The organism is Agrobacterium sp. ICMP 6402 (genome assembly GCF_009498615.1).
Lineage (GTDB): Bacteria > Pseudomonadota > Alphaproteobacteria > Rhizobiales > Rhizobiaceae > Agrobacterium > Agrobacterium burrii.
Genome location: NZ_QSNV01000003.1, coordinates 1 through 113848, shown reverse-complemented (window position 1 = coordinate 113848; position 113848 = coordinate 1). Strand labels below are relative to the sequence as shown.

General features: G+C 59.3%; 106 protein-coding genes, 1 tRNA gene and 1 pseudogene (1 of these 108 cut by a window edge). 45 read left to right on the top strand and 63 right to left on the bottom strand.

The genetic code is table 11. The features are described 5' to 3' along the window. The 3 genes in view from DXT96_RS11720 to DXT96_RS11710 are tightly spaced (each overlapping or abutting the next) and all read right to left on the bottom strand, a layout consistent with a single transcriptional unit that may run on beyond the window. Positions 1-616, bottom strand: partial view of a CCA tRNA nucleotidyltransferase gene (locus tag DXT96_RS11720; protein ID WP_153514962.1) — the start only. It extends 641 nt beyond the left edge of the window; the window shows 616 of its 1257 coding nt (coding positions 1-616); the start codon lies at positions 614-616; its stop codon lies off the left edge, out of view. Then, positions 613-1248 carry a CoA pyrophosphatase gene (locus DXT96_RS11715; protein WP_149900027.1) on the bottom strand — a complete coding sequence of 212 codons (636 nt, stop codon included), beginning with the start codon at positions 1246-1248 and terminating at the stop codon, positions 613-615. Before DXT96_RS11715 ends, DXT96_RS11720 begins: the two co-directional genes overlap by 4 nt. Then, entirely contained in the window at positions 1245-1874 is a 630-nt protein-coding gene (locus DXT96_RS11710) for a DUF1285 domain-containing protein (protein WP_153514961.1), read from the bottom strand. The genes DXT96_RS11715 and DXT96_RS11710 overlap by 4 nt, the downstream gene beginning before the upstream one ends. 138 nt (positions 1875-2012) lie before the next feature. On the opposite strand from DXT96_RS11710, the gene DXT96_RS11705 reads away from it, so the two are divergent. The 5 genes from DXT96_RS11705 (at position 2013) to DXT96_RS11685 (ending at position 9366) form a co-directional block, all read left to right on the top strand. After that, a complete protein-coding gene (locus DXT96_RS11705) occupies positions 2013-3023 on the top strand; it encodes a MoxR family ATPase (protein WP_153514960.1) in 1011 nt (336 codons plus the stop codon). A gap of 37 nt (positions 3024-3060) precedes the next feature. Next, on the top strand, positions 3061-3975 hold the full coding sequence (locus DXT96_RS11700; RefSeq protein ID WP_371418846.1) for a DUF58 domain-containing protein: 915 nt from the start codon (positions 3061-3063) through the stop codon (positions 3973-3975). Beyond that, complete coding sequence (locus DXT96_RS11695; protein WP_153514959.1) at positions 3972-6782, top strand: DUF4159 domain-containing protein; 2811 nt, start codon at positions 3972-3974, stop codon at positions 6780-6782. Before DXT96_RS11700 ends, DXT96_RS11695 begins: the two co-directional genes overlap by 4 nt. 1 nt (position 6783) lies before the next feature. After that, on the top strand, positions 6784-8868 hold the full coding sequence (locus tag DXT96_RS11690) for a hypothetical protein (protein ID WP_153514958.1): 2085 nt from the start codon (positions 6784-6786) through the stop codon (positions 8866-8868). A gap of 84 nt (positions 8869-8952) precedes the next feature. After that, a complete protein-coding gene (locus tag DXT96_RS11685) occupies positions 8953-9366 on the top strand; it encodes a GNAT family N-acetyltransferase (protein WP_153514957.1) in 414 nt (137 codons plus the stop codon). Here DXT96_RS11685 and DXT96_RS11680 read toward each other — a convergent pair. Beyond that, positions 9363-10316, bottom strand: coding sequence for a LysR substrate-binding domain-containing protein (locus DXT96_RS11680; protein ID WP_153514956.1), 954 nt, complete (start codon positions 10314-10316; stop codon positions 9363-9365). The two genes, DXT96_RS11685 and DXT96_RS11680, sit on opposite strands and share 4 nt — an antisense overlap. 87 nt (positions 10317-10403) lie before the next feature. Between DXT96_RS11680 and DXT96_RS11675 the strand changes: the two genes are divergently transcribed. Next, on the top strand, positions 10404-11369 hold the full coding sequence (locus DXT96_RS11675; RefSeq protein ID WP_153514955.1) for an MBL fold metallo-hydrolase: 966 nt from the start codon (positions 10404-10406) through the stop codon (positions 11367-11369). A gap of 57 nt (positions 11370-11426) precedes the next feature. Here the strand turns inward: DXT96_RS11675 and DXT96_RS11670 are convergent, their stop codons facing one another. Both DXT96_RS11670 and DXT96_RS11665 read right to left on the bottom strand, forming a co-directional pair. Next, entirely contained in the window at positions 11427-12740 is a 1314-nt protein-coding gene (locus tag DXT96_RS11670) for an MFS transporter (protein WP_153514954.1), read from the bottom strand. Between the two features lie 514 nt (positions 12741-13254). After that, entirely contained in the window at positions 13255-13824 is a 570-nt protein-coding gene (locus tag DXT96_RS11665; RefSeq protein ID WP_153514953.1) for a GNAT family N-acetyltransferase, read from the bottom strand. A 296-nt stretch (positions 13825-14120) separates the two neighbouring features. Between DXT96_RS11665 and DXT96_RS11660 the strand changes: the two genes are divergently transcribed. Further along, on the top strand, positions 14121-15113 hold the full coding sequence (locus tag DXT96_RS11660) for a glutathione S-transferase family protein (RefSeq protein ID WP_153514952.1): 993 nt from the start codon (positions 14121-14123) through the stop codon (positions 15111-15113). A 15-nt stretch (positions 15114-15128) separates the two neighbouring features. On the opposite strand, the gene DXT96_RS11655 is transcribed toward DXT96_RS11660, so the two are convergent. Next, complete coding sequence (locus DXT96_RS11655) at positions 15129-15608, bottom strand: NUDIX domain-containing protein (RefSeq protein ID WP_153515120.1); 480 nt, start codon at positions 15606-15608, stop codon at positions 15129-15131. An 81-nt stretch (positions 15609-15689) separates the two neighbouring features. Here DXT96_RS11655 and DXT96_RS11650 point away from each other — a divergent pair, with 81 nt between their 5' ends. After that, the gene (locus tag DXT96_RS11650) at positions 15690-16640 is read left to right on the top strand and encodes a metallophosphoesterase (RefSeq protein WP_153514950.1); all 951 of its coding nucleotides are present in this window, start codon (positions 15690-15692) and stop codon (positions 16638-16640) included. A 213-nt stretch (positions 16641-16853) separates the two neighbouring features. On the opposite strand, the gene leuA is transcribed toward DXT96_RS11650, so the two are convergent. The 4 genes from leuA to DXT96_RS11630 all read right to left on the bottom strand — a co-directional run bounded on the left by leuA (position 16854) and on the right by DXT96_RS11630 (position 20585). Then, complete coding sequence (leuA, locus tag DXT96_RS11645; RefSeq protein WP_149900015.1) at positions 16854-18563, bottom strand: 2-isopropylmalate synthase; 1710 nt, start codon at positions 18561-18563, stop codon at positions 16854-16856. Positions 18564-18885: 322 nt separating this feature from the next. Next, the gene (gene brnA, locus DXT96_RS11640; RefSeq protein ID WP_153514949.1) at positions 18886-19122 is read right to left on the bottom strand and encodes a type II toxin-antitoxin system BrnA family antitoxin; all 237 of its coding nucleotides are present in this window, start codon (positions 19120-19122) and stop codon (positions 18886-18888) included. Next, entirely contained in the window at positions 19103-19372 is a 270-nt protein-coding gene (locus DXT96_RS11635; protein ID WP_153514948.1) for a BrnT family toxin, read from the bottom strand. The genes brnA and DXT96_RS11635 overlap by 20 nt, the downstream gene beginning before the upstream one ends. Before the next feature lie 34 nt (positions 19373-19406). Beyond that, complete coding sequence (locus DXT96_RS11630) at positions 19407-20585, bottom strand: benzoate/H(+) symporter BenE family transporter (protein ID WP_153514947.1); 1179 nt, start codon at positions 20583-20585, stop codon at positions 19407-19409. Between the two features lie 281 nt (positions 20586-20866). On the opposite strand from DXT96_RS11630, the gene DXT96_RS11625 reads away from it, so the two are divergent. Further along, positions 20867-21949, top strand: a complete 1083-nt coding sequence (locus tag DXT96_RS11625) for an esterase-like activity of phytase family protein (protein WP_153514946.1) — start codon at positions 20867-20869, stop codon at positions 21947-21949. A gap of 62 nt (positions 21950-22011) precedes the next feature. Here DXT96_RS11625 and DXT96_RS11620 read toward each other — a convergent pair whose 3' ends face one another. Both DXT96_RS11620 and DXT96_RS11615 read right to left on the bottom strand, forming a co-directional pair. Then, on the bottom strand, positions 22012-22656 hold the full coding sequence (locus tag DXT96_RS11620; RefSeq protein WP_371418845.1) for an NrsF family protein: 645 nt from the start codon (positions 22654-22656) through the stop codon (positions 22012-22014). Then, positions 22653-23201 carry a sigma-70 family RNA polymerase sigma factor gene (locus DXT96_RS11615; RefSeq protein WP_153514945.1) on the bottom strand — a complete coding sequence of 183 codons (549 nt, stop codon included), beginning with the start codon at positions 23199-23201 and terminating at the stop codon, positions 22653-22655. Before DXT96_RS11615 ends, DXT96_RS11620 begins: the two co-directional genes overlap by 4 nt. Positions 23202-23385: 184 nt before the next feature. On the opposite strand from DXT96_RS11615, the gene DXT96_RS11610 reads away from it, so the two are divergent. Beyond that, a complete protein-coding gene (locus tag DXT96_RS11610) occupies positions 23386-23643 on the top strand; it encodes a pentapeptide MXKDX repeat protein (RefSeq protein WP_153514943.1) in 258 nt (85 codons plus the stop codon). 172 nt (positions 23644-23815) lie between these two features. Here DXT96_RS11610 and DXT96_RS11605 read toward each other — a convergent pair whose 3' ends face one another. Next, positions 23816-24397: an ATP-dependent Clp protease proteolytic subunit gene (locus DXT96_RS11605; protein WP_153514942.1), complete on the bottom strand. Its 582-nt coding sequence runs from the start codon at positions 24395-24397 to the stop codon at positions 23816-23818. A 232-nt stretch (positions 24398-24629) separates the two neighbouring features. Between DXT96_RS11605 and DXT96_RS11600 the strand changes: the two genes are divergently transcribed. Next, positions 24630-25220, top strand: a complete 591-nt coding sequence (locus DXT96_RS11600; RefSeq protein WP_153514941.1) for a HupE/UreJ family protein — start codon at positions 24630-24632, stop codon at positions 25218-25220. A 100-nt stretch (positions 25221-25320) separates the two neighbouring features. Further along, on the top strand, positions 25321-26070 hold the full coding sequence (locus tag DXT96_RS11595) for a DUF2076 domain-containing protein (RefSeq protein ID WP_153514940.1): 750 nt from the start codon (positions 25321-25323) through the stop codon (positions 26068-26070). A 25-nt stretch (positions 26071-26095) separates the two neighbouring features. On the opposite strand, the gene queF is transcribed toward DXT96_RS11595, so the two are convergent. From queF to DXT96_RS11575, 4 genes are all read right to left on the bottom strand, one after another. Further along, on the bottom strand, positions 26096-26560 hold the full coding sequence (queF, locus tag DXT96_RS11590) for a preQ(1) synthase (RefSeq protein ID WP_153514939.1): 465 nt from the start codon (positions 26558-26560) through the stop codon (positions 26096-26098). Between the two features lie 17 nt (positions 26561-26577). Then, positions 26578-27480, bottom strand: a complete 903-nt coding sequence (locus tag DXT96_RS11585; RefSeq protein ID WP_149900294.1) for a cation diffusion facilitator family transporter — start codon at positions 27478-27480, stop codon at positions 26578-26580. 154 nt (positions 27481-27634) lie between these two features. After that, on the bottom strand, positions 27635-28036 hold the full coding sequence (locus DXT96_RS11580; protein WP_153514937.1) for a glyoxalase superfamily protein: 402 nt from the start codon (positions 28034-28036) through the stop codon (positions 27635-27637). A 68-nt stretch (positions 28037-28104) separates the two neighbouring features. Next, positions 28105-29211 (bottom strand): branched-chain amino acid ABC transporter substrate-binding protein, encoded by a 1107-nt coding sequence (locus DXT96_RS11575; protein ID WP_149900005.1) that lies wholly within the window; start codon positions 29209-29211, stop codon positions 28105-28107. A gap of 286 nt (positions 29212-29497) precedes the next feature. Between DXT96_RS11575 and DXT96_RS11570 the strand changes: the two genes are divergently transcribed. Beyond that, the gene (locus DXT96_RS11570; RefSeq protein ID WP_153514936.1) at positions 29498-30673 is read left to right on the top strand and encodes a DUF3095 domain-containing protein; all 1176 of its coding nucleotides are present in this window, start codon (positions 29498-29500) and stop codon (positions 30671-30673) included. A gap of 140 nt (positions 30674-30813) precedes the next feature. Here the strand turns inward: DXT96_RS11570 and DXT96_RS11565 are convergent, their stop codons facing one another. The 4 genes from DXT96_RS11565 to choX form a co-directional block, all read right to left on the bottom strand. Beyond that, complete coding sequence (locus DXT96_RS11565) at positions 30814-31137, bottom strand: helix-turn-helix transcriptional regulator (protein WP_046797913.1); 324 nt, start codon at positions 31135-31137, stop codon at positions 30814-30816. 544 nt (positions 31138-31681) lie between these two features. Beyond that, entirely contained in the window at positions 31682-32728 is a 1047-nt protein-coding gene (gene choV / locus DXT96_RS11560; RefSeq protein ID WP_153514934.1) for a choline ABC transporter ATP-binding protein, read from the bottom strand. Then, complete coding sequence (choW, locus tag DXT96_RS11555; RefSeq protein ID WP_149900002.1) at positions 32725-33576, bottom strand: choline ABC transporter permease subunit; 852 nt, start codon at positions 33574-33576, stop codon at positions 32725-32727. Before choW ends, choV begins: the two co-directional genes overlap by 4 nt. A gap of 187 nt (positions 33577-33763) precedes the next feature. After that, positions 33764-34666: a choline ABC transporter substrate-binding protein gene (choX, locus tag DXT96_RS11550; protein WP_369809539.1), complete on the bottom strand. Its 903-nt coding sequence runs from the start codon at positions 34664-34666 to the stop codon at positions 33764-33766. 385 nt (positions 34667-35051) lie between these two features. Here choX and DXT96_RS11545 point away from each other — a divergent pair, with 385 nt between their 5' ends. From DXT96_RS11545 to DXT96_RS11535, 3 genes are all read left to right on the top strand, one after another. Next, positions 35052-35633, top strand: a complete 582-nt coding sequence (locus DXT96_RS11545) for a thymidine kinase (protein ID WP_149900000.1) — start codon at positions 35052-35054, stop codon at positions 35631-35633. Positions 35634-35810: 177 nt separating this feature from the next. Next, positions 35811-36263, top strand: coding sequence for a pseudoazurin (locus DXT96_RS11540; protein ID WP_149899999.1), 453 nt, complete (start codon positions 35811-35813; stop codon positions 36261-36263). 241 nt (positions 36264-36504) lie between these two features. After that, positions 36505-37662: a DUF2333 family protein gene (locus DXT96_RS11535; RefSeq protein WP_153514932.1), complete on the top strand. Its 1158-nt coding sequence runs from the start codon at positions 36505-36507 to the stop codon at positions 37660-37662. 26 nt (positions 37663-37688) lie between these two features. Here the strand turns inward: DXT96_RS11535 and DXT96_RS11530 are convergent, their stop codons facing one another. Then, positions 37689-38405, bottom strand: a complete 717-nt coding sequence (locus DXT96_RS11530; protein ID WP_153514931.1) for a LuxR family transcriptional regulator — start codon at positions 38403-38405, stop codon at positions 37689-37691. 100 nt (positions 38406-38505) lie between these two features. Then, positions 38506-39027, bottom strand: a complete 522-nt coding sequence (locus tag DXT96_RS11525; protein ID WP_149899996.1) for a TIGR00645 family protein — start codon at positions 39025-39027, stop codon at positions 38506-38508. A gap of 354 nt (positions 39028-39381) precedes the next feature. On the opposite strand from DXT96_RS11525, the gene DXT96_RS11520 reads away from it, so the two are divergent. Next, entirely contained in the window at positions 39382-41622 is a 2241-nt protein-coding gene (locus DXT96_RS11520; protein WP_153514930.1) for a TonB-dependent hemoglobin/transferrin/lactoferrin family receptor, read from the top strand. Between the two features lie 123 nt (positions 41623-41745). Here the strand turns inward: DXT96_RS11520 and DXT96_RS11515 are convergent, their stop codons facing one another. After that, complete coding sequence (locus DXT96_RS11515) at positions 41746-42651, bottom strand: extensin family protein (protein WP_153514929.1); 906 nt, start codon at positions 42649-42651, stop codon at positions 41746-41748. 282 nt (positions 42652-42933) lie between these two features. On the opposite strand from DXT96_RS11515, the gene DXT96_RS11510 reads away from it, so the two are divergent. Together DXT96_RS11510 and DXT96_RS11505 are read left to right on the top strand one after the other, a co-directional pair. Further along, the gene (locus DXT96_RS11510) at positions 42934-45123 is read left to right on the top strand and encodes an anthranilate synthase (RefSeq protein WP_153514928.1); all 2190 of its coding nucleotides are present in this window, start codon (positions 42934-42936) and stop codon (positions 45121-45123) included. Further along, positions 45123-45632 (top strand): GNAT family N-acetyltransferase, encoded by a 510-nt coding sequence (locus tag DXT96_RS11505; RefSeq protein WP_153514927.1) that lies wholly within the window; start codon positions 45123-45125, stop codon positions 45630-45632. Before DXT96_RS11510 ends, DXT96_RS11505 begins: the two co-directional genes overlap by 1 nt. Here the strand turns inward: DXT96_RS11505 and DXT96_RS11500 are convergent. Further along, complete coding sequence (locus tag DXT96_RS11500; protein ID WP_153514925.1) at positions 45629-46576, bottom strand: HD-GYP domain-containing protein; 948 nt, start codon at positions 46574-46576, stop codon at positions 45629-45631. The genes DXT96_RS11505 and DXT96_RS11500 overlap by 4 nt on opposite strands. A gap of 272 nt (positions 46577-46848) precedes the next feature. Between DXT96_RS11500 and ade the strand changes: the two genes are divergently transcribed. Beyond that, a complete protein-coding gene (gene ade / locus DXT96_RS11495; protein ID WP_153514924.1) occupies positions 46849-48543 on the top strand; it encodes an adenine deaminase in 1695 nt (564 codons plus the stop codon). A 69-nt stretch (positions 48544-48612) separates the two neighbouring features. On the opposite strand, the gene DXT96_RS11490 is transcribed toward ade, so the two are convergent. The 3 genes from DXT96_RS11490 to DXT96_RS11480 form a co-directional block, all read right to left on the bottom strand. Beyond that, complete coding sequence (locus DXT96_RS11490; protein ID WP_153514922.1) at positions 48613-49167, bottom strand: hypothetical protein; 555 nt, start codon at positions 49165-49167, stop codon at positions 48613-48615. A gap of 266 nt (positions 49168-49433) precedes the next feature. After that, on the bottom strand, positions 49434-49889 hold the full coding sequence (aac(6'), locus tag DXT96_RS11485; protein ID WP_153514921.1) for an aminoglycoside 6'-N-acetyltransferase: 456 nt from the start codon (positions 49887-49889) through the stop codon (positions 49434-49436). Next, on the bottom strand, positions 49886-51550 hold the full coding sequence (locus tag DXT96_RS11480) for an alpha-glucosidase family protein (RefSeq protein ID WP_153514920.1): 1665 nt from the start codon (positions 51548-51550) through the stop codon (positions 49886-49888). Before DXT96_RS11480 ends, aac(6') begins: the two co-directional genes overlap by 4 nt. A 156-nt stretch (positions 51551-51706) precedes the next feature. Here DXT96_RS11480 and DXT96_RS11475 point away from each other — a divergent pair, with 156 nt between their 5' ends. Continuing rightward, on the top strand, positions 51707-52627 hold the full coding sequence (locus DXT96_RS11475; protein WP_371418844.1) for a sugar kinase: 921 nt from the start codon (positions 51707-51709) through the stop codon (positions 52625-52627). A 139-nt stretch (positions 52628-52766) separates the two neighbouring features. Next, positions 52767-53816, top strand: coding sequence for a bifunctional monoglucosyl/glucuronosyl diacylglycerol synthase (locus DXT96_RS11470; RefSeq protein ID WP_149899986.1), 1050 nt, complete (start codon positions 52767-52769; stop codon positions 53814-53816). 199 nt (positions 53817-54015) lie between these two features. Here the strand turns inward: DXT96_RS11470 and DXT96_RS11465 are convergent, their stop codons facing one another. The 5 genes from DXT96_RS11465 to DXT96_RS11445 all read right to left on the bottom strand — a co-directional run bounded on the left by DXT96_RS11465 (position 54016) and on the right by DXT96_RS11445 (position 58530). Then, on the bottom strand, positions 54016-54627 hold the full coding sequence (locus DXT96_RS11465) for a hypothetical protein (RefSeq protein ID WP_194287624.1): 612 nt from the start codon (positions 54625-54627) through the stop codon (positions 54016-54018). 122 nt (positions 54628-54749) lie between these two features. Beyond that, positions 54750-55358, bottom strand: a complete 609-nt coding sequence (locus DXT96_RS11460; protein WP_149899985.1) for a DUF2026 family protein — start codon at positions 55356-55358, stop codon at positions 54750-54752. A 196-nt stretch (positions 55359-55554) separates the two neighbouring features. Further along, positions 55555-56985, bottom strand: a complete 1431-nt coding sequence (der, locus tag DXT96_RS11455; RefSeq protein WP_149899984.1) for a ribosome biogenesis GTPase Der — start codon at positions 56983-56985, stop codon at positions 55555-55557. 133 nt (positions 56986-57118) lie between these two features. Further along, positions 57119-57790: a tetratricopeptide repeat protein gene (locus tag DXT96_RS11450; RefSeq protein WP_153514919.1), complete on the bottom strand. Its 672-nt coding sequence runs from the start codon at positions 57788-57790 to the stop codon at positions 57119-57121. A 155-nt stretch (positions 57791-57945) separates the two neighbouring features. Beyond that, a complete protein-coding gene (locus DXT96_RS11445; protein WP_153514918.1) occupies positions 57946-58530 on the bottom strand; it encodes an NnrU family protein in 585 nt (194 codons plus the stop codon). Positions 58531-58681: 151 nt separating this feature from the next. Between DXT96_RS11445 and DXT96_RS11440 the strand changes: the two genes are divergently transcribed. After that, entirely contained in the window at positions 58682-59665 is a 984-nt protein-coding gene (locus tag DXT96_RS11440) for a polysaccharide deacetylase family protein (RefSeq protein WP_153514917.1), read from the top strand. Positions 59666-59718: 53 nt separating this feature from the next. Here the strand turns inward: DXT96_RS11440 and sbmA are convergent, their stop codons facing one another. The 4 genes from sbmA to DXT96_RS11420 form a co-directional block, all read right to left on the bottom strand. After that, positions 59719-60987, bottom strand: a complete 1269-nt coding sequence (gene sbmA / locus DXT96_RS11435) for a peptide antibiotic transporter SbmA (protein WP_371418843.1) — start codon at positions 60985-60987, stop codon at positions 59719-59721. Between the two features lie 192 nt (positions 60988-61179). Beyond that, the gene (locus DXT96_RS11430; protein WP_153514916.1) at positions 61180-62370 is read right to left on the bottom strand and encodes an MFS transporter; all 1191 of its coding nucleotides are present in this window, start codon (positions 62368-62370) and stop codon (positions 61180-61182) included. A gap of 295 nt (positions 62371-62665) precedes the next feature. Next, a complete protein-coding gene (map, locus tag DXT96_RS11425; RefSeq protein WP_153514915.1) occupies positions 62666-63418 on the bottom strand; it encodes a type I methionyl aminopeptidase in 753 nt (250 codons plus the stop codon). Positions 63419-63472: 54 nt separating this feature from the next. After that, positions 63473-64534 (bottom strand): LLM class flavin-dependent oxidoreductase, encoded by a 1062-nt coding sequence (locus tag DXT96_RS11420; RefSeq protein WP_153514914.1) that lies wholly within the window; start codon positions 64532-64534, stop codon positions 63473-63475. A 220-nt stretch (positions 64535-64754) separates the two neighbouring features. On the opposite strand from DXT96_RS11420, the gene DXT96_RS11415 reads away from it, so the two are divergent. From DXT96_RS11415 to DXT96_RS11395, 5 genes are all read left to right on the top strand, one after another. Further along, positions 64755-65531, top strand: coding sequence for a 3-hydroxybutyrate dehydrogenase (locus DXT96_RS11415; protein WP_153514913.1), 777 nt, complete (start codon positions 64755-64757; stop codon positions 65529-65531). A 136-nt stretch (positions 65532-65667) separates the two neighbouring features. Beyond that, positions 65668-67137 carry a xanthine dehydrogenase small subunit gene (gene xdhA / locus DXT96_RS11410; RefSeq protein ID WP_153514912.1) on the top strand — a complete coding sequence of 490 codons (1470 nt, stop codon included), beginning with the start codon at positions 65668-65670 and terminating at the stop codon, positions 67135-67137. 3 nt (positions 67138-67140) lie between these two features. Next, positions 67141-69480 carry a xanthine dehydrogenase molybdopterin binding subunit gene (xdhB, locus tag DXT96_RS11405; protein ID WP_153514911.1) on the top strand — a complete coding sequence of 780 codons (2340 nt, stop codon included), beginning with the start codon at positions 67141-67143 and terminating at the stop codon, positions 69478-69480. Between the two features lie 195 nt (positions 69481-69675). After that, complete coding sequence (xdhC, locus tag DXT96_RS11400; protein ID WP_194287623.1) at positions 69676-70530, top strand: xanthine dehydrogenase accessory protein XdhC; 855 nt, start codon at positions 69676-69678, stop codon at positions 70528-70530. Positions 70531-70767: 237 nt separating this feature from the next. Continuing rightward, positions 70768-71697, top strand: coding sequence for a LysR substrate-binding domain-containing protein (locus DXT96_RS11395; protein ID WP_153514909.1), 930 nt, complete (start codon positions 70768-70770; stop codon positions 71695-71697). Here the strand turns inward: DXT96_RS11395 and DXT96_RS11390 are convergent. Continuing rightward, on the bottom strand, positions 71673-72011 hold the full coding sequence (locus DXT96_RS11390) for a hypothetical protein (protein ID WP_194287622.1): 339 nt from the start codon (positions 72009-72011) through the stop codon (positions 71673-71675). The genes DXT96_RS11395 and DXT96_RS11390 overlap by 25 nt on opposite strands. 462 nt (positions 72012-72473) lie before the next feature. Between DXT96_RS11390 and puuD the strand changes: the two genes are divergently transcribed. The 4 genes from puuD to DXT96_RS11370 all read left to right on the top strand — a co-directional run bounded on the left by puuD (position 72474) and on the right by DXT96_RS11370 (position 77281). Then, positions 72474-73736, top strand: a complete 1263-nt coding sequence (puuD, locus tag DXT96_RS11385) for a urate hydroxylase PuuD (protein ID WP_153514907.1) — start codon at positions 72474-72476, stop codon at positions 73734-73736. Continuing rightward, on the top strand, positions 73733-75043 hold the full coding sequence (gene guaD / locus DXT96_RS11380; protein WP_153514906.1) for a guanine deaminase: 1311 nt from the start codon (positions 73733-73735) through the stop codon (positions 75041-75043). The genes puuD and guaD overlap by 4 nt, the downstream gene beginning before the upstream one ends. Before the next feature lie 304 nt (positions 75044-75347). Further along, the gene (locus DXT96_RS11375; protein ID WP_153515116.1) at positions 75348-76067 is read left to right on the top strand and encodes a sulfite exporter TauE/SafE family protein; all 720 of its coding nucleotides are present in this window, start codon (positions 75348-75350) and stop codon (positions 76065-76067) included. A gap of 80 nt (positions 76068-76147) precedes the next feature. Then, positions 76148-77281 (top strand): alpha-hydroxy acid oxidase, encoded by a 1134-nt coding sequence (locus DXT96_RS11370; RefSeq protein WP_153514905.1) that lies wholly within the window; start codon positions 76148-76150, stop codon positions 77279-77281. Positions 77282-77482: 201 nt separating this feature from the next. Here DXT96_RS11370 and DXT96_RS11365 read toward each other — a convergent pair whose 3' ends face one another. Both DXT96_RS11365 and DXT96_RS11360 read right to left on the bottom strand, forming a co-directional pair. Then, on the bottom strand, positions 77483-77827 hold the full coding sequence (locus tag DXT96_RS11365) for a multidrug efflux SMR transporter (protein ID WP_153514904.1): 345 nt from the start codon (positions 77825-77827) through the stop codon (positions 77483-77485). Further along, positions 77824-78408: a TetR/AcrR family transcriptional regulator gene (locus tag DXT96_RS11360; protein ID WP_153514903.1), complete on the bottom strand. Its 585-nt coding sequence runs from the start codon at positions 78406-78408 to the stop codon at positions 77824-77826. Before DXT96_RS11360 ends, DXT96_RS11365 begins: the two co-directional genes overlap by 4 nt. A 191-nt stretch (positions 78409-78599) precedes the next feature. Here DXT96_RS11360 and DXT96_RS11355 point away from each other — a divergent pair, with 191 nt between their 5' ends. Further along, positions 78600-79871 (top strand): D-alanyl-D-alanine carboxypeptidase, encoded by a 1272-nt coding sequence (locus tag DXT96_RS11355; protein ID WP_194287631.1) that lies wholly within the window; start codon positions 78600-78602, stop codon positions 79869-79871. A 3-nt stretch (positions 79872-79874) separates the two neighbouring features. On the opposite strand, the gene DXT96_RS11350 is transcribed toward DXT96_RS11355, so the two are convergent. The 9 genes from DXT96_RS11350 to DXT96_RS11310 form a co-directional block, all read right to left on the bottom strand. Then, a complete protein-coding gene (locus DXT96_RS11350) occupies positions 79875-80618 on the bottom strand; it encodes a metallophosphoesterase (protein WP_153514901.1) in 744 nt (247 codons plus the stop codon). A gap of 5 nt (positions 80619-80623) precedes the next feature. Further along, complete coding sequence (gene uraH, locus DXT96_RS11345) at positions 80624-80980, bottom strand: hydroxyisourate hydrolase (RefSeq protein WP_153514900.1); 357 nt, start codon at positions 80978-80980, stop codon at positions 80624-80626. Beyond that, positions 80977-81477, bottom strand: a complete 501-nt coding sequence (locus DXT96_RS11340; protein WP_153514899.1) for an ureidoglycolate lyase — start codon at positions 81475-81477, stop codon at positions 80977-80979. The genes uraH and DXT96_RS11340 overlap by 4 nt, the downstream gene beginning before the upstream one ends. Positions 81478-81480: 3 nt before the next feature. Further along, positions 81481-81843, bottom strand: a complete 363-nt coding sequence (locus tag DXT96_RS11335) for a DUF86 domain-containing protein (protein WP_153514898.1) — start codon at positions 81841-81843, stop codon at positions 81481-81483. Beyond that, positions 81840-82130, bottom strand: a complete 291-nt coding sequence (locus DXT96_RS11330; protein ID WP_153514897.1) for a nucleotidyltransferase family protein — start codon at positions 82128-82130, stop codon at positions 81840-81842. Before DXT96_RS11330 ends, DXT96_RS11335 begins: the two co-directional genes overlap by 4 nt. 52 nt (positions 82131-82182) lie before the next feature. Next, positions 82183-82680 carry a 2-oxo-4-hydroxy-4-carboxy-5-ureidoimidazoline decarboxylase gene (gene uraD, locus DXT96_RS11325; RefSeq protein WP_153514896.1) on the bottom strand — a complete coding sequence of 166 codons (498 nt, stop codon included), beginning with the start codon at positions 82678-82680 and terminating at the stop codon, positions 82183-82185. Then, positions 82680-83603, bottom strand: coding sequence for an allantoinase PuuE (gene puuE, locus DXT96_RS11320; protein WP_153514895.1), 924 nt, complete (start codon positions 83601-83603; stop codon positions 82680-82682). Before puuE ends, uraD begins: the two co-directional genes overlap by 1 nt. Before the next feature lie 206 nt (positions 83604-83809). After that, positions 83810-84517 carry a DUF1045 domain-containing protein gene (locus DXT96_RS11315; RefSeq protein ID WP_153514894.1) on the bottom strand — a complete coding sequence of 236 codons (708 nt, stop codon included), beginning with the start codon at positions 84515-84517 and terminating at the stop codon, positions 83810-83812. A 96-nt stretch (positions 84518-84613) separates the two neighbouring features. Next, the gene (locus DXT96_RS11310) at positions 84614-85822 is read right to left on the bottom strand and encodes an FAD-binding oxidoreductase (RefSeq protein WP_153514893.1); all 1209 of its coding nucleotides are present in this window, start codon (positions 85820-85822) and stop codon (positions 84614-84616) included. Here DXT96_RS11310 and mnmD point away from each other — a divergent pair. Then, positions 85821-86576, top strand: coding sequence for a tRNA (5-methylaminomethyl-2-thiouridine)(34)-methyltransferase MnmD (gene mnmD, locus DXT96_RS11305; protein ID WP_153514892.1), 756 nt, complete (start codon positions 85821-85823; stop codon positions 86574-86576). The two genes, DXT96_RS11310 and mnmD, sit on opposite strands and share 2 nt — an antisense overlap. A gap of 31 nt (positions 86577-86607) precedes the next feature. On the opposite strand, the gene DXT96_RS11300 is transcribed toward mnmD, so the two are convergent. Next, positions 86608-90306, bottom strand: a complete 3699-nt coding sequence (locus DXT96_RS11300) for a response regulator (RefSeq protein WP_153514891.1) — start codon at positions 90304-90306, stop codon at positions 86608-86610. 460 nt (positions 90307-90766) lie between these two features. On the opposite strand from DXT96_RS11300, the gene DXT96_RS11295 reads away from it, so the two are divergent. Beyond that, positions 90767-92251, top strand: coding sequence for a DEAD/DEAH box helicase (locus DXT96_RS11295; RefSeq protein WP_153514890.1), 1485 nt, complete (start codon positions 90767-90769; stop codon positions 92249-92251). Between the two features lie 228 nt (positions 92252-92479). On the opposite strand, the gene DXT96_RS11290 is transcribed toward DXT96_RS11295, so the two are convergent. The 4 genes from DXT96_RS11290 to DXT96_RS11275 all read right to left on the bottom strand — a co-directional run bounded on the left by DXT96_RS11290 (position 92480) and on the right by DXT96_RS11275 (position 95773). Further along, positions 92480-93388: a DMT family transporter gene (locus DXT96_RS11290; protein ID WP_371418842.1), complete on the bottom strand. Its 909-nt coding sequence runs from the start codon at positions 93386-93388 to the stop codon at positions 92480-92482. Between the two features lie 161 nt (positions 93389-93549). Further along, the gene (locus tag DXT96_RS11285; RefSeq protein ID WP_174373338.1) at positions 93550-93939 is read right to left on the bottom strand and encodes a DoxX family protein; all 390 of its coding nucleotides are present in this window, start codon (positions 93937-93939) and stop codon (positions 93550-93552) included. A gap of 241 nt (positions 93940-94180) precedes the next feature. Further along, entirely contained in the window at positions 94181-94798 is a 618-nt protein-coding gene (locus tag DXT96_RS11280; RefSeq protein ID WP_153514885.1) for a L,D-transpeptidase, read from the bottom strand. 78 nt (positions 94799-94876) lie between these two features. Next, on the bottom strand, positions 94877-95773 hold the full coding sequence (locus DXT96_RS11275; protein ID WP_153514884.1) for a DMT family transporter: 897 nt from the start codon (positions 95771-95773) through the stop codon (positions 94877-94879). Positions 95774-96249: 476 nt separating this feature from the next. Here DXT96_RS11275 and DXT96_RS11270 point away from each other — a divergent pair, with 476 nt between their 5' ends. The 6 genes from DXT96_RS11270 (at position 96250) to DXT96_RS11245 (ending at position 101083) form a co-directional block, all read left to right on the top strand. Then, positions 96250-97659, top strand: coding sequence for a circularly permuted type 2 ATP-grasp protein (locus DXT96_RS11270; protein WP_174373336.1), 1410 nt, complete (start codon positions 96250-96252; stop codon positions 97657-97659). A gap of 3 nt (positions 97660-97662) precedes the next feature. Continuing rightward, complete coding sequence (locus DXT96_RS11265) at positions 97663-98604, top strand: alpha-E domain-containing protein (protein ID WP_153514882.1); 942 nt, start codon at positions 97663-97665, stop codon at positions 98602-98604. 21 nt (positions 98605-98625) lie between these two features. Then, the gene (locus DXT96_RS11260) at positions 98626-99441 is read left to right on the top strand and encodes a transglutaminase family protein (RefSeq protein WP_153514880.1); all 816 of its coding nucleotides are present in this window, start codon (positions 98626-98628) and stop codon (positions 99439-99441) included. Positions 99442-99445: 4 nt separating this feature from the next. Continuing rightward, positions 99446-100042, top strand: coding sequence for a bifunctional 2-polyprenyl-6-hydroxyphenol methylase/3-demethylubiquinol 3-O-methyltransferase UbiG (locus tag DXT96_RS11255; protein WP_153514879.1), 597 nt, complete (start codon positions 99446-99448; stop codon positions 100040-100042). A 119-nt stretch (positions 100043-100161) separates the two neighbouring features. Continuing rightward, complete coding sequence (locus DXT96_RS11250; protein ID WP_153514877.1) at positions 100162-100626, top strand: GNAT family N-acetyltransferase; 465 nt, start codon at positions 100162-100164, stop codon at positions 100624-100626. A 46-nt stretch (positions 100627-100672) separates the two neighbouring features. Next, the gene (locus DXT96_RS11245; protein WP_153514875.1) at positions 100673-101083 is read left to right on the top strand and encodes a VOC family protein; all 411 of its coding nucleotides are present in this window, start codon (positions 100673-100675) and stop codon (positions 101081-101083) included. A 239-nt stretch (positions 101084-101322) separates the two neighbouring features. On the opposite strand, the gene araD1 is transcribed toward DXT96_RS11245, so the two are convergent. The 4 genes from araD1 to chvE all read right to left on the bottom strand — a co-directional run bounded on the left by araD1 (position 101323) and on the right by chvE (position 106321). After that, entirely contained in the window at positions 101323-102318 is a 996-nt protein-coding gene (gene araD1 / locus DXT96_RS11240; RefSeq protein WP_207133757.1) for a 2-keto-3-deoxy-L-arabinonate dehydratase AraD1, read from the bottom strand. Positions 102319-102433: 115 nt separating this feature from the next. Beyond that, entirely contained in the window at positions 102434-103630 is a 1197-nt protein-coding gene (gene gguB, locus DXT96_RS11235; RefSeq protein ID WP_153514874.1) for a sugar ABC transporter permease GguB, read from the bottom strand. Further along, a complete protein-coding gene (gene gguA, locus DXT96_RS11230; RefSeq protein WP_153514872.1) occupies positions 103627-105165 on the bottom strand; it encodes a sugar ABC transporter ATP-binding protein GguA in 1539 nt (512 codons plus the stop codon). The genes gguB and gguA overlap by 4 nt, the downstream gene beginning before the upstream one ends. A gap of 91 nt (positions 105166-105256) precedes the next feature. Then, entirely contained in the window at positions 105257-106321 is a 1065-nt protein-coding gene (gene chvE, locus DXT96_RS11225; protein WP_149899941.1) for a sugar ABC transporter substrate-binding protein ChvE, read from the bottom strand. Positions 106322-106576: 255 nt separating this feature from the next. Here chvE and DXT96_RS11220 point away from each other — a divergent pair, with 255 nt between their 5' ends. Further along, complete coding sequence (locus DXT96_RS11220; protein ID WP_153514870.1) at positions 106577-107581, top strand: LysR family transcriptional regulator; 1005 nt, start codon at positions 106577-106579, stop codon at positions 107579-107581. Between the two features lie 92 nt (positions 107582-107673). Beyond that, positions 107674-108135 (top strand): hypothetical protein, encoded by a 462-nt coding sequence (locus tag DXT96_RS11215; protein WP_149899939.1) that lies wholly within the window; start codon positions 107674-107676, stop codon positions 108133-108135. 32 nt (positions 108136-108167) lie between these two features. Here the strand turns inward: DXT96_RS11215 and DXT96_RS11210 are convergent, their stop codons facing one another. After that, positions 108168-108443 carry a hypothetical protein gene (locus DXT96_RS11210; RefSeq protein WP_153514868.1) on the bottom strand — a complete coding sequence of 92 codons (276 nt, stop codon included), beginning with the start codon at positions 108441-108443 and terminating at the stop codon, positions 108168-108170. Between the two features lie 240 nt (positions 108444-108683). Further along, on the bottom strand, positions 108684-109190 hold the full coding sequence (locus tag DXT96_RS11205; protein WP_149899937.1) for a MarR family winged helix-turn-helix transcriptional regulator: 507 nt from the start codon (positions 109188-109190) through the stop codon (positions 108684-108686). Between the two features lie 520 nt (positions 109191-109710). On the opposite strand from DXT96_RS11205, the gene DXT96_RS11200 reads away from it, so the two are divergent. Next, positions 109711-109787, top strand: a tRNA-Arg gene (locus DXT96_RS11200). Positions 109788-110140: 353 nt separating this feature from the next. Next, a complete protein-coding gene (locus DXT96_RS11195; RefSeq protein WP_153514866.1) occupies positions 110141-110470 on the top strand; it encodes a hypothetical protein in 330 nt (109 codons plus the stop codon). A gap of 190 nt (positions 110471-110660) precedes the next feature. On the opposite strand, the gene DXT96_RS11190 is transcribed toward DXT96_RS11195, so the two are convergent. Then, complete coding sequence (locus DXT96_RS11190) at positions 110661-112610, bottom strand: methyl-accepting chemotaxis protein (protein ID WP_371418841.1); 1950 nt, start codon at positions 112608-112610, stop codon at positions 110661-110663. A gap of 788 nt (positions 112611-113398) precedes the next feature. Continuing rightward, a pseudogene (locus DXT96_RS11185) lies at positions 113399-113695 on the bottom strand (O-antigen ligase family protein); the annotation flags it as partial. Positions 113696-113848: the final 153 nt, after the last annotated feature.

Here is a 113848-nt window from a genome sequence, read left to right as displayed (position 1 = left end):
ACACCCGCTCGGCCGAAAGCGTCCCAAGCTTGTCCTTGGCCCGCGCGCTGGCACGCAAACCGTCGGCATCGGGCCGACCTGAACCATAATGGGCAAAAAAGCGGAAAAACCGCAGGATACGAAGGTAATCTTCCGCAATCCGCATCGCCGCATCACCGATGAAGCGCACCGTGCCGGTTTCCACATCGGGAAGGCCATCGATAAGGTCGATGATCTCACCCTTTTCGTTGGCATAAAGGGCGTTGATGGTGAGGTCTCGCCGCTCGGCATCGGTCTGCCAGTCGGTGCCGAAAGCCACCTGCGCATGGCGGCCATTGGTCTCGACATCGCGGCGCAGCGTCGTCACCTCAAAACCCTCGCCATCGATCACCAGCGTCACCGTGCCGTGCTCGATGCCGGTTGGCACCGTCTTTATGCCCGCCGCCTTCGCCCGCGCAACCACCACATCGGGGGTAAGCGTCGTTGCCATATCGACATCGACGACCGGCAGGTCCATCAGCGCATTGCGCACTGCGCCGCCGACGATCCGCACCTCGCCGCCATCGGCATTCAAAAGCGTAAAGATGCGCTTCAGCGCCGGTTTTTCGAACCAGTCCTGCCCGGCAAGGCTATTCATGTATAAAACCTCTCGTAAATCGTCCGCACGATGCCCGCCGTAATGCCCCAAATGTAGCGCTCGCCATAGGGCATTTCGTAGAAAAACCGCTCCTTCCCCTGAAAGATGCGGCTGCCGCGCCCGTGGTTGGCCGGGTCCATCAGAAAGGACAGCGGCACCTCGAAAACCTCATCCACCTCAGTGGGATTAAGCGTCAAATCAAAGCCGGGGCGGACGACTGACAGCACCGGCTTGATGCGAAAACCCGTCCCGGAAATATAATCCGGCAGCCGTCCGACCGTTTCCACGAAAGAACGCGACAGGCCGATCTCCTCTTCGGTCTCGCGCAGCGCCGCTTCTTCCGGCGTGCGGTCCTCGGCATCGATGCCGCCGCCAGGAAAGGAAATCTGGCCGGAATGCTGGCGCAGGGTTGCCGTGCGCTGGGTGAAGATCACCCGCGCATCGTTGCCATCGTCGATAACCGGTATCAGCACGGCGGCGTCCTTCAGCCGGATGCCGTTGCCAGACAGCACCACGCCCGGATTGAGGATATGGTCGCCATTTTCCCGCTCGGCCACGCCCTCGCCTTCCTGCAAAATCCGGCGGCGGAAATCGGCTGCGGTAAAAGTCTTGAAGTCAGTCGTCAAATTCATTGCGAAAGCCGTTCCAGTTCCTTGGCGGGCATGACCGGAAAAATCATCCCGCCCGAGCGCACGGCGAACATGTCAACGCCATCCACGTCGATCACCTCGCCCAGCGCCACGAGATCATACATCACCGCCCGCGAGACGAGAGCCTCCAGCCGGCCACGCACCAGAAGATAGGGTTTCAATTCGCGGTTCTCACCGAAAACCTCAAAGCGCAGAGGGTGCTCCGGCCCCGCCTCCACCACGTCGCCGACATTGGTGCGGAAGGTCAGCAGCGGTTCGCCATCCGCCTCTCCCGTCGTCACCTTCATTTCCACGGCGACGAAAGGCGCATCCACCACGCGGATGCCGACTTTTTCCACAGGAGTTACGAGGTAGGTCTTGCCGTCTTCATCCTTGCGCAGAACCGTGGAAAACAGCCGTACCAGCGGCGCCCTGCCGATGGGCGTGCCGAGGTAGAACCATGTGCCATCGGCGCGGATTTCCATGTCGAGATCGCCGCAAAAGGGTGGATTCCAGCGTTCCACCGGGGCCGGCCCGCGTTTGGCGTCGCCGGTCTGCTCGGAGGCGCGGGAAATCATCGCCGCCAGCCCCGCCGCATCATCAGCCGAATTTATCGTCTCCGCTGCCATATTCGAGTCTCGCTTTGCCGATAAGGAAATACTAAGTCACGACATAGTCATTCGAATGGCGCTTGTCAGCGGCCAAGAGAGCAATAAGCTGTAAGCAGGGCGATATAGGCTCGGCGGCGAAGGTTTGAGGAGAGCGACATGGGCGTGATGAATACCGGCGAAACCCTCGACGAAAAAGCCATCGTCGCTTCGGCCGAAAAGGCGCTTTCGGACATCGCCGCCATCCGTGCGGAAGTCTCCAAGGTCATCTTCGGCCAGGAAAAAGTGGTGCAGAACACGCTTCTCGCCATTCTCTCCGGCGGCCACGCGCTGCTCGTCGGCGTTCCCGGCCTTGCCAAGACCAAGCTCGTCACCACGCTCGGCACGGTTCTTGGTCTCGACGCCAACCGCATCCAGTTCACGCCGGACCTGATGCCATCGGATATTCTCGGTTCCGAAGTGATGGATCAGGACGAAAACGGCCGCCGTTCCTTCCGTTTCATCAAGGGTCCGATTTTCGGCCAGCTGCTGATGGCCGATGAAATCAACCGCGCCAGCCCGCGCACGCAGTCCGCACTTTTGCAGGCCATGCAGGAATATCACATCACCATGGCCGGCCAGACCTATGAGCTGCCGAAGCCGTTCCATGTTCTCGCCACCCAGAACCCGCTGGAACAGGAAGGCACCTATCCGCTGCCCGAAGCCCAGCTCGACCGTTTCCTCCTGCAGGTGGATGTCGGTTATCCCGAGCTTGCCGCCGAACGCCAGATCCTGCTCGACACCACAGGCACCGCCTCCGGCGAAGCGCGTGGCGTGATCGAGGCAGAACGCCTGATTGAAATCCAGACCCTCATTCGCCAGATGCCGGTCAGCGACAAGGTGGTGGACGCGATCCTGTCGCTCGTTCGTTCCGCCCGCCCCGGCCATGGCAACAAATTGACCGACAAACACGTTGTTTGGGGGCCGGGTCCCCGCGCCGGCCAGTCGCTGATGCTGACGGCCCGCGCCCGTGCGCTTTACGAAGGCAGGCTCGCCCCGTCGCTGGATGATGTCTACGCGCTGGCCGAGCCGGTGCTGGAACACCGCATGGCGCTTACCTTTGCGGCCCGCGCCGAAGGCATGTCGGTGCGCGATATCATCGCAGCCCTCGTGGAGCAGGCAAAGAACTAAAAAGACGCGTGCCTAACCTTTCGCGAAAGGAGTGCCTGTGGCATCCATCGGCCAGATCGTAGACAAGACGCCGGGTAGCGAAGTTCTGGCGCGCGCGCGCCAGCGTGCCGCACTGGTGCCGGACTGCATGGTCGAGGCAAAGCGCATCGCCAACACCGTCACCGCCGGCTGGCACGGCCGCCGCAAGCGCGGCATCGGCGAGAATTTCTGGCAGTTCCGCCCCTATGCCGAAGGCGAAAGCCTGTCGCGCATCGACTGGCGGCGCTCGGCCCGCGACGACCATACCTATGTGCGTGACCGGGAATGGGAGGCAGCCCACACCATCTGGCTCTGGGCCGACATGTCGCCGTCGATGATGTTCAAATCCACCCTCGGCTCCGTTTCCAAGGAAAGCCGCGCATTGGTGCTGATGCTGGCGCTGGCGGAAATCCTCGCACGCTCGGGCGAACGCATCGGCTGCCCCGGCATCATGGAGCCGATCTCAGCCAGAAACGCCGCCGAACGTCTGGCCACCGCCCTCATGCATGCGCCGCTTACATCGGGCATGCCGGAAACAGGCATGATCCGCGGCGCAAGCGACATCGTGCTCATCGGCGATTTTCTCGATGATGCGAAAAACGTGATGGAGCGGATTTCGCCGCTCGCGCGACGCGGACTGCGCGGCCATGTGGTGGAAATCGCCGATCCGGCCGAAGAAACCTTCCCCTATTCAGGCCGCACCGAATTCAGCGACCCCGAGACCGGCGAAAAACTCGTCTCCGGCCGTGCCGAAACCATTCGCGAGGATTATACCCGCGCCTATCTCGCAAGGCGCGAGGCGCTGTCATCGTCGCTGCGCCGTCTGGGCTGGAATTTCGTGTTCCACCGCACCGATCATCTCGCCTCCGAGGCGCTGGTCGCCATGCACATGTATTTGTCCGGCGCGCCCGCGCAAGGTGGTGGCAACCGATGAGCGCATTGCCTTTCGTGTTTACCAGCCCCTACATTCTTTTCGGTCTTCTGGCACTGCCCGCCATCTGGTGGCTGCTGCGGCTAACCCCGCCGCGCCCCAAGGTGGAAGTCTTCCCGCCGCTGAAAATTCTGGCAACGGTGCTGAAACGCGAGGAAACGCCCTCTAAAAGCCCGTGGTGGCTGACCTTGTTGCGTATGGCGCTCGCCGCCGCCGTGATTTTCGCGCTGGCCGATCCGGTGGTGAACCCGCGCAACAACAGCATCGCCGGCAGCGGCCCGCTGGTGCTGGTGGTCGATAATGGCTGGGCCTCCGCACCCGACTGGGAAAGACGCGTGGCCACCGCTCAAGCCCTGATCAGTGATGCGGAACGGGCCGACCGCCCGGTCTCCATCAGCTTCACCGCCGATGCCGAACACGACGCCGTGCCGGGAACGACGGCCGTGGCGCTGGACAAGCTCGCCGCCGCCAAGCCGAAACCGTTGGTGCCAGACCGCGTGCGCACGGCCGAAGCCATCACCGAAGCGCTGAATGGTGCTGCCCCGGGCACGCTCGCTTATATTGCCGATGGTGTTCAAACCGCGCAGGATGAAAACGCGATGCGAACACTTGCCAGCCTCTCGCCCGCCGAATTCCGCATCGTGAAGGGCGACGGCAAGGCCATCGCCGCTATTACCGACGCCACCAACAATGCCGATGCCATGAGCGTCACCCTTTCGCGGCTGGACACAGCGGAAGCCGAAAGCCTCACCGTCAATGCGCAGGACAGTCAGGGCCGCATTCTCGCCAACGGTACCGCCGCTTTCGCCCCCGGCGAAGCGGAAACGACGGCGACGGTGGAAGCGCCATTCGAACTTCGCAACGATTTCGCCCGTCTCTCCATCGAAGGGGTTTCGACGGCTGGCGCGGTACATCTGCTGGATGATGGTTTCCGCCGCCGCCGCGTCGCGCTGCTGGCCGGCGAAACCGGCAATGATTTCCAGCCGCTGCTGCAGCCGCTTTATTACATCAGCCGCGCGCTTCAGCCTTTTGCCGATCTCATCCCGCAGCGGCAGGCCGATCTGGCGCAGGCAATCCCGGAAATCCTGCAATCCAACCCATCCGTCATCGTCATGGCCGATATTGGCCGCCTGCCGCAGGAAACCTATGAGCCGATGCAGCGCTGGCTTTCCGGCGGCGGCACGCTGATCCGTTTCGCCGGGCCACGCCTTGCCGCAGCGCCTGCGGACGATCCGCTGGTGCCGGTCACGCTGCGGCAGGGCGAACGCGCGCTCGGCGGCGCGCTCTCCTGGGCCGAGCCGCAACCGCTTGCCGATTTCCCGAATTTCGGCGCTTTCGCCGGCATGCCGAAGGCCGATGGCATCCTCGTCAAACGTCAGGTTCTGGCCGAGCCGACACCGGACCTTGCCGAGCGCACCTGGGCAAGCCTTGCCGATGGCACGCCGCTCGTCACCACCCGCAACGTTCAGGCGGGCCGCATCGTGCTGTTCCATGTCAGCGCCGAGGCAAGCTGGTCCGACCTGCCTATCTCAGGCCATTTCGTCGATATGCTGCGCCGTATCGTGCAATTGTCGAAAGCGGGCGGCGCTTCGGCCTCCGCCAATGCCCCAGCCGCAGCCCTGCCCCCGTTCCGCCTCTTGACGGCCGAAGGCGCTCTGTCCGCCGAAATCGGCACTGCCCGGCCGCTGGAAATGCCAGCCGGCCAGCCCCCCCGCACCGGTTTCGACAATCCCCCCGGCCTTTACGGCACAGAGGATGGTTTCGTGGCTCTCAATCTTTTAGCCGCAGGTGCGACGCTGCGCTCGCTCGATGCATCGGTCGCCGGCATCAACACGTCAAGCGAAGCGTTGATTGGCGAAACCGCGAAATCACTGCGACCCGCCCTCTTCATCGCCGCCTTCCTGATGCTGATCGCCGACAGCCTGATCGTATTGTTCATGAACGGCGCCTTCGCACGCCTGCCGAAAGCCCGCAGCGCCACAGTCGCCACCGTGCTTCTGGCGCTCGGCGCCTTTGCCGCGATGTCGCCGAGTGACGCGCGCGCCGACGACCCCAAACCCGGCGACGAGCAGATTTTCGAGCGGCTGGACACCACCCACCTCGCCTATGTCCGCACCGGGGAGGATGATGTCGACCGCATTTCCGAACAGGGTTTGCAGGGATTGAGCGAATTCCTGACCTGGCGCACGACGCTGGAACCCGGTCAACCGGTCGGCCTCGACATCTCCAAGGACGAATTGTCCTTCTACCCCATCATCTACTGGCCGGTTTCGGCCTCTGCGCCCATGCCGTCAAGCGCTGCGATTTCACGCATCGACGCCTATATGCGCGCCGGCGGCACCGTGCTGTTCGACACGCGTGACCAATTCACCTCGCTCGATACCGGCGCGACCAGCCCAAATGGCGAACGTCTGCAGGCGATCCTCGCCAATATCGATATTCCGCCCTTGGAACCTGTGCCGGAAGACCACGTCCTGACGCGGTCCTTCTACCTGCTCACCAATTTCCCCGGCCGCTACAACGGTTCGCCACTCTGGGTCGAATCCCGTCAGGGAGCCGCCAAGACCACGTCGGGCCTCTCCTCTTCCGGCGATGGCGTGACGCCGATCATGATAACAGGCAATGATTTCGCCGGCGCATGGGCCGTCGATCCGCAGGGCGCACCGGTTCTGCCGACCGTCCCACCGGACGAGATGCAGCGCGAACACGCCTTCCGCTCCGGCGTCAACATCATGATGTATATGCTGACCGGCAACTACAAGGCCGATCAGGTTCACGTTCCCGCACTTCTCGAACGATTGGGGCAGTGACATGACATTGACATTCGCCCCCTTCCTGCCGTGGATCGTAATTGCCGTTCTGGCCGTCGCAGCGCTTGCCCTCTCCTTCATCGGCCTCTGGCGTGGCGTGCGCGGCGCATGGCTGCGCGGGCTGGCGCTTGCCGCCCTGCTTGCGGCGATCGCCAACCCTTTGCTGACGCAGGAGGAACGCGAGCCGCTGTCCACCATTGTCCCCGTCATCGTCGATCGCTCGCAGAGCCAGGACGTGCAAGACCGGCCGCAAATGACCGATACGGCGCTGGAGACGCTGAAAGACCGGCTCTCCCGCTTCCCGCGCATCGAACCACGCATCGTGGAAGTGCGCGACGATGGCGAGAGCGTTTCCCCCTCGACCCAGCTTTTCTCGGCGCTCTCCTCCGCCGTTTCGGATGTCTCGCCGTCGCGCGTCGGCGGTGCGATCTTCCTCAGCGACGGCCAGATTCACGATATTCCCAATGCACTGCCCAATGCCGAACAGGCGCTTGGTTTCCGCGCCCCCGTTCACGGGCTGATCACCGGCAAGGCCGATGAATTCGACCGCCGTATCGAGATCGTCCGTGCGCCCCGCTTCGGCATCGTCAACGAGGAGCAGCAACTGACGCTGCGCGTCTTCGACGACGGCCGCCCCGCGAGCGGCGGTCCGGCGGAAGTGACGGTGAAGATGAACGGCGAAGAAATCGCCACGCTTCAGGCGACACCCGGCCAGCCGACGCCGTTCAGCTTCAAGGTTCCGCGTGGCGGCAACAATGTCATGGAATTTTCCGTCGCCGAGCTCCCCGGCGAAGTGACGGCAGCGAACAACCGCGCCGTTCACCTGATCGAAGGCATCCGCCAGAACCTGCGCGTGCTGCTGGTCTCCGGCGAGCCGCATGCCGGCGAGCGCGCCTGGCGTAACCTCCTGAAATCCGACGCCTCAGTTGATCTGGTGCACTTCACCATTCTGCGCCCACCGGAAAAACAGGATGGCACGCCGATCAACGAATTGTCGCTGATCGCCTTCCCGACACGCGAATTGTTCGTGGAAAAGATCGAGGATTTCGACCTCATCATCTTCGACCGCTACCAGCATCGCGGTGTGCTGCCGATCCTCTATTACGATTACATCGCCCAATATGTCGAAAAGGGCGGCGCGCTTTTGATTGCCGCCGGCCCGGAACATGCCGGCCAGGATTCGATCGCCATGACGCCGCTCGCCTCCGTGCTGCCGGCCCAGCCGACAGGTCAGGTGCATCAGGCTGCGTTCTATCCCCGCCTTTCGGAAGCGGGCAAGAAGCACCCCGTCACCCGCGGGCTGGATGGATCGGCCAACGAGCCGCCGCAATGGGGCCGCTGGTTCCGCACCATCAGCGTCGACCCGCCCCAGGGCCAGACCGTGATGCTGGGCGACGGGCAGGATCCGCTTCTGGTGCTGAACCGTCAGGGCGAAGGCCGTGTCGCCATGCTGCTGTCCGATCAGGGTTGGCTGTGGGCGCGTGGTTTCGAAGGCGGCGGCCCGCATGTGGCGCTTTACCGCCGCATCGCCCACTGGCTGATGAAGGAGCCGGAGCTTGAGGAAGAGGCGCTGACAGCGCGCGCCAACGGCCGCACCTTGGAAATCACCCGCCAGACCATCGGCGACGATCCCGGTCAGGCAAGCGTGCGTTTCCCCTCCGGAAAAGCCGAAAACATGGCCTTCACCACAACCGAGCCCGGTCTTTACAAGATCGAGCGCCGTATGGACGAAACCGGGTTGTTCGAGATCAAGAACGGCGATTTCACCACCCTCGTGCATGTCGGCGCGGTGGATGCGCCGGAATTCAAGGCGATGATTTCGACGACCGAAACGCTGAAGCCGCTGGCCGACGCCACCAAAGGCAGCGTGCACCGCGTGGCCGATAATTCCGGCCGCATCGCGCTGCCCGATATATTGCCGGTGCGCGGTGACATCAGGGTTGCCGACGAGGATCGCATGCTGATACGCCTGACCGATGAGACGGTGCTGAAAGGTGTCAACACCCTGCCGCTGTTTGCCGGTTTTGCCGGGCTTGGCGCCCTGCTGCTTGCCTTCTCCGCGCTCTGGTGGCGTGAAGGACGATAGAACCTTAGCAGTAGTGGAAGACTTTCCGCGTCTTGAACGGGAAAACGATAAACGGTCGCCGCCCGGCGTCCGGGAAAGAAAATCATGAATTTCGTTTTGAGCGACGTCGCGGATGCAGACGCGGAAAAAGCCATCCGTGATCCGCTGGTGGCCTATAATATCGCCCGTTTCGGCGAAAGCGACAAACGCGAGCTCAATATCACCATCCGCAATGACGAAAACACTGTGACCGGTGGTCTGGTGGGATATACCGGCCGCGGCTGGCTTTATGTGCAGCTTCTTTTCGTGCCGGAAACCATGCGCGGTCAGGGCACGGCTGCGAAGCTGCTTGCCATGGCGGAGGAAGAAGCCAGAAAGCGCGGCTGCACCGGCGCCTATATCGACACCATGAACCCGGATGCCCTGAGAACCTACGAACGCTATGGTTTCACCAGGATCGGCTCGCTCGCGCCTCTCTCCAGCGGCCAGTCGATCACATGGCTGGAGAAACGCTTCTAGGCCGCAATCCCCGATATCCCGCACTCAACGGTTCGGCCCATGACCTCGCGGATTTGCTGGCGAAGCCACATGGCGCCGAGATCCGCATCGGTCTGCAAGGTCCAGACCATGGCAACCGGCGGGAAATTCAGCGTCACCGGCACCGGGCTCACTTCAAGCCCGAGCATCGGCGCATAACGCAGCGCGATGCGTGAGGACACGGTGGCAAGCACCGCCGAAGATCGCGCCGTTGCCAGAACCGAGAGAAAATCCGGCGCGGCTGCAACGACATCGATTTCCACGCCGCTCAATTCCAGCGCGTCCTTGATGCAGCCCTGCAAGCTGTCCGTCTGCGATATCACTGCATGTTTTGCCGCCATATAGGCATTGAGCCCCACGGGCGTGGCGAGATCGAGCAAATTCGGATTGAAGCAGCAAAGGACGCTTGAAACATAAAGCGGCTCGCAATGGTGACGCTGCTCCTGCGAATAGGCGCATCCTACGGCCATATCGATCACGCCCGTATCCAGCATCGCGGTGATTTCCTGCTCCTGCCCGCTGCGGGCCAGAATGCGGATGCCCGGCGCGATCTCGCGCAGCCGCGCCGTCAGGTCCGGCAGCAGCAGCAGTTCCACCTCGCTCGACATGCCCAGCCGGAAGGTGCGGCGCTCCGTCGCCGGATCGAACACGTCCGCCGTCATCACCGCCGCCTGCGCCTGCCGGAGCGCCTGCCGCACCGGTCCGGCCAGATTGAGCGCCCGCGCCGTCGGCTTCATCTCCTGTCCCACGCGGATGAAAAGCTCATCCTGAAACAACGTCCGCAGGGTGGAGATGTTGTGGCTCATGGCCGGCTGCTGGATTTTCAGCCGCCGCGCAGCGCGCGTGACATTCATTTCCTCCATCATCGCATCAAAAGCGATGAGAAGATTGAGGTCGAAGGAACGGAGATTGAAATGATCGATAGTTTGCATAAGTCACATCGATTTGATTGCTGGCCTCTCTACACTTAGCTGGAGTTCGGAAACTTTCAAGACCTTCCCCCAACTCAGGAGCCACCCATGCCCTCACGTCGTTCGCTTCTCAAAGGCGCCGCCAGCGCCATCTTCGCCGCGCCTTTCGTTGCGCCCACCGTCGCATTCGCCAAGGCGCCCCTGGCCGCCACGCAGGCACCCGGCTTTTATCGGCTGATGGTCGGCAAGGCGGAAGTTACCGCCCTTTCGGACGGCGTCATTGCGCTGCCGCTCGCCAAAATCTACACCAACACGACGCCGGAACATGCCGCCAAGGTGTTACGGGATGCGTTCCTACCGGAAGAGACACCCACTTCGGTCAATGCGTTTCTGGTCAATACCGGAGACAGGCTGGTGCTGATCGATGCCGGCACCGGCACCTATCTCGGCCCGAGCCTCGGCAAGCTCGTCGCCAATATCGAGGCCTCCGGTTACAAGGCCGACGAGATAGACGACATTGTCCTCACCCATATCCACACGGACCATTCCGGCGGGCTATCGGCAGATGGCAAACGCGTCTTTGCCAATGCAACGCTGAGGGTCAATGCGCGCGAAGCCGCCTTCTGGCTTGACGGGGCAAAGGCCAAGGCAGCCCCTGAAGCACTGAAGAAGGGTTATGCTGAAGCGAAGGAAAGCATTCAGCCCTATATCGATGCCGGTAAATTCGAGACTTTCGACGATAATGCCGCACCGGTCCCCGGTCTTGGCTCGATCCTTTATGCCGGCCACACACCGGGCCACAGTGCTGTTGTTTTGGAAAGCGACGGCCAGAAGATCGTCTTCTGGGGCGATATCACCCATGGCGATATCCTCCAGTTCGATGAGCCTGATGTGGCGATCGAGTTCGACGTCGACCAGAAGGCCGCCGTCGTGGCGCGCGATCTGGCATTCAAACAGGCGGTAGAGGGCAGATATCTGGTGGCCGGCGCCCATATCGCTTTCCCCGGCATCGGCCATGTGCGCACCGACAGCACCAATTACGACTGGCTGCCGGTCAATTACACGCCGCTGTAAGCGAAGAACAGAATGGCCTGATCGTGGCTCAGATCAGGCCATCACCCTTGGCGGCAACTAAGTCAGCGCCACCTGCCGCGTTTCAGCATTGATCATCGTGGCCGCAATGGCAGCCAGCACCAGCAGCCCGGCAAATATGCCGATCGCGACCCCAAAGCCCTGCGCAATGGCATAGCCGAGTAGTGACGGCGCCAGCAGGCCGCCGAGCCTTGCCATGGCGCCTGCGGCACCCATACCGGTCGCCCGCGATTCCGTCGGGTAAAGTTCCGGCGTGAAGGCATAAAGCGCACCCCAGGTGCCAAGCAGCGCGAAGCTCATGATGAGAAGCGAGGCGGCAATCATAGCGCCGCCGGAAGCGAGCGTGAAAAGCAGGCATCCAAGCGCGGATAGCAGGCAAAAACCGATTAGCGTCGGCTTGCGGCCCCATTTTTCAACGCCATAGGCGGCAAGCGCATAACCGGGGATTTGTGCCAGCGCCACCAGCACGAGAAAGCCATAACCGCGCACGAAGCCGAAACCATCTCCCGCCAGTTTCGCCGGCATCCAGGTGAAGACACCGTAATAGGAAACCGAGACGAGGAACCAGATGGCGAGGATCATGATGCTGCGCTGCCGGAGCGCCGGGGAAAATATCCCCTGCCCTTTGCCGACGTCAGGCTGGAAAAGCGCGGTCCCGGCATCGAGAGGCGCGCGGCCATTCGTCACCAGCATACGGTTGACGACAGCCTTGGCTTCTTCCAATCGCCCGCTGCGCAGCAAGTAAAGCGGCGATTCCGGCACCAGAAAACGCAGGCCAAGACCGAGAACGGCCGGAAAGGCCGTCACGGCGAAAATATAACGCCAGGCATCGGCCACGCCGGCAAGGCTCGCACCCCAGGCGGCCAGCGCCACGATCAGCGTTCCGATGGCCCAGAAGCCTTCGAGAAAGACCAGCCAACGCCCGCGATTTTTGGCAGGCAGGAACTCTGCCATCATCGCATAATCCACCGGCAGCGTGCCGCCCACGGCCGCACCGGTCAGAAACCGCAGGACGAGCAGAATGGTGAAATCGGGTGAGAATATCGAAAGCACGCCGAACACGGCGTCACAGGCAACGGTGACGATCAGCACCCGGCGACGCCCGTAACGATCCGCCAGCCGCCCGAAACCGGCAGCGCCCAGCAACATGCCGAAGAAGAACGCCGTTCCGGTCTGCAGCGCCTGCGGCACCGTCAGGCCGAATGTCGCGGCAATCGAGGCGGCGGTGAAACCAACCGCCAGAACCTGCATGGCATCCGCCGCCCAGACGAGGCCGAATATACCCATCAGCCGCCGCTGATAGGCACCTGCACCCGCGCGCTCCAGCGCATCGTTCATGGTAATCGCCGTCATGCCCCGCCCCCTTGCCGAAATCGACTGTCGATTGCTATCGCATGGGGGGAAGAAACGGAATTGAATTTTCACGTTGTGAGGAGAACTTCATGTCACCTTGCGCCTCGCGAAGATTGGCGGGCAGTCTCGATGTTTGTCGGAGTTCTCAAGGTTTCCCTTCCGTCATCCCCGCCTTGAACCCCTGCTGTCCGGTTTAAATGACCGGATACACTGCATTGCATCGAGGTTGGCGGGAACGGCGCACCTTTTTCTCGGCGTCATCCTTGGGCTTGTCCCAAGGATCTAAGCACATTGAAAAAATCAATACGTTAGCAGATCCTCGGGTCAAGCCCGAGGATGATGTCTGCGTGTCTGGCGAGGTTCGTCATTCATCTGATGATGCTATGTTTTGCTCGTGCCCAGAGCGGCATCATAAAGCGCATCCGACCATTTAAATCGAACGGTGGCGGCCTTCAGCCGGGATAACGGGGCAGGTACTTTTGTAAAACATCAAGCCTCCTGAGAAGAAACGCTCTCAGCCATAAACCCGAAGAGGCTCCTCGCAACCATCGTCCTCAGCCGTGGCGGCCGGCATAGCAGCCTCGCATTTGCGCCAGCCGATCTTGCCTTCCAACCGCTGGTGAACGTCGGTGCCAATCGGCACCACCAGCACCCGGTTCGGGTCGACCGGCCCCGGAAAATCGAGCGCCGCATAAGCGACCTTCTCGAAACCGAGCGGCATGTAATAGGGCGGATCGCCGATCAGGATCACAGCCTCGGAACCCTTCCGCCGGGCAGCCGCAATGGCGATCCGAACGAGTTCCCGGCCGATGCCCTTGTTCTTGTGCGAGGGCCGAACCGCGAGCGGGCCAAGCATATGGCCCTTTACCCCACCGGCCAGAACCGGCGTCATGCGCACCGAGGCAATCGTCTCGCCATCATCGGCGCAGACGAAGGACAGCGACCGGTCATGCGGACCCTGCTCGCGAATGCGAGCTGCCGCCCGTGTGTGCCGGCCGGGACCAAATGCTTCTTCGTTGATGACTTCGATGATGGCGTCGTGCGACGCGTCCTCGGTGAGGTAGACAAGATCGTGCTTGGACATGAAGAGACCGAAACTTCCAGAATGCGGATGCGACAATAGATGACGACTGCGCCGGTAAGGGCGTTCAGGAGCGTCAGCGTCGTCGGAGCATCCGTAGTTCGATCATAGTCGGCAATTTCCTCAGATTTGTGAAAATCGCAATTATCAGGAAAATTCCCACCCGTCCAGAACAAATCTCGAAGCCATCTCATTCAGCCTCTGCAAGAGCAGAAACGCATTGTTCAACGCCTTGCGGGTTCGCGAGACGACAAGGAACGGTTAGGATCGCCGTCAAGGAAACAAACAAGGAGATCGTTATGGGCATGCTGGTGGAAGGCGTATGGAAAGACGTCTGGTACGACACCAAGGAAACCAAGGGGCATTTCAAGCGCGGCGCCTCGCAATTCCGCAACTGGGTCACAGCAGATGGCGCTGCCGGTCCTTCGGGAGAAGGCGGTTTCAAGGCGGAGAAGGATCGCTACCACCTTTACGTCTCCTTCGCCTGCCCCTGGGCGCATCGAACCCTGATTTTCCGCAAGCTGAAAAAGCTGGAAGACCTGATCTCCGTCTCCGTTGTCGATCCGCTGATGCTGGAAAACGGCTGGGAATTCAGGCCTGAGAACGAACGCACACCGGGCGCGACGGAAGACCACCTGTTCGGCTCCTCCACGCTCTGGCAGGTCTACACCAAAGCGGACCCCAAATATTCCGGGCGCGTCACCGTGCCGGTGCTTTGGGACAAACAGCGCGGCACCATCGTTTCGAATGAATCGGCGGAAATCATCCGCATGTTCAACGCTGCCTTCAACGATCTCACCGGATCGGAAGCGGATTATTACCCTGAGGCGCTGCGCGCCGAGATCGATGCGCTGAACGACGTCATCTATGACACCGTCAATAACGGCGTCTACAAGGCCGGTTTCGCCACCACGCAGGATGCCTATCAGCAGAATGCCGTGAAGGTGTTCGAAACGCTGGACATGCTGGAAGATCGCCTGAAGGATCGGCGCTTCCTGTTCGGTGCGGAGCAGACGGAAGCGGACTGGCGCCTGTTCACGACGCTGGTGCGGTTCGACCCCGTCTATGTCGGCCATTTCAAGTGTAACATCCGCCGCATCCACGACTATCCGCACCTGACGGGTTACCTGCGCGATCTCTACCAGACGCCGGGCGTACCTGACACGGTGGATATACGCCACATCAAGGAGCACTATTACCGCAGCCACCACACCATCAACCCGACCGGCATCGTGTCCGTTGGCCCGGAACTGGACCTGACCATGGCCCATGGCCGCGAGGTGCTTGCCTGACGGAAAAGACGGCCGCTACCAGTAGTCGCCAATGGCCGTTGCTTCGCCGGACAATTCGGCAAGGCGGCGGCGGGTGGCGGGCGTCATGCCTTCCGGCAGGTTGGAGAGATCGAAAAAGCCGCTCTCGACAATTTCATGGTCGGGCTTTTTCGGCTCGGTCTGGGTGACAACCAGCCGGTAAAGCGCCACATGGTCGCGGTTGCTGCCTTCCAGATTGAGATAAACGTGGATCAGCTCAGGCGTCGAGGCGGCCACGAGATTACCCTCTTCGCGGATTTCCTTGTTGAGTGCCATCAGCAGGGTCTCGCCGCGCTCCACCCCGCCGCCGGGCAGGTACCAGCCGGGCAGATAGGTGTGCCGCACCAGAAAAATCCGACCCTGATCGTCGAAGCAGGCAGCCCGCACGCCAAGGGTTGCACCGCGCGTGAACAGAAATACGAAATGCATCAGCCGGATCAGCAGGCGCGTGTGGAACGGACGGCCCTCCCGCCGCATTGTTTCATCACTCACTCTGGTTTCTCCCCGTCGGCAGGCTTTTGTTGGACGTGCGGCATATCATAGGTTATCTCTGCCGCCATGTTCAAACTTGCGCATATTTCAGACGTCCATTTAGGGCCATTGCCAAAACTCACTTTCCGGGAACTTGCATCCAAGCGCATCACCGGTTTCGTCAACTGGCACCGCAACCGTCGCAAGCACCTGTTCACCGATACGCTGGAAAAGCTGCTCGACGATCTGGAGACCAAATCCCCGGATCATCTGGCTATCACCGGCGATCTCGTCAATCTTGCGACCGGCATTGAAATTCGCGCCGCCGCCGACTGGCTGGAGGAAGTGGGCGAGCCTGAAAAGACCTCCGTCGTTCCCGGCAACCACGACGCCTATGTTTCCGGCGCGCACGACAAGGCCATGCAGGCCTGGTACCCCTATGTGCGCGGTGATGGCGATCCGCCGGAATGGGACGATGACCGCAAGATCTTCCCCTATATGCGCGTGCGCGGCCCCGTGGCGCTGATAGGCTGCTCCACCTCGATTGCCACGCCGCCCTTTTCGGCAACCGGCTATTTCGGCAACCGGCAGGCCCGCGCCACGGCGGAACTTTTGAAAAAAGCTGGCGAACAGGGGCTGTTCCGCGTGGTGATGATCCATCACCCGCCGATCCGGGGAGCCACTGCCGCCCACAAACGCATGTTCGGCGTTCGCCGTTTTGCCGCAGCGCTCGGCGTCGGCGGCGCGGAACTTGTACTGCATGGGCATACCCATCTCAACACGGTCTACTGGCTGAATACGCATCACGGGGAAGACCACATCCCGGTCGTCGGCATCGCCTCGGCCAGCCAGGGGCCGGGTGGGGAGAAACCGCGCGCGGCCTATAATCTCTTCCACATTTCCGGCGGTCCCGGCACATGGAACGTCACCTGCGAACGGCATAGTCTTGATGAGACGGGGACGGGCGTGGCGCTGGAGGATGTGCGGGTGTTTTATGACAACGGGCGGCCGTTGGGGTTTTCGCGGTTGGGGGAATAGCGTTCGCTCCCGTGAGTTTGGAGGGTGGGGCTTCACCCCCCTCTGCCCTGCCGGGCATCTCCCCCTCAAGGGGGGAGATCGACTCGCGGGTAGGTCCCGCCCATCTCAACATTTGTGAATGAAGTGGCGGTAGCGCCTCGTGCTGATCTCCCCTCTTGAGGGGGAGATGTCCGGCAGGACAGAGGGGGGTAAAGCCCCACCCTCAAAGCCAACTTACTTCGCCCGCTCTTCCAGCACCCTGTTCGCCGCCGAAACAATCGCCTCCAGCGAAGCGCCAACAATATTCGTATTGACCCCCGCCCCGAACAGCTTCCCACCCGGATGCTCCATCTCGACATAAGCGATGGCCGAAGCATTCGAACCGTGCTGCAGCGAATGCTCCGAATAATCATTCACCGACAGATCAACCCCGAGATAAACCGACAGCGCATTGATGAACCCGTCGATCGGCCCGGTGCCCTTGCCTTCGATGCGCTTCACCTCGCCATTATCGGTAATTTCGGCGGCAACGATGCGCACGCCCTTGAAATCGCCCGCCGGATAGGTGTGGTGATCGACGAACTTGATGCGCGCATTCGGTTGCGTCACGTAACGCTCCATGAAGCGCTCATAGATGCGCTTGGCCGGCAGTTCGACACCTTCTTCATCGGTGATGCGCTGGATGTCCTCGCGGAACTCCACCTGCAGGTTACGCGGCAGGTTGATGCCATAATCCTGCTGCAGAATATAGGCGATGCCGCCCTTGCCGGATTGCGAGTTGATGCGGATGATCGCCTCGTAGGAACGGCCGACATCCTTCGGATCGATCGGCAGATAGGGCACTTCCCAGACCGGATGGTTGGCGACCTTGATCGCCTTCATGCCCTTGTTGATCGCATCCTGATGCGAGCCGGAAAACGCCGTATAGACCAGTTCGCCAACATAAGGATGGCGCTCGGGGATCGTCATTTCGTTGGAATATTCATAGACCGCCTTGATGCGCTCAATATCGCGGCAATCCAGTTCCGGGTCCACACCCTGCGTATACATGTTCAGCGCCAGCGTCACGACATCGACATTGCCGGTGCGCTCGCCATTGCCGAACAGCGTACCCTCGACGCGGTCAGCGCCGGCCATCAGAGCCAGTTCGGTTGCGGCGATGCCGGTGCCGCGGTCATTATGCGGATGCAGCGAGATGATGACGTTTTCACGGTTGTCGATATTGCGGCACATCCATTCGATCTGGTCGGCATAGATGTTCGGCGTCGCCATTTCCACTGTCGAAGGCAGGTTCAGGATGAGCTTGTTGTCCGCCGTCGGCTTCACCACCTCGACCACGGCGTTGCAGATTTCCAGCGCCACTTCCAGCTCGGTGCCGGTAAAGCTCTCAGGCGAATATTCGAAGCGGAAACCACCACCGGCCTTCGCCGCCATGTCGGTGATCATCTTCGCGGCATCAACGGCAATCTGCTTGATACCATGCACATCCTTGCCGAACACCACGCGGCGCTGCAGTTCCGAAGTGGAATTGTAGAAGTGGATGATCGGCTTATTGGCGCCTTGCAGTGCCTCGAAGGTGCGGGTGATCAGCTCCGGACGGCACTGCACCAGCACCTGCAGGGACACGTCATCAGGCACATTGCCTTCTTCCACACACCAGCGGGCAAAATCAAAATCCGTCTGCGAGGCGGAAGGAAAACCGATCTCGATTTCCTTGAAGCCCATTTCGAGCAGCAGCTTGAACATGCGGGCCTTGCGGTCGTGGCCCATGGGGTTGACCAGCGACTGGTTCCCGTCGCGCAGATCCACCGAACACCAGATCGGCGCCTTGTCGATGGTCTTGCCCGGCCATGTGCGGTCAGGAATATTGATGGTCGGATAAGGGCGATACTTGACGTTCGCGTCGTTCATGCCCTTGGAAATATTGGTGATCTTGCCGTCCATTTTCGCTTCCTCCTTGCGCAGTCCGCGGGCTTCTTCAAGCCATCGGCGGATGCGCGGCCCTTTGAGGGCCTAAATCCAGTATAAAATGAGATTTCGAGATGAGGAGCGTTTGCGCCAGCGGGCTTTCGGCCGCCGGGCGCTCCTCACTGGACCCGGCAACCGCGTGTAAGGTCGAGGCTAAGAAGCGAGAGTGCACCGCACGGCGAGGCCTTCGCAGAAATCTGCGCGCTCATGCCGAAAATGGTTGCGATGCTGTTGCTCATGGGCACGTGTATAAACAGCGGCTGGCGGTCTGACAAGTGATGTTGTCCATCTTCCGCGCCTATTTTGCTCGCTGATTGTTCTCAAGCTTTTCCGATATCCATTTGACGATAAGCGCCTCGCGCGTCGTTCCAAGACGAGCCGCTTCCGCATCCACCCGACGCAAAATGCCATTGGGAAGATCGAAATGAGTGTGTTCCGTGCCGGGGCGACTGGCTTTCGACCAGTCGACATAGTCGTCGATGTCTTCGCCATCGTCGAATTTCCTGTCGAGATCTTCAGCGCTGATCGTCTTCATAACGCTGCCTTTCCTTGTCTCTGGAACGTCTGACGGAAATAATCCGCAACCGGTCATTTCTGTAGGTATAGACTGTGCTCCAGCACTTTCCGCGCAATTGAGCGATCATAATATACCGCTCTTCCGACGTGGTTTCGAGAGGTGCGACAAGTCTTTTCTCGTCAAGCCAAAGCGCCTTTGCCTCACCGAAATCTATTCCGTGTTTGTCTTTGTTGCTCTGACTTTTGGCAGGATCGAATTCGAAATCCATAAATAGTATTTCTTTAAAACAATAAGCATCCTATCTAACCACGCTTCACCACCCGCTGCAACGCCATCATCAGCCCGCCACCGATCAGGCCCCAGAACGCCCCGGAAACGCCTGCGAAAGACAGGCCGGAAGCTGTGATGAGGAAGGTGATCGCCGCTGCCTCGCGGGTTTCCGGCTCCTTGAAGGCTGCGACGGCGGAGCCGGAAAAGGCGCCGACCAGCGCAAGACCCGCCACCGCCTGAATGAGGATGGGCGGCGCCAGCGCCACAAAGGCCGTGACCACGCCGGCCAACAGGCCGAAGATGATGTAGCCGACACCGCCGATGATCGCTGCCCAATAGCGCCGTTTGGGGTCGGCATGGGCGTCCTCGCCCGCGCACATCGCCGCGGTGATCGCCGCAAGATTGACCGCGTGGCCGCCGAAGGGGGCGGAAATCAGCGAGAAGAAGCCCGTCGCGGCGAAAAGCGGTCCGGGTTGCGGATCGTAATGATTGACCTTCAGCACCGCGATGCCGGGAATGTTCTGCGAAGCCATGGTGACGATGAAGAGCGGCAGCGCGATCGAGACGATGGCGTGCAGGCTGAAAACCGGCGTCACCCATTCCATCGGCGGCGTCAGCGATTGCGCCACGCTATCAAGCGCGCCCGCCGGAATGTCGACGCCGAAGATCATGACAAGCACGAAGGCGGCAAGCGCGGCAGGCACGGCGAAAAGCCGCCGGAAAGCCCCCACCACGATCCAGGCGAGAATGATCGGCAAACCAAGCGCCGGGTTAAAGCCGATCGCCTTCACCGGCGCAAAGCACAGGCCGATGATGACACCTGACAGCATGGCATTGGCAAGCGGTGCGGGAATGGAGGCAACGGCGCGCCCGAGCGGCTTGAACAGGCCGGCGATGATGATCAGGACAGCGCAGATGATGAACCCGCCGACAGCCGCCGGAAATCCGCCATCGATCACCCCGGTGGTTGCCAGAAGGGCCGCACCCGGCGTCGACCAGGCAATGCTGACCGGCAGCCGGGTGGTGGCGGAAAGAACGATGGCGCAAAGCCCCATCGCCACCGAAAGCGCCATCAGCCCGGAAGCTGCCTCGAAATCCGTCGCGCCGACGGCTTTCAGGCCCTGCAACACAACGGCAAAGGAGCTGGCAAAACCGACAAAGGCGGTAAGGCACCCCATGAACAGGCTCTGGACGGAAAAATCTTTCAGCATGAAGCACTCTGCGGGCCTGCTGCCAGTCGCAAGAACCGCAGCGGACGGCGGGGCGACAGGCAGGAACAAAATTTGAAGCGTAGGGCGCGAATCCGGACAGCGCGACACGCTTTGGATGAAGCATGACTATATTCAGGATCAAAAAAGACAAGGCTTGGCAAGATGAGTGGCCGGACTTCAGGTACGGAGATCCGGAAAACGTCATCAAAGTTTAGCGGCAGGGCGCTAATCCTCGCGGCATCCATCACAACAAGGCATCCGCCGCAAAAAGGATCGTCTCCATGTTTCGCATCGCCACCGCCGCCGCTTTCTGCCTTGTGGCCCTTCCGGCCGCCGCCCAGACCCCGCCACCGCCGGCCTTTCTCGGCCAGATCGTCGTGCCTTCGGGCCTCTCCATCAATGGCGTTGCTTTCGGCGGCATTTCCGATCTGAGCTTTGATAGCGAAACCGGCCGTTATCTGGCTATTTCCGATGACCGTGTCGAAAAAGGCCCTGCCCGTTATTACGAACTGGAACTGGCCGTGACGGAAGGTGCCGTCACGCTGAACATCGCCGCCACACATGAATTGAAGGACGAGACCGGCGCGGCCTTCGCGTTGAAGGGCATCGACGCCGAAGGCATCGCGCTCGACGGCAAGGCCGGCAAGCTCTATTGGTCCTCGGAACGCGACCTGAAAAATCAGCCGGCGATCTATGTCTCGGACGTCGATGGCGGCAATGTGAAGCGTCTGGAACTGCCCGAGGCCTATCTTGTCAATGACGCCAAGACCCGGGGCGTGCAGAACAATCTCGGCTTTGAGGGGCTAACGCTGACATCCGGCAAGCTCATCGCCGCCACGGAAAACGCGCTGACCCAGGACGGCCAGAAGGCGACGCCGCAGGCCGGCAGCCCGTCCCGCATTCTCGTCATCGACACGGCGACACTGAAGCCGGTTGCCGAACATGTCTATGTCACCGAGGCGATCTCCAAGACCCCGACAGCCGCCGAGCCGAAATATAACGACAATGGTCTCTCCGCCATCGCCGCCATGCCGGATGGCCGCTTCGTCACTGTAGAGCGCAATTTCGCTTCCGGCGTCGGCAACCATATCCGCTTTTTCATTGCCGACCTGTCCGGCGCGGAAAACATCCTCGGCAAGGACAAGATCGAGGCGGCAAATGTGCGCGCCGTATCAAAAACCCCGTGGTTCGAGATCAACGAAGGTGATTTCGGTCTCGACATCGACAATATCGAAAGCTTCGCATTCGGACCGGTGGTGGATGGCAAGCAGCTTTTCTTCATCGCCTCGGACGACAATTTCAATCCCGGCAAGCAGTTCACCCAGTTCGCGGCCTTCGCAATTCCCGCCAATTTGGGTCAGTGAAATCTATGACGACATGAGATACCGGCTCCGGACCATGTTCGGAGCCGGCAGAGATGCGCATTTCACCAGCGCAGAAAACGGGAACCCGCAAAGGCGCCGATCAGGCCCATCATGAGAATGCCGAGCGAATACCAGATCAACACGAATGCCATGCCGTTTTCGGTGCAGAACCAGGAATAGACCCAGGCTCCGGCCGCACCCGCCGCAAGGCCACCGACAAAACCGGCAAGCGTGGGATCAGCGGGGGCGGAACGCTTAAGAGCGGTGAAATTCGCCAGAAACACGGGAAGCGCAAAAGCGACGATCAGAAACGGGCAATGCAGCGCCGACGATCCCAGAATAAGGGTGGCGTAACTACCTGGCACGGCAAACCCCAGCTGGACGAGCGCAATCGCCGCCATCGCGATGAAAATCACCGCGAGCCAAACGAAAAAAAGGCCACTGTCGCCATCAGGCCGGGCAAGGCGTCGGACGGCGGCAAATGCGGCCACGGCCAGCAGGGCATTATAGGCCGACTTGATCCAGAAACCCAGTTCGCTCAGAGCATCATCCATATCACCGCGCAGCCCGAGAATGACGAGCATCAACAACAGCGAAACGCCGAGCGCGGGCAAGGCCGCGAGCGCGAGCCTGCGCTCCGTTGCAAAAGCTGCGACAGGCTTGAGGTCGCCTGCCAGTTGCTCGATGATGTCTTCCGTCTTTCTCACGTTTCGCCTCGCAATTTTGCCGCCAGGGCTTTCAACGTCCTGTGGATGCCGACCCGCGCCGCAAGTTCGGTCTGGCCGGATTTTTCCGCCGCTTCGGCGATCGACTGACCTTCGAGTTTTACCCTGCGAATAAGGTCGCGTTGCCGCTCCGGCAAATCATTGAGCAACCGTTCCACATCCATGCGCGCCGTGACCGCGTCGACGGACGTTTCCGCCTCCAGCGTCTCATCGAGCTCGACTTCGGCCCGCATCCGCGCGCCCCTGCCGCGGTAGTGGTCGATGAGCTTGTAGCGCGCGATCGAAAAGAACCAGGCCGTGAACGGTCGCCCACGATCATAGGTCTCCCGTTTGGCGTGAAGCGACAACAGGGTTTCCTGCACAAGATCTTCCACATCGCCTCTGGAGGCGGACGCCATGCGCCGGCCGTAATAGGCAAGCAGCAGCCGGCGCAAGGCATGGAGCAAATGCCTGTAGGCGCTTTCGTCCCCATCGAGGGAACGCAGCATCAGTGTTTTTAATGTTTCTTCCGAAAGGCTGCCTGTCATCGTCACTATCGGGTTATACGCACTCCACAGAATATTGTTACATAATCGCTTTTAAAAAATCTCGCCCGAATATGACCTCACAAGCGCGTGAAGGTGTAACGATGAGGCGTTTCCGACCGAATGGACAATCGTGAGCCCCGGCAAGACGCCGGCCGACACTCGAAGACGTCCAGAGGAGACCTTCATGACCCGCATTTTTTCCGCCATCGCCGCCGCTTCCATGCTGTCCGCTCTTTCTTTCGCAGGCATCGCCCATGCTGACAGCATGAAAACCGACACGATGAAGAAGGACACCATGAAGCCTGAAACGATGAAAATGGAGACGATGAAAAAAGACGGCATGTCCATGGCCAGCAAAAAGGACTGCATGCACAAGGCCGGCATGGAAATGGACAAGATGAAAAAGGCCGACATGATGAAGGCCTGTGACACAATGAAATGACGCCAGAGCATTTCCGCTTTTCTCCGAAACGCGAAACACTCTGTCTCTTTGTTTTTACGCATTGTCCTGACGTAAAAGCGATCCCGCTTTTACCGGAAATGTTCTAGCCTGAATGAAAAAGCCCGCGTCGGTTTGCACCGACGCGGGCTTTTTAAAACGGGAAGTCAGAAACTCAGAGTTCCGACTGGCTCTCGACGATCTTGCCGACGAGGCCGTAACCCTTGGCATCTTCCGCGCTCAGCCAGTAATCGCGATCGATGTCCTTGGCGATCTTCTCTTCGCTCTGGCCGGTGGCCTTGGCGAAAATCTTGATCAGGCGCTGGTTCATCTTGATGATTTCGCGGGCCTGGATTTCGATGTCGGACGCCATGCCGCGTGTGCCGCCGGAGGGCTGGTGCAGCAGGAAGCGGGTGTTCGGCAGGCAGAGGCGGCGTTCTTTCGGCACCGAAACATAGATCAGCGCGCCGGCGGAAGCGACCCAGCCAGTGCCGATGATATAGACCTTCGGCTTGATGAACTTGATCATGTCATGAATGGAATCACCCGATTCCACATGACCGCCCGGCGAATTGACGTAAACGCGAATGTCGTCGTCGCTGGCAGCGGCAAGGGCGACCAGCTGCGTGCAGACCTTCTGCGCCAGTTCCTGTGTGATGCCACCATAGATGAAGATCGAACGCGACTTGAAAAGATTCGCTTCCGTTTCCTTGCCGATCGGCAGTTCCTTGCTCTTGTCGTCTTCGTCTTCGTTCATCAACGGCTCTCTCCAGCGTAATTCGTGCCCTTCGGACATAGTGCGACTTGTTACGTAAGGCAATGAGCAAAAAAGACAAGGTTCGCGCCTGAACAATAAACAGCACCCCCGGCAGATGACGCATGGACAGCCTCTCGGCCTTCGCGATATCGTCAGCGCCTCATTGCAGTGCCGACCGTTGCGGGGAACCCCAAGATACTCAGGCGGGCGGCGACAATCAAAAGAGGGAACCATGCTGAAAAGACTAAGCCTCGCCGCTGCCACGCTCGGCGTTACCACGCTGCCCGCCTTCGCCCATCTGAACCCGGAAGAACACGGCTCCTTCATGGCCGGCGTCTCCCACCCCTTCTTCGGCGCAGACCACATTCTGGCGATGGTGGCCGTCGGCATCTGGGCCTCACAGATCGCAATGGCGCAGAACGATCGCAAGGCGCTGTGGATCGTGCCTTCAGCCTTTGTCGGCACCATGGCCATCGGTTTTCTGATGGCGGTTTACGGTATCGAGCTTCCCTTCGTCGAACCCGCCATTCTCGCCTCCGTCATCGGCCTTGGCCTGCTGGTTGCCGCAGCGGCAAAGCTCCCCACGGCAGCGGCAGCCGCCGTTGTCGGCGCTTTCGCACTGTTCCACGGCCACGCCCATGGCGGCGAACTCGGCAGCGCCGGTGCGTGGCAATTCGGCCTCGGTTTCATGATCGCCACCGCGACCCTGCATCTGGCCGGCATCGCTATGGGTCTCGGCATTGCCCGTTTTGGCTCAGCCGCCAGCCGCACCGTGGGTGCATTGACGGCGATTGCGGGCCTGTCACTTGCTTTCGGCGGCTGACGATCATTACCGAAATTTAAAATTCCGGCCGCTTTGAAAAGCCTGAATTTGCGCCTACCTCCTTGTCGTGGATTTTCGCTTCACGGTAAGGAGGCAGCCTATGTCACCGGAAGAAAGCCAGCTTCTCAAGGGCCTGTTCGACAGGACCAAAACCGCATCCGCCACCCCACGCGACGGCGAGGCGGAAACATTGATCGCGGACGCCGTGCGCGATCAGCCAGCAGCCCCCTATTATCTCGCCCAGGCGGTGATCGTTCAGGAAAAGGGGTTGGAAGCAGCGGCAGCGCACATCAAACAGCTCGAAGACCGCATCCATGCGCTGGAAAGCGGAAATAGCGCCCCGCAGGCAGCCGCACAGGGCGGGTTCCTCAGTTCGATCTTCGGCACAGGACAACCGCAGCCACCCGCACCGACGCCAGCCCCGGTTGCCGCCCCAACCTCATGGCGCAACGATACCGCCGGCCAGACGGCTGGCCCCTGGGGATCGCCGACCGGCCAGCAGCAACCCGGCGGCCCATGGAGCCAGCAGCCCACTGCCGTCGGGCGTTCAGGCGGTGGCTTTCTGCAAGGCGCGCTCGGCACCGCCGCCGGCGTCGCGGGCGGCATGCTGCTTGCCAATTCGCTCAGCGGCATTTTCGGAAGCCATATGTCGTCGCTGGGGTTGGGTTCACCCTTTGGCGGGAGCAATCCTGCGGGCAACGCCCCCGTCGAGGAAACCGTCGTCAACAATTATTACGGCGACAGCGCCAACCCGCAAAATAACGACGATGACGATATCCAGCAGGCCGACTATGACGACAGCGCTGACGATACGGATTCCGATTCAGGCGACGACGGTTCGTTCGCCTGAGCCTTCAATCACGTAAACAGCCGGATCAACCGCGACCGCGATAGGTCGGGACACCCTGATCCGGCAGCCATACGCCGTCGGGCACCGCTCCGGTCTGCCAGAAGACGTCGATCGGGATGCCGCCGCGCGGATACCAGTAAGCGCCGATCCTCAGCCATTTCGGCTGCAACAGTTCCACCAGCCGCCTGGCGATATAGACCGAGCAATCCTCGTGGAAGGCGCCGTGGTTGCGGAAGGATTGCAGGAACAGCTTCAGCGACTTCGATTCCACCAGGAAATCACCCGGAATATAATCGATGACGATATGGGCGAAATCCGGCTGGCCGGTCATCGGGCAAAGCGAGGTGAATTCCGGCGCGGTGAACCGCACCACGTAATCGGTGCCGGCATTGCCGTTCGGCACCTTTTCGAGAATGGCCTTTTCCGGGCTTTCAGGCGTATCGACCTTCGTGCCCAGCTGCGACAGGCCGGAAACATCCGTCACGGACATGGAAAACTCCTGTTCATTCATAAAATGACTTTGACGCCATGCGCCTTTTCGCCTTCCGGCTCGACGTGAATGGCAAGGCTGGCGCCCGGTATGACCTCCCTTATGGCATCTTCAAGGCGGTCGCAAATATCATGCGCCTCCCGCACCGTCATCGTGGCGGGAACGACGACGTGGAAATCGATGAAGGCGGCCGAACCGGCGCGGCGGGTCCGGAGATCATGCACGCCGATGACGCCGCCGGAATGTTCGGCAATCGCCTTCTTGATCGCCTCGTCTTCCTCAGGCTCCACCGCCCGGTCCATCAACCCGCCAAGCGAATGCAGGATGACCTTCGATCCCTGAAACAGGATGTTGATGGCAACCAGTATGGCGAGCAGCGGATCGAGAATGGCGTAACCCGTCAGAAGCGCCAGAATAAGACCGACGAGAACACCCGCCGAGGTCACGACATCGGACATGATGTGATGACCGTCGGCGGTCAGCGCCGGCGAGGCGTATTTTCTGCCGACGCGGATCAGGGTCGTCGCCCAGACGGCGTTGATGACCGCTGCAAATGCGTTGATGGCAAGACCGAGAACCGGCGCTTCCGGCAGCCTCGGATTGAAGAGGCTGCCCCATGCCTCCTGCACGATCAGGAGCGCAGCAACGACGATCAGCACGCCTTCCACGACAGCGGAGAGATATTCCGCCTTGTGGTGGCCGAACTGATGGTCGTCATCGGCGGGTTTCTGCGCATACCGAATGACGAAATAGGCGATGAAGGCCGCGACAACGTTGACGGTCGATTCCAGACCATCAGACAGAAGTGCGACGGACCCCGTGACCCACCATGCCAGAAGCTTGAGGCCCAGCACGCCGAAAGAAAGTGGAATGCCCCAGAATGCGAGCTTCCTTACCAGTGCATTTCCTTCACTGTTCATTTTTGCCCCCGTGCGGATGCGAACGAATTGCATGACCGACTGCCAAAACGCACGAACCGCGCGCACGGGGTCTCCGTGCGCGCGGTTCGCTATTGGGGTTTCTATCGTTCAAACCGCAGGCAAGGTCAAGAGCCTCAAGGTCGCAGCAAGGACCTCAATCCTCGCTTTTCTGCTCGCAGAAACGAATGCGGTTGCCGAAGGGATCAATGACTTCCATCACATCGCCCCAGGGCAGTTCTTCGACGCCCGGCTTCAGGAAGCGATAGTCTTTCGCCACCAGTTCCCGTTGATAGGCGTGAACACCGCGCATGGTGACAAAGATGTTGGAGCCCGGCGTCGCATCGCCGTGATGGCCGCTGAGGTGCAGCCCCATTCCCGCTCGCGATACCTGCATGTAGAGGGGAAAATTTTCGCCGAAGCGATGCTCCCAGTCGATCTCGAAACCGAGAAAATCGACATAGAATTCCCGCGCCTTGGCTTCGTCGAAAATCCTGACGATCGGGAATGTTCGTTCGAAACCGATTCCTGAAAGGCTGTGCTTTCCGGCGTCGCCCATTCTCACCTGCCCCTTTTTCAGGCCACGAAAGAATACCGGCCGCAACGGGTGCGGCCGGTATCGTCAACTTATTCGGCGGCGACGATCTTGCCGTCCTGCCACTTGAAGAGCGAGAAGGTCTGCGACGTCAGGTCGCCATTCTCGCCATAGGTGACCTTGCCGATTGCTGTCGGGAAAGCATCACCGCTCTTCAGAGCCTTGGTAACCGCTTCGGCATCCTTGGCGCTTCCAGCCTTCTCGATGCCGGCCTTCAGAACTTCAACGGCAGCGTAGGCATTGAGGGTGAAGGCTTCCGCCGGAATGTTGGCAGCCTTCAGCGCTTCGGCTGCGGCCTTGGAGTCGTCGTTCTTCAGCGCGTCGGATGCGTTGGTGAAGATGGTGCCTTCGCCAGCCTGCGAGCCGATGTTCCAGAACTCGCTGTTCGACAGGCCGTCTCCGCCGATAACGGCAGCCTTGGAGCCGATGTCCTTCAGCTGGCGCACCAGAAGACCGGCTTCAGGGTGGTAACCGCCGAAATAGACGATATCGACATTTTCAGATTTCAGGCGGGCCGTCAGCGCGCCGAGATCCTTTTCGCCGGGTGTCAGCGCGTCATAGAGAACTTCGGTAACGCCGCCGGCATTCAGCGTCGTCTTGAAGGCATCTGCGAGACCCTTGCCGTAAGCACCCTTGTCATGGATGACGGCGATCTTCTTGTCCTTGAGGTTGGCGAGAACGTATTTCGCCGCAACCTCGGCCTGCTGGTCGTCACGACCGCAGGTGCGGAAGACGTTGGAAAGGCCACGGTTGGTCAGGCCCGGCGCGGTCGCCGTGGGAGTGACCATCAGCACGCCGTTTTCGGCAAAGACATCCGATGCCGGAATGGCGACGCCAGACGTCACCGGACCGACGACGAAATGAATGCCTTCGGCAACGAGCTGGTTGGCCGCGGAAACGCCCTGCTTCGGCTCGCCGCCATCGTCGGCCAGCTTCAGCACGACCTGTTCGCCGAGGATGCCGCCCTTTTTGTTGATTTCATTGACTGCCGTCTGGGCGCCGTTCTTGACCTGATCGCCATAGGCGGCGACGGGACCGGTGAGCGGCGCAATCAGGCCGATGACGATTTCGGCATGGGCAAGGGGTGCGAATGCGAAGGACGCTGCAAGCGTCACGCTGGTCAATGTCTTCAGTTTCATCCTGGTGTCTCCTTAAAAGGGGTCGCGGACCCGGTGAGCGCCATGGGCGTTGACCGAATGAAACTTATCGGACGCCTCCCGGCGAAAACTCGTTCCATGTTTGAATTCCGAGCCTTCAATCTCAACTCATACGGAAGGTTTGATGATTTATGCAAGTCACCTTTGTTGGATAAGGTCTATTACCTGTAAATCAATCGCCCCGCCCGTCATGATTGCGCCATCAGAACCGATAATCGACCCGTCGTAAACCCTTGGCGTTTGGCCGCCAGAAGTGGATAATACCGGCATGATCGCAGCAGATGACGCATTTCTGACGGGCCTTCCCGTCTTCCGGCATTTTGAGGACGTGGCAGACCCGGCGCTTTACCGCGCCCTGCCGGCGGGATGGGGGCTGGCCATCGCCGATATCGTCGATTCGACGGCGGCGATCGGCGCCGGCAGATACAAGGCCGTCAACATGGCGGGCGCGGCCGTCATATCAGGCGTCTCGAACAGTCTTGGCCGTCACGACCTGCCCTTCGTCTTCGGCGGCGATGGTGCGGCCGTCGCCGTGCCGGCAAATGGACTGCCGCTTGCAGGCACCGCCCTTTCGAACGTGCAGCGCTGGGTGAACGACGACCTCGACCTTTCGATGCGCGTTGCCCTGGTCCCCATAGAGGACATCCGCGCAAACGGGTTCGATATTCGCGTAGCCCGCTTTCAGGCAAGTGAGGATGTGTCCTACGCCATGTTTTCAGGCGGCGGCAACAGCTGGGCGGAAGCGCGGATGAAGGATGGGCAATATACCCTGCCAGCAGCCGCAGCGGGCGAGCGGCCGGATCTCACCGGCCTCTCATGCCGCTGGAACCCCATTCCGGCCACCCATGGCAAGGTGGTGTCGATCATCGCCGTGCCGGGACCGTCGCTGGATATGCCCGCCTTCCGGCAACTGGTCGTCGATCTCGTTGATCTCGCCGCGCAGGACGCAAGACATGGCCACCCCGTGCCGGAGGACGGGCCTAAACTCGGTTTTGTTGGAGAAGGCCTCGGTCTGGAGGCAAAGGCTGGCGCAGCCTATCACGATGGCTGGGGGCAGAAGCGCCGTTCGCTGCGCATCCTCGGCGAAAGCCTGCTCGTCAATCTCCTCGGCCTGACCGGGCTGTCGCTCGGGCGGTTCAATGCGGAGCGTTACCGACGCTCGGTGGCCAGCAATACCGATTTCAGGAAATTCGATGACGGCCTGAAGATGACGGTGGACATAGACGCCGCGCGGCTCGAAAAAATCCATGCCCAGCTGGAACAGGCCCGCCTGTCCGGAACCTGTTATTTTGGCCTGCACGAACAGGAGGCAGCCTTGATGACCTGCATCGTGCCCTCGCCGCTTTCGCGGGATCACATGCATTTCGTGGACGGCGCAGACGGCGGATATGCGGCAGCGTCGAGCCGCCTAAAACGACAGATGCAGGCGGCGCAATCCTTCTGAAACCCGCCCTTGTGAGAGGCGTATCTCTTTAGCCTGAATGGCCCCTTCGATCCATACGCAGGACCTGAAAACGAAAAACCGGCGTCGTGCGCCGGTTTCAACGGATATGTTGCCGCGAAGGCCTGAAAATGGCCGTGGGATCAAGCGGCGGTCTTGCTGCTGCTCTTCTGCACCTGGCAATAAATTTCCTCGAGGGAGGCGAGGATTTTTTTGACGGATTCGGAATTGCTGGAATAATAGATGGTCTGCGCATCCCGTCGTGTCTTGACCAGCCGTTGCGCACGCAATTTGGAAAGATGCTGCGAAAGAGCGGACTGGCTGAGACCAACCTGCGAAGCGAGAACACCGACCGGCACTTCCGTATCCACCAGCGTGCATAAGATCATCAGGCGCTTGGGATTCGCCATCGCTGAGAGCAAGTCTGCAGCGGCGATGCTATGTTCCGACAGAGATTGGTTATCCATACGCTCAAGTCTCCTGATGACAGTCGGAAAGACCGTCATGGTGGCTATAATAGGTGTTCCAAAAGAAGTTTTTATAATTCGGCGGATACGTTGTATATACCTAAATCTTGCTTATATCGTGTCCCTTTCAAAGACTATTCTTGATCATTTATTTACTTAAGACATCGCGACTAAATTATAATCTTTTTGCCTGATTTTTATCAATTTAGCAATAACCTTATGTATTAGCAGTAGTATTTATAAGCAGTAAACGATCAAAATTTGAGCGTATAAATCTTGACGACCAGTGCCCGGTTTTGAGGCTTCAATCTTATACCACCTTAAATTTAGCAACGGGCTACAGAATCTAGATTAACTTTGCGCAATTTTCTCGAAATTTGCAATATGATTTTTATTAGTAATTATTTTAATGCATAACTTATGATATCAAAAATATTCTTTGCTACCATGGGAAGGTATAACTTGCGTCGCAGGGATTCCTTTAAAAGCATAAAGGGCCATCCATTGCTGAAGGCCCTTTATGCTTTTCTCGCAGAAAAAAATATTATTTTTTTCGGTGCCGGGTCAGCCCGGTCACGATCTCATCTGCGGAAATCGTGCCTATGATGGCGCCATTGTCGACGACACCGATCGCGCCCGAATGTTTCGCAAGCGCATCGAGAATATCGATCAACGGCGATGACGGACGGGCAGTAGCCGCCACGGTCAGCCGCCCGTTTCGTTCGTCGACACCCGGTTTCATCACGTCGGCGGCGGTCAGCATCGAGATCGGGTTCATGTTCTGCACGAAGTCAGCGACATATTGCGTCGCCGGCTGCTTGACGATCTGCTGCGGCGTACCGCACTGGATAATGCGCCCGCCTTCCATCATGGCGATGCGGTTGCCGATGCGGAACGCCTCGTCCAGATCGTGACTGACGAAGAGAATAGTCTTCTTCAGCCGGCTCCGGAATTCCAGAAGCTCGTCCTGCAAACGGCTTCTGATGAGGGGATCGAGCGCCGAAAACGGCTCGTCCATCAAGAGGATCGGCGCTCCGGTGGCGAAGGCCCGCGCCAGCCCCACGCGCTGCTGCATGCCGCCGGAAAGTTCCCCCACCTTGCGGTTGGCCCAGGCAGACAGGTTCACCAGCTCCAGCTGCTCGGCCACCATGCGTTTGCGTTCTGCCTCCGGGGTGCCGGAAAGCTCAAGCCCGAAGCCGACATTGTCGGCCACATTGCGCCAGGGCAGAAGACCGAATTGCTGGAACACCATCGAAACCGTATGCGTGCGCAGGTCGCGCAGCGCCTTCGCCGGGCAGCGATAGGGATCGACATAACCGGACTTGGTCTTCACCCCGACATTGCCGCGAACCACGGGCGCAAGCCCGTTGACGGCCCGAAGCAGGGTCGATTTACCAGAGCCGGAAAGCCCCATGAGCACGAGGATCTCGCCTTCTTTCACCGAAAGCGAAGCATTGGCGACACCGAGCACCAGCCCGGTCTCGCTATTGATCTCGTCACGGGTACTGCCTTTGTCGATCATCGGCAGGGCGGCGTCGGGCCGGTCACCAAAAACGATATCGACATTTCCAAAAATGATGGCGTCGCTCATAGGTCATCCTCCGCACCGGGAAGTCGGAAAAGCCGGTCGAGAACGATCGCCAGTATGACGATGCACAGTCCCGCCTCGAAGCCCATGGAGATGTTGACGGTGTTGAGCGCGCGCACCACCGGAACACCAAGCCCATTGGCGCCGACGAGAGCGGAGATGACCACCATCGACAGCGACAGCATGATCGTCTGGGTCAGACCCGCCATGATCTGCGGCGCGGCGAAGGGAAGCTCCACCTTGCGCAGAACCTGAGACGGCGTCGCACCGAAGGCAACCGCCGCCTCCACCAGCGCCGGCGGCGTCGAGACGATGCCGAGGCGCGTGAGGCGCACCGGAGCCGGAATGGCGAAGATGACGGTGGCGATGAGACCGGGAACCATGCCGAGGCCGAACAGCACCAGCGCCGGGATAAGATAGACGAAGGTCGGGATAGTCTGCATCAGGTCCAGCACCGGGCGCATGCCGGCATAGATCCATTTGCGCCGTGCCGCCAATATGCCGAGCGGTATGCCGATGATCATGCACACGGCGCTCGCGGCCATCACCAGCGCCAGCGTTTCCGTCGTGGCTTTCCAGTAACCGAGATTGATGATGAGCAACAGGCCGAGCGCCGTGAAGAGCGGCATCCCGACCGAACGGCGCGTCCAGGCCGAAAGCGCCGTCAATATCGCAACGATGATCAGCGGATGCGGCGCCTGTAAAACATAAAGCAGGGCGTTGATGACGCTTTGGAAGATGAAAGAAAGCCAATCGAAGAAAAAAGCGAGATTGCCGGTCAGCCAATCGATGGCCTCCTTGGCATATCGGCCGACAGGCAGGCGGTTTTCAGGAGCGCTGAGCCATTCCACGGTAAGAAAAGACCTTTCGTGAACAAATGCAGAAACGACGGCCGGCAGCGGGACTGCCGGACGCGGTGCTGGCGCCTGACCCGCGATGCGGCGAAATTCGCCGGCTGAGGTCAGGCATGGGCATCGTTATTTCCCGCTGCAATCCGGCCTGTCGCACAGGCCGGACGCAGTCATGCATAGTCTTGCGTTAGAGGCCCAGTGCCTTCTTGGCGGCGGGCAAGGCGTCGGCACTGCCGTCCTTGGTCTTGACGTTGGCGAGCCAGGGCTCGATCGCTGCCGGATTGGCCTTCAGCCAGGCGGTCGCTGCCGCTTCGCCCTCAAGGCCGTCATTCAGGATCTTGCCCATGATCTCGTTTTCCATGGGCAGGGAAAATTGCAGGTTCTTCAGAAAAGCGCCGACATTCGGGCACTCCTCGACATAACCCTTGCGCACATTGGTATGGATCGTCGCGCCGCCGAGATTGGGACCGAAGACCTCGTCGCCGCCGGTCAGATAGGTCAGCTTGAAATTCGCATTCATCGGATGCGGTTCCCAGCCGAGGAAAACGATCGGCTCGCCGGATTTTTCCGCACGGGCAACCTGCGACAGCATGCCTTGCTCGGAGGACTCCACCACCTCGAAAGATTTCAGGCCGAAACTGTCCTTGGCCACCATGTCGAGGATCAGACGATTACCGTCATTGCCCGGTTCGATGCCGTAGATCTTGCCGCCGAGGTCCTTGCTATGGGTGGCGATGTCCTTGAAGTCCTTGATGCCGAGTTCGGCGCCCTTGGCGTTGGTCGCCAGCGTGTATTTGGCGCCCGTCAGGTTTTCACGCAGCGTCTCAACAGATTTGTCTTCGCGGTAAGGCGCGATATCGCCTTCCATGGTCGGCATCCAGTTACCGAGGAAGACGTCGATATCCTTGTTTTTTAGTGATGTATAGGTAACGGGTACGGAGAGAAGCTTGACGTCGGTTTCATAACCCAGGCTTTTCAGAAGTACGGTGGCGGTCGCCGTTGTGGCCGTGATGTCGGTCCAGCCAACATCTGAGAAACGCACCGTACCGCAACTTGCCGGCTCGGCGGCATTGGCCGCGCTGAACGTCATGGAGGAGATTGCTGCGGCCAGGGCCAGACAGCGGCTTCTATTTGCAAACATCGTTTGCTCCCTTTTTTTTCGTTCCCTTGCCATTATCAATATCTGCCGGCCACAATCAACTCGCGTGCATTTGCGTGCTTTGGCCCACCGTTTGCGACAAAACCGTGAAAATGTCGGTCTTTAGCCGTGTAATGTCGAGAATGGTAGGCCGCGGAAATCTGTGTTTTTTCCATCTCCGCACTTTTCAACCCGCTTCTTCGCCGTCAAAAGACGCAGATTGCAGCATCGGTTCAGGAATCAGAATCGGTTCCGCGAGGCGCAATGCGCCGATTCAACAAGTTGGAGCATGGTTGCGACGCGTCTGAAGGACGCAAAGGCGCTCCGGGAGTGGATAATGGCAAAACTCTATTTCAATTATGCGGCGATGAATGCCGGTAAATCGACCATGCTGCTGCAGGCGTCCTATAACTATCAGGAACGCGGCATGCGCACGCTGATCTTCACGGCCGCCTTTGACGATCGGGCGGGTGCCGGCCGGGTCGCATCACGCATCGGCCTTTCTTCCGACGCCCGGACCTTCGACGAAGGCACTGATATCTTCGCCGAAGTGTCGGCCCTCAACGCCGAAGCCCCGGTCGCCTGCGTATTCATCGACGAAGCCAATTTCCTGTCGGAACACCATGTCTGGCAGCTGGCCGGCATTGCCGACCGGCTGAACATCCCGGTCATGACCTACGGTCTGCGCACGGATTTTCAGGGAAAGCTTTTCCCGGCCTCGAAAGAACTGCTCGCCATTGCCGACGAACTTCGCGAAATCCGCACCATCTGCCATTGCGGCCGCAAGGCGACGATGGTTGCCCGTTTCGACAATGAGGGCAATGTCGTCAAGGAAGGCGCGCAGATCGATGTCGGCGGCAACGAAAAATACGTTTCCTTCTGCCGCCGCCACTGGGTGGAAACCGTGAAGGGCGGCTAGAGCAAAATGCGTCTGAACGAAAAGTCAGAGCGTTTCCACGATTCAACGAAAGCGGAAACGCTCTAACTCTGCGTCCGGTTGCCGCATTTGATTTTTCGCAAAGATGGCTGCCCTGCTCCTGCGCTAAGACGACGGGGACACATTCGCGTGGATGTGCTTTCTCTCAGGAGCAAAATTATGCAGAACAAAACTGCCAAATTCGCCAGCCTCGCCATCATCGCAGGCCTTTTCGCCTTTCCCGCCCTCTCGGCTGAAATCGAAGTGAAGATGCTCAACAAGGGCAGCGACGGTCAGGCGATGGTCTTCGAACCGGCAACCGTCAAGGCAGCCGTCGGTGACGTCATCACCTTCGTCCCCGTTGACAAGGGCCATGATGCGGCAGCTGTCAAGGAAATGATCCCCGAAGGTGTCGCCGACTTCAAGGGCAAGATGAACGAGACGGTGAAGGTCACAGTCGACAAGGAAGGCGCCTATGTCGTCAAATGCACACCGCATCTCGGTATGGGCATGGTAGCGCTGGTCGTCGTGGGCGATGCGCCGCCGGCCAATCTGGATGCCGTCAAGAATGGCAAGCTGCCGAAAAAAGCCCGCGACCGTCTGAACGCCGAGATCGCCAAGCTCGGCCTGTAACCGCCTATCCCCGCGGCTTCGCGGCGGCTGGTATCCGGTCAGGCAATCTTAGCCTACCGGACAGCCGACGCGGACCGCAGGTTGAGAAAAGTTTCGCAATCATGTTGTATCCCGGTTGACCGGGACATATCTGGAAGACAGTAAATGACCGTGGTTTTTCCGAAGCGCCGAAGGGCGCCCGATTGAACCGCGGATTTTTCTTCCGGCGTCCAGCCCCACGGGCAGAGGAGACTATGACGACATGATCGACCGGATCACCGCATTGATTCAGGCAGCCTTCAACGCCATTGGCAAGGCCGCCGGCATGGTCGTCGCCTGGCTTTTGTGGCCCTTCATGGCCGCCCATGGCTGGTATCGCGACCGCAACTGGATCATCAAGGGACCGATCGCTCTGGTTCTCATCCTGCTTGCCGGCTTTTATGGATATTTCGTCTGGCAAACGCAGGTCTGGAGCAATTTCGACCCGGATTACGTGGCGCGCTACAAGCTGGCGGAGCGAACGGTTTCTCCCGGACTGGAACTGCCGGTAGCGACCCCGGCTGCGTCCGCCGGCGCGACTGGCGCTGCCGCAAACACATCCGCACCGGTGTGCCAGCGTTCAGCCATCGTCGACGCCGCCATCGATCTCACCGACTTCAACGTCAACCAGAATGCGTGGATTTCCTCCATGCTGCTCTACCGTCTCGGCCTCTTCGGCATGGACTGGGACAGCACGCCGTTTCTGGACAACAAGGCGTCCTTCCAGCGCGGCGTGAACCAGGCCGTGCGCCGTACCTCGGTGGAACTGGTGGATACGCTTGGCCGCGTGCGCGGAACCTCTGGTATCAACAACAATCTCCAGGAAGCGCGTGGCAACATGCAGTTCAGCGAATATTCCTGGTATTTCGGCCTCGACCCCTTCGGCCCGAAGACGCCAACGCCCAGCTATTACCGCGCCGCCATCCGCAGCTTCCAGGCTTTCAACGGCGAACTGACCGCCTGTAAGGCCGTCTTCGATACCCGCGCCGACAACCTCATCCAGTTCATCGACCGCATTGCCGGCGATATCGGTTCCACATCGGCTATTCTGCGCGAGCGTTCGGAAAACTATAATGGCGGCTGGTTCGACACCCGTGCCGACGACCGTTTCTGGTTCGCCTATGGCCAGCTCTACGGTTATTACGGCATATTGTCCGCCGCCGGATCGGATTTCGCGCAGGTCATTCGCGAACGCAACCTGACCAATCTCTGGAACGACACGCTGACACAGACCCGCGCCGCCCTTCGCATTCAGCCGGCGATCATTTCCAATGGCGACGAAAGCGGCTGGATCATGCCGTCGCATCTTGCCACCATGGGATTTTACGTGCTGCGGGTTCGTTCCAACCTCGTCGAGCTTCGCTCCGTTCTCGACCGCTGACAATGGAGCCGGCTTTTGCGGCCGGCTCAGTCTATCAGGCGCTGACGTATGGTCTTTGCCACCAGCTGCGTGCGGTTGACGCAGTCGAGCTTGCGCATCGCGTTATTCATATAGGTATTGACGGTGTGCTCCGAGATGGAGAGAAGCTCGGCGATCTCCACGGAAGTCTTGCCCTGCGCAGTCCAGCGCACCACGTCAAGTTCGCGTTTCGTCAAGGGTGACGGGCTTTTCGAGCCGATGCGGCAAAGGCGATCATAGACCTCCAGAGCATGCAGCACGATCATGCCCAGTTCATTCAGCGACGCCTGCGACAGGGCATCGCGATCACCCGCAAAATTCATCAGATGCCGGTTTCCGCTCATGCCGCTGACCGGCACCATGAGCCCGGAGGTGATGCCGATGCTGCCAAGCGATGCCCCCGCTTCCGCCAGCGTTCCGCAGGCAATATCGGCATCTTCCAGAGACCAGTATTGCGGCATCATCGATGAGGCGCCACGCTTGATAACGGGACACTCGCCAAGTGCACCATTCGCGGTCATCGCATTCACAACCCAGACCGGCAGGCTGCTTTCCACAACCGTTGGCAAGGCATAGGCATTGCTGCCGCCGGGTAATTTCATCAGCGTCACATGCGCATAGCCGAACGCGCGCATTACCTCTTGCAGCGCCATCAGCCATTGCTGCCTGTCGGCGGCGGCCGACAGGTCACGGCAAAGTCTGGCCTGGCGCTCCGTTTTCGACATTCAGCCACCGCCACCCGATGGGCGCAAAATACCCCAATGTGAGAAACAGACAGCTGGGGCGAAGACGGTTGCGACCTTCATGACGGGCGGACCACCTGGATTAAAGCGCTGGGTTTTCGGACTTGTCCTTCGGCTTGGCCATCAGTTTTTCCAGAAAACCGAGCATAACCGCCGAGACGACAAAAGCCAGATGGATGATGGTGAACCACATCAGCTTGCTGTCCGAATATTGGTTGGCGTTGAGGAATATCTGCAGCAGGTGGATGGACGAAATCGCCACGATCGACGATGCGACCTTGATCTTCAGACTGCCGGCGTCGAGCTTGCCCAGAAACGAAACCTCGGCATCCGCATTATCAAAGCGGCTGACGAAATTCTCGTAACCGGAAATCATCACCATGACGATCAGGCTGGCGACCAGCGCCGCATCGATCAAGCCAAGCATGGCGAGGATCATATCCGACTCGTCGTAAATAAAGACGTTTTTTGCAACCTTCAGGAACTTGAGCGCGAAGGAAAACGCATAAACCGCCAGCGCCGCGACAAGCCCGAGATAAAAGACGACGAGCAGCCAGCGGCTGGAGAGGATGATCCGCTCGACGAGCAGTTCAAGAGACTTCATTTCCGTATCCGATAAATAATCTGTTTACTGTTGGAGCATGCTTTCTTTCGCCATGTAAACTGGCTGCGAATATCCTAGCAAGCGGCAATGTCGGGACTTTGGCGGCATCGTGGCGTTTTTTGCCGCATTCGGCGTCTGGAAGACGCCACTACAGCCCGTAACATTTCTGCAACATACCGTTATGCTTTAAAACATGATGCGAAAAGTCATATATAATATGTTGACAGTTATCATCATGTTTTCTAGTCCTCGCTTATCGGCTCGCCCGTAACAATTCAGAACATTTTCAGCCGCGCACAAGTGCGGCGCGTTTTTGCGCGCCGTGTCTATTCGCGCGCCTACCGGGGGTAATTAATGTCCATCTCGCGCACGCATTCCGCGCTGCTTCTGTGCACTGCCATGTCTCTTCTGCCGCTTGCCGGCCCCGCACGGGCGCAGGATGCCGCTTCGCAGGCGAACGACACGACGACGCTTGAAAAGATCGTGGTCAAGGGCAAGCGCGTCAAAAGCGTAAACGCCGCCGCCGATACGCCGCTGGCAAGCCAGACGACGGCGGAAGAGATCAGGAAGAAAGACATCGGCAGCATCAAGGATCTCGGAAACTCGACCGAGCCGGGCGTCGATTATGTGGATTCCAAGCCCGGCCGACCCGGCGGATTGTTCATTCGAGGCCTCGGTGGCGCTCGCGTCGTAACGCTGATTGACAATATTCCCGTTCCCTACTTCAACAATTTCGCCCGCCAGGGGCAGGCCACCACCACGCTCAGCGATACGAATTCGAGTTTCGATTTTTCGTCGCTCTCCACGGTTGACGTGGTGCGCGGTGCGGATTCCAGCCGTATCGGCTCCGGCGCTCTTGGCGGCGCGCTCGTGCTGCGCACACTCGAGCCGGAAGATCTGATCGGCGAAGGCAAGGATTGGGGCGGCGTTGCCAAAACCACCTATGACAGCGAAGACAGAAGCGTCGGCGGATCGCTCGCCGTGGCCAAGAAGATCGAGAACACCTCGGTCCTGTTCCAGGGTTCTTACAAGCGCGGCAACGAAACGGACAACAAGGGCACGGCCGATATCTACGGAACACGCCGCACCAAGCCCAACCCGGCCGACACCTATGAAAGTAACCTGATGTTCAAGATCCGTCAGGATCTTGAAGGCGGCCATCGCATCGGCCTGACAGCCGAGCGTTATTCGCTGAGAAACCGCAGCGACATGAAGACCCTGCAGGGTGTCAGCGTTTCGGGATCGACCTACCGCATCGGCGACTATAGGGGCTACGAGGACACCGAGCGCGACCGCGTCTCACTCGATTACGAATACGAAGCGCCTTCGACCGACGGCCTGATCGATGCCGCCAATCTGTCGCTTTACTGGACGCGTCTTTCCAAGGAATCCGGCGCTGGCGACCGACTGACCAATAATTCGCTCTATATCCGCGAAGACAGCATGCGCAACAGCGCATTTGGCATCGTCGGCGGCCTTGAATCCGGTTTCGAACTCGGCGGTGTGCAGCACACGGTCCGTTTCGGCGGCAACGCCATGACGACCGATTTCAGCCAGGAGCTTTTCGCCAACACGGCCGGTTCAACCTCCTCGTCGCAGTCCGACATGCCTGACGTGAGCGGCAAGAGCCTCGGCCTTTATCTCGATGACGAAATCGCGTTTGGCAACGGCTTCCGCCTTACCCCCGGTTTGCGCTTCGATTCGTATGATTACGATCCGGATGGTTCGGTATCCAGCAACAGCGGTTACAACACCTTTGGCCTGCCAAGCGGCAACAGCGGCTCGCGCTTCTCGCCAAAACTGCTTGCCACCTATGACGTGACGCCGGAACTGCAGCTCTTCGCACAATGGTCGATGGCCTATCGTGCGCCGACAATCAATGAATTGTACCTGAACTTCTCGAATATCAGTTCCGGTTACGCGGTGGTCGGTAACTCCGCCCTCAACCCTGAAACCAGCAATGGTTTTGAGATCGGCGCAAACTATGCCTCCGGCGACCTGACAGGCGGCCTGACGCTGTTCCACAACAAATACAAGAACTTCATCGAGCAATACACGACATCGACCACCCTCTTCCCCGGTTTCGGCGGCAGGGGCAACGGCTCGCTCTTCACCTATCGCAACCGCAACAATGTCGAAATTTCCGGTGTGGAAGCCAAGGTCCGCAAGGAACTCGCGAACGGCTTCTTCGCCCATGCCTCGCTCGCTTATGCCTATGGCAAGGACACCGACACGAATGAGTTCATTCGCACGGTCGCGCCGTTCAAATCCGTCGTCGGCGTCGGCTACGCGCAGGAAACCTGGGGCACGGAATTCACCGGCATCTTCTCCTCCGGAATGCGTGACGACAAGGTGGCGACCACCTTTGACGCACCCGGTTACGGTATCTTCAACCTGACCGGATGGTGGGAGCCTGAACAGACGAAGGGCCTGCGCATTCAGGCCGGCGTCTACAACCTGTTCGACAGGCAATACTGGAATGCGGTCGGCGTTCGCGACGTTAATCCCAACGCCGTCAGCACCGTCAATCAGCCGGTTGACTTCTACACGGAAGCCGGCCGCACCTTCAAAATCTCTCTGACCCAGAAATTCTAAACCCGGGCAGAAACATCATCTCCAGTCGGGGCGGCCTTCGGGTCGCCCCTTTTTTTGAGCATTTCCAGTAAAAGTGCGTAGCGGTTTTACGTCTGGAAAATGCGTCAAAACAAAAACCTCTAGTCACCGGCAATAGAGGTAACCGCCCTTTCGCTCCAGTACATCGAGATGCAGGTGGTCCTGATGGGTGGCATCACTGCCGGGGGAAAGAACGGTGCGGAAGAACAGGCAGGCGGCAGCCGTAATCGTGCGCTGGAAGGCGCCTTCCGGCGTTCCGTCCTCGCCGCGCGGCTTCATTACCAGCGGCTCGCCCTTGTCGAAGGCGATGGTGGAAATATCCACCGCATTACCCTTGGCATGTTCGGAAATCTTGCCCGTTTCGGCACTGTTGCGGTTGCGGCAAATATAGGTCGAGGCATTGGCGATCGCCGTCACCTTCTTCTCCGGCATCGCAAGCGCCGCCGCTGGCAGCATCATCTCCCTGGTCCAGCGGGAAAGGGCGAGCGCGGTTTCGCAGCGCATGGTGCCTGACGGTTCGAGCTTGATATCAGGCAGAACCATGGAAAGCTCAATCGGCGCTTCAATGCCGCAGCCCTGTTCTTCGTCCCGGATCGGTTCAAGCTTCTTGAATTCCGCACCGATTTCCTTCAGCGCACCAAGGCAGGCCTCAAGTGCCGCCGGGTCTTCCGGCTTTACCGGCTCCGGTGGTTTCTCCGGTTTTGCCGCTTCGTCAGCCGGTTTCTGTTGTTCCCCGCCATCCTTGCCCTCGCTTTTCCCCTTTGCATCATCGGAACCCTTATCAGCGGGTGTCTTCTCACCATCCGGTTTCTGCTCTTCCGGAGCCTGCGGCTTCGGGACCGGTTTCGGCGCTTCCACCGGATCTTTCGCCTTTTCGTCGGCGGGTTTTTCCGAGGGGGTGGAGGATTGCGCCTCACCCGGTTTAGGCTGTGGCACCGGCACCTGCGCCGGGGGTTCCGAGGCGGAAATCAATGCGAGGCTGGTTACCAGAAGACACAGGCGATGAAGCATTTTATGGGGCACTCCTGACCGTTTCGGCAGGAGAGCAACGCAGCAGCAGCCGGTAAGGTTCAGTCCCTCACCGAAATCCGCTTGCCAAGGCGGATTGCGCAGGCTAACAATTTTGCCATGAACATCGTGTCTATGAACATTGCTAACTGGTGGTGGAGCAGCTTTACGCGGCCTTGACCAGTCATGTCTTCAGACAAAGTCCAAGCCGCCCGAATTTTCAGGCGGCTTTTTTGTTATTATGCCGCCTGTCATCGGGCCTGAACAACGGGAAGTATGAGAGAAATGGTAACGATCATTCAGGATGACGGAGCGGAAACCTACGAGACGAAAGGCGACATAAAAGTCAGCCGCAAGCGTCGGCCCGCCGAGTATGCCAGCGCCATCGATAATTATATCGAAAAGCTCGATTCCCATCGCGGCGCGGTTTTTTCGTCCAACTATGAATATCCGGGCCGTTATACCCGCTGGGATACGGCCATTATCGACCCACCGCTCGGCATTTCCTGTTTTGGCCGCAAGATGTGGATCGAGGCCTATAACGGACGCGGCGAAGTGCTGCTTTCCTTCATCACTGAAAAGCTGAAAGCGACGCCCGATCTTACCCTCGGTGCATCCTCCACCCGCCGCCTCGACCTGACAGTCAACGAACCGGACCGCGTCTTCACCGAAGAAGAACGCTCGAAAATTCCGACCGTCTTCACCGCGCTCAGAGCTATCGTCGATCTCTTTTATTCGAATGCGGATTCTGCCATCGGCCTGTTCGGCGCCTTCGGTTACGATCTCGCTTTCCAGTTCGACGCGATCAAGCTGTCGCTTTCGCGCCCGGAAGACCAGCGCGACATGGTGCTCTACCTGCCCGACGAAATCCTCGTCGTTGACCACTATTCCGCCAAGGCCTGGATCGACCGTTACGATTTCGAAAAGGCCGGCGTGACGACGGACGGCAAGTCCTCCGACATCACACCCGATCCCTTCAAGACCACCGATACGATCCCGCCCAAGGGCGATCACCGCCCCGGCGAATATTCCGAGCTGGTGGTGAAGGCCAAGGAGAGCTTCCGTCGCGGCGATCTGTTCGAGGTCGTTCCCGGCCAGAAATTCATGGAGCGTTGCGAAAGCAATCCGTCGGCGATTTCGCGCCGCCTGAAGGCGATCAACCCTTCGCCCTATTCCTTCTTCATCAATCTCGGCCATCAGGAATATCTGGTCGGTGCCTCGCCGGAAATGTTCGTGCGCGTCTCCGGCCGCCGCATCGAGACCTGCCCTATCTCAGGCACCATCAAGCGCGGCGACGACCCGATTGCCGATAGCGAGCAGATCCTCAAGCTGCTCAACTCGAAGAAGGATGAGTCCGAACTCACCATGTGTTCGGATGTGGACCGCAACGACAAAAGCCGCGTCTGCGAGCCGGGCTCGGTGAAGGTCATCGGCCGCCGCCAGATCGAGATGTATTCGCGCCTCATCCACACGGTTGACCACATCGAAGGCCGCCTGCGCGACGACATGGATGCCTTTGACGGCTTCCTTAGCCACGCCTGGGCCGTCACCGTCACCGGCGCACCAAAACTATGGGCCATGCGTTTCATCGAAGGTCATGAAAAGAGCCCGCGCGCCTGGTATGGCGGCGCGATCGGCATGGTCGGCTTTAATGGCGACATGAACACCGGGCTGACGCTGCGCACCATCCGCATCAAGGATGGCATTGCCGAGGTTCGCGCCGGTGCGACGCTGCTTAACGATTCCAATCCGCAGGAAGAAGAAGCAGAAACCGAACTGAAGGCTTCCGCCATGATATCAGCCATTCGTGATGCCAAGGGCACCAACTCTGCCGCCACCAAACGCGATGCCGCCAAGGTGGGCACCGGCGTCAAAATCCTGCTCGTCGACCACGAGGACAGCTTCGTGCACACGCTGGCGAATTATTTCCGCCAGACGGGTGCAACGGTCTCCACCGTCAGATCGCCGGTCGCCGCGGACGTGTTCGATCGCTTCCAGCCCGATCTGGTCGTTCTGTCGCCCGGCCCCGGCAGCCCGACGGATTTCGACTGCAAGGCGACGATCAAGGCCGCCCGCGCCCGTGATCTGCCGATCTTCGGCGTCTGCCTCGGTCTTCAGGCCCTGGCGCAAGCCTATGGCGGAGAGTTGCGCCAGCTTGCGGTGCCGATGCACGGCAAACCTTCGCGCATCCGCGTACTGGAGCCCGGCCTCGTCTTCTCCGGCCTCGGCAAGGAAGTGACCGTTGGCCGTTACCATTCGATCTTCGCCGACCCCGCCACCCTGCCGCGTGATTTCATCATCACCGCGGAAAGCGAGGACGGCACGATCATGGGTATCGAACACGCCAAGGAACCGGTGGCCGCCGTGCAGTTCCACCCGGAATCGATCATGACGCTCGGCCAGGACGCCGGCATGCGGATGATCGAAAACGTGGTGGTGCATCTGACCCGCAAGGCAAAGACGAAAGCGGCGTAATGGTTTTCACCGACGCGATTGCCATCGAGCCGATCCGTGCGGAGCATGTTGAAAGCTTTCACCATGCTCTCGATACGGTGTCGCGGGAGCGGAAATATCTGACATTTGTGGAGGCGCCACCGCTTGAGGCGATTCGTACCTTCGTTCTCGGCATGATCGATAACGGCCATCCGCAATTCGTGGCGATCGCGGATGGCTCGGTTGTCGGATGGTGCGATATTCGCCGGGAGATCAGACCGACCCACGCCCATCGCGGTTCACTTGGCATGGGTATCTTGCCCGCCTATCGCGATAAGGGATTGGGCACGCGACTGATGCGGCAAACGCTCGACGCGGCTAGCAAACTCGGCTTGCACCGCGTCGAACTCAGCGTGCACGCCGATAATCAAAGGGCGATTGCGCTTTACGAAAAAATCGGATTCGCGCATGAGGGCCGTAGCCGCGACGCTGTTCTGATCGACGGACGTTACATTGACAGCCTGAACATGGCGATCATCTTCGGCAACTAAGCCCTCGGCAGCGAGGCGGAGATGCACAGCGCGAACTTCTTCAGCAGCTGCATGTCGAAATGGCCTTCCCGGCGCAGCATCCATGTCAGTGCTTCATTCGCCGTCCAGGGCTTCTTGTAGGGCCTGACCGAGGTGACGGCATCATAGACGTCGCAGATCGCCGCAATGCGGGCGTAAAGGCTGATCTCGGCACCTGAGCGGCCGCTCGGATAACCGCCGCCATCCATCCGCTCGTGGTGGTTGAAGCAGACATCGAGAACCATCTCCGGCATCTGCGCGTTGCGCGACAGGATATCGCGTCCGAAGGCGGGATGGAGATTGATGATCTCCCGCTCACTGGAGTTCAGCCCATCCGCCTTGTTGAGGATCGACGAGGGAATTTCCACCTTGCCGATATCATGCAGCAGGCCGCTGATGCCGAGCAGATCAACCGTTGCCTTATCCAGCCCGAGATAGCAGCCGAAATGCATCATCAAACCGCTGACGGATACCGAATGCACGAAAGTTGTTTCGTCTTTCGATTTCAGGCGGGTAACGCCGATGAAGATCGCCGGGTTTGACTGCACCGCTTCGGAAATCTTGCCCGTTGCCGCCGCCATGCCTTTCAGCGAAACACCACCGCCGGCTTCTGCGACCGCAAAGGTCTCCGCAACCGCATCAGCTGCCGAACGAACGGCATGGCTGACGGCTACCGTGATTTCAGAGCAACTGCCCGGTTGTACGAGGGCAGGTACGCCGGCCCCCGACCTGCCTTCGATATCATTTCCCCGCGCCGTATTGATGACGATGCTTTCCGCGCCGCTCGATTTCAGCTGGCGCACCACATCCTCATGCCGCAGGAGAAACCGATGTCGTTGCATAATCTGCCGGTTCGACAGCGTTCCCTCGACCGCCTCGATAAACATGCCAACAGTTAGTTGCCGGGTGGAAATTCGCTTAAGCATCAGACGCTTTTATTTTCCTTCCCGGGAATGATAACGTGACCCGCTATTGATAAAAACTAACGTAAAACCAGCCTTCAGACGGATAAATATAAGCCCGCCGAACTATTTAACTCTGCAACACAGAACATAAGATAGCACGAATATGAAAATTATTTACTCAGGATATATTTAAAAAACGAAGAATCAATCTGAATACAGCAAGAAACAACCTGAGAATGTAAATATTGATAATTCTCGCATACGACGTAAACCAGGAACCGAAGAAGAACAGCATGAATTCGAAACTTGAAACGCGCATCGATCAGGGTACGGGCCGTGAACCGGCAGATATGGTTCTTAAAGGCGGACGCTTCTTCGACCTCGTGACCGGGGAACTTGTTGCTTCGGATATTGCCGTCTGCGGCGATACCATCATCGGTACCTGCGAGAACTATCGCGGCCGCCGGGAAATCGATATTACCGGCAAGATTGTCGTTCCGGGTTTCATCGATACGCATCTTCATATCGAATCATCGCTCGTCACCCCGCATGAGTTCGACCGCTGCGTTTTGCCCTATGGCGTCACAACGGCCATTTGCGACCCGCATGAGATTGCCAATGTTCTGGGAGTGGAAGGACTTCAATTCTTCCTCGACAGCGCCATGGAAACCATCATGGACGTCCGCGTGCAGCTCTCCTCCTGCGTGCCCGCAACCCATCTGGAAACCTCGGGCGCCGATCTGCCGATCGAGAAGCTTTTGCCGTTCCGCAATCACCCGAAGGTCATCGGGCTTGCCGAATTCATGAATTTTCCGGGCGTCATCCACAAGGACCCGGTATGCATGGCAAAACTGGAGGCCTTTCAGGGCCAGCATATCGACGGCCACGCGCCGCTTCTCTCCGGAACGGCACTGAACGGTTATCTCGCAGCCGGCATCCGCACCGAACATGAATGCACGAGTGCACCGGAAGCATTGGAAAAAATCCGCAAGGGCATGCATATTCTCGTACGCGAAGGCTCTGTGTCAAAAGACCTGCATGCCCTGATGCCGATCATCACCGAACGACTGTCGCCCTATCTGGCGCTGTGCACGGATGATCGCAATCCGCTCGATATCGCCGAACAGGGCCATCTCGACTATATGATTCGCACCGCCATCGCCAGCGGCGTTGAACCGCTCGCCATCTATCGCGCCGCCTCGATTTCCGCCGCGAAAGCCTTCGGCCTGCGCGACCGCGGCCTCATCGCACCCGGCTGGCGCGCCGATCTCGTGGTCATCGATAGTCTGCAGAACTGCAAGGCCAGCATGGTGCTTTCCGGCGGACGGATCGTCGATGATGCCCTGTTTGCCACCCGCAAGCCGGTCTCCCCTGTCGGTCTCGACAGCGTCAAGGCAAGGCCGGTGCTCGCTTCCCATTTTGGCGTGCCCGTCACCGAAGGCGAAAGCCCTGTCATGGGCGTGCTTCCCGGCAAGATCATTACCGAACATCGCCGCTATAAACTACCGACGGACGGTAACCAGACGACGGTCGATCTCGAGAACGATATCATCAAGGTCGCCGTCATCGAACGCCATGGCAAGAACGGCAACCACGCCAACGGTTTCGTGCAGGGCTTCGGCCTGAAGAAAGGCGCCATCGCCTCCACCGTCGGCCATGACAGCCACAATATCTGCGTCGTCGGCGTCAGTGAGGACGACATGGCGCTCGCCGCCAATCGCCTTGGTGAAATCAAGGGCGGTTTCGTGGTGGTCGAAGACGGCAAGGTGACCGGCGAAATCCCGCTCCCCGTTGCCGGGCTGATGAGCCTCGAACCCTATGAGACGGTGCGCGATACGCTGCATACCTTAAGAAAGGCAGCCTATGCGCTAGGCACCACGCTGGAAGAACCCTTCCTGCAGGTAGCCTTCCTGCCCCTGCCCGTCATTCCGCATCTGAAGATTTCGGATATGGGCATGGTGGATGTCGACCGGTTTGCGTTGATCTGATGATGGCGTTTATCGGCCGGAAGCAGCGCAAAACATCCAATTCGTGTTTCTGAGGCGACGGGAGCGGCCTTAAGCTTTGGTTTCTGCAGGCCAGGTAACGTAATAATATTTGCCCGCGACCCTGCCAAAATAGGCGTTTTTTCCGCTTGCCTTGTCGACATAGCTACCGCTTCCGCCCTTGGAAAGCGCTCCATCTTCGCCGCGTTTCAGCTCGGTGTTCAGGAAATCGACCCAGTTGGTCTTGGCGATATAAGTGGCAGTCGTCGGCTTGGCGTTTTTCTGGTTCGGATCCCAGGCATTGATCGATTTGCCCTGCGTGGGGTCCGAAACCTGCAAACGCCCACTCTCAAGAGCACCCATCATCGACCGGGCACGCAGGTACTGCATCGGATCGTCGCCTGCTGTCGAAAGCTTGACCTTCAGGCTCCGCATGAAGGCGGCCGATGCGAGATAGTCGGCTGAAGAGGCTTTTGGCGTTTGATCCGTTGTCGATGATGCGCGGACCGATGATTGTCCGGAAGGGAAAATATTTCTGATGGAGGGAGCAGCCGCCTGACCTTTGGCGCGTGCGGACGTGGAATTACTGGCGGTGGCCTGATTCCAGTTTTTGATTGAAACGGACATGAAAATCCCTGCTTCACTTAATGATTAGCGGCCGAAAAATCTGTAGCGCCTCAATGATTAATAATCAAAACTTGCCCAAGGCTTGAAATATAAAATATTAATACAATTAAAATCCTTAAATTGTTTTTTTGGCGTAATTATAAATAACAATCATTTTCATAATAAAAAAATTATTATTTTAGACTAAATTTATATTATAAATAACACTATTTAATTTTAGAAAAAAACCGGCATCTCATCGAGACCCACCCAGGGAAGTATCGAGGTTATGAAGCGGAGGTCAGCAGTTTGCGGAAATAAACCACCCGCTCCGTTTCCTCAAACCCCAGCGCCGTATGCATGCGATGTGAATCGACGTTTGCAATATCGGCATCGGAGGCAAGCTCGCTGACGCCCTGGCCAACCGCCCAGCGGGTCACCTCGGCCACCAGCGCTGCGGCGATGCCTTGGCCGCGAAACGCCTCCTCGACATAAATTCCCTCGAGAAACGCCACAGGCGAGGTATCGCAGCCGTTGACGTAGTCCCGCCGCAGACTGACCTCGGCAAAACCGATAGCCACTCCGGCGGGATCATGGACAATCAATCCAGCACCGGTTTCGGAGACGCCCTGCAATTCCGCCATATGTTCGGCGGGCGAGGTATCCGGCCACAGGCGGTGCCGCAGCAGGCACCAGTCATCCCGATAGTCGGCAGCGTTTCCAATAACGAATTGACCACTCATGCAACGATCCCACAAAACACATCCAGCCCCTCAAGCTTCACTATCCCCGCATCGAACAGCGGCGCAAAATCCGGCATCGGCAGGATATCCGTGACGCGCATGGTCTTGGGCAGCGGAAATTCCACCGGCTCCCGGGTCAGGTTGAAAACGAACAGCAGCTTTTCATCGCCCTTGTGGCGGGTGAAGGCCAGCACGTCGAGATTGGTTTTGATGAAGCGTATGTCCCCGTCGCGCAATGCGCCATGGCTTTTGCGGAAAGACAAAACTGCGCGATAGTGGTTCAGCACCGAGTCCGGCTTGCGCTCCTGCGCGTCCACCGCCTGCATGGCATGGACATAGGGCACCGGCAACCAGGGCTTTTCAGCGCTTGAAAAACCGGCATTCGGCTTACCGGTCTCCCACACCATCGGCGTGCGGCATCCGTCGCGGCCCTTGAAGGCGGGCCAGAAACGAATGCCATAGGGGTCGCGCAGATCCTCGAAGGCGAGTTCCGCCTCGGTCAACCCCAGTTCCTCGCCCTGATAAAGACATATCGAGCCGCGCAGGCTGGCCAGAACGCAGATGGCGAGCTTCGCCACCCGTGTCTGCTCCTCCACGCTTTCGGAAAAGCGGGTGAGATGGCGCACCACATCATGGTTGGAAAAGGCCCAGCACACCCAGCCATCCGTGACCACCTTTCCGAAGGTTTCCACCGAGCCGCGCAGATGTTTCGCGCTGAAATCCGGCCCCAGCAGGTCGAACGTGTAGCACATGTTGAGCTTGTCATTACCGGATGTATAGGATGCCACCGTCTTCAGTGAACGCGCCCCGTCCCCTACTTCGCCAACGGTGGCACGTCCCTCATATTCGTTGAGAAGCGCACGGAAGCGCTTGAGGAAGGCAACGTTTTCCGGCCGCGTCTTGTCGTGGAGATGGTCCTGCATACCGTAGGGATTGACGTCGGAGGCATCGAGACCAAAACTTTCGTCATCGAAAAGCGGCGGGTTGTCGCGCAACAGCTTGTCGTGGAAATAGTGATTGACGGTATCGAGCCGGAAACCATCCACGCCGCGATCGAGCCAGAACCGCACGGTTTCCAGGAGCGCATCCTGAACCTCGGCATTGTGGAAATTGAGATCCGGCTGCGAGGCGAGGAAGCTGTGCATGTAATATTGCTTGCGCACGCCGTCCCATTCCCATGCCGGCCCGCCGAACACGGAAAGCCAGTTGGTGGGCGCGGTGCCATCCGGCTTGGGATTGGCCCAGACGTACCAGTCGGCCTTGCTGTTGATGCGGCTGGCACGGCTGTCCACGAACCAGGGATGTTTGTCGGACGTATGTGAAATGACCTGATCGATAATGACCTTCAGCCCCAGCCGGTGCGCCTCGGCCATCAGAACATCGAAATCGGCAAGCGTGCCGAACATCGGATCGACATTGCAATAATCGGAAACATCGTAGCCCATATCGGCCATGGGCGAGGTGAAAAACGGCGAAAGCCAGATGGCGTCGACGCCCAGCGACGCGATATAGGGCAGACGTTTCGTAACCCCGGCAAGATCGCCATATCCGTCGCCGGTCGTGTCCTGAAACGAGCGCGGATAGACCTGATAGATCACCGCTCCCTTCCACCAGTCCGATTGCGCTTGAGGTTTGTGGACCGGGGCATGGGGTAGCGTCATCGGCGATCTCCTGATGGTGTCTGGCCGGGAGAATATAAAGCTGTCGCGGCCACGTAAACCGGAACTTCGCACACGCACAATCGACCAGAACCGCACTTGTCAGCGGCGTTCGCCCGTCGTAAGCCGCATGGCTGGATAAAACGGGAGGATGACGGCGTGGGTGGACGGTTTCTGTCGATTGGCGAATGCATGGTGGAACTGTCGCAGGCCGGCAACGGGCTGCTGCGCAAGGGTTTCGCCGGGGATACGTTCAATACCGCCTGGTATGCGCGCGCCTGCCTGCCGGAAGACTGGTCCGTCGATTATTTCACCGCACTCGGCGATGATCCGCTTTCGGAAGATATGCTCGCCTTCATCGCGGAAGCCGGCATCGGCACGGAAAAAATCCGTCGCATCAAGGGCGGCACGCCCGGCCTTTACCTCATCAACCTGAAAGACGGCGAGCGCACCTTCAGCTACTGGCGCAACGCCGCCGCCGCAAGACAGCTGGCGGCCGATGCGGACCACCTGCGCCAGACGGTGGAAAGCGCCGACGTCATCTATTTCTCCGGCATCACCCTCGCCATTCTCGCCTCCGCGCATGATGTCGATACGTTTCTGGCGGAACTTCGCCGCGCGAAAGCGGCCGGCAAGCCCGTGGTCTTCGATCCAAACATCCGCCCGCGTCTCTGGGCGGACAAGGACACGATGCTGGAAACGATCACCAATGGCGCACGCGCCGCAACGCTCGTCATGCCGAGTTTCGATGACGAAACCAGCCATTTCGGCGATGTCTCCGTGGAAGCAACCATCGACCGTTATCGTTCGCTGGGCGTCGAAAACATCGTCGTGAAAGACGGAGTAAAGGGTGCCACGCTCGATTTCGGCGGCAACCGCAGCCACGCGCCAGCGGTGGAAGCCGTGGACGTGGTGGACACGACAAGCGCGGGCGATAGTTTCAACGGCGCGTTCCTCGCCCGTTACGTGACCGGCAGTTCACCCGAAGAAGCCGCCACTTTCGCCGCAAGGGCAGCGGCAACCGTCATCGGCCATCACGGCGCGCTGATCAGCCCCGAGCTTCTGCCGCTGGTCGGATAGGCGGGGAGGTTGCCCTGAACAGGGACGATATTGACCGTCATACGGCCTGACATGATCCTGTAACACGCACGCCGCATATACGGGCGGAAGCCGGGCAATGGGGAATCGCCTGCGCGCAGATGAGCAGGATCAGTGTTTCATGACGAGAATCACGATTGTCACAGATGCCTGGCACCCGCAGGTCAACGGCGTGGTTCGCTCGATCGAAAACACCAATACCGAGCTGGCGCGGCTTGGTGTGGATGTGAACATGGTCACGCCGCAGAGTTTCTACAGCATCCCCTGCCCCACCTATCCGGAAATCCGCCTCTCGGTTGCCGGTTATCGCCGTGTGGCGGCGGAGATCGAAAAAAGCCAGCCCTCCTTCGTACACATCGCCACCGAAGGTCCGCTGGGTTTCATGGCACGGCGCTGGTGCGTGAAAAACCACATGCGTTTTTCCACCAGCTATCACACCCGCTTCCCCGAATATGTCGCGGCGCGTTTTCCAATCCCGGAAAGCTGGCTTTATGCGTTCGTGCGCTGGTTCCACAATGGCGGTAACACCTGCATGGTGGCGACCCCAAGCCTTGAGACCGAGCTGGAAGCGCGCGGCGTCAAGAACCTGAAGCGCTGGAGCCGCGGCATCGATGCCGAACTGTTCCACCCGCGCCCGAAAACGACGCTGCCTTTCGATCTGCCGAGACCGATCTTCATGACCGTCGGTCGTGTGGCGGTGGAAAAGAACCTGCCGGAATTCCTCGACCTCGACCTGCCCGGATCGAAGGTCGTCATCGGCGACGGCCCGGCCCGCCACGAATTGCAGGAAAAATATCCCGGCGTGCTGTTTACCGGCGTCAAGACCGGCGAAGAGCTTGCCGACGCCTATGCGCAGGCCGATGTCTTTGTTTTCCCTTCCAAGACCGACACTTTCGGCAACACCATTCTGGAAGCGCTGGCAAGCGGCGTGCCCGTGGCCGCCTTCCCCGTTACCGGGCCGATTGATATTCTCGGTGGCAATCCCGGTGCGGGGGCACTGGACGACAATCTTCGCAATGCCTGTCTGGCGGCGCTTCATTGTTCGCCGCAGGAGGCGCTGGCACTTTCCAGAAGCTACAGCTGGGAAAAGGCCTCGCGGCAATTCCTCGACAATGTCATCCACGCGGCGGGAAAATCCCTGCCGCTCCTGTCGCGTTCACAGCTTGCCTGAAGGCAGGCACATCCCCGGTTTTTTTTGCGCGGGGACAGTGGACGAAACATGACGGGAATGTCACAAGGCAATCAGGACGCGACCGCCGTTATCTTTAGAACGGGGTCGGGCTGCTGATTGACGTCAGGCGGTTGCCGCGAGATTACGCTGGCCGTCCTATTTCCCGATGATACGCCGCCAGCCCCCTTGAGATGCCGCTTCAGGATAAAGCAAGCAGCTCTTTTTGCTGGGCTGCGGACCATTGATTGATCTTCTCGATAATCTCCATTGGCGCCATCGGCAGGGCGCTGTTGGGGATGACAGCCACCGTCCCGTGAAAAACCAGCACCAGACTATCCTGCGGCGTGAGTGCGAGATGGTAGCGCGCCCAGCTCAGCTGCACGGTATCCAGTCTTGTGACCTGCTTGTAACCCTCGGGTCCTATCTCCACCTGTGTGTGAGGCGAATACATCCGATCATTGGCAATATTCCAATGTGCCAGGACCTCGTAATAGGATTTCATCTCCCTTCTCGAGCCCCGCGAGACAATGAACCATATGGCGAGGGCCACAAACGGTGCGGGTGCAAACACCCAATAACCGACCACCGGCCAGACGCCGGGAAACCACGGCAGACTTATGGAATAGATGGCAGCGGCAGCCAGTCCCGCAAACGAGGATAGATGCGCTCTTGCCGAGGCAAAATGGCGCTTCCAGGACTTGTCACAAATCATACTGTAATTTTCATAGGCCTGATTTTGATAGCCGTAGACATAATAAGGCACATGTTTCGGGTCGGGCATGAAGCTGATTGAAATGGTGTCATCGGCCATAGGAGCACATCAATCCCGTCCCTGATGCAGTTTAATCTGCGTAACAGGGTTGCCCTTATAAATCAAAAGACCTTTCGCTGCCGAAACCTTTAGGGATCAGCGCCGTGCGGCAAAACCCGCCTTCACCATGCTCCGGAAAGCATTTGCCCGGAAAGCGGCACAGTCCGTGCCTTGCCATCCCGATCCGTCACCGACAATGATGCCGACATCTGTTTCGGCGACTTGCGGAACCAGTTGGCGGCGACGCTTGCCATATCGCCGAGCATCGCGTGGCGGTGCCAGTCGGCAAAGCGTTTTGCCGTCGCTTCAGGTTCTGAACGGTAGAAGAAATCGCCGGATTGCCCGAGATCGTTGATGGACGCCGCCATCGCCGACAGCGGGCGCTGAAACATCTTCGGCGGCACTGACAGGCCCCGCGCACTATCCGAAAAAGCCGGCGTCATGAAATCGATCGCCCATCCATCCGCCTCGACCCAGCAATGGAAATTGTCGCCCGCGCCCGTCACGTAACCATCCTCGCGATGATCCGCGAACAGCAGAACCTTGCCTCCGAGATTATAGGCGGCAAGCCCGCCCTTCGGCACAGCTTTCACCTTGTAGTGCTGCTGGAGAATGAACGCACCGAATGTGCTGAAATACATGGAAGCCGAAGCGGGATCGGCGTTCTGGCTGAGAAGCAGGCTGTTGATGACCCGGTAAATCCGGTGATAGTCGGTCTGCTTGATCAACATGGCTTTTCACTCTTCTAAGGCAGGACGTTGGACGAGCGTCCGCCGCTTGTTTCTTCTCCCCGAGGGGGAGAAGGTCGCGGCAGCGGGATGAGGGGCGAGGCCGTCGATATGGGAGAGGTTGCCCCCTCATCCGACCCTTCGGGCCACCTTCTCCCCGGCGGGGAGAAGAAATACGCCGCGACGCCTCACGTCAAAATCAACGCCGCTTCTTCGCCTTACTCTCAAACGGATTATCGGACCCGCGATAATGCACGCGGATCGGCACGCCCGGCATGTCGAAATCCTTGCGCAGGCCGTTCACCAGGTAACGCGTATAGCTCTCCGGAATAGCTTCCGGGCGAGTGCAGGAAATCATGAAAGCCGGCGGGCGGGCTTTTACCTGCGTCATATATTTCAGCTTCAGGCGACGGCCGGAAACGGCCGGCGGCGGATGCTGCGTGGTCTGTCCATCCAGCCAGCGGTTCAGCTTGGCGGTCGAGATACGGCGGTTCCAGACCTTGTCCGTATCGATGATGCTCTGCATCAGCCGGTCGAGACCATAACCCGTCTGGCCGGACATCGGCACGGCGCGAATGCCACGCGCCTGCGGCAGAAGCCGCTCGGTCTTCTCACGCAGATCGGCAAGATAGGCCTGCGGGTCTTCAACCAGATCCCACTTGTTGAAAGCGAGCACGGCGGCGCGGCCTTCGCGGATGACGAGATCGACCAGCTGCAGATCCTGCTTTTCGAACGGGATGGTGCTGTCGAACACGATCACCACCGTTTCGGCAAAACGGATGGAGCGCAGCGAATCCGCGACCGAAAGCTTTTCCAGCTTCTCCGTCACCTTGGCCTTGCGGCGCATGCCGGCCGTATCGAACATCTTGATGGTGCGGCCGCGCCAGTCCCATTCAACGGAAATGCTGTCGCGGGTAATGCCGGCTTCCGGGCCGGTCAGCAGGCGGTCTTCGCCGAGGAACCGGTTGATGAGCGTCGACTTGCCCGCATTCGGTCGGCCGATGATGGCGACGCGCAGCGGCTTGGTCTCGTCATAGACGGGCTCTTCGTCTTCTTCTTCCTCGCTGCCCGGCTCAGTGCGCGGAAGCACGATGTCGGTCTCCGCCTCGTCCACTTCAGGCGGGAAAGCGACGTCTTCGCCAATCGCCTCGACAATGGCGTCGCGCAGGTCGATCATACCCTGGCCATGTTCGGCCGAGACAGGGCAAGGCTCGCCAAGACCGAGGGTGAAGGCGTCATAGAAGCCGGCATCGGAACCGCGCGCTTCGGACTTGTTGGCCACCAGCACCACCGGCTTGCCGCGACGGCGCAGCATCTCGCCCAGCGTCTCGTCGGCGGGCGTCAGGCCAGCCTTGGCGTCGATGACGAACAGCGTCACATCGGCCTCGTCGATCGCCGCTTCGGTCTGCGCCCACATCCGGCCCTGAAGCGTTTCCGGCCCGGATTGCTCCAGACCAGCGGTATCGATGATGGTGAAGCGCAGGTCGATGAGCTTCGCATCGCCGGGACGGCGGTCACGGGTCACACCCGGCGTGTCGTCCACCAGCGCCAGCTTCTTTCCGACCAGACGGTTGAAAAGGGTGGACTTGCCGACATTGGGGCGCCCGACTATGGCGACGGTGAAGCTCATTGTTGTCTGTTCCTTAGAGCAAGTCTGCCCAAAACGTTACCTGTTTTGGGCAAAAGACATGCGTAAAATAAAGAGTTGGATCGCTTTGGCAATGCGAAGATATGCCGGGACGATCTGGCTCGGAGAAGCGGCTTTAAGCAGCTTTGCCCGAAGCGGTGATATTGTCGAGCATGATCTGCGCGCGGTTCGTCACATTGCGCGGCGCCTGCGTGTCGCTGATGATCTGCTCGAACCATTGTTTGGCCTTGGCGAAATCGCCGGCCTTATAGGCGGCAAGACCCAGCGCCTCACGGGCGGAGGCGCGCATGGTCTGGCCTTCGGCGCTCAAAGGCTCGGCCAGCGCAACCACCTGATCATAGGTGCCGTTATCGACCAAAAGCCATGCAGCGCGCACCTTGGCCGTGTCACGAAACACCTGCGGTGCCGAAGTATCGTTGCCGATGGCGGTGAAAGCGGCGATGGCGCCGGCCGCATCACCCTTCTGCGACAGCAGCGTGGCTGAGCGGAACTTCGCCAGAACCGGATAATTGCCGTGGCCGGAGGTTTCGAGATCGGCAAACGCCTTCAGCGCTTCATCCGTCTTGTTTTCGGAAGCAAGCGTCAAGGCCGCCAGAAACTGGTCGCCGGAATTGGAAGCGCGGCTGGTGTTCCAGTATTCGTAGATACCGGCGCCAGCGGCACCGACAACCACGAGAATGGCGGCGCCGACGACCACGATACCGTACCGGCCCCAGAAGCGCGACAGCTGCTCGGAGCGGATCTGCTCGTTCACTTCGCGGATAAAGGTATCATTTTCGTTTGCCATCAAATTCTCCGTTACCCGCGCGGAGATCGTTACCGATCCATCCGTCTGCGGACATACCAAGCCGCTTACCCGGACAGGCATAAGCATGGCCGACCGGGTCATGGTCGGCCTTCTAGCCTATTTTACCTGATATGTAAGGGGGAAACGTCGATTTCCTACATCGCGATGGGCTGAACGCCGATCAACCATTCGTGCAGTTTCAGGATGAAAGCCCCCCAGAGAACGATGCCGCCGACAATGGCCACCAGATCGTAGCGGCCCGAGACGAACGAACGAACCACTTTTTCGCCCGCTCTCTCGCGACGCTTCAGCGAAATCCGCATCACCACACCCCAGGCGAGGAACGAGGCAAAGAGCAGGATCGAAGAGGTTTCGCCATTCGCCAGAAGATGGGCGAGCGCCCAGATCTTGACGGCGAGGATGAGCGGATGTTTCGTCTTCGTCGCAATGTGGCCAGCCGGTATGAGGCTGGCGATAAGACAGATCATCGCCGGCAGCATCAGGGTCACGGCAAGATGGCTCGTCCAGACCGGCGGATACCACAACATGCCCGTCTCCTGCCGGGCTTCCCCGAAGGCATAGATGACGAGACCGAGCGTGATGAGGCTGGCGAGGGAATAGACGCCCTTGAAAGGACCTTCACCCATTTTCGCGATCAGCCGCGCGCGAAATTGCGGCGCAAAAACTCTTAAAAGATGCGTCAGGAAAAACAAGGCAAGACAGAGTACGAGAAAAAGCATGAAACACAGTCCCCGGTGGATCGGAACGCGGCCAAAATAACCGCGAGGCAGAACAGGAATTAGGCTTAAAGACGTTTAAAAGCCAGACTATTCAAAGCTTCGCCTTATTCCACCCGCAAAAGGCCACGATGTTTCATATGACGGATGACTGATGTTTCGCGAATTTGCCGCTTTTTCCCTGTCGCTTCTCACCGCCCTGCCCGCTTTTGCCGAAAATACGGAAAAGCCGAAGCAGCTCGTCATCGTGTCTTTTGATGGCGCAGGCGACAATACGCTATGGGAAAGAAGCCGGGCGACAGCGAAGGAAGTCGGCGCCCATTTCACCTATTTTCTCGCCTGCACACTGGTGCTGGATCGCAAGACCAGCGCCAAGACCTATCAGGGACCCGGCCAGAAGGCCGGTCGCTCGAATGTCGGTTTCGGCCAGTCGCCGGAAGAGGTGGAGGCAAGGCTCAGAAACATCTGGGCCGCCTATCGCGAAGGTAACGAGATCGGCAACCACACCTGCGGCCATTTCGATGGCGGGCAGTGGACAGCGGAACAATGGGACGGCGAATTCACCACCTTCACCAGCATGCTGGAAAACGCCTGGCAAATGATCGGCAAGAAGGGCGAAGAACCCGAAGGCTGGCGCGACATGGTGAAGAACATCAACGGTTTCCGCGCCCCTTATCTGTCGCAGGGACCGGCTTTGACCGCCGCGCAGAAGAAGCACGGCTTCGTTTATGACGCCACCAGCGTTACCAAGGGACCGGAATGGCCGGTGGAGCGTGACGGTATTCAACATTTCGGCCTGCCGCTCATACCGGAAGGACCTGGCAACCGGCCCATCATCGCCATGGACTACAATCTCTTCATCCGCCATTCCATCGGCGTCGAGACACCGGATCGTTCGAAGGAATTCGAGGAACGCGCCTACACGGCCTTCCGCAACGCTTTCGACAGGCAATATAATGGCGAGCGCATTCCGCTACAGATGGGCTTTCACTTCGTGAAGATGAATGGCGGCGCCTATTGGAACGCCTATGAGCGCCTGCTGCGCGAAGTCTGCCGGAAAGACGATGTCGCCTGCGTGAGTTATGCTGAGGCGATGCCGATGATCGAGGCCCGCAAGAAGCAGAAGACCGAGGGCTGAAATTGTCAGCTCGCGCAAAAAAGGCGGCCGGTTGGCCGCCTTTTTTGTTTTCGTCAGGGCTTGTTGGCCGCCAGCTCACCTGCTTCCGCTTCCCGCTGAAGATAACGCTCGTCGATGTCAGGCAGGGGTTTGTCGTCGATCGCGGCTTCGAAGGCCACGAGACGTTTATGGATGGAAAGCAGTTCGATGATCGTCGTCCAGGAATTGACCAGATACTGAAACGAATTGCTGACCTGACCGAAGGCCGTGGCGATCTGCTGGTAGATACCATAGGTGATCTTGCCGGCGACGATGGTGGGAACAAGCATCAGGAGCAGGAACACCGCATCGGCCTGGATGTAGAAATACCGCGCCACGTTGAAATAGAGATAGTGCCAGTACATGCGGAAATAGTTCTTCCGCACATTGGAATAGAGCTCCTTGACTGTCGGCGGCTGGGCGCGGTCGGCGTGATCCTCGCCATAGACCAGTTCCTTACGATAGGCGGCTTCCACACGCTGGTTGCGGAAGTTCAAGCCGGGCAGCTTGATGCCGACCGTCGCCAGCAGCACCGTACCGAATATGGACCAGACGATCGCCAGCCAGAACAGCGCATGCGGCACTTCGCCGATGATCGGCAATTCAGAGACATAGGACGACAGCGCAAACAGGATCGGCAGGAAAACGACGAGCGTCATCACCGAGTTGATCAGGGTGATGCCCAATGCCTCCAGCGTGGAGGAGAACCGCATCGTATCTTCCTGAACACGCTGGGAAGCACCTTCGATATGGCGCAGCTTTTCCCACTTGGACATGTAGAAGTCGTTCATCGCGGTTCGCCAGCGGAAGATGTAATGGCTGGTGAAGAAATCCGTCAGGATCGAAACCGCCATGCTGAGAAAGGCGATCTTGGCGAAGACGATCTGGAGGCTGTAGAAATCCCAGACTTCGATACCCGGTTGTTTGGAAAGGGCATTTTGCAGAAGATCGCCGAAAGGCCGCCGGAAATTATTGATGACGACGGAAATCTGAACGCCGAAATAGGTCACCGCGATAATCAGCAGCGATCCCCATATGGACCAGAGCTTCCAGGGGTGATCCTTGGCGATGACGGTCCAGACAACGCCGAATAACGCCAGGCACGATGCGAGATAGCAGTAAAAGAACAGATTTGCGGGAACCAGAAAATAGCTGAGATCGTAGGGTTCCTGCTCGGGCATCACATAGCCCCAAGACCTGCCTACGCTATCAACGATGAAGTACCAGGCAAGAATGGCGACGAAGGCCCAGACAATCGCGGAGATGAAGAACAATTTGGGCTTGGGAAAGAAAGAATGAAACACGTTTAGAACTCACGCGCGTTTGAAATCAGCCATTATTGGCGAAGCACTAGATGGCCCGAACCTAGGGCAGAAATTTGTGCACAGCAACGGCGAAGCGCGGACCTTAACAAGATGTAAGGCGCGAACGGCGGATCGATCCCGGCGAAAAGCCTCGCAAAAGGTCTGGATTGGTGCCGGAGAACCCGTGCAGGCTCAACGCAGCCGCTCGGCGGCAAGAACCGGCAGCATCAGCACGATACTGACGACCAGCACGGCGGAGGCGAGAATGCTGGGCGCGGTAAAACTTCCCGTCACCTCGGCGATCCACCCGGCGGCCAGCGGCCCGACGATCTGCCCCATTCCGAAGGCCGCCGTCATCAGCGCGAAGGCGCGGCGCGGGCTTGGCCCGGCAAATTCCCGGCCGAGCTGCAGGCCATAGGCGGTGATGACCATGAAGGTCAGCCCCAGAAGCAGACCGCCCGCCAGAACGCCAGGCACCGGTGGCAGCATCACGGAGGCGAAGACGCCGACGGCTTCGACGGCAAGAACGATCACGAAGGCCCGTTTCAGCCCCTTCGCCTTCAGCAGCGGTTTCCACAGGAACAGCGAAACGGCGGCGGCGCAGCCGGTGATGAACCACGCCAGAAATTCCACGAAAGCGCCGGCCGCCGCCATGCGGGCAATCGCCACGATGAAGGTGGCGGTGATGACATAACCGAAACCGAACAGCCCATAGGCGAGCGTTGTCAGAAACAGCGGCCGCGTCCATTGGAGTGGCGGCTCGGCCACCGAGGACGCATGCCGCGGCGGGCCTGCGGGCAGCACCCGCCAGACAAGCAGAAATGTCAGGAAGGAAAAGACGGCGCCGGCGATCCACTCCTCCCGCCAGGAGGCGCCGCCGCCATCAAAAACAACACCGATCAGATAGACCGCAAGCGAGGAGATCGCGATACCCGCGCCAACCCCGCCATAATGCAGCGCCTGAATATGATCCTTACCGGCCTTCATGGCGTGGCCGATGACGATCTGCGACGTGAAGATCATGGTCAGCGCGCTGGCGACACCGGCGAGAAAGCGGATGATGGTGAAGGCCGCGACGGAATTGAACGCGGCCATGGCAAGCAGCAGCGCAGCCGTGGAAAACAGACCACCAAGCGCGACCAGCCGCTCCCGTCCAGAACCCCAGGAATAGGCCGAAAGCACCGCACCCGCCAGATAACCGGCAAAATTCCCCGCCGCGACAATGCCCGCATCCCCCGCCGAAAGCGGCACATCCGCCATCATGCCAGGCAGGATGGGGGTGAAGGAAAAGCGGCCGAAACCCATGGCGGACGCCATCATGAGAGCCCCGGCGAAACCGAGTGCAGTCAGATGTCTGGCGGAAAGTGGCTTGTCGGTGGTCATGCATGGCTTATCGCAATCGGGCGGATAAGCGACAAGCGAGTTATTTTGATCGGCGTCATAAGCCGGATTTATCGGTCACGCGGCGAGCAGCGATGCGTTCCGAGTGTGCCGCGTATTTCTTCTCCCCGAGAGGGAGAAGGTGGCCCGAAGGGTTCGGATGAGGGGGCAACGTTGCCGGATTTTCGGAGAGCTTGCCCCCTCAACCCGCTGCCGCGGACTTCTCCCCGGCGGGGAGAAGAAACAAGCGGCACGCACTCCCCTTAAAAGCGAGGATGACGGAGAGGAGGTTTAGCTGTCATTCAACCAGCGTCAGCACCAGCGGCCCGTTCTTCGTCGCCACTACGGTATGCTCATACTGCACAGTCGGCGCGCTCGGATCGCTGTAGAGCGTCCACGGATCGTCATCACCATCTTCGGCCCAATAGGCCCCTGTCGAAAGAAACGGCTCGACGGTAAACACCATGCCTTCCTGCATGATGCGGCGCTCGTCCTTGTCCGGCCAGGTCGCCAGTTCCTTCGGCTCCTCATGCAGGGAGCGGCCGATGCCGTGGCTCGCCAGATTGGTGATCAGCGTATAGCGGTTCTTTTTCGCGAAAGCGCCGATGGCATTGCCGATATCGGCGAAGGGCCGCCCGGTTTTCACCTGCTGCAGGCCTGTCCACATGGCGCGTTTGCCATCACGGCACAGCCGTTCGATATCCTTCTTCACCGGCGGCACGGCAAAAGACGAACCCGTATCGCCGAAAAAGCCGTTCTTCACCGCTGAGACATCGATATTGACGAGATCACCCGCCTTGATGATGCGTGGCCCCGGAATACCGTGGGCCACTTCCTCGTTGACGCTGATGCAGGTCGCGCCGGGAAACTTGTAGCAGAACTCCGGCGCGGATTGCGCACCATTGTCCTCCAGCACCTTGCGGCCGATCGCATCCAGTTCGGCCGTGGTGATGCCGGGTTCCAGCGCGTCCGCCATGGTCTGCATGGCAACGGCGCACAAACGGCCGATATCCTTCAGCAGATCAAGTTCTTCTTCGGTGGAAATGACCATGTCTCTGTCCGTCGTTCTATTTGGCGGGTCTGAAAACGCCCGCCTTGGTAATCATCAGGCCGTGGCTTTCACCGGATCGGCACTCCCCGTCAATTCTTTTCTGACAACAGGGGCGACTTTCGTACCATAAAGCTCGATGCCGCGCATGATCTGATCATGCGGCATCAACCCGATGGCCATCTGCAGCAGGAAGCGATCATTCTTGAACACGCCATGTGCCTTGATGATCTTTTCCGCCACCAGTTCCGGTTCGCCAAGGAAGAGATTGCCCTCCGGCCCGCGCGCTGCATCGAAATGGGCGCGGTTCGTCGGCCCCCAGCCGCGCTCGCGGCCGATGCGGTTCATCACCTCCGCCTGCGGCCCGTAAAACTGGTCCGCCGCCTTGTCGGTGGTGTCGGCAATGAAGCCGTGCACATTGATGCTGGTGCGCAGCTTCGTCTTCTCCTGTCCCGCCCGGCGTGCTGCCTCATGGTAGAGGTCGAACAACGGTGCGAAACGGCGATATTCGCCGCCGATGATGGCGAGCGCTACCGGCAAGCCCATGGCGCCTGCCCGCGCCACCGATTGCGGCGTGCCGCCCACGGCGATCCACACGGGCAGACGTTCCTGCAACGGACGCGGATAAACGCCGCGCCCATTGATGGCCGGATGTTTGGTGCCGGACCAGGTGACGATTTCCTGCTCGCGCAGCGCCAGAAGCAGATCAAGCTTTTCGGAAAACAACACGTCGTAATCTTCGAGGTCGTAACCGAACAGCGGGTAGGATTCGATAAAAGAACCACGCCCGGCCATGATTTCGGCGCGACCGTTCGAGAGAAGATCGACGGTCGAAAATTGCTGGAAAACCCGCACCGGATCATCCGAACTCAACACCGAGACGGCGCTGGTGAGACGGATGTTCTTCGTCTTCACCGCCGCAGCCGCAAGCACGGTGGAGGGTGAGGAAGCGACATAATCCGGGCGGTGGTGCTCGCCCAGCCCGAAAACATCAAGCCCGACCTGATCGGCAAGCTCGATTTCCTCAAGAAGATCCTTCAGACGGCGCGCGCCTTCCGGCCCGCGGCCATCGGCCGGGTTGGGATTGACATCCGCGAATGTGTAAAGACCGAGTTCCATAAACGATACCTCTGTTTGCTTGCCTGAGAGATAGGGACGGGCGGCCCGGCAGACAAACGTAAAATCTGCCGCAAAATCTGGATGCTTAGCGTCGAAAAAATCGATGGCCGCAGCGCCAGGAACCGTGCTGACCTCTCAATCCTAAATGGCGATTGCCAGCCTGCCCCCTTTGGGCATAACCTGCTTAAACATGTGCGAAGTAATGCAAAAAGGGGAAAGCATGCATCGGACAGTTATCGTGACAGGCTCTACAAGCGGTATCGGCCTTGGCATCGCCCAGCGATTTGCGCGGGAAGGCGCCAATATCGTGCTGAACGGCTTTGGCGACGAGGACGAGATTGAAAAACTGCGCCTTTTGCTGGAGGCCGAAAGCGGCGGGCGCGTGCTTTACCACCCGGCCGATATGACGAAGCCGCACGAGATCGCCGACCTCATCAATTCCTCCCACGAAAAGCTCGGCTCGGTGGATGTGCTCATCAACAATGCCGGCATCCAGCATATCGCGCCCATCGAGGACTTCCCGACGGAAAAATGGGACTGGATCATCGCCATTAATCTGACCAGTTCCTTCCATACCATGCGCGCCGCGATACCGCTGATGAAAAAGGCCGGTAAAGGCCGCATCATCAACATTTCCTCGGCCCATGGCCTCGTCGCCTCGCCGTTCAAATCGGCCTATGTGGCGGCCAAACACGGCATCATGGGCCTGACGAAGACGGCAGCGCTTGAACTTGCGCAGACCGGCGTCACCGTCAACGCCATCTGTCCCGGTTACGTGCTGACACCGCTTGTCGAAAAGCAGATACCGGAAATGGCCAAGGTGCGCGGCATCAGCGAAGAGGCGGTGAAGAACGACGTGATGCTGGAATTGCAGGCAACCAAGCAATTCGTCACCGTCGACGATGTGGCGGCTGCTGCCCTGTTTCTGGCAAGCGACGCAGCCAGCAACATCACCGGCACGCATATTTCCGTCGATGGCGGCTGGACGGCGCAATAATTGCCGGTTTTTCTTTCCGTTATGGAAACAATGAATTGCCAAAACGGAAATCGATATGCACGCGCGGTCGTGCATAGATGTATCGGGATAATGACAAGAAACCGGCTCGGCAGCCGGACAAAAAGCAGGGCATTGCATGAAAGACGCGATCAGCTTCATCCTCAACAGCGAAACCATCTCGCTTAGGGATTTCGGACCGACCGACACGCTTCTCGATTACCTCCGCATCAGCAAGCGGTTGACCGGGACCAAGGAAGGCTGCGCGGAAGGCGACTGCGGCGCCTGCACGGTGCTGGTCGGGCGGCTGCTGGATGGTTCGCTGCGGTATGAAAGCGTCAATGCCTGCATCCGTTTTTTAGGCTCGCTGCACGGCACCCACATCGTCACGGTGGAGCATCTGGCCGCCCGCGATGGCACGCTGCACCCCGTTCAGCAGGCCATGGTGGATTTCCACGGGTCGCAATGCGGTTTCTGCACGCCGGGCTTCATCATGTCGCTTTATGGCCTCTGGCTGACCAGCGAAAAACCCGGCCGCGCCGATATCGAAAAGGCGCTGCAAGGCAATCTCTGTCGATGCACGGGTTATGAGCCGATCGTGAAGGCCGCCGAAAAAATCGCCGCGGCCCGCCCCAGTGCACTCTTCGACCCGCTGCAACGGGACCGCACCGACATCATGGCACGGCTCTGGGCAATCCGCGAAAACGAGACGATCACCGTCGTCAGAGGCGAGGATCGCACCATCATTCCGGCGACGCTTTCCGATTTGACCGAGATTTACGCCGCTGAACCGAAGGCCACCATCGTCGCCGGCTGCACCGATGTCGGCCTGTGGGTGACGAAGCAGATGCGAGCGCTGAACCCGGTAATCTTCATCAACAATCTCGGGGATTTGCAGACGATTACCGTGGATGAGGACGGCGTCACGCTCGGTGCCGGCGTCACCTACAGCCAGGCCTTCAAGACCATTGCAGACCATTTCCCACCGCTTGCCCGGCTGTTCAACCGCCTCGGCGGCGAGCAGGTGCGCAATATGGGAACCATCGGCGGCAACATCGCCAACGGCTCGCCCATCGGCGATACACCACCGGCGCTGATCGCGCTTGGCGCGACGCTCACCCTGCGCTCGTCTTCCGGCGGCCGCACCGTGCCGCTGGAGAGCTATTTCATCGATTACGGCAAACAGGACCGGCTGAGCGGCGAATTCGTCGAAAAGCTCTTCATCCCGTTCCAGAGACCGGAAAGCCATTACGCCGTCTACAAGATTTCCAAACGGCGCGACGAGGATATTTCCGCGCTGTGCGCCGCTTTTAATCTGACACTCGACGCTGAAGGCACCATCGAAGATATCCGCATCGCCTTTGGCGGCATGGCCGGCACGCCGAAACGGGCCGCGCATCTGGAGGCAGCCCTTCTCGGCAAGGCGTGGTCGCAAGATACTATCGACGCGGCGCGCGATGTGCTGGACGAGGATTTTACACCGCTAACCGACTGGCGCGCGACCGCCGAATATCGCCAATTGACGGCCAAGAACCTGCTGACGCGGTTCTTCCTTGAGACTTCGGGCGAAAAGCAGGAACTTGCGCGCTTCACGCTGGAGGAGGCTTGAACAATGGACACCACAAGCTTCGACAAAACCAAGACCGAAATCGACGGCCCCATCCATACGTCGCTCCGGCACGATTCCGCCCATAAGCATGTGACCGGCAGCGCCGAATATATCGATGATATCCCCGAACCCGCCGGCCTCATCCACGGCGCACTCGGCCTTTCCGACCGCGCACATGCAGAAATCGTCTCGATGGACCTTTCCGAAGTGGAAGCCACACCGGGTGTGTTGTGGGTCATGACCGGCAAGGATGTGCCCGGCGAAAACGATGTCTCGTCAGGCGGCCGTCACGACGAACCTTTGCTGGCCGAAACGAAGGTCGAATTCCACGGACAGCCGATCTTCGCGGTCTTTGCCGAAACCCGCGATATAGCCAGAAAGGCGGCCCGCAAGGCAAAGATCACCTATAAGGACCTGCCGCATTTCACCGATATCGATACGGCAATTGAGAATGGCGGCGCGCTCGTCATCGATCCGATGACGCTGAAACGCGGCGATGCGAAGCTCGAAATGGATGTAGCACCTCGCCGCCTCACCGGCACCATGCGGATCGGCGGGCAGGAGCATTTTTATCTCGAAAGCCACATCGCCATGGCCGTGCCGGGCGAAGACGACGAGGTGACGCTGTGGAGTTCCACCCAGCATCCGAGCGAAATCCAGCATATCGTCAGCCACATCCTGCAGGTGCCGTCCAACGCCGTCACGGTGCAGGTGCGCCGCATGGGTGGCGGTTTCGGCGGTAAGGAAACGCAGGGCAACCAGTTTGCCGCCCTCTGCGCCATTGCCGCCAAGAAACTGAACCGGGCCGTGAAAATTCGCCCGGACCGCGACGAGGACATGAGCGCTACCGGCAAGCGCCATGATTTCCGCGTCGATTACGAGCTTGGCTTCGATGACGAAGGCCGCATCCACGCCGTGGACGCCACCTATGCCGCCCGCTGCGGCTTTTCCTCCGATCTCTCCGGCCCGGTCACGGACCGCGCGCTGTTCCATGCGGATTCCAGCTATTTCTATCCGCATGTGCACCTCACCTCGCGGCCGCTGAAAACCCACACCGTCTCAAACACCGCCTTTCGCGGTTTCGGCGGCCCGCAGGGCATGCTCGGCGCGGAACGGTTCATTGAGGAGATCGCCTATGCCGTTGGCAAGGATCCGCTCGATATCCGCAAACTGAATTTCTACGGCGAGACCGGCTCGGGCCGCACAACGACGCCCTATCATCAGGAAGTCGAGGACAACATCATTGCCCGTGTCGTCGAGGAGCTGGAGACGTCGAGCGACTACAACGCACGACGCGAGGCAATCATCGAGTTCAACAGGACCAGCCCGATCATCCGCAAGGGCATCGCGCTCACCCCGGTAAAATTCGGCATTTCCTTCACCATGACCGCCTTCAATCAGGCGGGCGCGCTGGTGCATATCTATAATGACGGCTCCATCCACCTGAACCATGGCGGCACCGAAATGGGCCAGGGCCTTTACACCAAGGTGGCGCAGGTGGTGGCCGATGCCTTCCAGGTGGATATCGGCCGGGTGAAGATAACAGCCACGACCACCGGCAAGGTGCCGAACACCTCGGCCACCGCCGCCTCCTCCGGCACCGATCTGAACGGCATGGCGGCCTATGACGCCGCCCGCCAGATTCGCGAGCGGCTCATCAAATTCGCCGCTGAAAATTGGAATGTGCCGGAAGAAGAAGTCGTCTTCCTGCCGAACCGGGTGCGCATCGGCCTTGAGGAAATCGCCTTCAATGATTTCATCAAAAAGGCCTATTTCGCCCGCGTGCAGCTTTCCGCCGCCGGTTTTTACAAGACGCCGAAAATCCACTGGGACCGCGCCGCCGGACGCGGCACGCCGTTTTATTATTTCGCCTATGGCGCGGCCTGCTCGGAAGTGTCGATCGATACGCTGACCGGCGAATACATGATGGAACGCACCGATATCCTCCACGATGTCGGCAAGTCGCTCAACCCGGCGATCGATATCGGCCAGATCGAGGGCGCCTTCGTGCAGGGCATGGGCTGGCTGACGACGGAGGAATTGTGGTGGGACGGCAAGGGGCGGCTGCGCACCCATGCGCCCTCCACCTACAAGATCCCGCTCGCCTCCGACCGGCCGAAAATCTTCAACGTTCAGCTGACGGAATGGTCGGAAAATGCCGAACCTACCATCGGCCGCTCCAAGGCCGTGGGCGAGCCACCCTTCATGCTGGCGATCTCGGTTCTGGAAGCCCTCTCCATGGCCGTCGCCTCCGTCGCCGACTACAAGGTCTGCCCGCGCCTCGATGCACCGGCAACGCCCGAACGGGTTCTGATGGCAGTGGAACGGTTGAAGAAGGTGTGAGGGAGGACGTACCCATGCGGCCGAGCCCCCTCATCCGTCGCTTCGCGCCACCTTCTCCCCGGCGGGGAGAAGAAATCTGCCGCGCCGACTCGCCTTTTCTGAAAGCATGTAAGGTGGGCGGAGCCAGTGCTCCGGGTTTCTTCTCCCCGCCGGGGAGAAGGTGGCGCAAAGCGCCGGATGAGGGGGCCAGCCCCAATGCCTGACACCTCCTTATCCACTTTCCTCGCCCGCCCAGCCCCCGCAATCCTCGTGGAAATCGAGTCCGTCAAAGGCTCATCCCCGCGCGAGGCCGGCACCTTCATGCTGGTCAGCCAGGAAGCCCTATGGGAAACCATCGGCGGCGGGCAGTTCGAATATATGGCGATAGACCACGCCCGCGCCATGCTGCGAACGGGTGCCGCCGAAGACCGCATGGACATTCCGCTAGGCCCGGAAATAGGCCAATGCTGCGGCGGTCGCACCCTCATCCGCTTCCGGCACATAACGGCGGAAATCGCCGCCGCGCTGGAGGCAAGGCTGAAGGGTGAAGCCGAACAGCAGCCCGCCGTCTTCATTTTCGGGGCAGGCCATGTCGGCAAAGCGCTGGCTGAAGCGCTGTCGCTGTTGCCTTTGACCCTGACCATGGTGGAAACGCGGGAAGCCGAGCTGCGCGATCTTCCGGCCGGCATCGCATCCATATTGACCCCCATGCCGGAAGCGTTCGTTGCGAAAATCCCGGCAAACGGCGCGGCCATCATCGTTACCCACGATCACGCGCTCGATTTCCTGATTGCGAAGGAAGCGCTTGCTCGCGACGATCTCGCCTATGTCGGCATGATCGGCTCGAAAACCAAACGCGCCACTTTCGCCCATTGGCTGGAGCGGGAAGGAGAGCCCCCTTCCCGCCTTGCAAAACTCATCCTGCCCATCGGCGGCACCAGCGTCCGGGACAAGCGCCCTGCCGTCATAGCGGCCCTTGTGGCAGCCGAGTTGCTGCAAGCATTTTCCGCTGCCGAAACCCGTCGCAACGAAAATCAACGCGCCCATCCTCAAGGCCAAGATCACGCCTGAGCCCATCGGGCAGGCTTTCATCGGCCAGATTGTCCGGCTGAAAGCTTTCAAGGGTAAACCGTTCCGCTGTCCGTAGACCCGCGCGCAGGCGGGACCACGCGCGCAAGAGTGCTGTGCGCATGTTCGTCTCCATTCAGAAATGTCAGAAGTACAGTTGATGAATTGAGCTAAAAATGCTCTGGTTTCCGGAGAAAAACCAATGAAACCTTTGGCCTTTGGCATAAAGAGAACTTATCCATGAAAATGTCTCGCCAGTTCCCCCTGAATGCCCTGCGCGTCTTCGATGCCGCCGCAAGACATCTGAGCTTCACCAAGGCTGGTGAGGAGCTGGGCATGACGCAGACGGCGGTGAGTTATCAGGTGAAGCTGCTGGAGGAAAATATCGGCGAGCCGCTTTTCCTGCGCACGGCGCGGCAGGTATCGCTGACGGAAGCGGGGCAGAAACTGGCCCCGAAGGTTGCGGAAGCCTTCAATATTCTGACGGAAGCCGTCGACAGTGTGCGCGACACGCCCGACGCCACCTTGACCATCCATTCCACCGCCACCTTCGCATCGCGCTGGTTGTCGCGACATCTGGGCGCGTTCCAACTGGAGCATCCCTCCATCGCCGTCAGACTGGAAACATCGGGAACACTGATCGATTTCAATCAGTCGGACTGCGATGTCGCCATTCGCTGGAGCAAAGATGACGTGAAGGGATTGACCTATCACCGGCTGCTTCCCGGCGTATACACGCCGATGCTGCATCCCGATCTTGCGCAGAGCATCGGCGGCTTGAAGCAACCGGAAGACCTGCTGCGGCTGCGCATCATCGATCCCGGCGACGTGTGGTGGAGCCAATGGTTCCGGGAAGTCGGCATCGAAAACCCAAATCTGGAGCGTTATCCGCGCAGCCGCCTCAGCGTTCAGGCTTTCGAAGCGGCAGCCGCGATCGCGGGTCAGGGTGTGGCCATGCTCACCCCTGAACTTTACGCCGACGAGATCGCGCTCGGGCGTCTTTACCAGCCCTTCGGGCATCTCAGCAACGAGGGAAAGAACTACTGGCTGGTCTATCCGGAAAACCGCCGGAACATTCGCAAGATAACGCTGTTTCGCGACTGGATACTGAAGCGGATCGAGGAAAGCCGGCCCCTGCCGCCACATCAAAATCCCATATCCGGCGCATAAAAACAGCGCGGTGTATCCTCATCCGGAAACAGACAGAGATGATATTCGCCGTCCTCGGACCGTCTTGCCTCGCTCTGCGACCAGTTGAAGATATGCCGCCGCGTGACCATGCGGTGATCGCCGGGGGCGAGCGAAACCTCATAACCGTCGGGCGTGACACGAACGCTTCGCGTGGGGATCATCTGGCAGTCGCCGGTTTCGGCATCGCCATTGCAGCAATAGCTCTCATATTTGAACCCCTTGTGGGATTCATGGGCAAGTGCTGTGGCGCTGACCGCCAGCAGCAGAAGCAGGACCGTCAGAACAAGGCGCATCGGCATGGTCTCCGTTGAAAACAACGGCGGTGCCGGAAGGTCATTGCGTCACTTCATTCAAAATCCAAGCATTCATGCACACCCGGACGCAACAGCACCGGGAACTGCGACATCCGCCCTCGATCTGCCCCGCCCCCGGGGTTCGCAGCGCCCGCTTTCGGAATGAACCGCCAGCGAAAACATGTCATCGAAGCCTTCAGGCCCCGCAGCCCGATAGTCTAGCACATCGGCAGACCGCACGAAGGATAATAGCTGAGTCGCATTAGCCAGCTAAGCACAAACGACAGGGCGACGGCGTTTGGCGCAGCTTTACCGGGCTTGCCATCGCGCAATCCACATGCCGAAAGGGTTGTGCACACAAGCGAACCAGATTGTGAACAATCATCGCGTGGTGTTTGCTTTTCCCTTTCCTAACGGTCAAATTTCTCGCAAGGTGCGCTGCACAAGGATCAGGGGAACCGCATGTACGAATATGCCATTGCGTGGGAATGGATGGCCTTTGCCGTTCGCTGGCTCCACGTCATCACCGCCATCGCCTGGATCGGCTCATCCTTTTATTTCATCGCGCTCGATCTCGGGCTGGTCAAACGGGCGCATCTGCCGCCGGGGGCCTATGGCGAGGAATGGCAGGTGCATGGCGGCGGTTTTTACCACATCCAGAAATATCTGGTCGCCCCCGCCCAGATGCCCGAGCATCTGACGTGGTTCAAATGGGAAAGCTACGTCACCTGGCTTTCCGGTTTCGCCATGCTCTGCATCGTTTATTATGGCGGCGCGGACCTTTTCCTCATCGACCATTCGGTGCTGGCGCTCACCCAGTTTCAGGCCATCTGTCTGTCGCTTGCATCGCTGGCCATCGGCTGGCTGTTTTACGATTTCCTCTGCAAATCGCCGCTCGGCAACAATACCTGGGGCCTGATGATCGTGCTTTATGTCGCGCTGGTGGCGATGGCATGGGGTTATACGCAGGTCTTCACCGGCCGTGCCGCCTTCCTGCATCTCGGCGCGTTTACCGCCACCATCATGTCGGCGAACGTGTTTTTCATCATCATTCCGAACCAGAAGATCGTCGTCGCAGACCTAATTGCCGGGCGCACGCCGGACCCGAAATATGGCCGCATCGCCAAGCAGCGCTCGCTGCACAACAACTATCTGACGCTGCCTGTCATCTTCTTCATGCTGTCCAACCACTATCCGCTGGCCTTTGCGACTGAGTTCAACTGGATCATCGCAGCGCTGGTCTTCCTGATGGGCGTTACCATCCGCCACTGGTTCAACACCACCCATGCCCGCAAGGGCAAGCCGACATGGACCTGGCTTGCGACCGCCCTCATCTTCATCGTCATCATGTGGCTTTCCACCGTGCCGAAAGTGCTGACCGGCGAGGAAGAGCAGAAGGCGGCGACGCTTTCGCCGATGCAGCAGCAATTCGTCAGCGACGCTCATTTTACCAAGGCGCGGGATGTGGTTCAGGGCCGCTGTTCCATGTGCCACGCCGCCGAGCCGGTGTGGGAGGGCGTGCCCTTCACGCCGAAATCGGTGAAGCTCGAAACCGACGCGCAGATCGCCGCCCATGCCCGCGAAATCTATTTGCAAGCCGGCCGCAGCCATGCCATGCCTCCCGGCAACATCACCGCCATCACCCCGGATGAGCGCAAAGTGCTGACCGCATGGTATGAAAGCGCGGTCTCCGGGGCTGGGAAAGCCGAAGGAAAGACCGAATGAGCATGGTTCTGCTGCGTGGCCGCCTGCTGAGCTTCCGCCGCGCGCCGCTCACAATCGACGATACGCAAAGCTATCTCTATATCGAAGATGGCGGCCTGCTGCTCGAAAATGGCAAGATCGCCGCCATTGGAGAATACGTCGATATCCGTGCGAAAGCCCCCGAAGACATCGAGGAAAAGGACCGCCGCCCGCACCTCATCGTGCCAGGCCTTATCGACATGCACCTGCATTTCCCGCAAATGCAGGTCATCGGCTCCTATGCCGCCAATCTGCTGGAATGGCTGAACACCTATACTTTCCCCGAAGAATGCCGTTTCGTCGAAACCGCCCATGCACAGCGCATCGCCACGCATTTTTACGACGAGCTTCTGCGCCACGGCACCACCACGGCCGCTGCCTATTGCTCCGTGCACAAGACCTCCGCCGATGCCTTTTTCACTGAGGCCATGAAGCGCAACATGCTGATGGTGGGCGGCAAGGTGATGATGGACCGCAATGCCCCGCAGGGCCTGCTGGACACGCCGGAAACCTCCTATGACGAGACCCGGCAGGTGATCGCCGACTGGCACGGCAAGGGCCGCAACCACGTCGCCATCACCCCCCGCTTCGCCATCACCTCCACGCCGAAACAGATGGAAGCCGCCCAGGCGCTGGCACAGGAGTTTCCCGATCTCTTCATCCAGACGCATCTTTCCGAAAATCTGGACGAGATCAAATATACCTGCGAGCTTTACCCCGAGGCGACCGATTACACCGATATCTATGTGCGCTACGGCCTGATGGGCAACAAGACCCTGCTCGGCCACGCCATCCACCTCTCCGAACGCGAAGCGGATGTGCTGTCGGAAACCGGCGCAGTCGCCGTTCATTGCCCCACCTCCAACCTCTTCATCGGTTCCGGCCTGTTCCCGATGAAGAAGCTGCAACGGCGCGAAAAGCCTGTTCGTATCGCGGTTGCGACCGATATCGGCGGCGGATCGAGCTATTCCATGCTGCGCACCATGGATGAGGCCTACAAGATCCAGCAATTGCTGGGCGAGCGCCTCAACCCGCTGGAAAGCTGGTATCTCATGACGCGCGGCAACGCCGAAGCGCTTTCCATGGTCGACCGCATCGGCACGCTGGACGCCGGCACCGATGCCGACATCACGGTGCTCAACGCCTCCTCCACGCCTGCCATGGCGCTGAAAATGGAAGTGGTGAAAAGCCTGACGGAAGAACTGTTCCTGATGCTGACAATGGGTGATGACCGCACGGTGGTCGAGACCTATGTGGCCGGCAGGGCAATGAAGAGCGTGCTGGCATAGTTCGGCTTGGGCCGAAACATAAAGCCGCTCACTCAATTATATCAGTCACATATTGGAGCGAGCGGATGCCGCTTGTTTCTTCTCCCCGCCGGGGAGAAGTCCGCGGCAGCGGGATGAGGGGGCAAGCGTGCGGTCAATCGCTGGCGTTGCCCCCTCATCCGACCCTTCGGGCCACCTTCTCCCCGGCGGGGAGAAGAACCGTGCCGCACCCGCTCGCTATACATGATTGCCTGACGCCGTCTCGGCCGAATGCGAAAACGCTGTGGAGCACCCCGTGGCCAACTTCGACACAACCACCCTGCTCATGGTTCTCGCGACCTTCATCGTCGCCGGCATCGTCAAGGGCGTCACCGGCATGGGACTGCCCACCGTCGCCATGGGCGTGCTCGGTCTCTTCATGCCGCCGGTCATTGCCGCAGGGCTGCTCATCCTGCCCTCCTTCATCACCAATATCTGGCAGTTACTGGCCGGGCCGGATTTCCGGGCCATCGTGAAGCGGCTATGGCCGATGATGATCGCCATCGCCCTCGGCACCCTCATCGGCATCCGGCTGATGACGTCAGGCACCGGCGTCTGGACTACCTCGGCGCTCGGCCTCTGCCTTGCGGCTTACGCGGCCTACAGCCTGTTTGCCAGACCCGTCTCGATTCCGGCAAGGCTGGAACCGAAGCTCTCCCCGGTTATGGGGCTGGCAACAGGCCTGCTGACCGGCGGCACCGGAATTTTCGTCGTGCCCGCCGTGCCCTATATCCAGTCGCTCGGTTTCAGCCGCGATGATCTCGTGCAGGCGCTTGGCCTTTCCTTCACCGTCTCCACCGTCGCGCTCGCCGCCGGCCTTGCCTCCCAGAATGCCTTTCACGTTGAGCATCTGTCGCTTTCCGCGCTGGCCGTGCTGCCCGCGCTCGCCGGCATGTGGCTTGGCCAGAAGATCCGCTATATCGTCAGCCCGGCGACGTTCCGGCGCTGGTTTCTCATCTGCCTGCTTTTACTGGGAGCCGAACTGTTTTTGCGGGCGTTCTGGTGATGAAAATCCGTCGATTTTGATGTTGCAGCCGCCACATTCATGCTATGTGAAGCCATCATTCAAATGTGAAGGCTTTATCCATGGGCAAAATCCTCACCATAGCGGACCTGAAGCGACAGGCTCAGCGCCGTGTGCCAAAAATGTTTTTCGACTATGCCGATAGCGGCGCTTGGACGGAAAGCACCTACCGCGCCAATGAGGATGATTTCGCGAAGATAAAGCTGCGCCAGCGCGTGCTGGTGGATATGACCGACCGGTCGCTGGCGACAGAAATGGTCGGCGAGAAGGTTTCGATGCCGGTGGCGCTCTCCCCCACCGGGCTGACCGGCATGCAACATGCCGATGGCGAAATGCTGGCCGCAAAAGCGGCTGAGGAATTCGGCGTGCCTTTCACGCTCTCCACCATGAGCATCTGCTCCATAGAGGATGTCGCATCCGTCACGTCGAAGCCCTTCTGGTTCCAGCTTTACGTGATGAAGGACCGGGACTTCGTCAACAACCTGATCGACCGCGCCAAGGCGGCGGGGTGCTCGGCACTGGTGCTGACGCTCGACCTGCAAGTTCTCGGCCAGCGTCACAAGGATTTGCGCAACGGCCTGTCGGCGCCACCGAAATTCACCCCGAAACATATCTGGCAGATGGCGACCCGGCCGAAATGGTGCCTGGACATGGCTCGCACCAAGCGCCGCAGCTTCGGTAACATCGTCGGGCACGCCAAAAACGTCTCCGACCTGTCGTCGCTCTCTTCATGGACGGCGGAGCAGTTCGATCCGCGCCTGTCCTGGAAAGATGTCGAATGGATCAAGCAGCGCTGGGGCGGCAAGCTGATCCTCAAGGGCATTCTTGACGAGGAAGATGCGCGCGCCTCGCTCGACACAGGCGCCGACGCCATCATCGTCTCCAACCATGGCGGCCGCCAGCTCGATGGCGCGCATTCCTCCATCGCCATGCTGCCGAAGATCGTCGATGCTGTCGGCGACAGGGTCGAGGTGCACATGGATGGCGGCATTCGCTCCGGTCAGGACGTACTGAAGGCAGTAGCGCTCGGTGCCAAGGGCACCTATATCGGCCGCCCCTTCCTCTACGGCCTCGGCGCTGATGGCAAACAGGGCGTGACGACGGCGCTGGAGATCATCCGCAAGGAAATGGATGTCAGCATGGCGCTTTGCGGCAAGAGGCTGATCACGGATGTGGATCGCAGTATTTTGGCGTGATGGTGACGTAGAGTAGATGGGGCAGCGCCTCAGAGCCGAGGCGTCATGAAGTCCCGCCCTACGCCGCCTCCCTCATCCCTGTGCCTGTCACAGGGATCCAGCCAGCCCAAGTCCTTGGGCTGAAAGGAGTCTTTCCGTCGCGCAGACGCGCGCCGATTGGATTCCTGTGACAAGCACAGGAATGAGGGTGGAGGGATGCCGTCAATGCCCCACCGTCTTCGAAAACACATTCACGATCACCACGCCGGTGATGATGAAACCGAGACCGATAACGGCGGCAATATCCAGCGTCTGGCGGAAAACAAAATATCCAATGCCGGAAATCAGCACTATGCCGAGCCCGCTCCAGATCGCATAGGCCACGCCGACAGGGATGACGCGCAGCGTGAATGACAGAAGATAAAAGGCCGCGCCGTAAAACACCGCCATCAGCACCGTCGGCAGCAACCTGGTGAATTGCTGCGACTGCTGCAGGAAAGAGGTTGCTATGACCTCGCAGATAATGGCCGCGACAAGCGCCCCATAGGTAAAAACAGCCGCGTTCATCGTTCCGTTTCCTTTGTCGTCTGGGCGATCATCCGGGCCTTGAGAGCCACCCTGTCGCCACCTGCCCTGCCATCATCGGCCAGCAGATCGGCAAACCAGATGCCATCAGCCGCAAGCCGCACCATCTCCAGTACCACCCCGTCATCCGTATCTTTATGACGGGCAAGACGCCCCTCTACCCAGCTGGTCCACATGCGCCTGAGCGACGGTTCGCCGACCATGGAAACCGAGATCGCCGCCCACTGCCTGCCCGAATCCCGGTCGCGATCATCGAAAACCGCGTTGACATAGGCCCGCGTGAAGCTCCCATAAGCTTCACAATCCTGTGAGATGAGGGCGTCGATTTCCGCATCCAGCGCGCCCAGAAGGTCCGCCATCACCGCCTCCAGCAAGACCTGCTTGGAGGCGAAATGGTGGAATAACCCGCCCTTCGTCACCCCGGCGGCATCGGCCACCGCCTGCACGGAAAGCGCGGCAACGCCCTGATCAGCAGCAAGTTTCGCCGCGCAATCGAGAAGATTGCGGCGCACGATTTCCGGCTGTTTTTTACGTTCGTGAGCATTTGTCATGTTTGCAAACATACCGGACGGTAGGTTTCTTTTCAAGGAAATTGTGAGGGCAGCGGATGGGTTGAAATTCATACTTAATTAAGCATGAAAGCGATCTCTAAAGTTTTAGCGGTTTTGTTGCCTGAAAGTGTCAGTAAAACTTGAAATCAACAGCGGTGGTCAAACAAAAGGGGCGGATTATGTCGGGAACGGTCAAACGGGGAATGGCGGGAACATGGGTCTTCGCACTCGCCTTCTTTTGCGCGATCCTCTCATTGCAGGCATCGCCTGCGCAGGCCGGTTATGCCCATTTCATCATGGATGCCAATACCGGCAAGGTTCTGGCGTCCCGCAATGCCGATGTGTTGAACCACCCCGCTTCGCTCACCAAGATGATGACGCTTTACATGACCTTCGAGGCGCTGCATGCCGGCCGGATTCGCTGGGATCAGAAGATAAAGATGTCCAGGAATGGTGCAGCCGTCATCCCCTCCAAGCTTTATGTGCGTCAGGGCCAGACCTTCACCGTGCGCGAAGCCGTTTATGGCATGATCGTCAAATCCGCCAATGACATGGCGGAAGGCATGGGCGATCACCTCGGCGGCTCCGAGGCAAGGTTCGCCGAAATGATGACCCGCAAGGCCCGCCAGCTCGGCATGTCGAAGACGGTGTTCCGCAACGCTTCCGGCCTGCCCAGCAAATCGCAGGTGACGACAGCGCGTGACATGGCGAAGCTCGGCCTTGCGCTGCAGCGCGACTTTCCCAAAGAGTATGGCCTCTTCGCCATGGAATCCTTCAGCTTCCGGGGAAAACGCATCCGCGGCCACAACAATCTGATGTATCGCTATCGGGGCATGGATGGCATCAAGACCGGTTACACCAATGCCTCCGGCTTCAACCTCGTCAGCGCCATCAACCACAATGGCCGCCGCGTCGTCGGCGTCGTGCTGGGCGGCAAGACCGCCCGCAGCCGCGATGCCCAGATGGCCGCCCTTCTCGACAAGGCCGTGCCGCAGGCATCGAGAAGCCGCAACACCGAACAGCTCGTCGCCAGCGCCAATGTCAGCCGCACCTTCGATGTGCCGCCCGCAGCCGTCCCGACCGCATCGGTACCATTGCCAATGTTTGCCGAACGCCGCTCCGACCCGGTCGCCATGCAGATCGCCACGGCCAACAACCAGATGGCCGACATGATTCAGGTCTCCGCCATTCCGAAACCCGCCCCCGTTGCTGCCACGGGCGAGAGAAGCCGCTGGGAAGTGCAGATCGCCGCAGCCGATAGTGAAGCCGCCGCCCGCTCCCTGCTTGCCAATGCGCGCTCGAACATCGGAAGCTATGCCGGGATCGCCCCCTATACCGAAGCGGTGCAAAGCGGATCAGCAACCCTCTACCGCGCCCGCTTCACCGGCTTCGAAGACCAGTCTTCGGCGGTTTCCGCCTGCAAGGAACTGAAGGCGCAGTCTTATGCCTGCGTGGTGATGAATAGCGAGGGATAAGTTTTACCGCTTGATCCAGCCATTCTCCAGCGCATCCGCCAGATACGAAATGCCATTGGCCCGCGCCATCTCGGCCATGGCCAGATTGTCGTAGCGGATATTCCGGAAATAGACCTGCCAGCCGCGCCCGGTTTCTTCCAGCACCGCATAGCTGGCAAGCGGATGACCGGCCTCGACGTGATGGTCGAAGGGCGTATCGTCCTTCCAGCCGGGGCAGCCGACGCTGCCGGGATTGACGATCAGGCGGCCATCGGAAAGCTGCACCGCGCGGGGAATATGGGTATGGCCACACAGCATCAGCGGCTGCGCTATACCTTCCGCCCTCGCCTCGATTTCGGCGAGCGGCCGCAGTTTCAGCACACCTTCCGGCGAAAGCGTTTCCAGCCAATAGTCGAGATCGTCGCGCGGTGAGCCGTGGCAGCAATAGGCAACGTCTTTAAACACCATGCTGAACGGCAAAGTCTGCAGCCAGTCCAGATGCGCGGCGGTCATCTGCGCATGGGCCGGCCTTTCCCAGCTGCCCATATCCTCCGGTGCGCGCTCGATCAGTTCCCGGTCGTGATTGCCGCGAATGCTGGGTATCCAGTTGCCAACCAGCACATCACCGGTAAAACCCGCCTCCAGCGGCCCGCTGAAACAATCGCCGAGGTTGACGATGTCCTTGATGCCGAGCCTGGCGATATCCTCAAGCACGGCCTCCAGCGCAGCGCAGTTTCCGTGAATATCGGCAATGGCGGCAAAGATCATGGCGGTCAGCTTCCTCGATAGGTGGAATAGCTAAAGGGCGAAAGCAGCAGCGGCACATGGTAGTGGCCGCTCTCATCGGCAATGCCGAAACGGATCGGGATAATATCGAGAAAGGCCGGTTCCGGCAGCACAACGCCCTTGCCGCGCAGATAATCGCCGGCATGGAAAACCAGCTCATATTCACCCGCCTTAAAACTGTCGCCGATAAGCAACGGCCCACCATCCACACGGCCATCGCTATTTGTCTCGACTGTCTTGATCTTCTCGCGGCGATCACCCGACAGCCGATAAAGCTCGATCGTCAGCCCCTCGGCAGGCGTGCCATGGGCGGCGTCGAGAACATGGGTGGTCAGACCGGTCATAGCTCTGGCTCCGCGATCATGAAGGGCTCATCGAAAAAATATTCTTCCAGATTGTTGCCAGGCCCTTCGCGATCGGCAACCAGAAAATCAGAGACCGCCTGCAACGGCATCAGGGGATAATGCCAGACGTTGCGGCGGTAATTCACACCCTGATCACCACGCGCCAGAAACACCTGCGGCCGCGTGGGTCTGCCACCGTCGTCTTCCGCAACGACGACGAGGAAAGGCCGGCCGGACAGCGGCGAAAAACTCTGGCTGCCGAGCGGATGCCGCTCCATCATCTCGATGACATGGGGGAACACCCGCGGCTGCCCGCGGAAAATATTGAGGATGATACGCGCATCCTCGCCCGCTGCCTCGGGTGCGGCAAGTGCATGGTGCCTCTCGGTCTGGCCGCCATTGATGTGGCGCATGGAAGAAGGCGTAATTTCGATCACATCGCCGAAGGATGCGAATGCTTGCTTGGTAAGGGGTTTTATGTCGAGATAATCAGTCAAATGTCATTCACCTTGGGCATGCCAGTTTCGGAGAAGGGAGAGACGCGCCTGCAAATCCGGAATACTCTGCGTTATGGTTTTCCAGACGACCGAGAGCTCCGCCCGGAAATAATCATGCACGATCAGATTGCGCATACCCTTCATCTTGATCCAGGGAATTTCCGGGTGCTGCTGTAAAAACGCGGGGTAATGCTTGTCGAGTTTGACAACCGCCTCGCCAATCAGGGCAAGACCCATCATGACCGCCATCTGCGTCCGTGTGTCAGAAGAAAAATCCGCCTCATCCATATCCTGAATGAAATCCCTTATTCTGGAGGCGGCAACATCCATTTCCTTCAGATAGAGCAGAAGCCGATCCGTACTCATACCGCTTTGGCTTCCTTCAGAACACGCGCTCTTATATCCGAATGCAGGCCACCTGTGGTGACAACGTCGACCTCGACGCCAAGCAACGACTTCAATTCCTCCAGTAAACCACCCAGATCAAACAAAGTCGTGCCCGGCAGCACATCCACCAGAATATCCAGATCGCTGTCCGGCCGGTCCTCACCGCGAGCGACGGAGCCGAATACGCGCGGGTTCGCCGCATTGAAGCGCTTTGTCGCTTCGCGGATCGCCTCCCTGTTCTTCTCCAGCACCTCGGACGGTCTCATGGTTCAATCTCCAGACAGCACGATCCTAGCAGAACGGCCACCGCTCGCCAATTCAGCCCTCCGGCAGCATCGTGGAAAGGCGCAGCCAGGCGATTTTTTCCACCTGCGCCGTGGCAGTCGCGAACTCTTGCGCCGCATCATTGCCAATGCGGGTTTCGAAGGCGGAAAGAATGTCGTGCCTGTTCAGCCCCTTGACCGCGATGATGAAGGGAAAGCCGAATTTTTGGGTATAGGCGTTGTTCAACTCGGTAAAACGCGCATGTTCCGCTGGCGAAAGCCGATCGAGCCCCGCACCTGCCTGTTCGTTGCGGCTATCCGCCGTCAGCTCGCCCGCAATCGCCAGCTTGCCGGCAAGATCCGGATGCGCCCGCAACACGCCAAGCCTTTCAGCCTCGGAAGCGGCACGGAACTGCGCGGTGAGTGCGGCGTGAATCACCTTCGCCGTCAAATCCCCCTCGACCGCGCCGGCATCACAGGCCCGCTCGGCGAGGAAGGGCGAATGTTCGAACACACCGCCGAAACGGTCGACAAATTCCTGTCGAGTCACCATCAAAGCGTCTCCGGCTTATGATGATCATGCCAGTGCCGGGCGATCTCGATCCGCTGCGGGATCCACACCTTGTCATGGCTGAGCACATATTCGATGAAACGGCGTAGTGCCGCCGCGCGACCGGGGCGGCCGACAAGGCGGCAATGCAGGCCGATGCTCATCATCTTCGGCGCGCCGTCAATGCCTTCCTGATAGAGCACGTCGAAAGCGTCCTTCAGATACGCGAAGAACTGGTCGCCGGAATTGAAACCCTGCGGCGTGGCGAAACGCATGTCGTTGGTGTCAAGCGTATAGGGAATGATCAGGAACGGCTCGTCCTTCGCGTCCTTCACCCAATAGGGCAGATCGTCAGCATAGGAATCAGACGAGTAGAGAAAACCGCCCTCTTCCATGACAAGCCGCAGCGTATTGTCCGAAGGTTTGCCCTGATACATGCCGTAGGGACGTTCCCCCGTCACTTCAGTGTGCAGGCGCACGGCTTCGGTTATATGCTTGCGCTCTTCCTCTTCGGAAAAATCCTTATATTCCAGCCAGCGATACCCGTGGCTGGCAATTTCCCAGCCCGCTTCCTTCATGGCCGCGACCGCTTCCGGGTTACGGGCCATGGCCGCCGTCACGCCATAAACGGTGGTGGTGACGCCAAGACTGGTGAACATGCGCCATAGCCGCCAGAAGCCGGCGCGCGAGCCATATTCATAGATCGATTCCATATTCAGGTTACGCTGGCCGGGCCAGGGCTGGGCGCCGACAATTTCCGACAGCAGCGATTCCGACGCCTTGTCATTATCGAGAATGCAGCTTTCACTGCCCTCCTCGTAATTGATGACGAATTGCACGGCGATGCGTGCGCCGCCCGGCCATTTCGGATCGGGAACATCACGGCCATAGCCCACCAGATTGCGGGAGTAATTGTCGGAAATCATTCAGCCACCCAAGACATCTCTCCCCAAGGCGGAAACCGATTTCGGGAGACATAAACAAATCTCCAAAGCGCGCCGGCCCCGGAATGGGTAAACGGCGCAAACTTTGGATATGCGATGCCGAACGGTATCATCCGCATCCGGAATGTCGAGATCAATTTTGCCGACATTCCGATGCTTTTTTGTATACGATTATGGACGGCTGTTTCTCAGGCAATCTTGCGCGCGGAAACGCGGCCCATGGGATGCAGAGAGTGCACACGGAAAGGTGCGCCGGGCTCGTCTTCGATGAAGAGAGCAAGGCTGGAAAATTGTAGCTCCCGGGTCAGCAGCGGCTCGAAAACCTTGCGCACGGCACGCTCAACTCTCTGGCTGCTGGCAGGCTCAACACCACCCGTCAGCGACATCTGGAACCGGAACTCATCCATCACATGCGGGCTGCCCCAGCGATGCAGGTTGGTGAGCTGCGAGGCCGAAAGCCGGTCCGGATCGGCACGCTCAATCTCCGCCTCGGAAAGCGGCGCGCGATAACGGTCAAATTCCTGCACGACGCGGGCGGCAAAAAAATGCAGCACTTCGCAGGGACGCTCTGGAACGAGGCTGAAGACATTCCCATGCCTTGCTATCACAAGTTGCGGAAGCGTGAAAGGATCCTGCTTGCCGGAAAAATACATCAGGTCGCGCAGGAGAGCGGCTTCGGAATGGCCCTCGGCAAGCCGGAAAGGAGCCTTGATCGTGCCATGGAAACCGTAACGGCGCGGCAGCGCCGTGTGGTAGGAAATCTCCTGCATGCCGAGATCGATCATGCCCGGCGGCTCCACTGCCTGACCGGAATAGGCATCGCGCCCCAACCACGCGGCGGCTGCCTGCGTCAGGGGGTCATTGGGGGTAGGCGTGAAATGAATGGCGTATCGCATGCGCTGTCACCTCGCCGCAAAAGCGGCCAAACCGGCCTCGTTGCAGGCCAGCAAATAGGTGATTTGCGTGACAGATTAACGACGTGGACGGCCTGATCAGCACTTTCTAAAGTCCGTGACGGCAATATTCACGTGTTGTTGAAGGCGAAACCCGGCGGGTACGTCAGGTGTCTCCCCGCACACGGTTTGCAACGCCGCATCGGCAAGAAAATGGGCAAGACCGAAGCTGACCTTGAAGCCACCCGAAAGCGCGACAAGCTTCGGATAACCGGCAACCGACCCCACCATCGGGTCTCTGCCGACCGCCTTCGGCCGCAGGCCGGCCCACCGTTCCAGAACCGGTGCGTGGGCAAGCGATGGCACCACGCTACGTGCTTCTGCAAGCAGCTTTTCCAGTTTTTCGTCGGTGCTGAAAGGCTCAGAAAAACAATCTTCGCTGGTACTGCCGATGGCGACGGTGCCATCCTCATGCGGCACGATGTAAAGACCGTTGAGGAAGACGACCGGCATGGCCGGATCGGCCGCCGCATCAAGAAGCGCCGCCTGCCCCTTCACCGCCTGCCCGAGCGCAACACCGGCCTCCAGACCCATCGCGTCACGAAGCAGGGGAAAAGAACCATGTCCGTTTGCGACGACAACATGGCCGAAGGCAACCTCATCTCCCGAAGATAACATCGCTCGCCCAGCTTGCGGGTCGAGCGAAACCACCGAACACCGTTCCGCCACCCGCACATGCCGGGCCTTGCGGAGAAACGCCGAGAGAAGGGCGATCATCGCGCGCGGCGAGACCCTCGCCGCCAGCGTATCCAGCACAAAGCCGGCCTGCCCTGCCGCATTATCCACCCAGTCTGCCACCGAAGGCCTGTCGCCGACATGCCAGTGGAACCTGCACTCGCCCGAAATCCAGTTTTCCCCGGCATCCCGTTCGTGCCGCTCCGCGATGCCGCGCAGATGCGGCTTGGGCAGAGGAATGATCCGGCCGCAACGGCGATAACCGGCGGAAAGCCCGGTCTCGGCCTCCAGCCCGGCGATCTCAGTTTCCAGCGCCACAAGGGCATCGAACTGGAACTGCTTCTTGTCCGACCAGCGGTCCGGCATATGCGGCATCAAGGCGCCAAGCAGCCCGCCGCTTGCTCCACTGCCAAGCTGCTCCGCCTCCACCAGCAGGGTGTCTATACCGAGCCGTTCGGCCTTGACGGCGGCCCAAAGCCCCATAATGCCGCCACCAACGATGAGGAGCGGCACGGAGCCCGGCAATCTTGGAGATTGACCCTGTTCGAAAGCAGGACTATCGGCATTAGCCATGAGAAATTCCAACGACACTATTCCAGAGGCTGGCACAGAGACCGGTTCCGCAACCGGAGAAACCCATACCGCACTCGACTGGCGTGACGGGGATATGCCCTATTCGCTGGCCTTTGACGATCATTTTTATTGCCAGACGGATGGCAGGCTGGAATGCGGCCATGTGTTCCTGTCCGGAAACGGCCTGCCAGAGCGTTGGCTTGAACGGGAGGGCTTCTTCCGCATTGGTGAGTTGGGCTTCGGCACCGGCCTTAATCTCTGCGAGACATGGCGCCATTGGAAAGAAGCCCGCAACGGCCGCTCCAGACTACATTTCATCTCCTTCGAGCTTTATCCGATGAAAGCGGACGAGATCGACCGGGCGCTTTCCCGCTGGCCGGAGATAGATACTGAGCGCAAGGCGCTTGTCGCCCTCTGGCCGGAAGAGCCGCAAGGCAGGGTCGAAATCGAGCTTGATGGCGAGACACGTCTGACGGTGGTCTGCGGCGAGGCGCTCGCCAGCATTGCCGCCAGCGGCGAGAGTTTCGACGCGTGGTTTCTGGATGGCTTCGCGCCGGCGCGTAATCCGGACATGTGGTCGCTGGAAATCATGCAGGCGCTCTTTACCAAAACGGCGCCGGGAGGCACATTCGCCACCTATGCCGCCGCCGGTTTCGTTCGCCGCAACCTCATCGCTGCCGGTTTTGATCTGGAGCGCCGCAAGGGCTTTGCCGGAAAGCGGGAGATGCTCTGCGGCACCAAACGGCGCGCCTGAGGCAATTCCGAACCGTCGCCGCGCCGGATGATCAGACGCCCGGCGCGTCACGGCGGGGCATGGCATCCCCCAGCCATTGCGCGATCTTGTCCTCGAGGATTTCAGGACTGATCGGCTTCGACAGATAATCATCCATGCCCGCCTGCAGGCAAAGTTCCCGGTCAGCGTCCTGCGTATGGGCGGTAACACCGATGATCGGCACATGCCGGCCGTCGGCCGCGGCCTGTTCGGCGGCGCGGATGGCGAGCGTGGCCTGATGGCCGTTCATGACAGGCATCGAAACATCCATAAGGATGATGGCGGGATTGTTCTCCTCCCACGCCTGAACCGCCTTCTTGCCGTTGCCGACGATCAGGAACCGCAAACCCGCCTGCTGCAAAATCTGGGTGAAGACGATCTGGTTGACGTCATTGTCCTCGGCCACCAGCACGTCGATCAGGCTCGGCCGGCGGCGTTCGGAAACAGCCGGTACCGCTGGCAGAATGCGCGGTTTCTTTTCAGCCAGACGCCTTTCCGGGCGTACGGTTCCGCCGTCTGCCTCCAGCGCCAGCGGCTGCGACCTAGCGCGCTTCAGCCGCACATCCCGCACCACATCGAACAGGGTAGAGCGCAAAAGCCTCGCCCGCGCCGGTTTCATCAGATGCGCCTGCACGTTGAGATCGGTAAACAGCGTCTCGTCGCCCACCACATCCATGGAGGTCAGGAAAACGATGGCAATCTCATCGAAACGCTTGTCCGCACGAATGCGCTCGACCACATCCAGCCCATTCATGAAAGGCATATGATAATCGAGGATGATGGCATCGATGGCAAAGCCGAGCGACACGGCCTCCAGCAGCACGGCGATGCCGGACGGACCGTCCTCCACCGCATGGCCGTCGATGCCCCACGTCCGCAGTTGCTCCGTCAATATGCGGCGATTGACATCGTTGTCGTCGATGACGAGCACCCGGATATCGTCGATCGCCATGGCGGAAAGCGGAACGTCGCGCCGTTTTTCGGTGACCTGAAATGGAATATTGACCTCGAAGGTCGAACCCTTGCCGACTTCGCTGACGACATTGATCGAACCATCGAAGAGACCGACAAGGCCGACCGTGATCGCCAGTCCAAGCCCTGTTCCCTCGTGCCGGCGCGTCGCCGAACCGTCCACCTGGCTGAACTTGTCGAAGATGGTCTCCAGCTTGTCAGGCGGAATGCCGATGCCGCTGTCTTCAACGCGCAGCGAGAGCATGGTTTCGGACGCCTCAGCCGATTGCGCGGCAAGCTCGATCAGCACATGCCCCGTTTCGGTGAACTTCACGGCGTTGCCGACGAGGTTGGTGACGATCTGGCGGAACCGCCCGGCATCACCCATGACCTTGCCGAAAACCGACGGATCGATCCGGATGACCAGTTCTATGTCCTTTTCCAGCGCCGCCGAGGACAGAAGCGAAACCACATCCTCCACCGCTTCGGCCGGATCGAAAGGCACGCTGCGCAGCTTCATCTGCCCGGCCTCGATCTTGGAAAAATCGAGAATGTCGTTGATGATCGTCAGAAGCGCATTGCCTGACTTGACGATGATATCGGTAAAAGTCTTCTGGCGCGTGTCCAGATTGGACTTGGCCAGAAGCTCCGCCATGCCGAGCACGCCGTTCATCGGCGTGCGGATTTCATGGCTCATATTGGCCAGGAATTCCGATTTGGCGCGATCCGCCGCTTCCGCCCGCGAAAGCAGTCGCTGCAATTCCTCCTCGCGCAGCTTCATCTCGGTCACATCGGTGACGATGACGAGCCAGTAATTGCCGGAACTGTTGGTGGCTTCGAGATTGAGCCAGGTTTTGCCGGCCACATGGATGAGCCAGGAAAACGGCTGGTTGGCGGCGATATTGTCCTTCCAGGCGGCAAGCGTTGCCGCCGCCTCCTCTGCCGTGCCGAAATCTCCGCGCTTGGCGCAATGGGCAAAGAAGCCCGACCAGTTGTGGCCTTTTTCCAGCAGATGCGGCGGCACGTCGAACATCCGCGCCATCGCTTCGTTGGACATGATGATGGTGCCCTGCTCGACCAGCACCAGCCCCTGCGCCATGGCGCGCGTGGCGCCCTGCATATATTCGCCGACGCGCTCCAGCTCGGCCTTGGCCTTCATGATCTCGGCGTCGCGCATGCGCACATCGGTCACGTCAGCATAGGTGCTGAGGATTTTCCCGCCATCGAGGCGGGTTTTCGAGATGACGGTGACCTTGCCGCTTTTGCTGCGCACTTCGCGGGCGGCAGAGGCTTCCTTGCTGAGAAGCCGCTCCGTTCGCTGGTTGTAGAGATCGTCGAACGACATGTCGCCATAGTCGTAAAGGCCGCTCTCGAAATTCAGCTCCATGAATTCGCGATAGCTTTTGCCGACCAGCGATTTCTCGCCGCCGATTTCGCCCCAGACCTCGTAAAAGAACGGATTGACATATTCGATGACGAGATCGGCGTTGATGAGCAGCACGCCCACCGGCAGGGCATGAAGAACCGTCTCCAGCTGGCGGTGCAGCGCTTCGGCCTGTGCTTGCGCCGCAATCAGCGCATTTTCGCGGTCCTGCAACAGGCTGACATCGGTGACCGAGCCGACCAGATAATATTCGTCGTCAGGCGTTGCCACCCGGCCGAGGCGGGTAATGACGGGAACGGAGGTGCCATCCGGTAGCGGCAGGGTTTCCGCCTTCTCGATTGCTTCGCCCGTTTCAAGCAGCCGCTCGTTTTCAAGCCGGGACTGCTCACCGGTCGTCGGGAACATCTCGTTTTCGGTCTTGCCGATAAAATGGGCGAGATCGCCTCCGACAAATTTTTCATAGGCCGCATTGGCAAAGGTCAGCCGCCTGTCATGATCCCGCAGAAACACCGCCACCGGCAATTGCTCCAACGCGGCACGCAGCAGCCAGGTCTCGCGGATCTGCGTGCTGAGCAGGGTCTCATGCGCCTTGAACTCCGTCACGTCGATGCGCAGACCGACCAGCATGCCGTTCTCCAGCCGCTTGTTGACCATGCGCACCCAGCGGCCATCGGCAAACTGCGATACCCTTTCCAGATAGGGCAGGGAAAAATCCCGCAATTGCTCCTGCATCCACGTGTCGAAAGCCGGATCGCCTGGTTTTGCGTCGCTGTAACCACTCGAAAAATACACCGCCTCCATCAGCGTCTCGAGCCGCACACCCGGTTTCAGCTCCACACCAAAGGCGCTGTAAAAGTCCACGAAGCGGTTGTTACAATAGATCAGCCGGTTTTCACGGTCATAAATCACGATGCCGGCATCGATGAGATCAATCACGCCGCTGCCGAAAAGGAGGTTGGAGGCGCTGTCGCCGCCCACGAAATTCTCCACCGCAACCGGTGGCATATCCTCAAACACTTCGAACAGGAACAGATTGCCGTCATCGCCGGTGAAGCGTTCGCAGCGAAGCGTATATGGCCCGGAAGAAGCTGCACCATGGCAGGCGAGTACCTCATCCGTGGCGAAAACCAGCGAGCGACGTTCCCTGTCTTCGCGCTCGGCATCACGAACATCTGCGGACAGGGAAAGGCTGGAGTGTCCCACGAAAGCTTCAGGCGGGCGCCCCATGACCCGGCCATAGGCGGCATTGACCATGAGATAGCGCAGCTCGCTGTCCTTGATGCACGCGGGCAGGTCCAGGGCGGTGACGGCCCTGTAAGCTTTTTCCAGCAACCCGCTGCCTTCGGTCAATCGATACTCCACACCGTGCAGTTCCATTTCTGTCGAATCAAATATTTCCGGATATCGTCGTAAAAACGTTATGTGATAAAATCGCCGTTTGCTATGTACCGAGCGGCACCGCTACCCTTTTTTAACCATAATTGTTCGCCCCGACGCGCCATTCCAACCATAACCGGCCGACCTTGCGCATGGCTGCCATGCGTCGCCGGACAGCGGCGTTATAAAACTATCGCTTGACTTTAACGCGCAAAACGCCCACATGCCGGTCAAGCTTTCACCTTCGGCAGCCGCGTGAGCTGCAGCGTATGCCCAGAACGATCTGGCCCGCATGAAGGAAAAGCGCAACGAATACAGAAGACGGCATTTGCCGCACTGATGCGCAGAAAGTTATTCCAACCCACAAGTTCCCAATTCACGCGGGGTTCTTGACGTCAAAACCACCGGACAGCAGCCCTGTTCCGGCTGAGTTTGTTTTGGCGCCCCGAAAGGCAATATATTGACCAGTTTTAGCGAACTCGGCCTCTCTGAAAAGATTGTGGCCAGCGTTACCCAGCTTGGCTACACCACCCCTACCCCCATTCAGGCAAAAGCCATTCCGCTGCTGCTTGAAGGCCGTGACCTCATCGGCCTCGCACAGACCGGTACGGGCAAGACGGCCGCCTTCGGCCTGCCGATCATCGAAATGCTGATGAAGCAGGCCGATCGTCCGGCAAACCGCACCACCCGCACCCTCATCCTCGCCCCAACCCGCGAGCTGGTGAACCAGATCGGCGAAAACCTGCGCTCCTTCGTGAAGAAGACGCCGCTGCGCATCAACCAGGTTGTCGGCGGCGCGTCGATCAACAAGCAGCAGCTGCAGCTGGAAAAGGGCACGGATATTCTCGTCGCCACCCCCGGCCGTCTGCTGGACCTCATCGCCCGCAACGCCATCTCGCTCTCGAAAGTCACCTATCTGGTGCTGGACGAGGCCGACCAGATGCTCGATCTCGGCTTCATCCACGACCTGCGCAAGATTTCCCGCATGGTTCCGCCCAAGCGCCAGACGCTGCTCTTCTCGGCAACCATGCCGAAGGCGATTTCCGAACTTGCCAGCAACTTCCTGACCGACCCGATCAAGGTCGAGGTCACGCCTCCGGGCAAGGCTGCCGACAAGGTCGAGCAGTATGTGCATTTCGTCGCCGGCAAGAACGACAAGACCGACCTCTTGAAGAAGTCGCTCAACGAGAACCCGGACGGTCGCTCGATCGTGTTCCTGCGCACCAAGCACGGCGCTGAAAAGCTTTACAAACACCTCGAACATATCGGCTTCAAGGTCGCCTCCATTCACGGCAACAAGAGCCAGGGCCAGCGCGAGCGGGCACTGAAGGGCTTCAAGGACGGCGAGATCAAGGTTCTGGTCGCAACCGATGTTGCCGCCCGCGGCATCGACATCCCGGCCGTGACGCACGTCTTCAATTACGACCTGCCGGAAGTGCCGGATGCCTATGTCCACCGCATCGGCCGTACCGCCCGCGCCGGTCGCGACGGCATCGCCATCGCTTTCTGCGCACCGGACGAAACCCGCCTGCTGCACGACATCGAAAAGCTGATGAAGATCGATATCCCGGTCGCATCAGGTGAACGTCCGGCCGGTCTCGCCAGCCCGACGCGCCCCAACAACAACCGTGGCGGCCGCAACAATAATGGCGGCCAGCCGCGTGCTCCCCGCGAAGGCGGACGCCACAATGGCGATCCCCGTCCTTCCCGTCACCGCGACCACGCTCCGCGCGATGCCGACAACGATCTGGAAAACACGTCCGACTTCAAGCGCGTCAAGACCGCTGAAGGCGACGCAGGTCGTCCGTCCGGCCCCCGCAAGCAGCGCCGCCCGGCCCGCAAGCCCGGCGGCAGCGGCAGCAACCGCCACGCACCTTCTGGCGGCAACGGCCAGGAAAAGCGCGCCTCCGGCAATGGCAACGGCAATCGCGGCCGTAGCCGCTAAGGCATAGTTCGTAAGCAGAGGACGCTCGGCATTGCCGCGCGTTTCTTCTCCCCTAGGGGGAGAAGGTGGCCCGAAGGGTCGGATGAGGGGGCAACGTTGCCGTATCTCACCACCCTTGCCCCCTCATCCCGCTGCCGCGGACTTCTCCCCCTCGGGGAGAAGAAACAACCGGAAGCCGCTCGCCAATCAAGCCCCGCAAGCCACCAGCCTGCGGGGTTTTCTTTGCCGTCACCCGCCATGCGCAACCGGCCGACGCCGGGACGGCAAGGTCATGGCCAGCACGCCGGCGATCACGCAGACGAGCCCCACCCACATGGCTGGTGTCGGCACCTCCCCCAGAAATGTCATGCCGATGGCGACACCGACCGGGACCCTCAGATAGGCCTGCGAGGTGGTGCCGACCGAGCCGAGCGTCTGCATCAGCCGGAAATAGATCATGAAGGCGAGCGCGGTTGAGAAGACGCTGAGGCACACGAGCGCCGTCAGCGATGCGGATGAAGGTGACAATGTCCAGGGCCGATCAACGATCAGGCTGACGGGCAATAGCAGGACCGCACCGCAGATCAGCGAGCCAGCAGCCGGCATGATCGGATCAAGCCCCCTAAAGTTCTTGCCGAATATCGCCGCACAGGCATAAGAAAACGCCGCTGTCAGCACGGCAAGCTGGCTCCATATCGCCTCGCCCGCACCGCCCAGCGCCTCCATGCCGATGATGAGACAGACACCCGTCATGCCGGCAATGGTGCCGAACAGCTTGCGCCCACTCACCGCCTCGTGCCGGATGACCAGCGCGGTGAGAAGAAAGGTGAAGATCGGCGTCGTTGCATTGAGAATGACGGCAAGACCGGCATCGATGCTTTGCTCCGCCCAGGCAATCAGCGTGAAGGGCAGGACGCTGTTGATGCAGGCCTGAATGAAGAACAACCGCCAGGTCGCCAACTCCTTCGGCAATCGCAATCCACGCAGCCGGATCACCGCGTAGAGCAGCAGACCGGCAATCAGGGTTCTCGCGGCGATGAAGGTGATGGGCGGAATGGTCTCCACCCCGATCTTAATGAATGTATAGGACGCGGCCCAGAGCGTGGACAGCAGGACGAGCAGCAACAATTCGCGGGCAATGGGATTTTGAATGGTCACGGAGCGATTTTCCAACTGCGTAGAAGATGAACCCTTCCTATCCCGAAAACAAGCATCAATGCTTCGGCGACGGCCGAAGTTTCATCCTCTTAAAAAACGTGAAGCCCCGCATGGCAAAACCATGCGGGGCTTCACGAGATACAGTCCTGAAACCGGATTGATCAGGCCCGGCGCTCATCTGCCGAGAAAGCACCCGGACCGGCAAACACCAGATAGAGGAAGACGAAGCAGAACAGGATGGCGGCATCGCCACCGTTCAGGGCCGGGAAAGGGCTGCTTGGCGCATGCGCCATGAAATAGGCGACGGCCATCTGACCGGAAAGGATGAAGGCGACCGGTCGCGTGAACAGGCCGATGAGCACGAGAATGCCGCCGACGAGTTCCAGAAGCGCCGCCACCAGCATCAGGGTCGGCAGTGAGCCTTGCATCTGCGATGCCGGAAAGCCGAACAGCTTCTGCGTTCCGTGTTCGATGAAAAGCAGCGCCGCGATGATGCGCAGTGCCGCGAGAGCATAAGGCCGATAGCGAGAAAGATTGTCGAAAATTGCCATGTTCATGTGTCCCCGTTGAAGTGGTGCCGCGCTCGATACAGTGCATTTTCTCCTTTATGGATACACGTCTCGAACACCGGAAATCACGTTTCCGATATTGCAGAACTCCCTTAAATACAAAAAGGGAGGCATTCTACACATGGTTGATTTTCCAGCATAAAATTGGCCGTCTGCTGGAAAAATCAACTCAAGGGTACAGGCATTTTTTCGCGCGGCAAAGGCGGAAAATTCCGCCTCTCCATCACGCCTGCAGCACAACCACCTTGGAGCCAACAGGCACGCGGCTGTAAAGATCGATGATATCGTGGTTGAGCATGCGGATGCAGCCGCTCGACATGGCGTGGCCGATGGATTGCGGCTGGTTGGTGCCGTGCAGGCGGAACATGGTATCGCCGCCGCCGCGATAGAGATAAAGCGCGCGTGCGCCGAGCGGATTGTTCGGGCCGCCCGGCATGCCGCCGGCGAACTTGAGATTGCGCGGATCGCGGCGCATCATGTTTGCGGTCGGCGTCCAGGAAGGCCATTCGGATTTGCGGCCGATATAGGCATCGCCCTTCAGCGCAAGGCCCTGCCGGCCGACGCCGACGCCGTAACGCATCGCCCGCCCGTCGCCCATCACGTAATAGAGCCGCCGTGCCGGCGTATCCACCACCACCGTTCCGGCCGGATGCGCCGTATCATAAGTGACTTCCTGCCGGCGCAGCTCAGGCTTGACCTTGTCGAGATGCATGGCGGGAAGCGGGAATTTCTCCTCCGGCTTCGCCCCGTAATTGAGCCTCTGCTGGCCGATGCCGGTATTCGCGCAGCCAGCCAGAAACAGCGGCAATCCGAACAGAACACCACGACGTGAAATAGACATGTAACCCCCGCCAAATCATGTGATTAACGAGAGGTATAATTTTATGGTTAACAAATCTCTAATATGAGGTTGCAGTAATTAACGTGCCGCAACCGCTGCTGCAGGCCTGCGGTTGGCGAGATAAACGCCCGTCACCGCCAGAACCGTGCCGGCAATCATGGCAGGCGTCAGAGTTTCCCCGAAAAGCAGGGCGGCCTCCACGGCGGCAAGCGGCGGCACCAGATAGATCAGCGAGGCCGCACGCGACACCTGCCCGCGCCGGATGAGGTAAAGAAGCAGCGCCACGGCGCCGATGGAGATCGCGCCCACGGACCAGGCGAGTGTGGCCGCAAGCCCGAGGCTCCAGTCCACATGCCCGTCTTCCAGCAAAAGCGCAAAGGGAACGGTGACCAGCAGCGCGCCGACATATTGCAGCGTGGCCACCGCCATGATGTTTCCGCCATGGACATATTTCTTCTGGTAAAGCGTGCCATAGGTCACCGACACCATGCCCAGCACATTCACCGCCACGGCATAAAGCGGCACGGACATGCCAAGCGCGCCGGTCGCCATCACCTTGGGTAGCACGGCGATAGCGATGCCGGCAAAACCGAGCAGCAACCCGGCACGCTGCATGGGTGAGATTCTCTCGCCAATCATGAAACGGGCGGCCACTGCCGTCATCAGCGGCTGCAAACCGGCAATGATGCCACCGATCGCCGCCGGCACACCCTGACCGATCGCCCACCAGATCATGCCAAGATAAATGCCGTGCAGGAACACGCCGGAGAGGATCGCCCTCAGAACATCGGCGCGCTGCTTCGGCCAGGAAATGGCGGATAGCCGGCAGATCGCCCATAATATCAGGCCGGCCAGCAGGTAACGCAGACAGAGGAAGGTCAACGGCCCGGTATAATAGACGGCATATTTGGCAGTGACCCAACCGGTCGACCAGAGAAAGACGAAGATGGCCGGAGCCAGACGGTCAAGCGACATGGGAAAATCCCCTGTGCGGTATGATCCCGCCTCTCGGACATTGCCGGGAGGCGCAAGGTCATGCAGCGAATTGATATTTCGGCCAAAACACACCGGCGAAAGAGCAGCCGGCTTGGCACAGGCCTGCGGCGGCATCCGGGCCGTTTCCCAAGGCGGTATCGTCATCCCCGCCAAAGGTCAAAGGCGTTTTCGTGATCGCATCTTTCAGTTTTTCTGATGCGGCATCCGCGATCCATCAACCGAAAACGAACGAACAAATTTTGTGCATTCGCCCACGGCGCACACAGCACCATCATGCCCTTCCACCCTCCCGCGCCGCGCAACCATTTTGACGATGCCGCATTTATAGGCTGAAACCGAAAAAACGCTTCTTTTTTAAAACTCTAGGGCGACAAAAAATCTTCATCGGGAGCTCCGCATAGTTCTTGCATTGCATTTAGCCTTGTATTCATATGGTAAAAAAGGGGACATCGAAGTTGGCATTTGACGAAATGATAAATGCGGACGACACGCCGCGAAGCCCATATGAAAACTATAACGAGTGGTACAGCCGACAGGACAGGTCGCACCTGATCCAGAAATCAAAAGACGCGGAAAACATCTTTCGAAAAACCGGTATTACTTTCGCAGTCTATGGCCATGCCGACAGTTCAGAAAAACTGATCCCCTTCGATATTATCCCGCGCATCATCTCCGGCCGTGAGTGGCGCAAACTGGCTCAAGGCATCGAACAGCGCGTTCTCGCCCTCAATGCTTTCCTCGATGACATCTACCACAAGCAGGAAATCATCCGCGCCGGTCGCATTCCCCGCGAAATAATTGAAAAGAATGTCGCATTCCTGCCGGAAATGATCGGCTTCACCCCGCCCGGCGGCGTTTATACCCACATTGTCGGCACGGATATCGTCCGCACCGGCGAAGACCAGTTCTATGTTCTGGAAGACAATGCCCGCACACCCTCCGGTGTCAGCTACATGCTGGAAAACCGCGAGACGATGATGCAGATGTTCCCGGAACTCTTCCACGAAAACAAGGTGCGTCGGGTCGAGGACTATCCCTATCTGCTGCGCCAGTCGCTCGCCTCGCTCGCACCCCCCGGCTGCACCGGCAAGCCGCGTGTGGCCGTGCTCACCCCGGGCATCTATAATTCCGCCTACTACGAACATTCCTTCCTCGCCGACATGATGGGCGTGGAGCTGGTGGAAGGGTCAGACCTGCGTGTCATGGACGGCAAGGTCAAGATGCGCACCACCCGCGGTTATGAGGCCATCGACGTGCTTTATCGCCGTGTCGACGACGACTACCTCGATCCGCTGACCTTCCGGCCGGATTCGGCGCTCGGCGTACCCGGCATCATGGATGTCTATCGCGCTGGCAACATCACCATCGCCAATGCCCCCGGTACCGGCATTTCCGACGACAAGGCCGTTTATTCCTACATGCCCGAGATCGTCGAATTCTACACCGGCCGCAAGCCGCTGTTGGAAAACGTGCCGACATGGCGCTGTTCGGAGCCGGACAGCCTGAAATACGTTCTCGACAACCTTGCCGAACTGGTCGTCAAGGAAGTCCACGGTTCGGGCGGCTACGGCATGCTGGTCGGCCCCACCTCGACGAAAAAGGAACGGGCGCTGTTTGCGGAAAAGCTGAAAGCCCGCCCCTCCAATTACATCGCGCAGCCGACGCTGTCGCTTTCCACCGTGCCGATCATGGTGAAAAACGGCATCGCCCCGCGCCATGTGGATCTGCGTCCCTATGTGCTGGTGTCGGACAAGGTGAAGATCATTCCCGGCGGACTGACCCGCGTTGCCCTCAAGGAGGGCTCGCTGGTGGTCAATTCCAGCCAGGGCGGCGGCACCAAGGATACATGGGTACTGGAGGATTAAGCCATGCTGGGCAGAACGGCAAACGGGCTCTACTGGATGTTCCGGTATATCGAGCGCGCTGAAAACATCGCCCGGCTGATCGATGCGGGCCTGCGCGTTTCGCTGACGCGCTCCGGCAGCGGCGACGAGGACTGGGACGGCGTATTGCAGAGCGCCGGCGTGCGCGAGGCCTTTCTCGAAACGCACGACAAGGTAACGACGGCGGATGCAATCGATTATCTCCTGCGGGACAAGGCGAACCCTTCGAGCGTGCTCTCCTGCATCGAGGCGGGCCGCAACAATGCCCGCATGGTGCGCACGGCGCTGACGCGCGAGACATGGGAAGCGACCAATGAATTCTGGATCGAGCTTAAGAGCAGTCTTGCTCGCCGGGTAAAGGCGGCGGACATGCCGCAAACCATCGACGGCATCAAACACCGCGCCGGTCTCGTGCGCGGCGCTTTTCATGGCTCGATGCTGCGCAACGATCTCTATAATTTCTCGCGCATCGGCACTTTCATCGAGCGTGCCGACAACACCGCGCGCATTCTCGACGTCAAATATTACGTGCTGCTACCGGCCGTCGCACATGTCGGCTCCTCGCTCGACAATGCGCAATGGGAATCCATCCTGCGTTCAGTCTCGGCGCATCGGTCTTATGGCTGGGTCTATGATGCGGAATACAAGCCGGCCAATATTGCCGACTTCCTCATTCTCAATGGCCGCATGCCGCGTTCGCTTGCCTATTGTTACGAGAAGATCGCCAGCAACCTCAATTACATCGCCGAGGATTACGGCGAAAGGCACAAGGCGCACGAGACGGCCGAGAGCATCCGCGACAGCCTGCGCAAGACGACGATCGACCGTGTCATGGATGAGGGTCTGCACGAATTTCTGGAGAGATTTGTCAATCGCAATGGACAATTGGGACAGGAAATCACGGAAGGCTACCGCTTTTATCTGTAAGCGCGTGGACGGGAACAGCTTATGCGTCTGAAAATCACCCATACGACGGAATATGTCTATGACGAGCCGATGCCCTATGCGTTGCAGCGGCTGCGGCTGACACCGCAGACCGGCCCCTGCCAGACGGTGGAGAACTGGGATGTTTCGGTCGACGGCGCCACCGTCGAAGTGACCTATGACGACCATTTCGGCAACCGGGTCGCGCTGGTGGAAACGGAAGGTCCGCAACGCAAGGTCAAGGTGGTGGCAAGCGGCCTCGTGAATACTGAAGACAAGGCCGGCGTGTTCGGCACCCACACCGGCAATGCGCCGCTATGGCTCTTCCTGCGCGAAACCCCGCTCACTAAGCCCGGAAAACTGGTGCGCGAACTGGCGAAGGCGAGCACCGGCGACAGCGAACTCTCCCACCTGCACGACCTCATGGAGAAGATCCATGAAAAGGTCGAATACGTTCCCGGTTCGACCGACATCGAAACCACGGCGGAAGCGGCCTTGGAGGCTGGCAAGGGTGTCTGCCAGGACCATGCCCATATCCTGATTTCCGTAGCCAGGCTGATGGGCCTGCCGGCCCGTTATATTTCCGGTTATCTGATGATGGAGGACGTGGCGGAACAGACGGCCACCCACGCCTGGGCCGAGGTGCATCTGCAAGGGCTTGGCTGGGTCGGTTTCGACGCCGCCAACAATATCTGCCCTGACGACCGCTATGTGCGCATCGCATCCGGCCTCTGCTACCGCGACTGCGCGCCGATATCAGGCATGCGCATCGGCCCGGCCGGCGAAACGCTGAACGTCTCCGTCACCGTGCAGCAGTCACAGAGCCAATCGCAGAGCTGAGACCATGGCCGGCAAGGACGACGAAACCATCGGTTTTTATACCGACAACGCTGGCGCCTATACCTCGAGAGGACAGGCGGCGGACCGCCCGTATCTTGAAAAATTCCTGTCGCGCCTTGCCGATGACGCAAGCATCCTCGAACTTGGGTGTGGCGGCGGGCAGGACAGCGAATTCATGCTGGCAGCCGGTTTCGATGTTCAACCCACGGATGGAACGCCCGAAATCGCCAAGGCGGCGGAAACCCGGCTCGGCATTCCCGTCGCGACATTGTTGTTCGAAGATATCAGCGAAGAGGCGCGTTATGACGGCGTCTGGGCCAATGCCTGCCTGCTGCATGTGCCACGCCCCGCCCTGCCCGCCATTATCAGCCGCATCCACACGGCGCTGAAGCGGGGCGGCGTTTTTTACGCCAGCTTCAAGGCCGGAGAAGCCGAAGGCCGCGACACGTTGGGCCGTTATTACAATTACCCTTCCAAAGCCTGGCTTGACGATCTCTACCGGCAATTTGGCTGGACGGGCATCGAGATCGAATCCCGGCACGGCAGCGGTTATGACAAGCTGCCGACCGACTGGCTGCATGTGATGGCCACCAAGTCCTGATCCTTTCCGAAGAACTTGCAGGTTGCGAAAGCACGCCTCGACCGTTTAAATCGCCGCATCGATTTGAAAGCATGATCCGGTTTCAGTCTTGAGGGAAGGAAGCCGGCCGGGAGACGTCCTTGTACAGCATTTCCGACTATCGCGACTGCCAGTCCCATGGCTCCACAATCGCCAACCGCGTCTGGACGGCATGGTGGCAGGATAGCGGCCTTCAGGTCGGCGACGTTGAGGAACACCTGAAGGACATGACCAATCCCCATGCTCTGCCGACCGGCTTCGTCGCCCATGACGGCGACGCCTATGTCGGCTCCGCCTTCCTCATCCATTCCGATCTGGAGGAACGCCCGCAATATCTGCCATGGGTCGCCGCCCTCTGGGTGGAAGAAGGCCGCCGACGCTCAGGTGTCGCAAAAGCCTTGATGCAGGCCGCGACACAAAGGGCCGTCGAACTCGGTCACGAGACCAGCTATCTCTGCTGCAAGCGCCATCTCGAAACCTATTACATCAATTGCGGCTGGACCGTTCTGGAACGCGGCGTCGGCAAACACGATCTGACCGTGCTGACCTACAGCACCAAAACATAGGCCGCCTGACACCACACGGCCAGCCCATGAAGTACCGGAGGAAACCATGCAACCGCCAGCCGCCATTATGGAAACCGCGATCTACGCCGACGATCTCGACGCCGCCGAGGCTTTTTACCGGGATGTTTTCGGGCTGGAGATGGTGCGCAAATTGCCGGGTCAATTCGTCTTCTTCAAGTGCGGCCGGCAAATGCTGCTGATCTTTGATCCGCAGCAATCGCGCACAGCCACGCCAGACAATCCAATCCCGCGCCACGGCACGGCTGGGCAAGGCCATTTCTGCTTTTATGCGGAGAACAAATCGGAAGTGGATGGCTGGAAAGCCCGCTTCGAGGCGCTTGGAATTGCCGTCGAACATTATCACCGCTGGCCGAATGACAGCTACTCGGTCTATATCCGCGACCCTGCCGGGAATTCTGTTGAGGTCGGGGAAGGCAGGCTGTGGGGGCTCGCCTGAACCGAAAGCCCAAGTTGCCCGTCATACAACAGAAGAGGAAAGGACGGCAGCTCCTCCCTCGACGTCATCCTCGGGCTTGTCCCGAGGATCTAACCACGTCGTGCAAAATCAATCGGTTACAGATCCTCGGGACAAGCCCGAGGATGACGTCGAGAGGGAAGCAATGCAGGTAACCCACCCTCAACCAATTTAACGTCTAGAGCATTTCCGTTTTTACTGGAAATGCTCTAACCCGCAGATCAAATCTGCCGAATAGCAATCTCTTCTTCCGCGTCCACCGCCAGCGGGTTCCGCAGGGGCAGGCCGAAACCGGCGGCCTCGATCTCGAACACGTCGCCCGCTTCCGGCTTGATGCCCTCGGCGAAGGACAGCGTCGCGGTGCCGAACATGTGCACATGCACGTCGCCGGGGGCGCGGAACAGGCCGTATTTGAAGTGGTGATATTCGAGGTTCGCGAAGGTGTGGGACATATTGTCCTCACCCGAAACGAACGGCTTTTCGAAAATGACCTTGTCGCCACGACGGATACGCGAGGTGCCGCGAATATCGGAGGGGGCAACGCCGACGCGGATTTCCGGGCCGAAGCTTGCCGGGCGCAGCTTGGAATGGGCGAGATAGAGATAGTTGACCCGCTCGGTAACGTGATCGGAGAACTCATTCGAGACGGCAAAGCCGATACGCACCGCTTCACCCTTGTCGGAGATCACATAGATACCGGCCATCTCAGGCTCTTCGCCGCCATCGAGCGCGAAGGACGGCGATGTGAGTGCTGCACCGGGTGCCGCTGCCACATGGCCGTTGCCCTTGTAGAACCACTCGGGCTGCACGCCCTTTTCGCCGGCCTTGGGCTTGCCGTTTTCCAGACCCATGCGGAACATCTTCATGGAATCCGTGAGGCTTTCCTCGGCGGCTTCCGAAGTCTTCTTGTGCATGCTGTCGCGGGTCGCGGCAGAGCCGAGATGGGTGAGGCCCGTGCCGGTCAGATGCAGATGCGCGGGATCGGGATGGGTGATCGGCGGCAGGAAGCGACCTTCGGCATAGGCCTTTTCGAGATCAACGGCATCGCCCAGACCATGGGCGGACACGACATCGGCAAGGCTCTTGCCGCCATTCGCGGCTTCCATGGCGAGCGCGTAAACCGACACGGCGCCCTTGACCGCCTGCGCCTGTCCGCCATCTTCGCGAACCGCTACGATGATTTTGCCACTGGCATCTTTGATCTGTGAAATAAGCACGGGATTTCCTTCCTCCGGCGCAACGCGCCTTATCTTCTGTGGCGCATCGCGCCTGCATCTTATGAAAGTGGCCGGAAACCGGCCACTTTTTTGACTTGCGATTTGGGTGGGCCGATCAGCCCTTGTTCTTGTTGTAAACGTCGAAGAACACGGCGGCGAGCAGCACGAGGCCCTTGACCATCTGCTGGAAATCGATGCCGAGACCAACGATCGACATGCCGTTGTTCATGACGCCCATGATGAACGCGCCGATGACCGCGCCGGTGATCTTGCCAACGCCGCCGGATGCCGAAGCGCCGCCGATGAAGCAGGCCGCGATCACATCAAGCTCGAAGCCCACGCCGGCCTTCGGCGTTGCCGAGTTGAGGCGGGTCGCGATGATCATGCCGGCAAGACCGGCCAGCACGCCCATATTGACGAAGGTGAGGAAGCTCAAACGTTCGGTGTTGATACCGGAAAGCTTGGTCGCCTTCTCGTTGCCGCCCATGGCGTAGACACGGCGGCCGATGGTCGTGCGACGGGTCACGAAGCTGTAAAGCGCAATCAGCACCAGCATCACGATCAAGACGTTCGGCAGACCGCGATAGGTGGACAGCTGATAGCCGAGGAACAGGATAGCGCCGGAGATCAGCAGATTCTGAACGATGAAGAAACCGAACGGCTCCACGTCGATACCATGCTTGACGTTCACCACGCGACGGCGCCACGCCAGATAAAACAGCGCTACCGTAATCAGTACGGTCAGGATCATCGAGGTGGTGTTGAGACCTTCGATGCCGCCGATATCAGGCAGGAAGCCGGTGCTGATGATCTGGAAATCGGTCGGGAAAGGACCGATATTCTTGCCGCCAAGCACGAACAGCGTCAGGCCGCGGAACACCAGCATGCCCGCCAGCGTCACGATGAACGACGGAATACGGTGATAGGCGATCCAGTAACCCTGGGCAGCACCGATGATGCCGCCGATGACGAGACAAATCAGCGCCGCCAGAAACGGATTCATGCCCCATTGCACGGTCAATATGGCCGCTATCGCGCCGACGAAGGCGACGATGGAGCCGACCGAAAGGTCGATATGCCCGGCGACGATAACCAGCAGCATGCCCAGCGCCATGATGACGATGAACGAGTTCTGCAGGATGAGGTTGGTGAGGTTGACCGGGCGAAACAGGATGCCGCCGGTGTAGAACTGGAAGAAAACCATGATGGCGACGAGCGCGATCAACATGCCATATTCGCGGATATTGGAGCGAATATAGGATGCGACCGAGATGACGTTACTTTCTTCGCTTGTTGTGTTTGCCGAACTCATGAGTTCTTCTCCCCTGAGCGCATGATAGCGCGCATGATGCTTTCCTGGCTCGCCTCTCCCTTCGGCAATTCAGCGACGATGCGGCCTTCGTTCATGACGTAGATGCGGTCGCAATTGCCGAGCAGTTCGGGCATTTCCGATGATATCATCAGAACGCCTTTGCCGTCGGCAGCGAGCTGGTTGATGATGGTGTAGATTTCGTATTTCGCGCCGACATCGATACCGCGGGTCGGTTCGTCGAGGATCAGCACGTCTGGATTGGAGAACAGCCACTTGGACAGCACAACCTTCTGCTGGTTGCCGCCTGAAAGATTGACCGTTTCCTGAAAGATGCCCGAAGACCGGATGCGCAGGCGCGTGCGGAAATCGCTCGCCACCTTCATTTCCTTGATGTCGTCGATGACGCTGGCACTCGACACACCGGCCAGATTGGCAAGCGTGGTGTTGTGCATGATGTTGTCGTTGAGCACCAGGCCGAGATGTTTGCGGTCTTCCGTCACATAGGCAAGACCGGCATCGATGGCCTTGCGCACGGTGCTGACATCCACGGACTTACCGTTGAGCAACACGTCGCCGGTGATCTTGTGGCCATAGGACTTGCCGAAAACGCTCATCGCGAATTCCGTGCGCCCTGCCCCCATCAGCCCGGCGATGCCGACGACTTCGCCCTTGCGTACGGTGACGTTGATATCGTGCAGAACCTTCCGATCGCGATGCTGCTGGTGATAGGCGTTCCAGTTCTTCACCTCGAGAATGGTCTCGCCGATCGGCACATCGCGGGGCGGATAACGATCTTCCAGATCGCGTCCCACCATGTTGCGGATGATGACATCCTCGCTGATTTCTTCCTGATGACAGTCGAGCGTCTTCACCGTCATGCCGTCGCGCAGCACGGTGATCTGGTCGGCCACCTTGCGCACTTCGTTGAGCTTGTGGGTGATGATGATCGAGGTCATGCCCTGCTTGCGGAATTCGATCAACAGGTTCAGCAGCGCCTCGGAATCGCTTTCGTTCAGCGAAGCGGTCGGCTCGTCAAGGATGAGAAGCTTCACGCTCTTCGACAGCGCCTTGGCGATTTCCACCAGCTGCTGCTTGCCCACACCGATATCGGTGATCAGCGTCTCCGGCGATTCCTTCAGGCCCACTTTCTTGAGAAGTTCGCGGGTCCGGTTGAAGGTCTGCTGCCAGCTGATGACGCCGTTCGTGGCGACCTCGTTGCCAAGGAAGATGTTTTCGGCAATCGACAGCAGCGGCACAAGCGCCAGTTCCTGGTGAATGATGATGATACCAATATCTTCGCTGTCGTTGATGGCGCGAAAGTTTCGCACAGCGCCTTCATAGTGAATTTCGCCCTCATAGGTGCCGGCGGGATAAACACCGGAAAGGACCTTCATCAAGGTCGACTTTCCCGCGCCGTTCTCACCGACGAGTGCGTGGATCTCACCCTCTTTTACCTTGAGGTTGACGTTCTCCAGCGCTTTCACGCCCGGAAACGTCTTGGTGATGTTCCGCATTTCGAGAATGGTATTGGCCATATCGCAATCCAGCGCCCGATTAATTTCGGCGTTTTTATTTTTATGGAAAAACGGGGATGACGCCAAGTCATCCCCGCATGTGTCTTCAGGCTTATTTCAGCTGGTCTTCTTTGTAATAACCGCCATCAACGAGAACCTGCTTGTAGTTCTCCTTGGTGACTGCAACCGGCTTCAGCAGGTAGGACGGAACGACCTTGACGCCATTTTCATAGGTCTTGGTGTCGTTTACCTCAGGCTCCTTGCCCTGCAGAACGGCATTCACCATGTCGACGGTAACCTTCGCGAGTTCGCGGGTGTCCTTGAAGATGGTGGAATACTGTTCGCCTGCAATGATCGACTTGACCGACGGCACTTCAGCGTCCTGACCGGAAACGATCGGCAGCGGCTGGTCCTTCGAACCATAACCAACGCCCTTCAGCGAGGAGATGATGCCGATGGACAGACCGTCGTAAGGCGACAGAACGGCGTCAACCTTGGCGTCGGTGTAATAAGCCGACAGCAGGTTGTCCATGCGAGCCTGGGCCGTTGCCGGATCCCAACGCAGCGTACCGACCTTGTCCATGCCCATCTGGCCGGACTTTACGACCAGCTTGCCGCTGTCGATGTAAGGCTTCAGAACCGACATCGCGCCGTCATAGAAGAAGAAGGCGTTGTTGTCGTCAGGCGAACCGCCGAACAGCTCGATGTTGAACGGACCCTTGCCGTCCTTCAGGCCAAGCTTGTCGGTGATCGAAGTCGCCTGCAGAACGCCAACCTGGAAGTTGTCGAAAGTTGCATAGTAGCTGACGTCGCCGCTGTTGCGGATAAGGCGGTCATAAGCGATGACCTTGATGCCCTGCTCGCCAGCCTGCTTCAGAACGTCCGACAGCGTGGTACCGTCGATCGAAGCGATCACGAGGACCTTGACGCCCTTGGTGACCATGTTTTCGATCTGGGACAGCTGGTTCGGAATGTCGTCGTCGGCATATTGCAGGTCGGTCTTGTAACCGGCTTCCTGCAGCTGCTTGACGATGTTGTTGCCGTCATCGATCCAGCGAGCGGAAGACTTGGTCGGCATGGCAATGCCGACGGAACCCTTGTCCTGCGCAAAAGCCGGCGCTGCGAAGGAAGCAGCACCGATGGCACAAGCCGCCATCAGCGAAATAATGGACTTCATAACTCTCTCCCTTGAACCCTTCTCTGGTGTCCGCATGCTGCGCCGCACCATGAAATTCATGCCGTCAGAGGAAGAAGCCGCACTAAGCCCCATCCCAATCTCGCAACTGCGAAACGGAACAGATGCCGCTCCTCCCCGGCATCCCGCAAACTGTTCTGAATCCATATAACTGTCAAATAGAATATATCGGCTTACCTATATCAATTCTGCTATATTAAATCGATACAATAATCGTTGAGGGGTATGAAACAGCGCATGAGCAACCAGAAAGTGTATGAGCAGACGCAAACAACAGACGCGCTTTTCGTCTTTGAAGACAACCCGCTTCTGCGCGCCGGATTAAAGATGAGCCATCTGCGCATGCTGGTCATGATCGAGGAGCACGGCCAGGTCAGCGCCGCCGCAGCCGCCATGAACATAACACAGCCGGCGGCATCACGCATGCTTTCGGAAATGGAAGCAATCGTCAAAAGCCCGCTCTGTCAACGGGCGTCGCGCGGTGTGGTGCTGACGAAGTTCGGCGAGGCGCTGGCGCGTCGGGCGCGCACCATATTGCTGGAACTGCGCGAAGCGAGCCGCGAGCTTAACCAGATGAAATCCGGCAGCGGCGGCTCGGTTTATATCGGCGCCGTCACAGCACCCGCCATCAGCCTTGTGGTTCCCGCCATCAAACGGGCGACGGACACCTATCCCGGCATCGAAATCAATGTGCAGGTGGAAAGCAGCAACGTGCTGGCCCGGGAGCTGCTGGCCGCGCGTCACGACTTCATCATCGGCCGTATTCCGGATGATTTCGACCCGGGCCTGTTTTCCATCCATGAAATCGGCATCGAGCGCGCCTGTCTGGTGGTTCGCGACGGGCATCCCCTGCTTGGCGGCGAACCGGTAACGCTGAGCGATCTTTCCGCCTATGACTGGGTTTTCCAGCCGCCCGGCGCCCTGCTGCGCAGAACGATGGAGGATGTGTTCCTCACCCACGGCGTTGGCATGCCACGCAACATCATCAACACGCCATCCATGCTTCTGACGCTTGCGCTGATCTGCAACACCAATGCGATTGCGCCGATCGCGCAGGATATGGCCGAGTTCGTGGCCGGCCAGCAGGCCGATATCGGCCGCACCCGCATCCTGCCGACGGATTTCGAACTTGTCGTCAAGCCCTACAGCATCATCACCACCAAGGGCCGCGTTTTGCCGCCCAGCGCCCGGCTGCTCTACGATCTGGTTCTGGATGAAAGCCGAAAACTGACCGGCCCGTGATGGACATGGCGATGACACGAGGCAAGCCAGACACCACCTTCATCCTGTAAACAGGCCGGATTTATGAGGGTCGGCGCAGGGGAAACAGCCGCATGCTTTTCGGACAATCCGTCTTCCAGTCAGTTGTCGAAAGACTGAAGCAGGAAAGAGAAGAGGAAGCCGCGGAACCGCCGCCGCCTGCCCGCCATCGCATCGCCGGTTTCAATTCCAGCTTCGTCGTCGGCACGCCTTCTGCTGCACCGCAACCGGGAAACGGCGGCCTCGACGCCTATCTCGCCTTCTTGGCCGACCCCGCGCCCCCGCCTGAACCCCAGCCAGAGCCAGAGCCGGAACCCATGCCGGCGCATCTCGAAAAGACATCTCTTGCAGATGTGTCAGTGGAACTGGCGATCCATGAAACCGACACTGCCGCAACGCTTGCGGAAAAACGCCGCGCTTTCGCCCGCCTCAACCACCCCGACGGGGTGAAACCGGAATTCCGGCACAATGCGACGCTGCGCATGACGGCGGCAAACCTGCTGATCGACCAAGCGATCCGGATGCTGAGAACTTAAATCTTGAATGCACGGCGGGGGATATGCAGCTTTCAGCCAGCGTCGTTTTTATCGACGGGCGCGCTATCTGCGGGTTCTTCTGAAACGGTCTTGTCCGCTCCAGCCTTGGCCGCATCATCGGCACTCACAGGCTTGAACTTCACCAAAAGTTCATAGGCCGCATAGGCGGCGATGCCGCCGACGATCGTTCCCCAGAAGAACTCGCGATTGACGAATTCGATTACAGCCCAGGCCGCGCAGAAGCCGACGATCAGCAACCTGACCCATAAAGGGCGATAAAGCGGATGGCTGGTATCGATGTTCAGCATGGCGTTCCCGTTTCCGGCCTTTTTCGGCACACCGCGCGCTTACGGCATCGGGTGACCAAAGGCATATGCAGGTCGTCTTGGCCGTTTCACAGGAAAATTGCAACGCAAATCGAGCCGTCACCAATCAGGCTGTCGTGAAAGGGCAAATCCCCAAGCACAGCCAACCGGCCGGAAAACCGGCACGACCCGCATTTCCGGGTCGCGCGGCCCCAGAGCCGTCTCCATCGGCGATAGCGGCGTTCAGCCTCGCAGACGTCCGAGCAGCGATAACAGCTGGTCACGGGCTTTCTTGCCGCCGATCCTGTCGATCAGCTTTTCCTCACGGTCGCGCCATGAATCGGAAAGGCTGTCGAGAAGGCGGCTGCCCTCCTCGGTCATGTCGAGAAAATGAACGCGCCTGTCCTCTTCCGACCGGCGGCGGACAAGCAGACCCTTCTCTTCCATGTTGTCGACAATCGCGACGAAATTGGCGCGCTGGATGCCCAACGCTTCCGCCACATCGCTCTGTTTCAGGCCCGGATTGCCGCCGACAATGACGAGAACTGAGAAATCGGCGGGTCGCAACCCCCGTTCCGCCAGCACATCTGAAAACCCGTTTGCCACGGCAAGTTGCGAGTGCCGCAAATGATAGCCTATCGCCGTCGCCAACAATCCATAGTCAATCGCCGTAAGATGCACCGGTTCCACTCCGTCGCTTTCGGCCTTTTCCGCCCGCGGCCCGTTGCTATGTGCCAATCGCAAAGCCATCCGATCCCCCGCTTGATTCGTTCCTTTACCCTGCCGAAATCATAACCGACAACGTTCCAAAACTGTATCCTAAATAAATGTAGGTGATACTAATATTGTATAATAATTTGACAGTTAATCCGCAAAAATCCAAATCCGGCTTCCAGGCCGCCATCCGGAGGCCGGGAAAAGTATCACTATTTACCCGCCGATTTTGAGGGTATGACGCCGCCCGCCGCGCCGTGTTTGAAAGGCTTTGCGCCCGTCCGGCCACCTGCCCATGGTGGCGGCGAAACAGCCGCCGCATCAGACGATAACATACTACTTATAGGGGAAACCCGATTTCAATAAAAAAAGCAATACGCCAAACGACGCATTGTTTCCCCAACCCGCAGAAAGGCATCAACACCCCACAATAAATCGCACCCCACCCCGGTGGAAAAACAGGTGATGTTTCGCAAATCTCTGATTTTTAGACATTGATGCGGAAAGAAAGCTGGGGTATGAACCAACCGCTGCACGCGATTCAAGCGTGACCGCTGCACCCGTAGCTCAGCTGGATAGAGTGTTGGATTCCGATTCCAAAGGTCACAGGTTCGAATCCTGTCGGGTGCGCCATTTCCCCAAAGTTCAACATTTCGCCGCGCGTAAAACTGCCCGTTCCAAAGTGACCCGCAGTGAAGCTGAATGCTCGCCTTTATTCGCGACGTGACGCGAAGTTTTCGGCGATCTTGGCAAGGATGTCCGCGCGATTCTGTGGAGAATTGAGAAAAGCCGCGAGGTTTCCCTGCCGTTCGGGCATCATCTCGTTCGCAAGCAAGGTTACGGACATATCATTGTAATAACCGGAATATACCTTCCAGTATTGAAGGTGAACCGAAGCCACATTCGGCATATCAAGACTGTAATTTTTCAAAATATATGATGATTCTGCATGTATTATCCCACAAGAAAATAGGGAAATTTATTTTATGAAAGCCAAAGCAAAAATTGCCATGCTCGTTTCCGTATTCATTCTTTCAGGATGCATGACCGAAGCCGAGTTCAATCGGGGGCAGGAAATCATCAGCGGAAGTCCCGCCGCCAAGCGTGATGTCATGAACACTTGTTACGAAGGCGTTAGAAAACACCCTCAAGGCGTTAGGACCGTGGTGGCGAAAAACATGAATGTCAGCCCGAAAAGCAATGTCGATCTGACCTTTTGCACACGATTGATCAACGCCATAGCAAGCAAGAAAATCACCTACAGCGATTTTACAAACACAAGCCCGGCCTTTATCCGCGCCATGCAGGGCAGGTAATTTTCAACACTGCGCCCGGCCGGCCCAGGGTAGTGGCTGCGAAAAAGGCGAGACAATCTCCCTCCGTATCTTCAGCCATGCCGCGCAAGAGATCAGGCCTGCGCGGCATGTTTGGGTCACGGCCCGGATGTCTGGCCCGACCAGCCATCATCTCCGGTGGGAACCCGTTGGGGGCGCGGTCAACCCTCGCTTAAAACTCCTGCCAGTCGTCCTTTGACGTATCCACGGCCGCATTGCCCGCGAAGGCGGATGCGATCTTGCGGCCGAGCGCGCGCACGGGGGATGCTACCGGCCTGTCGTTGCCGCCGGCATTGCGAACCGGCGCGGGCTGGCTCTTCTGCTGATAGGCAACGTCGGCAAGCCTGAACTGCGAGAGCAGCTGGTTGAGCGACGCGACCTCCTTGGCGAGGTTGTGGCTTGCGGCATTGGTTTCTTCCACCATCGCCGCATTTTTCTGCGTGTCCTGATCCATCTGGTTGACCGCCGTATTGATCTGCTGGAGGCCGGAGGACTGCTCCTGTGCGGATTCCACGATGGAGACGACGTGCCGGTTGATCTCCTGCACTTCCGAGACGATGGTCGTCAGCGCCTTGCCGGTGTCACCCACCAGCTGAACACCCTGTTGCACCTGATCATTCGAGGTGTTGATCAGCGCCTTGATTTCCTTGGCGGCACTGGCTGAGCGCTGCGCAAGCTCGCGCACTTCCTGCGCCACCACGGCAAAGCCCTTGCCCGCTTCACCCGCACGCGCCGCTTCCACACCGGCATTCAAGGCCAGAAGGTTGGTCTGGAAGGCGATCTCGTCGATCACACCGATGATATTGCTGATCTCATTGGCGGATTTGGCGATCTGTTCCATGGCGACCACGGCGCGGCGCACCACTTCACCGGATTGTTCGGCGCCCGCCTTGGCGCGGCTGACGATCTGGCCGGCCTCCTGGGCTCGCCGGGTGGAATCGCGCACCGTGGTGGTGATCTCTTCCAGGGCGGCGGCGGTTTCTTCCACGGCGGCGGCCTGCTGTTCCGTGCGCTTGGCCAGATCGTCAGCGGCCGATTTGATCTCGTTTGCGCCGGCACCGATGCCGCCGGCATTCTGTGCAACCTTGGTCAGCGCCCCCTGCAGCTTTTCAGCCGACATGTTGAAGTCGTTGCGAACGCCATCCAGCGTCGCCGTGAACGGCTGGCCGATACGGTAGGAAACATCGCCTTCGGACAGTTTCGAGAGGCCGGCTGCGAGATTGTCGACGGCGAATTTGACGTCGGCCGCTTCATTTGCCTTCTGCCGCTCACGCTCGATGCGGTCTTTTTCCGACAGGCTGCGATTGGCCTCCGTCTCCTGCTCGAGGCGAATGCGCTCGATCGCATTTTCGCGGAACACCTGAACGGCTTGCGCCATCTGGCCGACTTCGTCTCCGCGTCCCGTGCCGTCGATTTCCGCCGCCGTCTCGCCGCCGGCAAGCGATACCATGCGCTCGCGCAGACGGGCGATCGGCGTGGTGATACCACGCGACGCCACGAAAATCGCCAGAATGACGCCGATGGAGAAAACAAATCCAATCACGGCAAGTGATGTCAGGATCGTCGAATTGGTCTCCGCCGTCAGCTCGCCACTTCCCTTCGCAACGCCCTTGACCAGCTTTTCCAGCAGCGCCGCCAAATTGTCAGCGGTCGGGCGAATGGAGGCATCGGCCCTCAGCATCTGAGCTGCCGCGTCCTCGTTGCGATTGGCCAGGCCTAGTTCGACCGCCTTGTCCGTGATTGCGGTAATCTCCTGCGACTTTGCAAGAAACCCGTCAATGGCAGTCGTCTCCTCCGGAAATGCCGCCTTCACATTGTTAAGGCGCATCACCAGCAGCCGCTTGCTTTCGGTGTAGAAATCCCGTGCGACCTTGATATCCGGCCCGGCCGCGTCATACGCCATGACCTGATAGGCGCCATAAGCGACTGCGGCGAGATTTCGGTTGGCGCGCGCAAGTTCCACCAGAGCGGCGTTGTCGTTGGCGATGAAGAATGAATAGGCCGTATCCGCTTCCTTGTAGCGGTTGGACATGAATGCGGTTGCGCCAAGGCCAACGACGCAGAGCGGCAGAATAAGCGACAGGATTTTGGTGCGGATGCTGGTATTTTGAAGAAAGGACACGGTGAAACCTCACGTCAACGAAACCCGCTCCTTCCCCGTGCCGGAGGTGTTCGGCAAGACTGACATTGCACGTCGAACGCCTTGATCATCAAGGCTTCACGAGACGCATCATCGGCTCGGGCCGCAATTTGCATCATGCCTGCATCCGCGAAGGGTGATGCCTGTTCCTCAGATATCGACAGGTTACCATTCGTGAGACGCGGGCGGCCCGCCAGCGAGCGGGCGCGCCGGACCACATTTCGAGAAAAATGGAAAGGGGCTGATTTTCGGATGCCGGCTGCCATTTCTTGTCTGGTAAAATGATTATAGTCAAAAACTTTACAATTCCTTCAAGTCCGTGCGGTCAGCAAAATATAAGATAGGAAAGCAGTAACAGAGCTTTTGCAGCCTGCCTCGCCAAACAAAGTCGGTGCCTGCAGCACGCATCCCCTGCCGTCCGGCACCTCATGCGCTTCGGGCAAAAGACCGTGCTTTCGCATCACCGCCCAGCGCCGAAAGACGGCGGCCAATGCCGCAAGTCCAGCCATCACGGAACCGCGGATTGCGGGCGCTGCCAAATATGAGCCGTATGGCGCATATTCCAACCAACATCAGCTGTGACGAACAGCCTGCGAAGGTTGCTGCGAAAGAGGTTTCGTCACCATTGCCTCGTCCCCGCCGCTTCGCGCCGGTGTCGGCCCCGTCTCATCCTCGACAAGGCTGGCATTGGCCTGCAAATGCAGGCCCATCACGGCAACGATGAGGAAAAACCAGACGAAGCCGGTGCTGAGGAAGAACAGCGTTTCCAGCGCTTCGCCCACCAGCGAGGTGAAAACAAACCAGCCGAAAATCGCCGCCATCAGCAGGCGCGGCATGAAGAGAATGGAGAACGACCGTTCCTTCGCCATGAACGCCAGGAAACTGAAAAAGAGAATGATCGCGGTCAGCTGGTTCAGCAGGCTGGACCCGGCCGCCATGGCGGAGCCCAGATAGGTGGAGGAAAGTGAGATATAGGGCGAAAAACCGACCGTGAAAAAAAGGAAGGTCACATAAAACAATGCGTCCCGCCAATAGCCACGCCCCTGTCCGTCGTCCGCTGCATCCATAAGGGGTTTTTCTCTTCCTTTTTCCACGTCAGCACACATCGTATCCGATGCTTCATCCCCGTCACAGGAATATCCTGTTCCCGGTAGGGACGCCCATTTCTGAGCGCCCCCCGGACAGATCCGAGCGAGCCCAATTCGGGCACTCGGCTCCTA

What these genes read in the sequence shown, in the direction of transcription:
- DXT96_RS11715 (WP_149900027.1), bottom strand. Translation starts at nt 1,248, where the DNA reads ATGAATTTGACGACTGACTTCAAGACTTTTACCGCAGCCGATTTCCGC.
- DXT96_RS11710 (WP_153514961.1), bottom strand. Translation starts at nt 1,874, where the DNA reads ATGGCAGCGGAGACGATAAATTCGGCTGATGATGCGGCGGGGCTGGCG.
- DXT96_RS11705 (WP_153514960.1), top strand. Translation starts at nt 2,013, where the DNA reads ATGGGCGTGATGAATACCGGCGAAACCCTCGACGAAAAAGCCATCGTC.
- DXT96_RS11695 (WP_153514959.1), top strand. Translation starts at nt 3,972, where the DNA reads ATGAGCGCATTGCCTTTCGTGTTTACCAGCCCCTACATTCTTTTCGGT.
- DXT96_RS11690 (WP_153514958.1), top strand. Translation starts at nt 6,784, where the DNA reads ATGACATTGACATTCGCCCCCTTCCTGCCGTGGATCGTAATTGCCGTT.
- DXT96_RS11685 (WP_153514957.1), top strand. Translation starts at nt 8,953, where the DNA reads ATGAATTTCGTTTTGAGCGACGTCGCGGATGCAGACGCGGAAAAAGCC.
- DXT96_RS11680 (WP_153514956.1), bottom strand. Translation starts at nt 10,316, where the DNA reads ATGCAAACTATCGATCATTTCAATCTCCGTTCCTTCGACCTCAATCTT.
- DXT96_RS11675 (WP_153514955.1), top strand. Translation starts at nt 10,404, where the DNA reads ATGCCCTCACGTCGTTCGCTTCTCAAAGGCGCCGCCAGCGCCATCTTC.
- DXT96_RS11670 (WP_153514954.1), bottom strand. Translation starts at nt 12,740, where the DNA reads ATGACGGCGATTACCATGAACGATGCGCTGGAGCGCGCGGGTGCAGGT.
- DXT96_RS11665 (WP_153514953.1), bottom strand. Translation starts at nt 13,824, where the DNA reads ATGTCCAAGCACGATCTTGTCTACCTCACCGAGGACGCGTCGCACGAC.
- DXT96_RS11660 (WP_153514952.1), top strand. Translation starts at nt 14,121, where the DNA reads ATGGGCATGCTGGTGGAAGGCGTATGGAAAGACGTCTGGTACGACACC.
- DXT96_RS11655 (WP_153515120.1), bottom strand. Translation starts at nt 15,608, where the DNA reads ATGCGGCGGGAGGGCCGTCCGTTCCACACGCGCCTGCTGATCCGGCTG.
- DXT96_RS11650 (WP_153514950.1), top strand. Translation starts at nt 15,690, where the DNA reads ATGTTCAAACTTGCGCATATTTCAGACGTCCATTTAGGGCCATTGCCA.
- leuA (WP_149900015.1), bottom strand. Translation starts at nt 18,563, where the DNA reads ATGGACGGCAAGATCACCAATATTTCCAAGGGCATGAACGACGCGAAC.
- brnA (WP_153514949.1), bottom strand. Translation starts at nt 19,122, where the DNA reads ATGAAGACGATCAGCGCTGAAGATCTCGACAGGAAATTCGACGATGGC.
- DXT96_RS11635 (WP_153514948.1), bottom strand. Translation starts at nt 19,372, where the DNA reads ATGGATTTCGAATTCGATCCTGCCAAAAGTCAGAGCAACAAAGACAAA.
- DXT96_RS11630 (WP_153514947.1), bottom strand. Translation starts at nt 20,585, where the DNA reads ATGCTGAAAGATTTTTCCGTCCAGAGCCTGTTCATGGGGTGCCTTACC.
- DXT96_RS11625 (WP_153514946.1), top strand. Translation starts at nt 20,867, where the DNA reads ATGTTTCGCATCGCCACCGCCGCCGCTTTCTGCCTTGTGGCCCTTCCG.
- DXT96_RS11615 (WP_153514945.1), bottom strand. Translation starts at nt 23,201, where the DNA reads ATGACAGGCAGCCTTTCGGAAGAAACATTAAAAACACTGATGCTGCGT.
- DXT96_RS11610 (WP_153514943.1), top strand. Translation starts at nt 23,386, where the DNA reads ATGACCCGCATTTTTTCCGCCATCGCCGCCGCTTCCATGCTGTCCGCT.
- DXT96_RS11605 (WP_153514942.1), bottom strand. Translation starts at nt 24,397, where the DNA reads ATGAACGAAGACGAAGACGACAAGAGCAAGGAACTGCCGATCGGCAAG.
- DXT96_RS11600 (WP_153514941.1), top strand. Translation starts at nt 24,630, where the DNA reads ATGCTGAAAAGACTAAGCCTCGCCGCTGCCACGCTCGGCGTTACCACG.
- DXT96_RS11595 (WP_153514940.1), top strand. Translation starts at nt 25,321, where the DNA reads ATGTCACCGGAAGAAAGCCAGCTTCTCAAGGGCCTGTTCGACAGGACC.
- queF (WP_153514939.1), bottom strand. Translation starts at nt 26,560, where the DNA reads ATGTCCGTGACGGATGTTTCCGGCCTGTCGCAGCTGGGCACGAAGGTC.
- DXT96_RS11585 (WP_149900294.1), bottom strand. Translation starts at nt 27,480, where the DNA reads ATGAACAGTGAAGGAAATGCACTGGTAAGGAAGCTCGCATTCTGGGGC.
- DXT96_RS11580 (WP_153514937.1), bottom strand. Translation starts at nt 28,036, where the DNA reads ATGGGCGACGCCGGAAAGCACAGCCTTTCAGGAATCGGTTTCGAACGA.
- DXT96_RS11575 (WP_149900005.1), bottom strand. Translation starts at nt 29,211, where the DNA reads ATGAAACTGAAGACATTGACCAGCGTGACGCTTGCAGCGTCCTTCGCA.
- DXT96_RS11570 (WP_153514936.1), top strand. Translation starts at nt 29,498, where the DNA reads ATGATCGCAGCAGATGACGCATTTCTGACGGGCCTTCCCGTCTTCCGG.
- DXT96_RS11565 (WP_046797913.1), bottom strand. Translation starts at nt 31,137, where the DNA reads ATGGATAACCAATCTCTGTCGGAACATAGCATCGCCGCTGCAGACTTG.
- choV (WP_153514934.1), bottom strand. Translation starts at nt 32,728, where the DNA reads ATGAGCGACGCCATCATTTTTGGAAATGTCGATATCGTTTTTGGTGAC.
- choX (WP_369809539.1), bottom strand. Translation starts at nt 34,666, where the DNA reads ATGACGTTCAGCGCGGCCAATGCCGCCGAGCCGGCAAGTTGCGGTACG.
- DXT96_RS11545 (WP_149900000.1), top strand. Translation starts at nt 35,052, where the DNA reads ATGGCAAAACTCTATTTCAATTATGCGGCGATGAATGCCGGTAAATCG.
- DXT96_RS11540 (WP_149899999.1), top strand. Translation starts at nt 35,811, where the DNA reads ATGCAGAACAAAACTGCCAAATTCGCCAGCCTCGCCATCATCGCAGGC.
- DXT96_RS11535 (WP_153514932.1), top strand. Translation starts at nt 36,505, where the DNA reads ATGATCGACCGGATCACCGCATTGATTCAGGCAGCCTTCAACGCCATT.
- DXT96_RS11530 (WP_153514931.1), bottom strand. Translation starts at nt 38,405, where the DNA reads ATGTCGAAAACGGAGCGCCAGGCCAGACTTTGCCGTGACCTGTCGGCC.
- DXT96_RS11525 (WP_149899996.1), bottom strand. Translation starts at nt 39,027, where the DNA reads ATGAAGTCTCTTGAACTGCTCGTCGAGCGGATCATCCTCTCCAGCCGC.
- DXT96_RS11520 (WP_153514930.1), top strand. Translation starts at nt 39,382, where the DNA reads ATGTCCATCTCGCGCACGCATTCCGCGCTGCTTCTGTGCACTGCCATG.
- DXT96_RS11515 (WP_153514929.1), bottom strand. Translation starts at nt 42,651, where the DNA reads ATGCTTCATCGCCTGTGTCTTCTGGTAACCAGCCTCGCATTGATTTCC.
- DXT96_RS11510 (WP_153514928.1), top strand. Translation starts at nt 42,934, where the DNA reads ATGGTAACGATCATTCAGGATGACGGAGCGGAAACCTACGAGACGAAA.
- DXT96_RS11505 (WP_153514927.1), top strand. Translation starts at nt 45,123, where the DNA reads ATGGTTTTCACCGACGCGATTGCCATCGAGCCGATCCGTGCGGAGCAT.
- DXT96_RS11500 (WP_153514925.1), bottom strand. Translation starts at nt 46,576, where the DNA reads ATGCTTAAGCGAATTTCCACCCGGCAACTAACTGTTGGCATGTTTATC.
- ade (WP_153514924.1), top strand. Translation starts at nt 46,849, where the DNA reads ATGAATTCGAAACTTGAAACGCGCATCGATCAGGGTACGGGCCGTGAA.
- DXT96_RS11490 (WP_153514922.1), bottom strand. Translation starts at nt 49,167, where the DNA reads ATGTCCGTTTCAATCAAAAACTGGAATCAGGCCACCGCCAGTAATTCC.
- DXT96_RS11480 (WP_153514920.1), bottom strand. Translation starts at nt 51,550, where the DNA reads ATGACGCTACCCCATGCCCCGGTCCACAAACCTCAAGCGCAATCGGAC.
- DXT96_RS11470 (WP_149899986.1), top strand. Translation starts at nt 52,767, where the DNA reads ATGACGAGAATCACGATTGTCACAGATGCCTGGCACCCGCAGGTCAAC.
- DXT96_RS11465 (WP_194287624.1), bottom strand. Translation starts at nt 54,627, where the DNA reads ATGGCCGATGACACCATTTCAATCAGCTTCATGCCCGACCCGAAACAT.
- DXT96_RS11460 (WP_149899985.1), bottom strand. Translation starts at nt 55,358, where the DNA reads ATGTTGATCAAGCAGACCGACTATCACCGGATTTACCGGGTCATCAAC.
- der (WP_149899984.1), bottom strand. Translation starts at nt 56,985, where the DNA reads ATGAGCTTCACCGTCGCCATAGTCGGGCGCCCCAATGTCGGCAAGTCC.
- DXT96_RS11450 (WP_153514919.1), bottom strand. Translation starts at nt 57,790, where the DNA reads ATGGCAAACGAAAATGATACCTTTATCCGCGAAGTGAACGAGCAGATC.
- DXT96_RS11445 (WP_153514918.1), bottom strand. Translation starts at nt 58,530, where the DNA reads ATGCTTTTTCTCGTACTCTGTCTTGCCTTGTTTTTCCTGACGCATCTT.
- DXT96_RS11440 (WP_153514917.1), top strand. Translation starts at nt 58,682, where the DNA reads ATGTTTCGCGAATTTGCCGCTTTTTCCCTGTCGCTTCTCACCGCCCTG.
- DXT96_RS11430 (WP_153514916.1), bottom strand. Translation starts at nt 62,370, where the DNA reads ATGACCACCGACAAGCCACTTTCCGCCAGACATCTGACTGCACTCGGT.
- map (WP_153514915.1), bottom strand. Translation starts at nt 63,418, where the DNA reads ATGGTCATTTCCACCGAAGAAGAACTTGATCTGCTGAAGGATATCGGC.
- DXT96_RS11420 (WP_153514914.1), bottom strand. Translation starts at nt 64,534, where the DNA reads ATGGAACTCGGTCTTTACACATTCGCGGATGTCAATCCCAACCCGGCC.
- DXT96_RS11415 (WP_153514913.1), top strand. Translation starts at nt 64,755, where the DNA reads ATGCATCGGACAGTTATCGTGACAGGCTCTACAAGCGGTATCGGCCTT.
- xdhA (WP_153514912.1), top strand. Translation starts at nt 65,668, where the DNA reads ATGAAAGACGCGATCAGCTTCATCCTCAACAGCGAAACCATCTCGCTT.
- xdhB (WP_153514911.1), top strand. Translation starts at nt 67,141, where the DNA reads ATGGACACCACAAGCTTCGACAAAACCAAGACCGAAATCGACGGCCCC.
- xdhC (WP_194287623.1), top strand. Translation starts at nt 69,676, where the DNA reads ATGCCTGACACCTCCTTATCCACTTTCCTCGCCCGCCCAGCCCCCGCA.
- DXT96_RS11395 (WP_153514909.1), top strand. Translation starts at nt 70,768, where the DNA reads ATGAAAATGTCTCGCCAGTTCCCCCTGAATGCCCTGCGCGTCTTCGAT.
- DXT96_RS11390 (WP_194287622.1), bottom strand. Translation starts at nt 72,011, where the DNA reads ATGCGCCTTGTTCTGACGGTCCTGCTTCTGCTGCTGGCGGTCAGCGCC.
- puuD (WP_153514907.1), top strand. Translation starts at nt 72,474, where the DNA reads ATGTACGAATATGCCATTGCGTGGGAATGGATGGCCTTTGCCGTTCGC.
- guaD (WP_153514906.1), top strand. Translation starts at nt 73,733, where the DNA reads ATGAGCATGGTTCTGCTGCGTGGCCGCCTGCTGAGCTTCCGCCGCGCG.
- DXT96_RS11375 (WP_153515116.1), top strand. Translation starts at nt 75,348, where the DNA reads ATGGTTCTCGCGACCTTCATCGTCGCCGGCATCGTCAAGGGCGTCACC.
- DXT96_RS11370 (WP_153514905.1), top strand. Translation starts at nt 76,148, where the DNA reads ATGGGCAAAATCCTCACCATAGCGGACCTGAAGCGACAGGCTCAGCGC.
- DXT96_RS11365 (WP_153514904.1), bottom strand. Translation starts at nt 77,827, where the DNA reads ATGAACGCGGCTGTTTTTACCTATGGGGCGCTTGTCGCGGCCATTATC.
- DXT96_RS11360 (WP_153514903.1), bottom strand. Translation starts at nt 78,408, where the DNA reads ATGTTTGCAAACATGACAAATGCTCACGAACGTAAAAAACAGCCGGAA.
- DXT96_RS11355 (WP_194287631.1), top strand. Translation starts at nt 78,600, where the DNA reads ATGGCGGGAACATGGGTCTTCGCACTCGCCTTCTTTTGCGCGATCCTC.
- DXT96_RS11350 (WP_153514901.1), bottom strand. Translation starts at nt 80,618, where the DNA reads ATGATCTTTGCCGCCATTGCCGATATTCACGGAAACTGCGCTGCGCTG.
- uraH (WP_153514900.1), bottom strand. Translation starts at nt 80,980, where the DNA reads ATGACCGGTCTGACCACCCATGTTCTCGACGCCGCCCATGGCACGCCT.
- DXT96_RS11335 (WP_153514898.1), bottom strand. Translation starts at nt 81,843, where the DNA reads ATGAGTACGGATCGGCTTCTGCTCTATCTGAAGGAAATGGATGTTGCC.
- DXT96_RS11330 (WP_153514897.1), bottom strand. Translation starts at nt 82,130, where the DNA reads ATGAGACCGTCCGAGGTGCTGGAGAAGAACAGGGAGGCGATCCGCGAA.
- uraD (WP_153514896.1), bottom strand. Translation starts at nt 82,680, where the DNA reads ATGGTGACTCGACAGGAATTTGTCGACCGTTTCGGCGGTGTGTTCGAA.
- puuE (WP_153514895.1), bottom strand. Translation starts at nt 83,603, where the DNA reads ATGATTTCCGACAATTACTCCCGCAATCTGGTGGGCTATGGCCGTGAT.
- DXT96_RS11315 (WP_153514894.1), bottom strand. Translation starts at nt 84,517, where the DNA reads ATGCGATACGCCATTCATTTCACGCCTACCCCCAATGACCCCCTGACG.
- mnmD (WP_153514892.1), top strand. Translation starts at nt 85,821, where the DNA reads ATGAGAAATTCCAACGACACTATTCCAGAGGCTGGCACAGAGACCGGT.
- DXT96_RS11310 (WP_153514893.1), bottom strand. Translation starts at nt 85,822, where the DNA reads ATGGCTAATGCCGATAGTCCTGCTTTCGAACAGGGTCAATCTCCAAGA.
- DXT96_RS11300 (WP_153514891.1), bottom strand. Translation starts at nt 90,306, where the DNA reads ATGGAACTGCACGGTGTGGAGTATCGATTGACCGAAGGCAGCGGGTTG.
- DXT96_RS11285 (WP_174373338.1), bottom strand. Translation starts at nt 93,939, where the DNA reads ATGGCAATTTTCGACAATCTTTCTCGCTATCGGCCTTATGCTCTCGCG.
- DXT96_RS11280 (WP_153514885.1), bottom strand. Translation starts at nt 94,798, where the DNA reads ATGTCTATTTCACGTCGTGGTGTTCTGTTCGGATTGCCGCTGTTTCTG.
- DXT96_RS11275 (WP_153514884.1), bottom strand. Translation starts at nt 95,773, where the DNA reads ATGTCGCTTGACCGTCTGGCTCCGGCCATCTTCGTCTTTCTCTGGTCG.
- DXT96_RS11265 (WP_153514882.1), top strand. Translation starts at nt 97,663, where the DNA reads ATGCTGGGCAGAACGGCAAACGGGCTCTACTGGATGTTCCGGTATATC.
- DXT96_RS11260 (WP_153514880.1), top strand. Translation starts at nt 98,626, where the DNA reads ATGCGTCTGAAAATCACCCATACGACGGAATATGTCTATGACGAGCCG.
- DXT96_RS11255 (WP_153514879.1), top strand. Translation starts at nt 99,446, where the DNA reads ATGGCCGGCAAGGACGACGAAACCATCGGTTTTTATACCGACAACGCT.
- DXT96_RS11245 (WP_153514875.1), top strand. Translation starts at nt 100,673, where the DNA reads ATGCAACCGCCAGCCGCCATTATGGAAACCGCGATCTACGCCGACGAT.
- gguB (WP_153514874.1), bottom strand. Translation starts at nt 103,630, where the DNA reads ATGAGTTCGGCAAACACAACAAGCGAAGAAAGTAACGTCATCTCGGTC.
- gguA (WP_153514872.1), bottom strand. Translation starts at nt 105,165, where the DNA reads ATGGCCAATACCATTCTCGAAATGCGGAACATCACCAAGACGTTTCCG.
- chvE (WP_149899941.1), bottom strand. Translation starts at nt 106,321, where the DNA reads ATGAAGTCCATTATTTCGCTGATGGCGGCTTGTGCCATCGGTGCTGCT.
- DXT96_RS11220 (WP_153514870.1), top strand. Translation starts at nt 106,577, where the DNA reads ATGAGCAACCAGAAAGTGTATGAGCAGACGCAAACAACAGACGCGCTT.
- DXT96_RS11215 (WP_149899939.1), top strand. Translation starts at nt 107,674, where the DNA reads ATGCTTTTCGGACAATCCGTCTTCCAGTCAGTTGTCGAAAGACTGAAG.
- DXT96_RS11210 (WP_153514868.1), bottom strand. Translation starts at nt 108,443, where the DNA reads ATGCTGAACATCGATACCAGCCATCCGCTTTATCGCCCTTTATGGGTC.
- DXT96_RS11205 (WP_149899937.1), bottom strand. Translation starts at nt 109,190, where the DNA reads ATGGCTTTGCGATTGGCACATAGCAACGGGCCGCGGGCGGAAAAGGCC.
- DXT96_RS11195 (WP_153514866.1), top strand. Translation starts at nt 110,141, where the DNA reads ATGAAAGCCAAAGCAAAAATTGCCATGCTCGTTTCCGTATTCATTCTT.